Annotated in this window: 109 protein-coding genes and 1 tRNA gene (2 of these 110 only partly in view); 57 read left to right on the plus strand and 53 right to left on the minus strand. The window is 70.2% G+C overall.

What is annotated here, in order from left to right:
- Positions 1-479, plus strand: partial view of an NUDIX hydrolase gene (locus ABH929_RS07905; protein ID WP_404560767.1) — the 3' portion only. The gene continues 214 nt to the left of window position 1, outside the view; 479 of the gene's 693 nt are visible here — the last part of the coding sequence; its start codon lies off the left edge, out of view; the stop codon is at positions 477-479.
- Here the strand turns inward: ABH929_RS07905 and ABH929_RS07910 are convergent.
- Positions 385-1641, minus strand: a complete 1257-nt coding sequence (locus tag ABH929_RS07910; RefSeq protein WP_404560768.1) for an ROK family protein — start codon at positions 1639-1641, stop codon at positions 385-387. The genes ABH929_RS07905 and ABH929_RS07910 overlap by 95 nt on opposite strands.
- Before the next feature lie 132 nt (positions 1642-1773).
- Here ABH929_RS07910 and ABH929_RS07915 point away from each other — a divergent pair, with 132 nt between their 5' ends.
- The 6 genes from ABH929_RS07915 (at position 1774) to ABH929_RS07940 (ending at position 8937) form a co-directional block, all read left to right on the plus strand.
- Positions 1774-3072 (plus strand): ABC transporter substrate-binding protein, encoded by a 1299-nt coding sequence (locus ABH929_RS07915; RefSeq protein WP_404560769.1) that lies wholly within the window; start codon positions 1774-1776, stop codon positions 3070-3072.
- An 11-nt stretch (positions 3073-3083) separates the two neighbouring features.
- Positions 3084-4031: a carbohydrate ABC transporter permease gene (locus ABH929_RS07920; protein ID WP_404560771.1), complete on the plus strand. Its 948-nt coding sequence runs from the start codon at positions 3084-3086 to the stop codon at positions 4029-4031.
- Positions 4031-4936, plus strand: coding sequence for a carbohydrate ABC transporter permease (locus ABH929_RS07925; protein WP_404560772.1), 906 nt, complete (start codon positions 4031-4033; stop codon positions 4934-4936). The genes ABH929_RS07920 and ABH929_RS07925 overlap by 1 nt, the downstream gene beginning before the upstream one ends.
- 35 nt (positions 4937-4971) lie before the next feature.
- Complete coding sequence (locus ABH929_RS07930; protein WP_404560773.1) at positions 4972-6642, plus strand: glycoside hydrolase family 13 protein; 1671 nt, start codon at positions 4972-4974, stop codon at positions 6640-6642.
- Between the two features lie 145 nt (positions 6643-6787).
- On the plus strand, positions 6788-7714 hold the full coding sequence (locus tag ABH929_RS07935; RefSeq protein WP_123338726.1) for an ABC transporter ATP-binding protein: 927 nt from the start codon (positions 6788-6790) through the stop codon (positions 7712-7714).
- Positions 7711-8937, plus strand: coding sequence for an ABC transporter permease (locus tag ABH929_RS07940; RefSeq protein ID WP_404560774.1), 1227 nt, complete (start codon positions 7711-7713; stop codon positions 8935-8937). The genes ABH929_RS07935 and ABH929_RS07940 overlap by 4 nt, the downstream gene beginning before the upstream one ends.
- Here the strand turns inward: ABH929_RS07940 and ABH929_RS07945 are convergent.
- Both ABH929_RS07945 and pnuC read right to left on the minus strand, forming a co-directional pair.
- The gene (locus tag ABH929_RS07945) at positions 8934-9644 is read right to left on the minus strand and encodes a hypothetical protein (RefSeq protein WP_404560775.1); all 711 of its coding nucleotides are present in this window, start codon (positions 9642-9644) and stop codon (positions 8934-8936) included. The genes ABH929_RS07940 and ABH929_RS07945 overlap by 4 nt on opposite strands.
- Before the next feature lie 103 nt (positions 9645-9747).
- The gene (gene pnuC, locus ABH929_RS07950) at positions 9748-10413 is read right to left on the minus strand and encodes a nicotinamide riboside transporter PnuC (protein WP_404560776.1); all 666 of its coding nucleotides are present in this window, start codon (positions 10411-10413) and stop codon (positions 9748-9750) included.
- Between the two features lie 356 nt (positions 10414-10769).
- On the opposite strand from pnuC, the gene ABH929_RS07955 reads away from it, so the two are divergent.
- The 6 genes from ABH929_RS07955 (at position 10770) to ABH929_RS07980 (ending at position 14444) form a co-directional block, all read left to right on the plus strand.
- Positions 10770-11324: an alternate-type signal peptide domain-containing protein gene (locus ABH929_RS07955; RefSeq protein WP_404560777.1), complete on the plus strand. Its 555-nt coding sequence runs from the start codon at positions 10770-10772 to the stop codon at positions 11322-11324.
- A 172-nt stretch (positions 11325-11496) separates the two neighbouring features.
- Entirely contained in the window at positions 11497-12093 is a 597-nt protein-coding gene (locus ABH929_RS07960) for a TasA family protein (protein ID WP_404560778.1), read from the plus strand.
- Complete coding sequence (locus ABH929_RS07965) at positions 12090-12986, plus strand: hypothetical protein (protein ID WP_404560779.1); 897 nt, start codon at positions 12090-12092, stop codon at positions 12984-12986. The genes ABH929_RS07960 and ABH929_RS07965 overlap by 4 nt, the downstream gene beginning before the upstream one ends.
- On the plus strand, positions 12983-13747 hold the full coding sequence (locus ABH929_RS07970) for a signal peptidase I (protein ID WP_404560780.1): 765 nt from the start codon (positions 12983-12985) through the stop codon (positions 13745-13747). Before ABH929_RS07965 ends, ABH929_RS07970 begins: the two co-directional genes overlap by 4 nt.
- 11 nt (positions 13748-13758) lie before the next feature.
- A complete protein-coding gene (locus ABH929_RS07975) occupies positions 13759-14286 on the plus strand; it encodes a hypothetical protein (RefSeq protein WP_205462912.1) in 528 nt (175 codons plus the stop codon).
- 17 nt (positions 14287-14303) lie between these two features.
- Complete coding sequence (locus tag ABH929_RS07980; RefSeq protein ID WP_165901085.1) at positions 14304-14444, plus strand: hypothetical protein; 141 nt, start codon at positions 14304-14306, stop codon at positions 14442-14444.
- 49 nt (positions 14445-14493) lie between these two features.
- Here ABH929_RS07980 and ABH929_RS07985 read toward each other — a convergent pair whose 3' ends face one another.
- Both ABH929_RS07985 and ABH929_RS07990 read right to left on the minus strand, forming a co-directional pair.
- Positions 14494-15027 (minus strand): hypothetical protein, encoded by a 534-nt coding sequence (locus ABH929_RS07985; RefSeq protein WP_404560781.1) that lies wholly within the window; start codon positions 15025-15027, stop codon positions 14494-14496.
- A gap of 50 nt (positions 15028-15077) precedes the next feature.
- Positions 15078-15689 carry a hypothetical protein gene (locus tag ABH929_RS07990; protein ID WP_404560782.1) on the minus strand — a complete coding sequence of 204 codons (612 nt, stop codon included), beginning with the start codon at positions 15687-15689 and terminating at the stop codon, positions 15078-15080.
- 50 nt (positions 15690-15739) lie between these two features.
- Between ABH929_RS07990 and ABH929_RS07995 the strand changes: the two genes are divergently transcribed.
- Positions 15740-16258, plus strand: a complete 519-nt coding sequence (locus ABH929_RS07995; RefSeq protein WP_404560783.1) for a hypothetical protein — start codon at positions 15740-15742, stop codon at positions 16256-16258.
- Between the two features lie 197 nt (positions 16259-16455).
- On the opposite strand, the gene ABH929_RS08000 is transcribed toward ABH929_RS07995, so the two are convergent.
- The gene (locus tag ABH929_RS08000) at positions 16456-16680 is read right to left on the minus strand and encodes a cold-shock protein (RefSeq protein WP_404560784.1); all 225 of its coding nucleotides are present in this window, start codon (positions 16678-16680) and stop codon (positions 16456-16458) included.
- 230 nt (positions 16681-16910) lie between these two features.
- Here ABH929_RS08000 and ABH929_RS08005 point away from each other — a divergent pair, with 230 nt between their 5' ends.
- Both ABH929_RS08005 and ABH929_RS08010 read left to right on the plus strand, forming a co-directional pair.
- Entirely contained in the window at positions 16911-17465 is a 555-nt protein-coding gene (locus tag ABH929_RS08005; RefSeq protein ID WP_404560785.1) for a DUF6578 domain-containing protein, read from the plus strand.
- Between the two features lie 64 nt (positions 17466-17529).
- Positions 17530-17733 carry a hypothetical protein gene (locus ABH929_RS08010; protein WP_205462918.1) on the plus strand — a complete coding sequence of 68 codons (204 nt, stop codon included), beginning with the start codon at positions 17530-17532 and terminating at the stop codon, positions 17731-17733.
- Here the strand turns inward: ABH929_RS08010 and ABH929_RS08015 are convergent.
- Entirely contained in the window at positions 17730-17879 is a 150-nt protein-coding gene (locus tag ABH929_RS08015) for a hypothetical protein (RefSeq protein ID WP_404560786.1), read from the minus strand. The two genes, ABH929_RS08010 and ABH929_RS08015, sit on opposite strands and share 4 nt — an antisense overlap.
- Positions 17880-18005: 126 nt before the next feature.
- On the opposite strand from ABH929_RS08015, the gene ABH929_RS08020 reads away from it, so the two are divergent.
- From ABH929_RS08020 to ABH929_RS08040, 5 genes are all read left to right on the plus strand, one after another.
- A complete protein-coding gene (locus ABH929_RS08020; protein WP_404560787.1) occupies positions 18006-18545 on the plus strand; it encodes a hypothetical protein in 540 nt (179 codons plus the stop codon).
- An 83-nt stretch (positions 18546-18628) separates the two neighbouring features.
- Positions 18629-18991 (plus strand): hypothetical protein, encoded by a 363-nt coding sequence (locus ABH929_RS08025; RefSeq protein WP_404560788.1) that lies wholly within the window; start codon positions 18629-18631, stop codon positions 18989-18991.
- A 61-nt stretch (positions 18992-19052) separates the two neighbouring features.
- A complete protein-coding gene (locus ABH929_RS08030; protein ID WP_404560789.1) occupies positions 19053-20528 on the plus strand; it encodes a cryptochrome/photolyase family protein in 1476 nt (491 codons plus the stop codon).
- Positions 20529-20557: 29 nt separating this feature from the next.
- A complete protein-coding gene (locus ABH929_RS08035; RefSeq protein ID WP_404560790.1) occupies positions 20558-21877 on the plus strand; it encodes a GNAT family N-acetyltransferase in 1320 nt (439 codons plus the stop codon).
- Positions 21878-22011: 134 nt separating this feature from the next.
- The gene (locus tag ABH929_RS08040) at positions 22012-22989 is read left to right on the plus strand and encodes a squalene cyclase (protein ID WP_404560792.1); all 978 of its coding nucleotides are present in this window, start codon (positions 22012-22014) and stop codon (positions 22987-22989) included.
- 1 nt (position 22990) lies between these two features.
- Here the strand turns inward: ABH929_RS08040 and ABH929_RS08045 are convergent, their stop codons facing one another.
- From ABH929_RS08045 to ABH929_RS08095, 11 genes are all read right to left on the minus strand, one after another.
- Complete coding sequence (locus tag ABH929_RS08045) at positions 22991-23989, minus strand: ABC transporter permease (RefSeq protein WP_205462924.1); 999 nt, start codon at positions 23987-23989, stop codon at positions 22991-22993.
- Positions 23986-24921 carry an ABC transporter permease gene (locus ABH929_RS08050; RefSeq protein ID WP_404560793.1) on the minus strand — a complete coding sequence of 312 codons (936 nt, stop codon included), beginning with the start codon at positions 24919-24921 and terminating at the stop codon, positions 23986-23988. Before ABH929_RS08050 ends, ABH929_RS08045 begins: the two co-directional genes overlap by 4 nt.
- Positions 24918-26660: a dipeptide ABC transporter ATP-binding protein gene (locus ABH929_RS08055; RefSeq protein WP_404560794.1), complete on the minus strand. Its 1743-nt coding sequence runs from the start codon at positions 26658-26660 to the stop codon at positions 24918-24920. Before ABH929_RS08055 ends, ABH929_RS08050 begins: the two co-directional genes overlap by 4 nt.
- Positions 26657-28324 (minus strand): ABC transporter substrate-binding protein, encoded by a 1668-nt coding sequence (locus tag ABH929_RS08060; RefSeq protein WP_404560796.1) that lies wholly within the window; start codon positions 28322-28324, stop codon positions 26657-26659. The genes ABH929_RS08055 and ABH929_RS08060 overlap by 4 nt, the downstream gene beginning before the upstream one ends.
- Positions 28325-28540: 216 nt before the next feature.
- Positions 28541-29485 (minus strand): cation-transporting ATPase, encoded by a 945-nt coding sequence (locus ABH929_RS08065; RefSeq protein ID WP_404560798.1) that lies wholly within the window; start codon positions 29483-29485, stop codon positions 28541-28543.
- A gap of 506 nt (positions 29486-29991) precedes the next feature.
- Positions 29992-30456, minus strand: a complete 465-nt coding sequence (locus tag ABH929_RS08070) for a DUF2510 domain-containing protein (RefSeq protein ID WP_263090169.1) — start codon at positions 30454-30456, stop codon at positions 29992-29994.
- Positions 30457-30544: 88 nt separating this feature from the next.
- Entirely contained in the window at positions 30545-31819 is a 1275-nt protein-coding gene (locus ABH929_RS08075) for an FAD-binding protein (protein WP_404560799.1), read from the minus strand.
- Positions 31820-31836: 17 nt separating this feature from the next.
- Positions 31837-33363: an L-arabinose isomerase gene (gene araA, locus ABH929_RS08080; RefSeq protein WP_404560800.1), complete on the minus strand. Its 1527-nt coding sequence runs from the start codon at positions 33361-33363 to the stop codon at positions 31837-31839.
- Positions 33360-34103 (minus strand): L-ribulose-5-phosphate 4-epimerase, encoded by a 744-nt coding sequence (locus tag ABH929_RS08085; RefSeq protein WP_263090165.1) that lies wholly within the window; start codon positions 34101-34103, stop codon positions 33360-33362. Before ABH929_RS08085 ends, araA begins: the two co-directional genes overlap by 4 nt.
- Positions 34100-35836, minus strand: a complete 1737-nt coding sequence (locus ABH929_RS08090; RefSeq protein WP_404560801.1) for a xylulokinase — start codon at positions 35834-35836, stop codon at positions 34100-34102. The genes ABH929_RS08085 and ABH929_RS08090 overlap by 4 nt, the downstream gene beginning before the upstream one ends.
- Before the next feature lie 592 nt (positions 35837-36428).
- Entirely contained in the window at positions 36429-37442 is a 1014-nt protein-coding gene (locus ABH929_RS08095) for a LacI family DNA-binding transcriptional regulator (protein ID WP_404560802.1), read from the minus strand.
- Between the two features lie 172 nt (positions 37443-37614).
- Here ABH929_RS08095 and ABH929_RS08100 point away from each other — a divergent pair, with 172 nt between their 5' ends.
- The 4 genes from ABH929_RS08100 (at position 37615) to ABH929_RS08115 (ending at position 42974) form a co-directional block, all read left to right on the plus strand.
- Positions 37615-39681 (plus strand): glycoside hydrolase family 127 protein, encoded by a 2067-nt coding sequence (locus tag ABH929_RS08100; protein WP_404560803.1) that lies wholly within the window; start codon positions 37615-37617, stop codon positions 39679-39681.
- A 4-nt stretch (positions 39682-39685) separates the two neighbouring features.
- Positions 39686-40993, plus strand: coding sequence for an ABC transporter substrate-binding protein (locus ABH929_RS08105; RefSeq protein WP_404560805.1), 1308 nt, complete (start codon positions 39686-39688; stop codon positions 40991-40993).
- A gap of 64 nt (positions 40994-41057) precedes the next feature.
- A complete protein-coding gene (locus ABH929_RS08110) occupies positions 41058-42017 on the plus strand; it encodes a carbohydrate ABC transporter permease (protein WP_404560806.1) in 960 nt (319 codons plus the stop codon).
- Positions 42018-42020: 3 nt separating this feature from the next.
- Entirely contained in the window at positions 42021-42974 is a 954-nt protein-coding gene (locus ABH929_RS08115) for a carbohydrate ABC transporter permease (RefSeq protein ID WP_404560807.1), read from the plus strand.
- 124 nt (positions 42975-43098) lie between these two features.
- On the opposite strand, the gene ABH929_RS08120 is transcribed toward ABH929_RS08115, so the two are convergent.
- Positions 43099-44148: a substrate-binding domain-containing protein gene (locus tag ABH929_RS08120; protein ID WP_404560808.1), complete on the minus strand. Its 1050-nt coding sequence runs from the start codon at positions 44146-44148 to the stop codon at positions 43099-43101.
- A 181-nt stretch (positions 44149-44329) separates the two neighbouring features.
- On the opposite strand from ABH929_RS08120, the gene chvE reads away from it, so the two are divergent.
- From chvE to mmsB, 3 genes are all read left to right on the plus strand, one after another.
- Positions 44330-45457, plus strand: a complete 1128-nt coding sequence (gene chvE / locus ABH929_RS08125) for a multiple monosaccharide ABC transporter substrate-binding protein (protein WP_222658332.1) — start codon at positions 44330-44332, stop codon at positions 45455-45457.
- Positions 45458-45559: 102 nt separating this feature from the next.
- The gene (gene mmsA / locus ABH929_RS08130; protein WP_404560809.1) at positions 45560-47110 is read left to right on the plus strand and encodes a multiple monosaccharide ABC transporter ATP-binding protein; all 1551 of its coding nucleotides are present in this window, start codon (positions 45560-45562) and stop codon (positions 47108-47110) included.
- Positions 47097-48278 (plus strand): multiple monosaccharide ABC transporter permease, encoded by a 1182-nt coding sequence (gene mmsB / locus ABH929_RS08135; RefSeq protein WP_205462932.1) that lies wholly within the window; start codon positions 47097-47099, stop codon positions 48276-48278. The genes mmsA and mmsB overlap by 14 nt, the downstream gene beginning before the upstream one ends.
- An 89-nt stretch (positions 48279-48367) precedes the next feature.
- Here the strand turns inward: mmsB and ABH929_RS08140 are convergent, their stop codons facing one another.
- Positions 48368-49705: an alpha-amylase family glycosyl hydrolase gene (locus ABH929_RS08140; RefSeq protein WP_404560810.1), complete on the minus strand. Its 1338-nt coding sequence runs from the start codon at positions 49703-49705 to the stop codon at positions 48368-48370.
- Positions 49706-49933: 228 nt separating this feature from the next.
- Between ABH929_RS08140 and ABH929_RS08145 the strand changes: the two genes are divergently transcribed.
- On the plus strand, positions 49934-50185 hold the full coding sequence (locus ABH929_RS08145) for a DUF3253 domain-containing protein (protein ID WP_404560812.1): 252 nt from the start codon (positions 49934-49936) through the stop codon (positions 50183-50185).
- A gap of 11 nt (positions 50186-50196) precedes the next feature.
- On the opposite strand, the gene ABH929_RS08150 is transcribed toward ABH929_RS08145, so the two are convergent.
- Positions 50197-50595, minus strand: coding sequence for a hypothetical protein (locus ABH929_RS08150; protein ID WP_205462934.1), 399 nt, complete (start codon positions 50593-50595; stop codon positions 50197-50199).
- Positions 50595-51188 (minus strand): nucleotidyltransferase domain-containing protein, encoded by a 594-nt coding sequence (locus ABH929_RS08155; protein WP_404560814.1) that lies wholly within the window; start codon positions 51186-51188, stop codon positions 50595-50597. Before ABH929_RS08155 ends, ABH929_RS08150 begins: the two co-directional genes overlap by 1 nt.
- A gap of 119 nt (positions 51189-51307) precedes the next feature.
- On the opposite strand from ABH929_RS08155, the gene ABH929_RS08160 reads away from it, so the two are divergent.
- Positions 51308-52408, plus strand: a complete 1101-nt coding sequence (locus ABH929_RS08160) for an SDR family oxidoreductase (RefSeq protein WP_404560815.1) — start codon at positions 51308-51310, stop codon at positions 52406-52408.
- Positions 52409-52430: 22 nt separating this feature from the next.
- Here ABH929_RS08160 and ABH929_RS08165 read toward each other — a convergent pair whose 3' ends face one another.
- Positions 52431-52778 (minus strand): DoxX family protein, encoded by a 348-nt coding sequence (locus ABH929_RS08165; RefSeq protein ID WP_205462937.1) that lies wholly within the window; start codon positions 52776-52778, stop codon positions 52431-52433.
- A gap of 92 nt (positions 52779-52870) precedes the next feature.
- On the opposite strand from ABH929_RS08165, the gene ABH929_RS08170 reads away from it, so the two are divergent.
- Positions 52871-53527 carry a TetR/AcrR family transcriptional regulator gene (locus tag ABH929_RS08170; RefSeq protein ID WP_404560817.1) on the plus strand — a complete coding sequence of 219 codons (657 nt, stop codon included), beginning with the start codon at positions 52871-52873 and terminating at the stop codon, positions 53525-53527.
- Here ABH929_RS08170 and ABH929_RS08175 read toward each other — a convergent pair.
- Positions 53515-54588, minus strand: a complete 1074-nt coding sequence (locus tag ABH929_RS08175) for a spore photoproduct lyase family protein (protein WP_263090147.1) — start codon at positions 54586-54588, stop codon at positions 53515-53517. The two genes, ABH929_RS08170 and ABH929_RS08175, sit on opposite strands and share 13 nt — an antisense overlap.
- Before the next feature lie 44 nt (positions 54589-54632).
- Between ABH929_RS08175 and ABH929_RS08180 the strand changes: the two genes are divergently transcribed.
- Positions 54633-54938 carry a biopolymer transporter Tol gene (locus ABH929_RS08180; protein WP_404560818.1) on the plus strand — a complete coding sequence of 102 codons (306 nt, stop codon included), beginning with the start codon at positions 54633-54635 and terminating at the stop codon, positions 54936-54938.
- 93 nt (positions 54939-55031) lie between these two features.
- Here ABH929_RS08180 and ABH929_RS08185 read toward each other — a convergent pair whose 3' ends face one another.
- The 4 genes from ABH929_RS08185 to ABH929_RS08200 all read right to left on the minus strand — a co-directional run bounded on the left by ABH929_RS08185 (position 55032) and on the right by ABH929_RS08200 (position 60308).
- Complete coding sequence (locus ABH929_RS08185; RefSeq protein ID WP_404560819.1) at positions 55032-56858, minus strand: beta-galactosidase family protein; 1827 nt, start codon at positions 56856-56858, stop codon at positions 55032-55034.
- A gap of 70 nt (positions 56859-56928) precedes the next feature.
- Positions 56929-58263, minus strand: a complete 1335-nt coding sequence (locus ABH929_RS08190) for an ABC transporter substrate-binding protein (RefSeq protein WP_404560821.1) — start codon at positions 58261-58263, stop codon at positions 56929-56931.
- Positions 58264-58362: 99 nt separating this feature from the next.
- Entirely contained in the window at positions 58363-59364 is a 1002-nt protein-coding gene (locus ABH929_RS08195) for a carbohydrate ABC transporter permease (protein WP_404560823.1), read from the minus strand.
- Positions 59361-60308 (minus strand): carbohydrate ABC transporter permease, encoded by a 948-nt coding sequence (locus ABH929_RS08200; protein ID WP_111086247.1) that lies wholly within the window; start codon positions 60306-60308, stop codon positions 59361-59363. The genes ABH929_RS08195 and ABH929_RS08200 overlap by 4 nt, the downstream gene beginning before the upstream one ends.
- Before the next feature lie 191 nt (positions 60309-60499).
- Between ABH929_RS08200 and ABH929_RS08205 the strand changes: the two genes are divergently transcribed.
- The gene (locus tag ABH929_RS08205) at positions 60500-61543 is read left to right on the plus strand and encodes a LacI family DNA-binding transcriptional regulator (protein WP_276582895.1); all 1044 of its coding nucleotides are present in this window, start codon (positions 60500-60502) and stop codon (positions 61541-61543) included.
- 367 nt (positions 61544-61910) lie between these two features.
- On the opposite strand, the gene ABH929_RS08210 is transcribed toward ABH929_RS08205, so the two are convergent.
- Complete coding sequence (locus tag ABH929_RS08210; RefSeq protein WP_404560824.1) at positions 61911-63416, minus strand: alpha-N-arabinofuranosidase; 1506 nt, start codon at positions 63414-63416, stop codon at positions 61911-61913.
- Between the two features lie 307 nt (positions 63417-63723).
- Between ABH929_RS08210 and ABH929_RS08215 the strand changes: the two genes are divergently transcribed.
- From ABH929_RS08215 to ABH929_RS08225, 3 genes are all read left to right on the plus strand, one after another.
- On the plus strand, positions 63724-65079 hold the full coding sequence (locus ABH929_RS08215) for an extracellular solute-binding protein (protein WP_404560825.1): 1356 nt from the start codon (positions 63724-63726) through the stop codon (positions 65077-65079).
- A gap of 75 nt (positions 65080-65154) precedes the next feature.
- Positions 65155-66126, plus strand: a complete 972-nt coding sequence (locus ABH929_RS08220) for a carbohydrate ABC transporter permease (protein WP_404560827.1) — start codon at positions 65155-65157, stop codon at positions 66124-66126.
- 1 nt (position 66127) lies between these two features.
- Positions 66128-67042: a carbohydrate ABC transporter permease gene (locus ABH929_RS08225; RefSeq protein WP_111086243.1), complete on the plus strand. Its 915-nt coding sequence runs from the start codon at positions 66128-66130 to the stop codon at positions 67040-67042.
- 177 nt (positions 67043-67219) lie between these two features.
- On the opposite strand, the gene ABH929_RS08230 is transcribed toward ABH929_RS08225, so the two are convergent.
- Entirely contained in the window at positions 67220-68059 is an 840-nt protein-coding gene (locus ABH929_RS08230) for a siderophore-interacting protein (protein WP_404560829.1), read from the minus strand.
- 28 nt (positions 68060-68087) lie between these two features.
- On the opposite strand from ABH929_RS08230, the gene ABH929_RS08235 reads away from it, so the two are divergent.
- Genes ABH929_RS08235 through ABH929_RS08250 form a run of 4 tightly spaced genes read left to right on the plus strand, consistent with a single transcriptional unit; the run spans position 68088 to position 72161 of the window.
- Positions 68088-69167 carry a FecCD family ABC transporter permease gene (locus ABH929_RS08235; RefSeq protein WP_404560831.1) on the plus strand — a complete coding sequence of 360 codons (1080 nt, stop codon included), beginning with the start codon at positions 68088-68090 and terminating at the stop codon, positions 69165-69167.
- Between the two features lie 29 nt (positions 69168-69196).
- A complete protein-coding gene (locus tag ABH929_RS08240) occupies positions 69197-70273 on the plus strand; it encodes a FecCD family ABC transporter permease (protein ID WP_404560832.1) in 1077 nt (358 codons plus the stop codon).
- The gene (locus ABH929_RS08245) at positions 70270-71139 is read left to right on the plus strand and encodes an ABC transporter ATP-binding protein (protein WP_404560833.1); all 870 of its coding nucleotides are present in this window, start codon (positions 70270-70272) and stop codon (positions 71137-71139) included. The genes ABH929_RS08240 and ABH929_RS08245 overlap by 4 nt, the downstream gene beginning before the upstream one ends.
- A gap of 11 nt (positions 71140-71150) precedes the next feature.
- On the plus strand, positions 71151-72161 hold the full coding sequence (locus ABH929_RS08250; protein ID WP_404560835.1) for an ABC transporter substrate-binding protein: 1011 nt from the start codon (positions 71151-71153) through the stop codon (positions 72159-72161).
- A 98-nt stretch (positions 72162-72259) separates the two neighbouring features.
- Here the strand turns inward: ABH929_RS08250 and ABH929_RS08255 are convergent, their stop codons facing one another.
- The 3 genes from ABH929_RS08255 to ABH929_RS08265 all read right to left on the minus strand — a co-directional run bounded on the left by ABH929_RS08255 (position 72260) and on the right by ABH929_RS08265 (position 78588).
- A complete protein-coding gene (locus ABH929_RS08255) occupies positions 72260-74314 on the minus strand; it encodes a transglycosylase domain-containing protein (RefSeq protein ID WP_404560836.1) in 2055 nt (684 codons plus the stop codon).
- 1162 nt (positions 74315-75476) lie between these two features.
- On the minus strand, positions 75477-77684 hold the full coding sequence (locus ABH929_RS08260) for a phospholipase A2 (RefSeq protein ID WP_404560837.1): 2208 nt from the start codon (positions 77682-77684) through the stop codon (positions 75477-75479).
- 466 nt (positions 77685-78150) lie between these two features.
- Positions 78151-78588: an NUDIX hydrolase gene (locus ABH929_RS08265; RefSeq protein WP_263090116.1), complete on the minus strand. Its 438-nt coding sequence runs from the start codon at positions 78586-78588 to the stop codon at positions 78151-78153.
- 42 nt (positions 78589-78630) lie between these two features.
- On the opposite strand from ABH929_RS08265, the gene ABH929_RS08270 reads away from it, so the two are divergent.
- A complete protein-coding gene (locus ABH929_RS08270) occupies positions 78631-78861 on the plus strand; it encodes a hypothetical protein (RefSeq protein WP_263090114.1) in 231 nt (76 codons plus the stop codon).
- Here the strand turns inward: ABH929_RS08270 and ABH929_RS08275 are convergent.
- Entirely contained in the window at positions 78858-79814 is a 957-nt protein-coding gene (locus tag ABH929_RS08275) for a phosphotransferase (RefSeq protein ID WP_263090112.1), read from the minus strand. The two genes, ABH929_RS08270 and ABH929_RS08275, sit on opposite strands and share 4 nt — an antisense overlap.
- A gap of 62 nt (positions 79815-79876) precedes the next feature.
- Here ABH929_RS08275 and ABH929_RS08280 point away from each other — a divergent pair, with 62 nt between their 5' ends.
- Positions 79877-80116: a hypothetical protein gene (locus ABH929_RS08280; RefSeq protein ID WP_132099936.1), complete on the plus strand. Its 240-nt coding sequence runs from the start codon at positions 79877-79879 to the stop codon at positions 80114-80116.
- Between the two features lie 4 nt (positions 80117-80120).
- Here the strand turns inward: ABH929_RS08280 and ABH929_RS08285 are convergent, their stop codons facing one another.
- Together ABH929_RS08285 and ABH929_RS08290 are read right to left on the minus strand one after the other, a co-directional pair.
- Entirely contained in the window at positions 80121-80369 is a 249-nt protein-coding gene (locus ABH929_RS08285) for a hypothetical protein (RefSeq protein ID WP_263090107.1), read from the minus strand.
- Positions 80366-80872 carry a MarR family winged helix-turn-helix transcriptional regulator gene (locus ABH929_RS08290; RefSeq protein WP_263090105.1) on the minus strand — a complete coding sequence of 169 codons (507 nt, stop codon included), beginning with the start codon at positions 80870-80872 and terminating at the stop codon, positions 80366-80368. Before ABH929_RS08290 ends, ABH929_RS08285 begins: the two co-directional genes overlap by 4 nt.
- 92 nt (positions 80873-80964) lie before the next feature.
- Here ABH929_RS08290 and ABH929_RS08295 point away from each other — a divergent pair, with 92 nt between their 5' ends.
- A complete protein-coding gene (locus ABH929_RS08295; RefSeq protein WP_263090103.1) occupies positions 80965-81894 on the plus strand; it encodes an NADP-dependent oxidoreductase in 930 nt (309 codons plus the stop codon).
- An 11-nt stretch (positions 81895-81905) separates the two neighbouring features.
- Here ABH929_RS08295 and ABH929_RS08300 read toward each other — a convergent pair whose 3' ends face one another.
- Genes ABH929_RS08300 through ABH929_RS08325 form a run of 6 tightly spaced genes read right to left on the minus strand, consistent with a single transcriptional unit; the run spans position 81906 to position 89012 of the window.
- The gene (locus tag ABH929_RS08300) at positions 81906-82532 is read right to left on the minus strand and encodes a pentapeptide repeat-containing protein (RefSeq protein ID WP_263090100.1); all 627 of its coding nucleotides are present in this window, start codon (positions 82530-82532) and stop codon (positions 81906-81908) included.
- A 58-nt stretch (positions 82533-82590) separates the two neighbouring features.
- On the minus strand, positions 82591-83796 hold the full coding sequence (locus tag ABH929_RS08305; RefSeq protein WP_404560838.1) for an acyl-CoA dehydrogenase family protein: 1206 nt from the start codon (positions 83794-83796) through the stop codon (positions 82591-82593).
- Complete coding sequence (locus ABH929_RS08310) at positions 83793-85511, minus strand: dipeptide ABC transporter ATP-binding protein (protein WP_404560839.1); 1719 nt, start codon at positions 85509-85511, stop codon at positions 83793-83795. The genes ABH929_RS08305 and ABH929_RS08310 overlap by 4 nt, the downstream gene beginning before the upstream one ends.
- Complete coding sequence (locus tag ABH929_RS08315) at positions 85508-86416, minus strand: ABC transporter permease (protein WP_404560840.1); 909 nt, start codon at positions 86414-86416, stop codon at positions 85508-85510. The genes ABH929_RS08310 and ABH929_RS08315 overlap by 4 nt, the downstream gene beginning before the upstream one ends.
- Entirely contained in the window at positions 86413-87351 is a 939-nt protein-coding gene (locus ABH929_RS08320; RefSeq protein ID WP_404560841.1) for an ABC transporter permease, read from the minus strand. Before ABH929_RS08320 ends, ABH929_RS08315 begins: the two co-directional genes overlap by 4 nt.
- The gene (locus ABH929_RS08325) at positions 87351-89012 is read right to left on the minus strand and encodes an ABC transporter substrate-binding protein (RefSeq protein WP_404560842.1); all 1662 of its coding nucleotides are present in this window, start codon (positions 89010-89012) and stop codon (positions 87351-87353) included. The genes ABH929_RS08320 and ABH929_RS08325 overlap by 1 nt, the downstream gene beginning before the upstream one ends.
- 175 nt (positions 89013-89187) lie before the next feature.
- On the opposite strand from ABH929_RS08325, the gene ABH929_RS08330 reads away from it, so the two are divergent.
- Complete coding sequence (locus ABH929_RS08330) at positions 89188-90558, plus strand: NtaA/DmoA family FMN-dependent monooxygenase (RefSeq protein WP_404560843.1); 1371 nt, start codon at positions 89188-89190, stop codon at positions 90556-90558.
- Between the two features lie 56 nt (positions 90559-90614).
- On the plus strand, positions 90615-90806 hold the full coding sequence (locus tag ABH929_RS08335) for a hypothetical protein (protein ID WP_205462960.1): 192 nt from the start codon (positions 90615-90617) through the stop codon (positions 90804-90806).
- A 27-nt stretch (positions 90807-90833) separates the two neighbouring features.
- On the opposite strand, the gene ABH929_RS08340 is transcribed toward ABH929_RS08335, so the two are convergent.
- Genes ABH929_RS08340 through ABH929_RS08355 form a run of 4 tightly spaced genes read right to left on the minus strand, consistent with a single transcriptional unit; the run spans position 90834 to position 94529 of the window.
- Positions 90834-91490, minus strand: a complete 657-nt coding sequence (locus ABH929_RS08340; RefSeq protein WP_404560844.1) for a response regulator — start codon at positions 91488-91490, stop codon at positions 90834-90836.
- The gene (locus ABH929_RS08345; protein WP_404560846.1) at positions 91487-92773 is read right to left on the minus strand and encodes a sensor histidine kinase; all 1287 of its coding nucleotides are present in this window, start codon (positions 92771-92773) and stop codon (positions 91487-91489) included. Before ABH929_RS08345 ends, ABH929_RS08340 begins: the two co-directional genes overlap by 4 nt.
- A complete protein-coding gene (locus ABH929_RS08350) occupies positions 92770-93621 on the minus strand; it encodes an ABC transporter permease subunit (RefSeq protein ID WP_404560847.1) in 852 nt (283 codons plus the stop codon). The genes ABH929_RS08345 and ABH929_RS08350 overlap by 4 nt, the downstream gene beginning before the upstream one ends.
- Positions 93618-94529, minus strand: coding sequence for an ABC transporter ATP-binding protein (locus tag ABH929_RS08355; protein WP_404560848.1), 912 nt, complete (start codon positions 94527-94529; stop codon positions 93618-93620). The genes ABH929_RS08350 and ABH929_RS08355 overlap by 4 nt, the downstream gene beginning before the upstream one ends.
- 113 nt (positions 94530-94642) lie before the next feature.
- Here ABH929_RS08355 and ABH929_RS08360 point away from each other — a divergent pair, with 113 nt between their 5' ends.
- Together ABH929_RS08360 and ABH929_RS08365 are read left to right on the plus strand one after the other, a co-directional pair.
- Complete coding sequence (locus ABH929_RS08360; RefSeq protein WP_404560850.1) at positions 94643-95638, plus strand: alpha/beta hydrolase; 996 nt, start codon at positions 94643-94645, stop codon at positions 95636-95638.
- A 9-nt stretch (positions 95639-95647) separates the two neighbouring features.
- Complete coding sequence (locus ABH929_RS08365) at positions 95648-96214, plus strand: GNAT family N-acetyltransferase (RefSeq protein WP_404560852.1); 567 nt, start codon at positions 95648-95650, stop codon at positions 96212-96214.
- A 177-nt stretch (positions 96215-96391) separates the two neighbouring features.
- Here the strand turns inward: ABH929_RS08365 and ABH929_RS08370 are convergent, their stop codons facing one another.
- The 3 genes from ABH929_RS08370 to ABH929_RS08380 all read right to left on the minus strand — a co-directional run bounded on the left by ABH929_RS08370 (position 96392) and on the right by ABH929_RS08380 (position 99156).
- Positions 96392-96763, minus strand: coding sequence for a VOC family protein (locus ABH929_RS08370; protein WP_404560853.1), 372 nt, complete (start codon positions 96761-96763; stop codon positions 96392-96394).
- A gap of 107 nt (positions 96764-96870) precedes the next feature.
- A complete protein-coding gene (locus ABH929_RS08375; RefSeq protein WP_404560855.1) occupies positions 96871-97566 on the minus strand; it encodes a helix-turn-helix transcriptional regulator in 696 nt (231 codons plus the stop codon).
- A 108-nt stretch (positions 97567-97674) separates the two neighbouring features.
- Positions 97675-99156, minus strand: coding sequence for a mannitol dehydrogenase family protein (locus ABH929_RS08380; RefSeq protein ID WP_263090066.1), 1482 nt, complete (start codon positions 99154-99156; stop codon positions 97675-97677).
- A 184-nt stretch (positions 99157-99340) separates the two neighbouring features.
- Between ABH929_RS08380 and ABH929_RS08385 the strand changes: the two genes are divergently transcribed.
- From ABH929_RS08385 to ABH929_RS08410, 6 genes are all read left to right on the plus strand, one after another.
- A complete protein-coding gene (locus tag ABH929_RS08385) occupies positions 99341-99979 on the plus strand; it encodes a TetR/AcrR family transcriptional regulator (RefSeq protein WP_404560856.1) in 639 nt (212 codons plus the stop codon).
- Positions 99980-100054: 75 nt separating this feature from the next.
- Entirely contained in the window at positions 100055-102730 is a 2676-nt protein-coding gene (locus tag ABH929_RS08390) for an MMPL family transporter (RefSeq protein WP_404560857.1), read from the plus strand.
- Between the two features lie 290 nt (positions 102731-103020).
- A complete protein-coding gene (locus ABH929_RS08395; RefSeq protein ID WP_111086213.1) occupies positions 103021-103461 on the plus strand; it encodes a MarR family winged helix-turn-helix transcriptional regulator in 441 nt (146 codons plus the stop codon).
- Between the two features lie 51 nt (positions 103462-103512).
- Complete coding sequence (locus ABH929_RS08400) at positions 103513-103725, plus strand: hypothetical protein (RefSeq protein WP_205462972.1); 213 nt, start codon at positions 103513-103515, stop codon at positions 103723-103725.
- A gap of 41 nt (positions 103726-103766) precedes the next feature.
- Positions 103767-104855 (plus strand): alkene reductase, encoded by a 1089-nt coding sequence (locus ABH929_RS08405; RefSeq protein ID WP_404560858.1) that lies wholly within the window; start codon positions 103767-103769, stop codon positions 104853-104855.
- A 241-nt stretch (positions 104856-105096) separates the two neighbouring features.
- The gene (locus tag ABH929_RS08410; protein ID WP_404560860.1) at positions 105097-107223 is read left to right on the plus strand and encodes an acyltransferase family protein; all 2127 of its coding nucleotides are present in this window, start codon (positions 105097-105099) and stop codon (positions 107221-107223) included.
- Here the strand turns inward: ABH929_RS08410 and ABH929_RS08415 are convergent.
- Positions 107124-107483: an HIT family protein gene (locus ABH929_RS08415; protein WP_404560861.1), complete on the minus strand. Its 360-nt coding sequence runs from the start codon at positions 107481-107483 to the stop codon at positions 107124-107126. The genes ABH929_RS08410 and ABH929_RS08415 overlap by 100 nt on opposite strands.
- A gap of 27 nt (positions 107484-107510) precedes the next feature.
- Here ABH929_RS08415 and ABH929_RS08420 point away from each other — a divergent pair, with 27 nt between their 5' ends.
- Positions 107511-107669: a hypothetical protein gene (locus tag ABH929_RS08420; protein WP_404560862.1), complete on the plus strand. Its 159-nt coding sequence runs from the start codon at positions 107511-107513 to the stop codon at positions 107667-107669.
- 97 nt (positions 107670-107766) lie between these two features.
- Here ABH929_RS08420 and ABH929_RS08425 read toward each other — a convergent pair.
- The 3 genes from ABH929_RS08425 to ABH929_RS08435 all read right to left on the minus strand — a co-directional run bounded on the left by ABH929_RS08425 (position 107767) and on the right by ABH929_RS08435 (position 110184).
- Positions 107767-107839: transfer RNA gene (locus ABH929_RS08425), tRNA-Arg, on the minus strand.
- Positions 107840-107948: 109 nt separating this feature from the next.
- Positions 107949-108734, minus strand: coding sequence for a dienelactone hydrolase family protein (locus tag ABH929_RS08430; RefSeq protein ID WP_404560863.1), 786 nt, complete (start codon positions 108732-108734; stop codon positions 107949-107951).
- 28 nt (positions 108735-108762) lie between these two features.
- Positions 108763-110184: a glucose-6-phosphate dehydrogenase gene (locus tag ABH929_RS08435; RefSeq protein ID WP_404560864.1), complete on the minus strand. Its 1422-nt coding sequence runs from the start codon at positions 110182-110184 to the stop codon at positions 108763-108765.
- A gap of 76 nt (positions 110185-110260) precedes the next feature.
- Here ABH929_RS08435 and ABH929_RS08440 point away from each other — a divergent pair, with 76 nt between their 5' ends.
- The 3 genes from ABH929_RS08440 to ABH929_RS08450 all read left to right on the plus strand — a co-directional run.
- Positions 110261-111418, plus strand: a complete 1158-nt coding sequence (locus ABH929_RS08440) for a Gfo/Idh/MocA family protein (RefSeq protein WP_240347404.1) — start codon at positions 110261-110263, stop codon at positions 111416-111418.
- Between the two features lie 8 nt (positions 111419-111426).
- The gene (locus tag ABH929_RS08445) at positions 111427-112350 is read left to right on the plus strand and encodes a sugar phosphate isomerase/epimerase family protein (RefSeq protein WP_404560865.1); all 924 of its coding nucleotides are present in this window, start codon (positions 111427-111429) and stop codon (positions 112348-112350) included.
- A gap of 66 nt (positions 112351-112416) precedes the next feature.
- Positions 112417-113759, plus strand: partial view of a 5'-nucleotidase C-terminal domain-containing protein gene (locus ABH929_RS08450; protein ID WP_404560866.1) — the 5' portion only. The gene runs 1018 nt beyond the window's last position; the window shows 1343 of its 2361 coding nt (coding positions 1-1343); its start codon is at positions 112417-112419; its stop codon lies off the right edge, out of view.

Consider the following 113759-nt stretch of genomic DNA (forward strand, 5'->3'; position numbering starts at 1 on the left):
CGACACTGCGCGCACACCCGGGCGAGGTCGCGTTCCCCGGAGGACGGCTCGAACCCGGAGACGCGGACGCCACCGCCGCTGCGCTCCGCGAATCGCGCGAGGAGACCGGCCTCGACCCGTCCGGCGTCGAGGTGCTCGGGACCCTGCCCGCCGTACCGCTCGCGTTCTCGAACCACCTGGTCCGCCCGGTCCTCGCGTGGTGGCGGGAACCGTCGCCGATCCGGGTCGTCGACGAGCGCGAGTCGGCCGCGGTCTTCCGGGTCCCCGTGGCGGACCTCCTCGACCCGGCGAACCGCGGGGTGACCGTGATCCGCCGGGGCGGTCAGGAGTGGCGCGGACCGGGCTTCACCGTGGACGACCACGGCGGCCACCTGGTGTGGGGGTTCACCGCGATGCTGCTGGATGCGCTGTTCGACCGGCTCGGGTGGACCGAGGACTGGGACCGGACGCGGGAGCTTCCCCTCGACCGTCGGCACTGACGACAGCAGGGTCGACCAGCGGGAACGACAGCGGATCAGCACGGACGGCGTCCACCGCGTGGGCGACGGCCCCGATGACGACGACGTCGCCACCGAGCGTGGACGCCACCAGGTCGGGCACGGGGTCGAAGTGCCAGCCGTCGAGCAGCGCACGGGCCCGGTCGATGACGGCGACCGCAGGCTGGGCGATCGCACCGGCGACCACCACGCGGTCGATGTCGAGCAGGCTGGCGAGCAGGACGCAGACGCGGGCGAGCCGATCGCCGAGCCGGTCGACGATCGTCAGCGCCAGGGCGTCGCCGTCCTGCGCCGCTCGGAACACGGCGGAGGCGCCGGCGTCCACCGCGAGCGGGCTGCCCGGCTGGACCTCGCCCGCGGCGACGGCCTCGGCGACCAACGTCCGCGCCGTCGCGCCGATGCCGTCCGACGACCCCACGCCCTGGACGATGTCGAGCACGCGCATCTCCCCCGCGCCGCCGTGGGCACCGCGGAGCAGCACACCGTCGACCACGAGGCCGCTGCCGAACCGCTCGCCGGAGAGCAGTGCGGCGAACGAGGCGTCCCCCGAGGACGGCCGCTCGGCGAGCGCGGCGAGGTTCGCGTCGTTCTCGACCACGACGCGGCCGTGCGGGACGGCGTCGGCGAAACCCGGGTTCATCCGGTCCCAGAAGCCGCCGTCGCCCGGCGACGCCCCACCGGCGTCGACCGGCGCGGGGATGCCGACGACGGTGACCAGGACGCGGGAGCGGTCGGCTCCGGCCGCGGCGAGCGCGTCGTCCACGGTGTCGGCGAGGACCGCGAGCCGGACGGGGACCTCGAGTCCCGATTCACCGAGCGCCCCCTCGGCGCGACCGAGCACGGTGCCGCGCAGGTCGGCGACGATGGCGGTGACCCGGTGCTGTCCGGCGTCCACGCCGACGACGACGCCGGCGGCGGTGTCGAGTTCGTAGCGGCGGGCCGGCCGGCCGATCCGGTACTCCCCGGCGGCACGGGCGTCGTCGAGCTCGAGGAGCCAGCCGAGCCGGACGAGTTCCTCGCACGCGGCCAGCACGGTCGAGCGGGTCAGACCGGTGGCGTCGATGGCCTCGGTCGCGGTGAAGGCGCCAGCGTCGAAGGCGTGCACGAGCAGTGTCTCGGCGCTCGTTCGACGGGGTGGCGGCATGCCGTGACCTTATCGCGCAACGAGTTCCTTGCGTAATTAGATTTTGTCGCTAGATTTAGTCCCGCGGTCGGCATCGGAGCCGATCGCAGGACGGAACGGCAAGGCTGCCGGGTCCGGACGGACGGAGACGACGTGCAACCACACGCCACGACCAGGACGGCGGCATCGGTGAGCCGGCGCTCGTTCCTGCTCGGAGCCGGCGGCATCGCCAGCGGGCTCGCGCTCGCCGGGTGCGCCCCGATCGGGTCCTCGAGCGCCAAGCCGGAGACCATCACGTTCTACGTCTCGAAGCCCGAGGTCATCGGGTACTTCGACGGCGTCATCGCGCAGTTCCACGACAGCCAGTCGAAGGTGCGGGTCGTCCGCGACTCGACCTCGAGCATGTCCGCGAACTTCGTCCGGAACCGGCCGCCGGACCTCGGCTGCTGGAACTACAACTTCTCGGTCGTGCCGTTCGTCGAGCACGGAGCCCTGACGGACCTCTCCGACCTGCCACAGGCCGACACGATCAACCCGGACCTGTGGCCGCTCATGCAGCAGACCGCCGACTACCCGGGTCGCAAGAGCGCCCTGCCGTACTCGGTGACCGCCGCCTCGGTGATCTACAACAAGGCACTGTTCGCCGAGCAGGGACTCGAGGTGCCCACGACCTGGAGCGAGTTCGCCGATCTCTGCGAGCGCCTGCAGCGGGCTGGCATCGCCCCGATCTACGGGACGTTCAAGGACAATTGGACGATCGCGCAGGGCATGTTCGACTACACGGTCGGTGGTGCGATCGACACCCCGAAGACGTTCGCGGCACTCCGCGACGAAGGAACCAAGGTCGGCAAGGACTCGTCGGTGTCGTTCGAGAAGGATCTCCGGACGCCGATGGAACGCATGACCCAGCTGCGCGCGTGGCATCAGGACGGCGCCGCCAGCCGCGGGTACGGCGACGGCAACCTCGCGTTCGCACAGGGCAAGGCCGCGATGTACCTGCAGGGGCCGTGGGCGCTCGGCGAGATCGCCAAGACGAACAAGGACATGGACCTCGGCACCTTCCCGCTGCCCGTCACCGACGACGCCGCGGACAACAAGGTGCGGGTGAACGTCGACCTGGCGCTCTGGATCCCGGAGGCGTCCCGCAAGCAGGAGGCCGCCCGCGAGTTCCTGACGTTCCTGATGCAGTCGAAGGTCAATGACGAGTACAACGCCGACAACAACGGCTTCGGTGTCCGGAAGGACGCTCCCCCGGCGTCGAACCCGGCGCTGACCGGCATGCAGTCGTACTACGACGACGCCGCCTTCTACCTCGGTGCGTCGCAGCTCATCCCCGCCGAGATCCCGGTCGCGAACTACGCGCAGTCGATCGCCTTCGGCGGCGACCCGCAGCGCCAGCTCCGCACCCTCGACGCCGACTGGGCGCGTCTCGCGCTCCGCACGGCCGCGTAAGGAGACGTCCCATGGCAACCACGACCACCGAAGCCATCACGACGGCGGACCGCCGCCGACGGGGCGGAGCCGCCCCGGGCCTCCAGTCCGTCACCCACAAGCGGAAGCGGATCGAACCGCTCTTCCTCGCCTTCCTACTCCCCACCCTGCTGCTCTTCACGCTCGCCATCACGCTGCCGGCCGTGATGGGCATCGTGCTCAGCTTCACGAACTCCGTCGGCTTCGGTGAGTTCCGCTTCATCGGACTCACGAACTACGTCGCGGTGTTCTCCGACCCCGCGATCCTGCAGGCGTACCTGTTCACCCTCGGGTTCTCGCTCGTCACCGTGATCGTCGTCAACGCGGTCGCGTTCCTGCTCGCCATCGCCCTGACCTCGAAGGTCCGCGGCAAGATCGCCCTCCGCGCGGTGTTCGTGCTGCCGATGGTGATCTCGGGCATCGTCATCGCGTACGTGTTCTCGTTCCTGTTCGCGAACAGCCTGCCGGCCCTGGCCAGTGCGATCGGCTTCGGTCCGCTCGAGCAGAGCATCCTGGCGAACCCCGACCTGGCGTGGGTCGCCATCGTGATCGTCACCGCGTGGCAGGCGATCCCGTCGACGCTCCTCATCTACATCGCCGGGGTGCTGTCCATCCCCGGCGAGGTCTACGAGGCGGCGGCCCTCGACGGCGCGAGCGCGTGGCGTCAGCTGATCTCGATCACCGCGCCGCTGACGGCCGGCTACATCCTGATCAACCTGGTGATCGGGTTCAAGAACTTCCTGAACTCGTACGACATCATCGTCGGCCTGACCGACGGTGGCCCCGGCACCTCGACCACGAGCGTCGCGATGTCGATCTTCAAGGGCTTCAACGGCGGCGACTACGCCTACCAGATGGCCAACGCCACGATCTTCTTCATCATCGCGGTCGTCATCGCCGTGATCCAGCTGCGGGCGACCCGCGGGAAGGCAGCGCTCTGATGACCATCCAGACACCCCTCCGTCCGGGGACGACGAAGACGGGCAGCATCAGATCGGTCGACGCCGACCGGACCGCCGGCCGCCGCGGCGGCAACGCCAACTGGCCCGTCACCGTCGTCCTCGTGCTCTGCGCGCTCTCGATCCTGGTGCCGCTGTACGTCACGCTGACGATGGCGTTCAAGACGACGAGCCAGGCGGTCGACGGCAACGCGTTCTCGCTGCCCGCGCCCTTCAGCGTCGACGGCTTCGTGCAGGCGTGGGAGCTCACCGACTTCCCGCGAGCGTTCGGCGTCTCGGTGCTCGTCGCCGCGATCACCGTCGTCGGCACGATCCTGCTCGCCTCGTTCACGGCGTTCGCGATCGCCCGGAACTGGGACCGTCGGTTGTTCCGCTGGTCGTTCTTCTACCTGCTCGCCGCCATGTTCCTGCCGTTCCCGGTGCTCGCGCTGTCGCAGGTGAAGCTCACCGGCCTCGCGCACCTGGACAACCCGTTCGGCGTCGCGTTGCTGCACGTCATGTTCCAGCTGTCGTTCAGCGTGCTGCTCTTCACCGCGTTCCTGCGGTCGATCCCTGCCGAGCTCGAGGAGAGCGCCCGCATCGACGGCGCGAGCACCGGTCAGGTGTTCTGGCGGCTCGTGTTCCCGCTGCTGGCACCGATGAGCGCCACCGTCGGCATCTTCGCGTTCCTGGCGTCGTGGAACGACTTCGTGATGCCGTCGCTGATCACCTCGGACCCGGCGTTGCAGACCCTGCCGGTGCTGCAGCAGATGTTCCAGACCCAGTTCAGCAACAACTACAACGTCTCGTTCGCCTCGTACCTGATGGCGATGGCCCCGGCGATCATCGTCTACCTCGTCACCCAGCGATGGGTGATGGCCGGTGTGACCCAGGGCGCCATCAAGTGACCGGAACAACGACCTCGACCGAAGGAAGAACCCAGATGACCGACGTGCTCGACCCCGCCGTCAGCGCCAGCCCGACCTCGACCGACGAGACCTGGTGGCGCCAGGCGAGCGTCTACCAGATCTACCCGCGCTCCTTCGCGGACGCGAACGGCGACGGCATCGGCGACCTGCCCGGCATCACCGAACGCGTGCCGTACCTGGCGTCGCTCGGTGTCGAGGCCGTCTGGCTCAGCCCGTTCTACCCGTCCGCCCTCGCCGACGGCGGCTACGACGTCGACGACTACCGCGACGTCGACCCGAAGCTCGGCACGCTCGACGACTTCGACCGGATGGTCGAGGCGCTGCACGCCGCCGGCATCCGGGTGATCGTCGACGTGGTGCCGAACCACACGAGCGACCGGCACGAGTGGTTCCGCGAGGCGCTCGCCGCCCCGAAGGGCTCCCCGGCGCGCGACCGCTACGTCTTCCGCGACGGCACCGGGCCGTCCGGCGAACAGGCTCCGGCCGACTGGATCTCGATCTTCGGCGGCCCGGCGTGGACCGCGGTCGGCGACGGCCAGTGGTACCTGCACTCCTTCGCCAAGGAGCAGCCCGACCTCAACTGGGCGAACCGCGAGGTCCGCGACGACTTCCTGCACACCCTGCGCTTCTGGTCGGACCGCGGCGTCGACGGCTTCCGCATCGACGTCGCCCACGGGCTCGCGAAGGACCTGCCGTCCGGGGCCCTGCCGACCTGGGCGGAGCTCGCAGAGATCCCGAAGGACGGCTCGCACCCGCTGTGGGACCGCGACGACGTGCACGAGATCTACGCCGAGTGGCGGACCGTGTTCAACGAGTACACCCCGGCACGTACCGCGGTCGCCGAGGCCTGGGTCGCCGCCGACCGCCGCGCCCGGTACGCCAGCGCCGACGGTCTGGGGCAGGCGTTCAACTTCGACCTGCTCGAGGCCGACTTCGACGCCGGGTCGTTCAAGGAGATCATCGAGTTCAACCTCGGTCTGGCCGAGCAGTCCGGCTCGTCGACCACGTGGGTGTTCTCGAACCACGACGTCGTGCGGCACGCGACCCGCTACGCGCTGCCGGCGCGGAACGGCTCCCCCGACAAGCAGGGCGCCGCGTGGCTGCTCGCCGGCGGTTCGCAGGACGCCCTCGACCGCTCGCTGGGGCTGCGCCGAGCGCAGGCCGCGACCCTGCTCGAGCTCGCGCTGCCCGGCTCCGCCTACCTGTACCAGGGCGAGGAGCTCGGTCTGCACGAGGTCGGCGACATCCCCGAGGCCGACCGCCAGGACCCCGCGTTCTTCCGGAACCCGGGCGTCGACGTCGGCCGCGACGGCTGCCGTGTCCCGATCCCGTGGACCCGGTCCGGGCCGTCGTTCGGCTTCGGCTCCGGGACCGCGCACCTGCCCCAACCGGCGTGGTTCGCGGACGCCAGCGTCGAGGCCGAGGACACCGACCCCGACTCGACCCTGAACCTGTACCGGAAGGCCCTCGGGCTGCGCGGGCAGCTGCAGTCCGAGGAGCACCTGGAGTGGCTCGAGACCGGCCGCGACGACGTGCTCGCGTTCCGACGCCCGAACGGGTGGACGAGCGTGACGGTGTTCGGTGACGAGCCCTACGAACTCCCCGCCGGCGAGCTGCTGCTCGCCTCGGCACCGGTGGCAGACGGTGCCCTCACGGGCGTGGGGACGGCCTGGTTGCGTTCCTGACGCAGGGTGCGCGTCGTGGACGCGACCAGGTGGCGGACGGGAGGCGCGGTGCGGGCAGGCACCGTGCCTCCCGTCCGCCGTGGGGTCACCATCTCGGGCCGCGACCGGCATCCGAGACGTCAGCCGGTCCCGGTAGGGTCGCCGCATGAGCGGGGCGACCATCAGCGTGCAGGACTTCGTCATGCGGTTCGGGGACCGGAACGTGGTCGACGGACTGTCGTTCGACGTCGCCGCTGGCGAGACGTTCGGCCTGCTCGGCAGCAACGGCTCCGGCAAGACCACGACGATCCGTGCCCTGCTCGGGATCACCACACCGACCGCCGGCACCCTGACCATCGACGGCCAGCCCTACCGGCCCGCCACCGGTGGCATCGGGTACCTGCCCGAAGAGCGCGGGCTCTACCGCAAGGAATCCGTCATCGACGTGATGTCCTACTTCGGACGGCTCCGCGGGCTGCGCGGCCCCGAGGCGACGGCCTGGAGCATGGACTACCTGGCCCGCGTGGGCCTGGCCGACCGCGCCAAGCTCCGCGTCGACAAGCTCTCCGGCGGGCAGCAGCAGAAGGTGCAGCTCGGCATCACGATCATGGACCGGCCGCGGCTGCTCATCCTCGACGAACCCACGAAGGGCCTCGACCCCGTCAACCGACGGCTGCTGCTCGACCTGGTCGACGAGCGGAAGGCCGACGGTGCGACCGTCATCCTCGTGACCCACCACATGGACGAGGTCGAGCGACTCTGCGACCGGATCCTGCTGCTCAAGGACGGCACCGCTGCCGCCTACGGGTCGATCCCCGACGTGCAGGATGCCTTCGGCGGCGCCGTCGCCCGGGTCGGCCTCGACGGCCCGGTCCCCCGCTCGCCGCTGTACAAGCTCGCGCGGCACGAGGGGCACGTCGCCTACCTCGTGCCGACGTCCGCCGCGGCACCGGACGGTGCCGACATCCTCGCCGCGCTCGTGGCGGACGGTGTCCGCGTCACCGCGTTCGAGATGCGTCGGATCCCGCTCGACGAGATCTTCGTGCAGGTCTACGGCCACGACGCGCTCGCGGCCGCGGGGGCAGCAGCGTGAGCCGCCTCGGCACCGTCGTCCGGTTCGAGTTCGTCCGCGCGGTGAAGAAGCCCGCGTTCTGGATCGGCACGCTCGCGCTGCCGATCGTCATCGTCATCGTGTCCCTGCTCGTCGGCATCGGACAGGCAGCCGGCACCGACTCGGTCGTCTCGGGCTCGTCGGCCACGAAGACCCCGTTCCGCTACGTCGACCACTCCGGGCTGGTGTCCGAGTCCGTCGCGGCGAAGTGGGGCGGGTCGCCGTCCACCGACGCCGACGCGGATCGAGCCGCCGTGCGTTCCGGCACCCTCGATGCGTTCATCGAGTTCCCCGCGTCACCCTCCTCCGCCGCGATCCGGGTCGACGCCGCCGACCGCGGCCTGTTCGCGAACGGCGGCTACTCGTCGCTCGCCGAACGGGTGCTCGAGCAGAGCGTCGCCGCGACCGTCGACGACCCTGAGACCGTCGAACTCCTGCGCTCCCCACCGGCCACCGACGTCACGACCTACGCCGACGGGCAGGTCGCGCCGGGCTGGCTGTCGATCGTGCCGCCGTTCCTGTACGTCGCCGCCTTCTTCGGACTCGTCATCCTGCTCGCGGCACGCATGGTGACCGTCGTGGTCGAGGAGAAGGAGAACCGCATCTCCGAGATGATCCTGACCGCCGTCACCGCCGGCGACCTGATCCGCGGCAAGGTCATCGCGATGCTGCTCGTCGGGTTCGTGCAGGTCGGGGTGTTCGTCATCCCGGGGCTGGTCGGGATGCTCGCCGTCCTGCCACTCGTCGCCTCGCAGCTCGGCGGGCTGACGATCGACCCGTGGCGGATGCTCGTCGGTGCGCTGCTGCTCGTCGGCGGCGTGCTGCTGGCGTCCGGGCTGTTCGTCGCCGTCGGTGCCGCGGTACCGTCGATCAAGGACGCCTCGGCGCTGCAGTCGGCGGCGATCTTCGCCCTGATCATCCCGCTCTACGCGGCGTTCTTCGTGATGACCACCCCGTCGTCGCCCGTCGCCGCGTTCTTCACGTACTTCCCGACGTTCACGCCCGTCACCGCCATGGTCCGGAACGCCGTCGGGTCACTGAGCGTCACCGAGTCGGTGGTCTGCATCGTCGAGGTGTTCGTCGCCGCCGGGCTGCTGCTGTGGTTCGCCGAGTACCTGTTCCGGCACTCGGTCGCGCAGTACGGGTCGAAGGTGACGCTGCGGCAGATCGTGTCGTGGCGACAGCGGCGGTCGGTCTCCCGCTAGGGCCGGCTCTGGGGTTCCCGCTCGGGCTCACGAGCTTCCTGCTGCTGCGCTGCCGGTCGCTCGCGTTGGGGCGTCTCGCGCTCGGGGACGTCGGCATCGAGGTCCCACGACGGCAGCTCGTGCTGCTTCCAGCCCTGTCGGAGCGTCCGGACCGAGCGGTCGAACTCCACCATGACGTCGATGTGCGGCCGGACGAGCATCTGGATCTGCAGCCCCTCGTACACCGCGAGCAGCTGCGTCGCCGCCTGGTACGCCGGGATCGCCGATTCCTCGGCGCCGCTGTCGAAGTCGCGCTGCAGACCGTTGCTGAGCTGCTCGACGTACTCGTCGAAGCGCTTGCGGAACAGCTCGGCGAACCCGGACTCCGAGCTCGCGACCGTGATCACGCCCGCCAACACGCGGACGAGGCCCGGATCGGCGACGTCCTCAGCCAGGGTCAACCGGACGTGGTCGATCGTGCACGCCGGCGGCGTCTTCCGACGGGTGCCCCGCAGCTGCGTCCAGCGGTCGTACGTCACCAGCAGCAACGCCTCCCACGCGGGGAACAGTCGCTCCACGGTCTCGAGCGGGATGCCCGCGACCTCGGCCACCACCGAGGCGTCGACCGCGTCGAAGGGGTGCAGTCGGTAGGCGCGGATCGCTCCGCGGACGGTGCGCTCGGCGAGGGACTCATCGTCCTCGACGCGTTCGCCGTGCAGGGGTTCCATCGGACCATCCCATCGTGTGCGGTACCCCATTGTCTCGTCCCAGACCGGGGGCCGTCACATCCGCGCCGGGTCGTCGTGGACCAGTTCGGTGCGGGCGGGCCGTTCAGCCGACCGTGACGGGGGCTGCCGGGGGCTTGACGCGCTGGTTCATCCAGACGAAGAAGCCGGTCAGCGTGAAGACGCCGTAGAAGACGTACATGAGACCCGACGCGTAGTACCCGGCCGAGAACAGGAGCGGGACGCCGACCAGGTCGACCGCGACCCAGATGAGCCAGAACTCCACCCAGCCCTTCGCCATGCCGTAGGTGGCGAGCAGCGAACCGACGAAGATCCACGCGTCGCTCCACACCGGTTCGTACGACCCGAGGGCGCGGAACACCGGGGTGAGCAGCGCGGTCCCACCGACCATGCCGACGACCAGCAGGACCCGGGTCCGCCACGAGGCCCAGTGCGGTTCGATCACGGTGGAGGTGTCGTCGGGGCGGTGCGTCCAGCGGTACCAGCCGTAGATGCTCACGATGATGAACATGACCTGGCGGCCGGCCTGACCGAGCAGGTTGACGGGGTTCGGAGTGTCGAACAGGGCACCCATGAAGACGGTGAACAGGAGCGCGTTGCCGACCAGCCCGACCGGCCACGCCCAGACCTTGCGGCGCATCCCGCCGAGCGCGCTGAGCAGCCCGAAGACGTTGCCGATCACCTCGCGCCAGAGCACCGTCTGGTGGCCGATGACGATCTGCGCGTCGAACAGCCAGCGCACGATGCCCATGGGTCCCTCCTCGTTTCCGGACGGTGCAACGGTTGAGGACCGCCCGACATTCCGATCATGATCGGGGTACAAACATGTCCTCCACAGGGAGGACAAAAATCACCCCCGTTCTGGGTGCATGCAAAAGCATCTTGTGACTTGTCCGCACTATGGGGGACGAGTAGCGTCGTCACCAGAGCGAGTCCAGCCCGCCCGAGCAGCAGATCTGCGCTCCGGAGCCCGGCGACCACTCTCGGCACCGGTCAGCCGCGACCCCTCACCCGCGAGGTCGATGACACCGTCCCACCGGCACGACGACCCGAATCACCGAGCCGGTGGTGCTCAGCGCGCCCCGAAGCGCAGAACGGACCACTCCCATGCACAAGATCGTCACCGGCACCATCGCCGGCGCAGCCGGTATCGCCCTCCTCCTCGGCGGTGCAGGCACGTTCGCCCTCTGGAACGCCAGCGCCTCGAGCGCCGCGTCCTCGGTGAGCTCCGGCGCGCTGACCCTCAGCGCGAACAACGACGGCGCCTGGACCGACATCACGAACGGCCGCTCGACCGCGATCAACCCCACCACCGCCCTGATGGTGCCGGGCAACACGTTCCAGTTCACGCAGACGCTGAACATCGGCGCGACCGGCCAAGACCTCAAGGCGAACCTGACCTACGCCAGCCAGTCGATCACCGGCGACTCCGCGCTCCTCGCCGCGACGCAGAAGACCCTCGCCGTGACCTCCTCGAGCGCCACCGTCGTGCAGTCGACGTCGAACGCGAACACCTTCGTCGTCTCGCCGTCGGCGTCCACCTCGACCGTCAAGGTCGTCTTCACGATCACGCTGCCGTCCTCGGCGACCACCGGACAGAACGGGTCGATCAACGTCGGCGCGCTGGCCTTCACCCTCACGCAGACCGCGATCGGTTCCTGATCCACCGATCGCACTGACGCGGGCCACGACTGGCCCCTGATCCGCCGGTCGCGGCCCGCCCGGGCCCTTGCGGCCCGTCTGGGCCCCTTGTGGTCCGTCTGGGCCCCTTGTGGTCCGTCTGGGCCACGTGTGGTCCTCACCAGCAGAGGCTCACGAGCACCAGGGGACGCACATGACCGGGACACCGACGACGGCGGGCCGCCACCGCGCAGCACGACGCCACCGATGGGTCCTGCCCGTCGCGCTCGTCCTGGTCGTCGCGGTCGCCACGGCACTGCTCGGCGTCGGCGGGACCTACGCCCTCTGGAACGGCACCGCCAGCACCGCGGCCACCACCGTCAAGTCCGCGACGGCGACGATCACCGTCGGCACCCTGTCGACGATGAACACGACCGTCCTCGGACCGGGTACCGGAGTCACCGGCACCTTCGCCGTGAAGAACACCGGCTCGATCCCGCTGTCGATGCGCGTCGCGACGACGTCCACGAAGGTCGCCTCCGCGACGAACGCGTCGTCGGCGGCCGTGCTCGGCGAGCTGACGCTCCGACTGACCAACGTGTCGTCGGCGGCGGCCTGCACCGCCGGGCTGTCCGGTGCGAGCGGCCGTCTCGCCGCCTTCGACACCGGCGCCAGTTCGTTCACGCTGCAGCCCGGCGCGAGCACGGTCGGCTGTGTCGAGCTGGTCCTCGACGCCGACGCACCGCAGAGCGTGTCCGGAGCCGTCACCGACTTCACCCTCACCGTCACCGGAACGCAGGTCTCCGCATGAACCGCCGCCTCCGGCTCGTCGTCGCCGTGCTCCTCACCGCCGTGTTCGTCGGCGGTGGGTCGAGCGCCGCCTGGGCACTGTGGAGCGCGTCCGGCACCACGGCCGCGAGCGTCACGATCGGCAAGGTCACCGCCTCGATCGCCGGCACGAGCGCGCTGACCACCACCTTCTCGTCCACGGTGACGTCGGTCACGAAGCCGATCACGCTGACCAACTCCGGTTCCATCGCCGGCACCGCGACGACCACCGTGTCCGTCGTCTCCGGTAGCTCGACCGCACTCGCCCAGGCGGTCACCGTCGTCGCGTGGCCCGTGGCCTCGACAGCAGCGTGCACGACGAGCACCGCGGTCGGCAGCGGCTCGGTCACCGGCACCTGGGCGTCGCTGCCGAGCATGACGTCCAAGCTCGCCGCCGGCGCCTCGGCCATCTGGTGCACTCGCACCACGCCCAAGTCCTCGGCGCCGGCGTCCGCCACGGCCACCGTGAACGTGAACCTCACCGTGGCGAGCGGCAGCTGGACCTCGGGCGTCGTGCAGGGTGGCTTCACCCTGACCACCCCGGCGACGGCCGCGGACACCGGTCCCGCTCTGGTCTGCACGGACCACGACGGCTGGTACGTCGAGGTGCGCTGGGACGCCGCGAACCGACCGAAGGACACCTGGTACGGCGCCTTCGTCGGCACCACCGCGGTCGGCCAGAAGGCGCAGGACTACTCGGCGTTCATCACCATCGCCCCGAACGACGTCCCGGCGAGCGCCGGCACCTCCGGGACGCTCACCGTGACCGTCAAGGTCCTCGACAGCGCCGGCAATCCGACCTCGACCGTCGCTGGCAGCGGCCCGGTCACGCTCTTCACGCAGAACAACGGCGCGGCGATCCGGTGTGGCGCATGACCCGCGCGACCGCCCGTGCCGAGCGCTCCGGCGCGCGCGCCGTCGTGCACGCCGTCGTCCTCGGCGTGAGCACCGGACTGCTCCTGCTCGTCGCGGCCCTCGCCGTCGTGCTCATCGTGGTGCCCAAGGCCACCGGCTCGATGCCGCTGACGGTCTTGACCCAGTCGATGGAGCCGACGCTGCCCCCGGGCACCCTGCTCGTCGTCCGTCCCACCGCCGTCGACGACATCGAGGTGGGCGACGTCGTCACCTACCAGATCGTCTCCGGCCAGCCTGCCGTCATCAGCCACCGTGTGGTCTCGGTGTCCTCGGCGTCGAACGGCGAACGCACCTTCGTCCTCAAGGGCGACAACAACGCGGAGGCCGACCCGCACCCCGTCTCCGCCGCGCAGATCCGGGGCCTGGTCTGGTACAGCATCCCCGAGATCGGTGTCGTCAACCAGCTCGTCAACGGGTCGCGGAGCTGGCTCATCCCGACCGTCGCCGGGGTCCTGTTGGCGTACGGCGGCGTGATGATCACCATCGGCACCGTCGCGGCCGCCCGCCGGCGACATTCGACGACCGGCCACGGGCGACGTGCGACGTCCGGTCGTGGGCGGCGTGCGACGTCCGGTCGCGGGCGGCGTGCGACGTCCGGTCGTGGGCGGCGTGCGACGTCCGGTCGCGGGCGGCGTGCGACGTCCGGTCGCGGGCGGCGCGCGACGTCCGGTCGCGGGCGCCGCAGCGCATCGCACCGGGGTTCGGGGCAGGCTCCGGTCTAGGCTCGGTGGACGTGACCGACGGAGTGCAGCGAGCGAGGGAACTGCTCGACGACGCCGCACGACGGCTCCGTTCCGCCGGGGTACCGGACGAAGCGCTCGGCGAATACGCGCAGCCGAGGGCGGTGCTCGGCATCCGCCGCGAAGCGACCATGCGGTCCCTCGGCCGTGTGTGGCGCGTCGGTGCCCTGCTCATCGGTTCGTCGCTCGAGTCCGGCGGTCGGGTCTGGGCCACCGGGTCGATCACCCGTGTGACCGATCCAGGCCGAGCGCAGTTCCAGTCGGTCTCGGCCGAGGTCCGTCGGGCCTACCGCGCTGCTGCGGCGAAGGGACACTTCGCGGCCGGCGACACTGTCAACCACGGCGCCACGGCGGTCGCGTTGGACGGAACGCTCGTCGGCTCGACCGGGGTGCTCTTCGTCGAGGACGACGTGCCGCTCGTCCGCTGGTCACCGGCCGCGGGCTCCGCCGTCCCGCTCGCCGACTACCTGGCCGATCGCGTCGGGTTGCTCGTCGAACCACCGCGGGGTGCGACCGACTGACCCGCTATCGTGACGGCATGGACGGACAGCAGCCGCGCGAACGACGCAACCCCTGGTGGGCGGTGCTGCTCGTCTTCATGTTCGGGGGCGTGCTGTCGCTGGTCGCCGGCCGGATGCTGCCCTGGCAGGACCAGGATCGCCAGGACCCCGACTACTGAGGCGGGACAGCGGCCGGAGCAACGATGCGGTGCTCCAGCCGCTCGGGCTTCAGTGCACGCCCCTGGGCGGCGGGTTCACGTCGTCGTCGGAGCGGACGCTCCGCCGGAAGGCTCGGGGCAACCACGTGATCGCGGCACCGACGATGACCGCGACGATCATGCCGACTGCGATCACGCCGGTCGACCCGGCCCCGTAGTTCGACCACGGCAGCCCGAGCGCCCACTGCGCCGCGGGGCCGAGCACGAGCAGCGCGGCGGCTGGGACGACGACGACGAGCAACGACCGGGTGCCGCTCCAGGCCGGGTTGCGGAGCACGAGGATGCCGGCCAACGCCGCGGCCGCCAGGGCGCCGTAGAACCAAGAAGCGCCGGACAGGCGCCAGCCGTCGTACGCGAACCAGTCCCGGACCGAACGAACTGTCTGAGCCCATGCGTGCCGATCCGGGCCGCCTCGCCCCGAGACCACGGGCAACGGCCAACCGATGACAGCGAGGAGCCCCGTGATCGCGCTCCCCACGCCGAGCAGCACCATCCAGAACCGCGGCCCGACGGCGGGCTCGACGTCGAAGTCGGGGATGCTCACGCGGAAGACGCTACCGGGCAGGAGGCGCGATCCGGCCGCACCGGGTGCGTTCAGTCGGACTCGTCGTGCCGGTACGGCCCCGATGCGCCGGCGAAGAAGACGACCTGGGCGCCAACGCCGACATCGGCTTGGATGCGCGCCGCCGTCCGGAGCCCGACGGCGCGGGTCTCGGCATCACCGAACGGCGTCCCGACTCGTTCGGTGAGGGCACGCCAGTGCACGATCGCCTTGGCGGTGCCATCACCAGTACCCGCGGCGCGTGCAGTCCGGACGTCCCGCTCCCCGTCACGCAAGAACTCGACATCGGTTCCGGGTCGTGCACTCGGCAGCACGACGGCAGTACCCGCCTCGGCCACCGTGTCGATGCCGCCGCCGGCTCCGCACCAGACATGAGCGTTGTCGCCGAGCTCGAGTTGCACACGGCTCGCGAGCACGAACGCTTCGACGCGATGAGCGTCACGGACCGCTCCGGACGGCCAGTCGAAGTCGGGCTCCCCGCGGGAATCGAAGACGTCGTTCCACGCCCTGAGGTCGTCGCGCAGCGGCCTGCTCAGCCCGAGAGCTCCCGCATCAACGCTCCCGGTGCACTCGCGCGACCCGCGGAACCAGAGCGGGGAGTCGTCGACCATGTACTCGGCCATCACGAGGACGATCGCGCTCACCACTCGCCCAGCGTACGACGCCAGAACGGGAGGGTGCGGGAGCGGCCGGCGTGCGCGACACTGTGATCGACATGAATGCCTCGTCTGCGCACGACCACCTTCGCCGCGGCCGATGGAGCAGCGTCATCGGGCTGACGCTCGTGATCGTGGTGTCGCTCACCGCCTGCTCCGGCCGTTCGACGCCGGTCGACGAAGCTTCCGCCTGGATGGAGAACGTCCGGGATCGGTGGGCCGAACAGCCCGGTGAACTCGGCGCTGGTGCCGGGACCAACGACGCATCCAGTCGGCTGTCCCTGGGCGTCGCAGACGGCGGCGAGCGCGCACACGTCCGCGTGTCCGTCGCCTGCCAGGGACACGGAACCATCCGCATGGCCGTCTGGGGCGGTCGCATCGCCGACGGCGCAGACACCGGCAGGGAACTCGCGGCGCGCTCGGTCCAGTGCGGCCACGACGAAGACCTCTACGTCGTGACGTCGGCCGACTCGATCACCATCGGGCCCACGTCGGGCGACTCGACTGTCAGCTGGTACGCCGCCGCCTACGCCGACCGCGCAGCCGCGGCGCGCTGAGCGGAGCGTCCACCAGCCGATCGGCTCCTCGACGGACCAAGTGGCATCGCGACCACCGCGACATCGTCTTCAGTGACGACGTCGCGACCCGCGACGGTCAAGCCGAAGGCGAGGCTCCACCGCGTGAGCCGAGCTTGTGCAGACTGCGGAGGCCATGGATCCACCGGCGCGGAACGGTCTACCCGTCCCCGCACGGCTCAGACGGGCGTGACGTCATGCGCGCGGAAGCAGTAGCCGTCCTGCCCCGGTGGGTACGGCTCGACGTCGAACCGAACGCGATCCCCGGGCTGGAGCGTGTGACACCCGTCCATGCTCAGGTTCGAGAAGTGCGCGAACACCTCCGACTCGACATCGTCCGAACGGAGCGCACCCCATCCGTCTTCATCGCTCCACCAGACGCACTCGCCCTCGACGTTCTGCACGAGGGCACGTTACCGCGCAGCGTGGTCCGGGCAGATCGCCGATGCTCGCCTCAAGGCCAGTCTACTCACGCAGTTCGCCGCTGATCTGACGCGCATCTGGCTGGCGCACCACGAAACGCCCGGCCGTGCCGCGCAGCCCGGCGTCGCGGTGTCCCGATCGACGATCGGCAGCCGGACGGTTCGGCTGCTTGGGCGGGCTTTCGTTCGTTGGGCAGGCTTAGGCTGACGCCATGCGCCCAGAGGACGAGCCGGAGCGCCCGCGGTCGGACAGAGTCGTGATGCCCCGGCGCCTGTACGAGTCGATCTTCGGGTCCGCGTCGGGAGTCACTCGTCCGTCACTTGTCCCACGAACGCCGACGCCGCCGGTGCCGCCCGAGGACACGGTGCCAGCCCTCAGGGAAGGGGAGACAGACGTCTGGCTCACCGAGTGGCAGATCGAGGAAGACGGCTACGTCGTAGCGGTCGGCGATGAGATCGCCTGGGCGTTGTACGCGATGGACCAGCTGTGGGTCGGCCGCATCCTCAAGGTGCCTCGAAACGTCCCACTGCAGCTCGACTTCTCCGCCGACGAACTCACCGAAGTGGATCGAGCGACTCGGAGAGACCTCCGCGGAGCCATCGTTCGCATCGACCAGGTCTCGGTGCGGTTCGTCAACGATCCGGACAGCCGTGGCTTCTCCGTGCCCGAGACCAATGGCGGACAGCAGCACAGCGTTTCGTCACTGTCCGACCGCCGACCGCACCGCGGCAACATCATCGGGTGGATCGTCCGCGTCCGAAGCTGATGGGTACCTCGTCCGCGGCAACGCTGCCATCCGGAAGCCGGTCGCTCGCTGGTAGCTTCAGCGAATGGACACCGTGAGCGCGAAAGTACTGGGCACAGGTGCGATCGTGTTCGGGCTCATCTTCATCGTGACGTCGATCGTGCGCTTGAGTCGTCCAGACCTCGACGTCCTGCTCGCGGTTCTGAACATCGTCTTCGGCGCCCTCTTGCTCTACACCGGCTTCAGACTGTGGCGGTCCGCTCTTCGCGGAACGAAGCGCGACCGTTAGGCGATCCTAGTGACCTCCTCCAGGTAAGAGGCCAAGCCGATCCTGCCGATCTGTTCGAAGTCACCACCCCCGGTCGCGTTCAAGATCGTGGTGATGACGAAGAATGCCACGACGACGCCGATGACGACCCAGACGCCGGGAGTCACCTGTCATCGTCGCGGTGGCCCTCATCGTCCCCGGGTTGCCCGGGAGCGATGTCGCGGCCACGCTCCTGCATCACGATCCGGTGACGAGCCCCGTGCTCTCTCCCGCGCTCTGGCAGGATGCCGCTCATGGGGGACCACAGAACGACCGCATCGGTGACCGGAGCGCTGCTCGCGCTGATCGTGCTGACGGGCTGCGCCGCCGAGAGCAGCACGGCCTCGAGCGGCCCGTCGACGAGCAGCGCACAGGCCGGCACCGCGACCGGAGAGCCGACGGGCGCCGCGGGAACGTACGCTGCGTCCGGGGACGGCGCCGGCCCGGGCGGCGACAGCCCGCCGCAGTACGGGCTCAACAAGCGGCACCATGACCGCACCGACCTGAGCGCGGAGTCGGCGGCAGCGCTCGACGTCGCACGTGCTCAGGTGGAGCGGGAGCTCGCTGCGCAGTCGACCCCGGTCCTGCAGCCGGCGGTCGAGGAGATCCTCGACGGCGTCGGGGCGCCGGACCGCTGGATCGTGACGACGCAGAGCGGTGAGCAGGTGCTGTTCGAGGCGCAGGTCGAGATGTCCGGTTGCCTGATCGGCGAGGTCCATCGGGACGGCACGGCCGAGGTCACGACCGCAGGGTGGGTCCTCGACGGCGGATGCCACGCCCTCGACGGGCACTGAACGGTCCGACCGGGACCGAGCGCTCCGACCGGCACTGAGTGCTCCGACGAGCACCGAGCCCCGACAGAACCTAATCTGGTCGGATGCTCTCCCGACGCGACGCCGCCGTTCGACTCGACATCACCCTCGAGATGGCGACCCACCACGGAATCCCCTCGCGTCTCAGCGAAGGCGAACTCGACGCGATCGAACAGGATCCGCCCGCATGGCTCGTGCAGTCGCGAGCCAACCGCACGGGTGCCAAGAAGGTCTGGGTCCGCCTCGAGTGCGTCGTCTGCGCGTTCGCCGAAGAAGCGCGGCCGAAGAAGTGGTGGCCCGAGTGGGACTACCTGATGTGCGACTACCACGAGCCGTACCAGGCACCGGAACCGACCGGCGGGGTCACCCGACGAGAGGTCGAGGGCATCGGCAGCCGGTTCATCGCCCTCGTCGACGAGCGCCCGTGACCGAGCGCTTCAAGCGTCCCTGACTGACAACCCCACCGCGCCCACTGGGTACGGTCCACCCATGCCCACCGAACGTCGTCGCCTGGTCCTGCCGGGCCAGTACGGACCCCTGTTCGACGACGGTGGCCCGGCCCTCGTCGTCGAGGCACGCGAGTTCTTCACCGCTCGCCCCGTCCACCGGGCGAAGGCCCACCTCTGGTTGAGCGCCCTGCGCCACCGCATCCACGAACTCGGGGACCGTGCCGAGCACGTCCAGGTCGACACCCTCCGCGAAGCGTTGACCGGCCGCGACGACCTCGAGGCGATCGATCCGCCGTCCCGCACCCTCCGCGCGCAGATCCGGCACTGGGGCCGCGGCACCGTGATCCTGCCGAGCCGCGGGTTCGTGACCGACGAGGACGACTTCGCGGAGTGGGCGGCGCAGGGCACGGGCCGGTTCCGCATGGAGGACCACTACGAGCGTGTCCGGCGCCGCGAGGGCTGGCTGATGCGCGACGGCAAGCCGATCGGTGGGAAGTTCAGCCTCGACGAGCAGAACCGCCAACCGCCGCCGAAGGGCGCGACGACCCTCGGGCTACCCGAGCCGTGGTGGCCGGACGAGGACGACATCGACGACCAGGTGCGGCACGACCTGGACCGGTGGGAGCGGGACGGCACCGCCCGGTTCGTCGGCCGCGACGACACCCGACGGTTCGCGGTGACGGCGGACGAGGCCCAGCGCGCCCTCGACGACTTCGTCGCGGTGCGCCTGGGCGACTTCGGGCCGTTCGAGGACGCCACGTTGACGAACGACTGGACGATGGCGCACTCGCTGCTCAGCGTGCCGATGAACCTCGGAGTGCTCGATCCGCGGCAGGCGATCGACGCCGCCCTCGAAGCACACCGCACCGAGGCCGCCCCGCTCGCCAGCGCCGAGGGCTTCGTCCGCCAGGTCGCCGGCTGGCGGGACTACGTCTGGCACCTCTACTGGTGGTTCGGCGACGACTACGGAGCGTCCGAGAACGCCCTCGGCGCGCGCGGACGGCTGCCCGACTGGTGGCGCGAGCTCGACGCGTCCGAGATCGACGCCGTCTGCGTGCGGACCGCGATCGAGGGACTGCACGACCACGGCTGGCTGCACCACATCCAGCGCCTCATGGTGCTCGGCAACTGGGCACTGCAGCGGGGCTACGACCCGGTGCACCTGACCGAGTGGTTCACCGACGTGTTCGTCGACGGCACCGACTGGGTGATGCCCGCGAACATCATCGGCATGTCCCAGCACGCCGACGGCGGAATGGTCGCCACCAAGCCGTACACGTCGGGCGGTCGTTACATCGACCGGATGTCGGACCAGTGCGGGGGCTGCCGGTTCGACCCGACGAAGCGGGTCGGGGATGACGCCTGCCCGTTCACGGCCGGGTACTGGGCGTTCCTGTCGCGGGTCGAACCGGCGCTCCGTGACAACCACCGGATGGCCCGCCCGCTGCAGCAGATGCGGTCGCTGGCGGACCTCGACGAGGTCGTCGCGCAGGAGGCCCGTCGCACCTTGCCGTGACGTCACCCGGTCCCGATAGGGTCGTGAGCGTGAGCAACGAGGCATTCGACGACCGCTACGAGCTGCGCGAGTTTGCGCCCGGGACGGATCACGAGGGGGCACCGAACGCCGAGACGGCTGCGTGGATGCAGGCCGTCGGCCTCGGGTTCCACGAAGCCGATCCGGACGCCGAAGGCGCAGCCCGCATGGCGTCCCACTTCATCGCCGACGAGGAGACCTTCCTGGGCGTCTACGTCCGGAAGCCCTTCACCGGTTCCGTCGACGAGACCTGGCCCGCCGGCACCTTCACGTGGTTCCGCAAGGCGTTGAGCTGGGGCGACGGTTCGTCCGTCGACACGCAGGCCATCTCCGCGGTCACGGTCCGACCCACCGAGCGTCGCCGCGGCATCCTGCGCCGCATGATGACGCACGCGCTCGAGCGCGGTGTCGCCGAGGGCTACGCCGTGGCGTCCCTGACCGCGTCCGAGGGCACGATCTACCGCCGCTTCGGCTTCGGCAGCGCGATCCGTGAGCGTGCGGTGCGCGTGCGTCGCGAACGCGCACTCCCCCTCCTCGCCCCGACCTCGGGCTCGGTGTCCGTCGTCACGCCGCAGTGGCTCGCCGACGGCCCCGGCAAGGCGGTCTTCGAGCGCTTCCACACCCGCACGCCCGGCTCGATGGTCCGCAACGCGGGCACCTGGCCGGTCGTCTTCGGACTGCTCGGCAACGACGGGCAGAAGGCGAAAGACGTCCGTGCGGCGGTGCACCGTGCCGAGGGCACCGACGAGATCGACGGCTACGTCACCTGGCGCGTCAAGGAGGACCGGGGTTCCGACACCGCACTCGAGATCGTCGATCTGGTCTACGCGGACGACCAGGCCTACACGGCACTGTGGGAGTTCCTGCTGTCGATCGACCTGAACGACGTCGTGAAGTACAACCGCTCGCGGCTCGACGACCCGATCGTCGCGGCCCTCGGCGACAACCGCGCCTACGACGTCGACCACGAAGAGGACCACGTCTGGCTGCGCGTCCTCGACGTGGCCGCGGTGCTCGAGTCGCGGCCGTTCGCCGTCGACGGCTCGCTGACACTCGCGGTCACCGATGCGCTCGGCCACACGACCGGCACGTACCGGCTGGACGTCCAGGAGGCCCGTGGCAGCGTCACGCGCATCGCCGACGACGCCGACGTGGCCGGTTCCGACGTCCAGCTCGACGTGGCAGAGCTCGGTGCGCTGCTCATCGGCTCGGTCTCGCCCGTCACCCTGGCCGCCGCCGGCCTGGTCCGCGCTGCCGACCCCGCGTCGGTCGAGCTGCTGCGCGCGATGCTCCTGCCCCCTCGGACCCCGCACGGCATCACCTACTTCTGATCCACCGCCGGGGTCGTCGCTCGGTGCCGAGTTGTTCACTCGGTGCGAGGTTGTTCCCCCGCACGGAGTGAACAACCTCGCACCAGCCGCCCCCACACGACCGCGCGTGCGCCGCACGGCGTAGCCTCCGCGCCATGAACGACGACGCGGTGGTCGAGTGGCTGCTCGACGCGGACCCGGCACTCCGGTGGCAGGTCGAGCGGGACCTGACCGGTGCGCCGCCGTCCGTGTGGCAGCAGACCCGGGCACGGGTCGCGACCGAGGGCCTCGGGGCGGCGATGCTCGCACACCAGGACCCCGACGGGCAGTGGGCCGGCGGCGCGTACTTCCCGGCGGACTTCGACTTCGACGGTCCCGAGGCGAACGAGCCCGGACAGCCCTACACGGCGACGACCTGGTCGCTGAACGCCCTGCGCGACTGGGGGCTCGACTCCGCGGTCCTCAGGGACACGGCCGCACGGCTCGCGACGAACAGCCGCTGGGAGTACGAGGACCTGCCCTACTGGAGCGGCGAGGTCGACTGCTGCATCAACGCCTTCACCCTGGCGAACGGCGCCTGGCTCGGTGCCGACGTCGGTCAACTGGCGGACTGGTTCCTCGACCACCAGCTCGACGACGGCGGCTGGAACTGCGAGTGGATCGAGGGGTCGACCGTGTCGTCGTTCCACTCGACCCTCAACGTGATCGAGGGGCTCCTGCAGCACGAGCAGCTGACCGGCGGCACCCACCCTCGCGCGTCTGAGCTCCGAGCGGCTCGGCACCGCGGCGCCGAGTACCTGCTCGAACGACGGCTGCTGTTCCGGAAGCACGACGGCGAACTCGTCGGGCCGTGGGCGACCCGGTTCGCGTACCCGCTGCGGTGGATCTACTCGGGGCTGCGGGTCACCGACCACCTGCGCGTGGCTGCGCTGCAGGACGGCACCGCACCGGACCCTCGCGCCACCGAGGCGATCGAGGTCGTCCGTGCCGCCAGGAACGACGACGGGACGTGGACCCACGGAACGAGGCCACTGGGTCGGCAGTGGTTCGAGGTCGACGTCCCCGAAGGCGAGCCGTCGAAGTGGCTCACGCTCGACGGCACCCGCGTGCTGCGCTGGTGGGACGCGGCCTGAGCTACGCCCGGCGCCGCACCCGCGGGTCGACGAACGCGTAGACCACGTCGACGATCACGTTCGCGGTGACGATCAACAGCGCCGAGAACAGCGTGAAGCCGACGACGACCTGCAGGTCGAGCGTGTGCACGGCATCGATGAGCAGCGCGCCGAGGCCCTGCATCGAGAACACCTTCTCGGTGATGACCGCGCCGCCGAGCAGTGACCCGAGGTCGAGCCCGAACAGCGTCACCACCGGCAGGATCGCGGTGCGCAGTCCGTGCCGCACGACGACCTGGCGCTCCCGAAGCCCCTTGGCCCGAGCGGTGCGCACGAAGTCCTGCGACATCGACTCGAGCATCTCGCCACGGGTCAGACGGGCGTAGATCGCGGCGCTGATGAACGCGAGCACGCACCACGGCAGGATCAGGTGGGTGAACCAGCCGACCGGGTCGTCCGTGAACGCGACGTACCCGCTCGTCGGCAGGATGCCGAGCACGAACCCGAACAGCAGGATGCCGAGCAACCCGATCAGGTACGCCGGCGACGAGACCCCGGCGACCGCGACGGTCATCACGGCCCGGTCGACGAACGTGCCGCGACGGAGTGCCGAGACGGCTCCGCCGAACACCCCGGCGACGAGCCAGAGCACGGCGGCACCGACGGCGATCGACGCGGTGACGGGCAGGCGGGACAGGATCAGCTCGGTGACGCTCTCGTGCAGCTGGAACGAGTACCCGAAGCACGGTGCGGCGCAGGTGATCACGGACGCGCCGCTGCCGAACGTCCGACCGGTGAAGATGCCCGCCAGGTAGGCGCCGAACTGTGCGATCCACGGCTTGTCGGTGCCCAGGAACGCCTGCACCTCGCGCAGCCGGTCCGGCGTGCAGGGCTTGTCGCAGATCGCCCGCGCGGGGTTCGTCGGCAGCAGCATGAACAGTGCGTAGGTGATCGCGGCGACGACGAGCAGCACGACGGCTGCACCGAGGACGCGGATCGCGATGAAGCGGAACGTGCTCATCGGCGTGCTCCTCTCGGATCGAGGGCGTCACGCAGGGCATCGCCGAGCACGTTGAACGCGAGGGTGATGAGGAACAGGGCCGCTCCGGGGAACACGAGGTACATGGGGTCGGTCTGCACCCAGCCGACGGCGTCGCCGATGCTGCGGCCCCACGACGGCGTCGGCGGGGTCACGCCGACGGCCAGGAACGACAGCGCCGCCTCGGCTCCGATCATCGACGGGATCGAGATCGTCGCGTAGACGGTGATCGTCGCCGCCAGGTTCGGCAGCAGCTGGGTGCGGATGACGTGCCACCGGCCGGCGCCCATCGCGGTGGAGGCGACGACGTAGTTCCGGCTGACGAGCGACAGCGTCTGGCCGCGGACCACGCGGGCGACGGACGGCCAGCCGAAGAACCCGATGACGAGCACGACCAGAATGGGCTTCGGGAACGACGTCGGCACGATCGCGGTGAGGGCGATCATGAAGACCAGCGACGGGAAGCCGAAGATCACGTCGACCACACGGGAGAGCACCCGGTCGTACCAGCCGCCGAAGAAGCCGGTGGTGACGCCGACGAGCACCCCGATCACGATCGACAGGAAGGTCGCGGCGAGCCCGATGCCGAGCGACGTCCGGGCACCGTAGGTCACGATCGCGAACAGGTCGCGACCCGTCAGCGGCTCGACGCCGAACCAGTGCTCGCCGCTGATCCCCCCGCCGAAGCCCTTCGGCGCTCCGAACGAGTTGAGCGCGTCGATGTTGTACCCGTACGGGTCCTGCCCGGTCACGGCACTGATGAGCGGCGCCGCGACGGCGACCACGAGGAACACGACGATGACGACGGCCGAGGTCACGGCCCAGCGGTCCTGCCGGACGCGGCGCACCATGGCGCGGAAGCCGGTGGTGCGTCCGGACGAGGCCACGGGGCGCTCGACGACGTTGGCGGTCACGAGGCCACTCCTTCCCAGACGCGCCAGGCTTCGCGGCGGGCCGCCTGTCGCACGGGATCGGCGACGGGCGCCGCTGCGAGCAGCATGCGTGTGTAGTCCTGCTGCGGGTCGTCGAGCACGGCGTCCGTGATCCCCCGCTCGACCACGCGACCGTCGTGCAGGACGAGCACCTGATCGGCGAGCTGCCGGACGACGGCGAGGTCGTGGCTGATGAGGAGCATGCCGAACCCGAACTCGTCCTGCAGCTGCGCGAGCAGGTCGAGCACGGCCGCCTGCACGGTCACGTCGAGCGCCGAGGTGGGCTCGTCGGCGATGACGAGCGCCGGACGGAGCGCCAGCGCCCGCGCGACGGCAACGCGCTGGCGCTGCCCGCCGGAGAGCTGGTGCGGGAACCGCTCGGCCCACGACGGGTCGAGCTGCACGGCGGTCAGCAGTTCACGGACACGTTCTGCGCGGTCTTCCGCCGAGGCGGTCCCGTGCACGAGCAACGGCTCGGCGATGCTCCAGCCGATGGTCTGCCGCGGGTTGAGCGACGATGCCGGGTCCTGGAAGACGATGCCGACGCGGCTGCGGAGCTCGCGGAGCCGTCGCCCCCTGGCGGTCCGCAGGTCGCTGCCGTCGACCTCGACCGAGCCCTCGACGACGGGCACCAGGCCAGCCAGCGCACGTCCGATGGTCGACTTGCCGGACCCGGACTCCCCGACCAGCCCGACGGTCTCGCCGGCCCGCAGGTCCAGGTCGATGCCCGTCACGGTCGGTCCGCCGCGACGCGAGTACCGCACGGCGACGTCGCGCAGCTGCGCGACCAGCGGTGGGGAGGCGCGGCTCGTCTCCGCGAGACTCGCTTCGGTCGTGGGGAGACTCGCGTTCGACGACACGGCGTGCGTCCCGGGGGCCGCGTCCTGTCGTCCAGGCCGAGTCTCGGGGTCCGCAGCCGGCGTGGCGGACGCGGGACGGGCCTCCAGGCTGGGGACTGCGGCGAGGAGCTCGCGCGTGTAGTCGGCGGACGGGTGCGTGAAGACCTCGGCGACGGTGCCGTGTTCGACGGGGTCGCCGCGGCGCATCACCAGGAGTTCGTCCGCGACGTCCGCCACCACACCCATGTCGTGCGTGATGAGCAGGACGGCCAGGGAGCGCTCGCGACCGAGCCGGCGCAGCAGGTCGAGGATGCCGGCCTGCACCGTGACGTCGAGGGCGGTCGTCGGCTCGTCGGCGATCAGCGCGACCGGATCCCCGGCCAGGGCCATCGCGATCATGGCGCGCTGCAGCTGCCCGCCGGACAGTTCGTGCGGGTACGCCTTGCGGATCCGCTCGGGGTCGGTGAGGCCTGCGGCACGCAGGAGCTCGTCGACGCGCGCCGAGACCGCCGCACGATCGAGGCCCGTCGGGTGCGCCCGGATCGCCTCGGCGACCTGCGTGCCGATGGACAGCACCGGCGTGAAGGAGTTCATCGGTTCCTGGAACACGACGCCGATCCCGGCGCCGCGAACGGCACGGAGCGTGTCGTCGGAGGCGCCGACGAGCTCCTCGCCGCGGAACCGGACGCTGCCGGAGACCCGCGCCTCGGACGGCAGCAAGCCGAGCACGCTCATGGCGCTGACGGACTTGCCGGAACCGGACTCCCCGACGAGGGCGAGCACACGACCGGGGGTCAGGGTGAAGGAGACGTCACGGACGACGGGCTCCGCGTCGCCGAACGCGACGCGGAGCCCCTCGACCTCGAGCAGCGGCGAACTCACTTCGCGAGCGAGACCTTGAGGTAGTTCGGGTACGCCGGGAAGTCCGCAACCTGGAAGTTCTGCACGTTCGAACCAGCGAGGAACGACTGCTTCGCGTACGTCAGCGGGACGATCGGCGCGTCGGCCATGATCGCCTTGTCGGCCTCGACCCAGAGCTTCTGCGCGTCCTGCTGGTCGACGGTGGCGCTGGCCTTCTCGATCAGCGCGTCGACCTTCGGGTTGCTGTACTTCGAGACGTTGTAGCCGCCGCCACCGATCTGCGACGAGTCGTAGAGCGGCTGGATGTTGGCGTTCGCGCTCGGGAAGTCCGGCTGCCAGCTGAACAGCGCGAGGTCGAAGTCGGTGCCGTCGGTCGTGGCGGTGTAGAACGAGTCCGTGTCGAGCGGCTTCAGCGTGACGGTGATGCCCGCACGCTTCAGGCCGGCCTGCAGCGCCTGCGCCTGCGCGAGGTAGGTCGGGTCGTTCTGGGTGGCCAGGGTCAGCTTGAGGTCGGACACACCCGCTTCCTTGAGCAGCTGCTTCGCCTTGGCGACGTCACCGCTCGCGCCGGGCTTGTACAGGTCGTAGTCCTCGCGGCCCGCGATGCCCGGGGTGATCAGGGTCGTGGCGTACGAACCGGCGAGCGCGCCACCCGCAGCGATCCGGTACGACTTCTTGTCGACGGCGTACTGCAGGGCCTGACGGACCTTGAGGTCCTTCAGCGAGCCCTTCTGCGTGTTGATCGCCATGTAGTTGATCGGGCCGGCCTTCGACGTGACGAGGCGGTCCTGGGCGGCGGGGTTGCTCCGCACCTGGTTCAGCTCGGCTGCGCCCAGGTAGCCCGCACCGAAGGAGTCCTTCGCGTCACCGTTGTCGGCGATCAGCGTCTGCGTGACGGTCGACGGGTCCTGGCTCTCCTTGAAGACGATCTTCGACGGGCCGGCCGTGCGGACGTCGTCGGTCTTCGCGCTCCACTCCTTGTTGCGGACGAGGGTGACCTGCGTGCCCTGCGTGTTCGACTGCACTTGGTACGGACCGGACGCGACCGGCTTCAGGTCGTAGGCGCCCGTGTCCGTGCCGTCGCCCTCGGGGACCGGGGTGAACGCGGGCATCGAGGCCAGCCAGGGCCAGTCACCGTAGGCGTTGTTCAACTTGAAGACGATGGTCTTGTCGTTCGGGGTCTCGATGCTGTCGAGGGTCTTGCCGTCGAACGGACCCTTGTAGCTGTCGCCGCCGACCAGGAGCGACTTGTGGTAGCTCAGGCCGCCGGTCAGCGTGGGAGCGAACGAGCGCTCGATGCCCCACTTGATGTCCTTCGTGGTGATCGGGGTGCCGTCCTGGAACTTCACCCCGTCCTTCAGCGTGTACGTCCACGTCTTGCCGCCGTCGCTGGACTTCCCGGTGTCCGTCGCGAGGTCCGGCACGACCTTCGCGGTCTTGCCGGGCTCGACGTCCCACGTGGTCAGGCGCCGCGCGACGAGAGCGAGTGACGTGATGCCCAGGCTCTGGCTCGTCGCCGGGTCGAGGTGGAACGCCGTCTGCGGCAGCAGGATGTTGAGCGTGCCGCCCTTGGCCGTGCCGTTCGCCGCGTCGTCCGAAGAGCTGCCGCCCGAGCAGCCGGTCAGGACCAGGGCTGCTGCTGCGGCGACGGCCGCGGTGATCGTCAGGCGGTTCGGGCGTCTCATGACGGTGGTGCTCCTCGTGGGAAGGGTGGTGGCGACCGTGCTGCAGCCGCTGTGGTTGCACGGACCGGGTCGCCGGGCGGCGTCCATCCTGACACCGCGGCGGTCGCCCGTCCGAATCCCGCGTGCGACAGACGTCGCACGACGAAACAATCCAAGTGCCGTGCGACGTCCGTCTATTCCCGATGGATCTGCACCGAGTCCACCCGAGGGCGTGGGTCAGCGGTCGAACAGTCCCCCGAGGAAGTCGTTGCCCAGGTTCGAGGCCTGCTCGCCGAGTCCCGACGCCTGCTCACCGAGGCCACCGAGGAGCTGCTCGCCCTCGCCCGCGATCCCCTCGAAGCCGCCGCCGAGGTCGGCACCGAGGTCGGCCAGTCCGAGGTCGCCGATGCCCGAGGCGATGCCCTCGAAGTCGACGCCGAGGTTCGCGGCCTCTGCGAGCACGGGTCCGGCGGCGGCGCTGAGGACCGCTCCCCCGGCGACCGCGACACCGATGCCCCCGAGTGCCATCGCACCGGCACCGACCGCGGCACCGCCGGCGAAGGCGCCACCACGCCCGCCGCCGTTGCCGTTGCCGTTGCCGTTGCTCGAGCCGCCGAGGACACGGCGGATCAGGCCCGGACGGCGGACCTCGCCGCGAGTCATCGCGCGCGCCATGCCGCCGGCCGAGTCGTCGCGCAGGTGCTCGTGCGGCGGGAGTTCGGAGTTCAGGCGGTTGCGCACCTGCTGCCGCTGCGCAGGGGTGAGGCGGGCGAAGGCGTCGTGGTGGACCTGCTCGAGCTGGTCCGGCGACGAGGTGCGGAGCAGGTAGTCGTACTTGGCCAGCGCGACCTTGTCCGAGTCGGCCGGACTGTGCTGCTGCGGCTGGCCGTGCTGCTGCTGCGGCTGGCCGTACTGCTGCGGCTGGCCGTACTGCTGCGGCTGGCCGTACTGCTGCGGCTGGCCGTACTGCTGCGGCTGTCCGTACTGCTGCTGCGGCGGCCGCTGCTGGCCTCGGTCGTCGCCGGTCAGCCGGTCTGCCGCGCCGCGGACGACGTCACGCCAGTCGGTCCCGCCGGCGCGCTGCGCACCGTTGCCGGGCGCACCGTCCCCCTGCCCACGCTTCTGGAGCTGCTTGTCGATGACCTTCGAGGCCATGCCGAGGATGCGGTTGAAGTTCGCCATCCCCCGACCTTTGTGGATGCACATGTGCGCTCCCAGCGACGAACCGGCGGGTCGCCCCCACATCCGACGGGAAACCGCTGTGAGCGACGACCGGAATGTCACCGGACAGTTCGTCGTAGGCTTGACCCCGGTCGCGCCACAGCCGGAGCGCGATCCGGGCGAAAGTACGAAGCCCGGGACTGCGACAACAGTTCCGGGCTTCGATTCGCCTTCCGAGTGGAAAGCCAAGGGATGCACCAACCATCCCGAGTCCAACGCTCGGAACCGATGGTAGCCGAGCACGCTCGGCGACGCATCCCTCGGTCGAAGCTCCTCGTGTCAGCCGGCGACGACACCAGGAGGTCACCGATGTCGAACGACACCGATGATCGGTCCAGGCGTCGGGTGCCCTGGCTGGGGATCGCGAGCTTGCTCGTGACCGTGGTCAGGCTCCTGATCGACCTGTCCCGCAGGGACTGAGGACCCGGGTGTCCCGCATCGCGCTCGACGGTGCGGGACACCTGTCGTCACGCGAGTAGCTGTGCCGCTCGGACGACGAAGGCAGCCGATGCCGCCAGCCCGAGGATGACCGCTGCGAGTGAGACTCCGAATCCGGTGATCCGTTGCCCGGTGAGCTGCCCGGCGCGTGCCAGGCCGATCGCGCCGAAGACGATCCCCAGGACGCCGGGGATCGCGAACACGTTGACGATGAACCCGAGCAGCGCGAGGACCAGCCCGGCGTATCCGAACGGATTCGCTGCACGGGTCGCCCGGTCCTTGGCGATCCGTGCCTTCCGCCCTCGGAGCGGTTGCTCGGTGACGGCCGCGCGGTACTCCGACGGCGCGGGCGGACGCGGTGCCGGCTCCCACTGTGGTGTGGGGACAGCTGCAGCAGGTTGGGGTGCGAGTGCTCCCCAACGTGCTCCGTCCCACCACCGTGTGCGGTTCGAGTCTTGCGGGTCCGGGTACCACCCGGCGATCGGCAGCGTCACTGTGCTCCCCTCCGTTGCCTCCGAGGAGGCTACGGAACCGGTGTCGTCACGCGCACGCCCCAGTCGTGGTGCCACGCGGCACGCCCCGTCAGGACAGGACGCGCGCCAGGTACGCGTTGCGGAACCGGCCCGTGGGGTCGACGTCGCGCGCGACCGCGGCGAAGTCCGTCAGCCTCGGGTACGCGTCGTGCAGACCCTCGACGCTCATGCCGGAGACCTTGCCCCAGTGCGGCCGCGGGTCGAAGGGTGCGAGCGCCTCCTCGATCCGCGACACCGCGGCCGCCACGGCGGCAGCGTCCCGGCGGAACGTGAAGTGGATGCCGACCGACTGCCGACCGGACGACGGTGCGAGCCATGCGGTGTCGGGCGCGATCGTGCGGATCTCGGCGGCGATGAGGATCGGCGCGAACACCGACGCGAGTGGACGGAGGGCCTCGAGCGCCGTCACGGCCGAGGCCGCAGGGATCAGGTACTCGGCCTGGATCTCGGCACCGGTCGACGGCGTGAACGAGGACCGGAAGTGCGGCAGCCGCTCGGCCCACGGCCCGGGGACGCCGCCCTGCTCGGTGACGCCGGCGGGGTCGTTCTCCCCCGGGTGCACGGGGCCGGTGGCGGGCCGCGCTCCGAGGGCGACGAGGTTGACGGCCGGCGCAGCCTCGTCCACGCGGTGCTTCACCCAGACCTGCCGGGCGCCGCGGTGGTCGAACGAGGTGAACATCGACACCGAGTACGCGTCGGACATGACCTCGTCGAAGTGGGCGGACACCGCGTCCCACGGCAGGTCGAGGTGCACCGTCGTGGCGACCTGGAACGTCGGCTCGATCGCGAGCTCCACCGCGGTGACGACGCCGAGCGCGCCGATGGCCACGCGGTGGGCGTCGAGGGCCCCGTCCGGCGAGGACGCATCGACGTGCTCGATCGCGCCGGAGGCGCGGACGACGTCGAGCCCGACCACCGCCTGCGCGAGCGACGGGTTGCGGACGCCGGAGCCGTGCGTTCCTGTGGCGACGGCCCCGGCCGTGGAGATGTGCGGCAGGGACGCGAGGTTCGCGAGTGCCCAGCCACGGGCCTCCAGACCGGCCGCGACCTGACTGTGCGTCATGCCGGCGGCCACACGGACCACACGACGCGACGTGTCGATGTCGAGCACCGGCGGCAGGTCCTGCAGCGACACCTGCACGGCGTCGGTGTCGGCGATGGTGTTGAACGAGTGTCGCGAGCCGAGCGCCGTCAGGCGCGGCGTCGACGCGACGAGCCGCTGGAGCTCGTCCGTCGACGTCGGGTGCGCCAGCGCCGAGGCGCGGTAGGTGACGTTGCCCGCCCAGTTCGTCCGGGTGCGCTCGGTCGCGATCACGTCGCTCATCGTGGGGTCCTGACTCCTCAGAAGCCGCGGTCGAGACGGTGCCACGTCTGCTGGAGACGCAGCTCGTCGCGGAAGCCGCGGGCGGTGGTGTGCTCGTCGATGACCAGGAACTCGGTGCCGACCATGGTCGCGAGGTCCTCGACGACCTGCAGACCGACGGCCGTCGTCATGACGGTGTGGTGGGCGGCGCCGGCGGTGAGCCAGGCCTCGGCGGCGACGGGGAACGACGGGCGCGGCTCCCAGACGGCACGGCCGACGGGGAGCTTCGGCAGGGCTTCGGTCGGCGGCACGACGTCGACGACGTTCGCGGTCAGGCGGAAGCCGTCGCGGGTGTCGGAGAGCGCGACCACCACGGCCTCACCGGAGTCGGCGGTGAAGACCAGGCGGACCGGGTCGTCCTTGCCGCCGATGCCGAGCGGGTGGATCTCCAGCGTCGGCTTCGTGGTGGTGAGCGTGGGCGAGACCTCGAGCATGTGGGCACCGAGGATCTTCTCGGCACCGGGCGTGAGGTCGTAGGTGTAGTCCTCCATCAGGCTCGCACCACCGGGCAGTCCGGCGCCGGCGACGTTCATCGCACGGACCAGGACGGCCGTCTTCCAGTCGCCCTCGGCGCCGAAGCCGTAACCGTCGGCCATCAGGCGCTGGACGGCGAGGCCGGGCAGCTGCTTGAGGGTGCCGAGGTCCTCGAAGTTGGTGGTGAAGGCGGCGGACCCGTTCTGCGCGAGCAGGGTGCGGAGGCCGATCTCGATGGCGGCGCCGTCGCGGAGCGCGGCACGGCGTGGTCCGCCGTCACGCAGGTCGTCGACGACGTCGTACTGCGCGTCGTAGTGCGCCACGAGCGCGTCCACCGCGGCCGTGTCCGCCGCGGCGGCGTCCACCGCCGCCGCGAGCTCGTTCACCGCCCAGGTGTTGACCTGCACGCCGAGCTCGATCTCGGCCTCGGTCTTGTCGCCCTCGGTGACGGCGACGTAGCGCATGTTGTCGCCGAAGCGGGTGAGCTTCAGCTCGCGGACGGCGGCGGCACCGGCCGCGGCACGGGTCCAGTTCGACACTCGCTGCTGCACGCGGGGGTCCGAGACGTGCCCGACCGCGGTGGCGTGCCGGACGCCGAGGCGCGCGAGGGCGTAACCGAACTCGCGGTCGCCGTGCGCGGCCTGGTTGAGGTTCATGAAGTCGAAGTCGATGTCCGCCCACGGCAGGGTGACGTTCGCCTGCGTGTGGAGGTGCAGCAGCGGCTTCGTCAGCGCCTGCAGACCACCGATCCACATCTTCGCGGGGCTGAAGGTGTGCATCCACGTGGTGACGCCGATGACCCGATCGTCGGCGCTGGCCTCGATCAGGGCGCGGCGGATGCCGTCGGCGTCCTTCAGGACCGGCTTCCAGACGAGCTTCACCGGCAGGGCGGCGGCCAGCTCGGCGTGCACGGCCTTGCTCTGCTCCTCGACCTGGCGGAGCGTCTCCTCGCCGTACAGCCCCTGGGAGCCGGTGAGGAACCAGACCTCGTAGCCCGCCAGCGTTTCGGCGGGGTCGACGACGTGCGTCATGAGAGCGCTCCTTCGGGGTTCTGTCCGTAGACGTTCTGGTAGCGATCGAAGAGTCGATCGATGTCTGGTTGTGCGATCGGGACCACGTCCCCGCCCTGCTTCGCGATGTGCACCGTCCGGGCGACGTCCTCGCACATCACGGCGGCCTTGACGGCGTCCTTCGCGTCGCGGCCGATGGTGAAGACGCCGTGGTTCTGCATGAGGACCGCGCGGGATCGGTGGCCGGTCAGCGTCTCGACGATGCCGTGGCCGATGGAGTCGTCGCCGATGATCGCGAACGGCCCGACCGGGATCGGCCCGCCGAACTCGTCCGCCATCGCGGTGATCACGCACGGGATGGGCTCCGCTCGTGCGGCCCACGCCGTCGCGTACGTCGAGTGGGTGTGCACGACACCGCCGACCTCGGGCATGTTCCGGTACACGTGGGCGTGCGCGGCGGTGTCGGAGCTCGGCCCGTGGCTGTTCTCCCAACCGTCGGCCGGCTCGCCGTCGAGGGTGCAGACGACCTGGTTCTCGGGGGTCAGGTCGTCGCTCGACACGCCGCTCGGCTTGATGACGAACAGGTCGGTGCCGGGCACGCGCTCGGAGACGTTGCCGCCGGTCCAGATGACCAGGCCGTAGCGGACGAGTTCGCCGTGCAGTCGGGCGACGCGTTCACGGGTGGCCGCGACGGCGGCCGCGGTCGCGTCGGTCCGGGTCGCGTCGGTCTCGGCCGCGTCCTGCTGGGTCGCGTCGGTCATCGGGTCACTTCCTGCTCTGCCGGGAGGCGCGGCTCGGCTCCCGCCGTCCCCTCGCCTCGGTCGGTGGTCGCGTCGGCGCCGGGGGCGGCTGCCGCACCGGTTCCGGTCGCGTCTGGTCGGGTCGCCGCTGCCGCCACGGCCTGGACGGGCAGGGCAGCGCGGTACCGGCCGAGGTACGTCTGGAAGCCCGCGACGTCGCGCGGCTCGGGCTCGGCCACGTGCACGGCGTCCCCGCCGAACACGGTCTCCGACAGGAAGTCGGCGAGCTGCTGGTCGGTGTGCTCGAGGTACGCGGCCAGGACGGCGATGCCCCAGGCCCCGCCCTCGCCCGCTGTCTCCTCGAGGGCGATCGGCACCCGCAGTGCCGCGGCGAGCAGTCGCTGCGGAGCACCGGGCGTGCGGAAGAGCCCCCCGTGCGCGGTCATCCGGTCGACCTGCACCTGCTCGCCGTGCAGCACGTCCATGCCGATCGCCAGGGTGGCGAACGCGCCGTGCACCTCGGAGCGGACCAGGTTGCCCAGGGTGAAGCGGGCTTCGGGGGTGCGGAGCAGCAGGGGCCGGCCGTCCTCGACGTGGGTGACGGGTTCACCGGCCAGGTAGTTGAACGAGAGCAGGCCGCCGGCGTCGGGGTCGGTGCTGTCCGCGATCGATTCGGTGAGCAGTGTCGCGTAGACGGTGTCGACGTCGAGGGGCTGCCCGGCCGCTTCGGCGAACCGTCCGAAGACCTTCGCCCAACTCGCGATCTCGCTCGCGCCGTTGTTGCAGTGCACCATCGCGACGGCGTCGCCCGCCGGGGTGGTGACGACGTCGAGTTCCTCGTGCGGGGTGCTGAGCGGGTGTTCGAGGACCACCATCGCGAAGATGCTCGTGCCGACGCTGACGTTGCCGGTGCGGGGTGCGACGGCGTTCGTCGCGACCATGCCGGTGCCGGCGTCACCCTCGGGCGGGCAGAGGGGCGCGCCGGGTTCGAGCGTGCCGGTGGGGTCGAGCCACGCGGCGCCCTCGGGGGTGAGCGATCCGGCTTCCTCGCCCGCGACGAGCACCTCGGGCAGGACCGCGCGGAGGTCGGGGACGTGCTCGCCGAGCAGGCCCTGCGTCGTGGCGAGCATGTGCCCGTCCCAGTCGCGGGAGCCGGGTTCGCCGGGACCGCTGTCGACGGGTCCGCCCTCGATCGGGAACACGCCGGAGGCATCCCCGACACCCAGCACGTTCCGTCCGGTGAGTCGTCGGTGCACGTAGCCCGCGAGCGTCGTGATGCGCGCGACCTCGGCCACGTGCGGCTCCTCGTCGAGGACCGCCTGGTACAGGTGTGCGATCGACCAGCGGAGCGGGATATTGAACGAGAGTGCCTCGCTGAGCTGTTCGGCCGCGGGCCCGGTCGAGGTGTTCCGCCAGGTCCGGAACGGCACGAGCAGGTCGCCCGCTGCGTCGAACGCCAGGTAGCCGTGCATCATCGCGCTCACGCCGACCGCGCGGAAGGTGGTCGGACGCACGCCGAACTGCGCTTCGACGTCGGCGACGAGCGCGGCGTACGCGGCTCGGAGGCCGGTCTCGACGGCGTCGAGCGAGTAGGTCCAGCGGCCGTCGACGAACTCGTTCTCCCATTCGTGGGAGCCGGCGGCGATGGGGACGAGGTCCTCGTCCACCAGGCATGCCTTGATGCGGGTGGAGCCGAGCTCGATCCCGAGTGTCGTGCGGCCGTTCGCGACCTGCTGGGTGGGGTCGTCGCCCATGCGTTCCTCCAGAACTCCGTCGTCCTCCGTGAGCGCTCACATCCTGGCACGTGAGCGCTCACTCTCGCAACGTCCGGGCGCGCCGCTGGTCTCGGCTGCCCCACCGGTCGAGACACCCCGCTCAGTTCCCCCGGCCGGTCACGAACCGTCGTCCGGAGCAACTGCAGTCGACCGTTCCTGACCGGTCGACGTCCGACGCACGGCAGGTCGTGACCGCGCGACGGACGAGGGCGGCGACGACGTGCGACCCACTGGCGCCCCACATTCGCGCGTGTCCCGACCACCCGCCGCCCCGCGCCCGCGCACGTCCCGACCACCCACCGCTTCACACCCACGCATGCGGGGCTCGCCGAATCGTGCCACTCCGAACGACGGCACCGGGTACGGTCACGACACCTCGTTGCCTTCCCACCGCGCGGTCACGAACTGTCAGCTGGAGGCACGCCGAGCGACGAGTCGTGACCACTCGGCAACGGGCGGCGGGGTGTCGTGACCGCTCAGGGCCGACCGCAACGCGAACCGGAAACCGGCACCGGAACCGGCACGGGGCACCGGGCACCGGGCGCGGAACCTCGGGCACGGGGCCCGCGGGCTACGCGCCGGCGGTGCTCTCGCGGACGACCAGGGCCGGGGTGACCGTCGCCGAGGCCGCCGCGCCGCCGTCGATCAGACCGAGCAACGCCTGCCCGGCCACGCGCCCGAGCTCCTCGAGCCGCAGGTCCACCGTCGTCAGCGGCGGCCTCGAGGCGAGCGCCATCACGTCCCAGTCGTCGTACCCGGTGACGGCGACGTCCTCGGGGACCGATCGTCCGAGCTCCCGCAGCCGATCGCACACGCCGCGGGCGATCTGGTCACTGCCGCACACGATCGCGTCGACGTCGGGTGACTGCCGCGCGAGCACGTCGACGGCCTGGCGCCCCCACCGCTCCGACCACTCGCCGAACAGCGGCGGCGTGACCAGTCGCGACCCGAGCACGGATGCCGCCCCCACCACCCGACGTTCGGCGGAACGGTGCCGCGCGGGCCCAGTGACGACGGCGACCCGCTGCCGCCCGAGCGCCAACACGTGCGAGGCGACGAGTGCGGACCCGGCGGAGTCGTCGAGGGTGATCGACACGTCGTCGGCCGAGGTCGACGGCGTGAACGCGTACACGACCGGGATCGCCACGTCGATCGGGGGTCGTGCGTCGGCGGACCGCCCGGTCACGATGATGCCGTCGACCCCGCGGGCCGCGAGGGAGCGGAGGTAGTGGGCCTCGCGGACGTGGTCGTCGCGGGTGTCGCAGAGCAGCACCGCCATCTGCCCGGCGGACAGGGCGTCCTCGGCGCCGAGGAGCACCGGGATCGAGAACCGACCGAAGGAGTCGGTGGTGATCATGCCGACCGTGTAGGTCCGGCCGGAGGACAGCGCGCGGGCCCGGGCGTCACCGACGAACCCCAGCTTCTCGGCGGCGTCCTTGACCCGTGCCCGCGTGGAGTCGCGGAGCTGTCCGGTGCCGTTGAGCGCCTTCGACGCCGTCCCGATCGACACCCCGGCGAGCGCGGCGACGTCGGTGATCCGGACGGGCTGCGTGCCGCGGTCGACACCGGTGCGCTCGAGGGTCACGGCAAGTTCCTTTCCGGATCGCGGGACGTGACGATGAGCATACACAGAAAAGCGATCCCAACACTTGCGCACGCCGGATCGACGTCGTAGCGTCCCCGCCAGAAACCGTTTTCCGGATCGCTGCACGAACGGCGGCACCGGGACGGTCCCAGTCACATCGCAAGGAGGCGACATGACCACCACGCTCGCGACCGACAGCCGTGCGCACACCGCGACCCCGGTCCTCCCGACCGCCGACGCGCACCTCACGCTCCGGCCCCTGCCGACGGGCGACGCCCGGATCACCGGCGGCTTCTGGGCACTCCGGCAGGAGCGCAACGGCCGTGACGCGGTCCGCGGCGGGTACGCCCTGCTCGAGACCGCCGGCAACTTCCGGAACCTGCGGATCGCCGCCGGGCTCGAGGAGGGCGAGGCCACCGGCCCGATCTTCATGGACTCCGACGTGACGAAGTGGCTCGAGGCGGTGGCGTGGGAGTACGGCCGCGCCCCGTCCGAGGACCTGCTCGAACTGCAGCGCGAGGTCACCGCCCTGTACGCCCAGGCGCAGGCCGACGACGGCTACCTCGACTCCGTGCAGCAGATCCGTGGGAAGGGCGAGCGGTACACGGACCTCAAGTGGAGCCACGAGATGTACTGCGCCGGGCACCTGTACCAGGCGGCCGTGGCCCAGCACCGCGCGACGGGCGACACCGGTCTGCTCGAGGTCGCGGTCAAGAACGCCGACCACCTCGTCCGCACGTTCGGCGACGGCACCGCACCGGACGGCACGCCGAAGACCCGCGACGTCGACGGCCACCCCGTCGTCGAGATGGGCCTCGTCGAGCTCTACCGCGAGACCGGCAACCGCGACTACCTCGACCTGGCGCACTGGTTCGTCGACGCCCGCGGCACGGGCATCATCGAGCGCGCCGGCGGCGAACCGACGTACTTCTCCGACCGGGTGCCGAGCCGGCAGGCCACCACCGTCGAGGGGCACGCCGTCCGCGCCGTCTACCTGGCAGCCGGCGCCGTCGACGTCGCGATCGAGACCGGCGACACCGAGCTGCTGGCCGCGAGCGAGCGGCAGTTCGCCGACATGATGGCGACGAAGGCGTTCATCACCGGCGGCCTCGGCGCGCGCTGGGACTGGGAGGCGTTCGGCGACCCGTACGAGCTCCCGACCGACCGCGGCTACGCCGAGACCTGCGCGGCCATCGGCGGTGTCCAGTGGGCGTGGCGCCTGCTGCTCGCCACCGGCAAGCCGGTCTACGCCGACGCGATCGAGCGCCTGCTGTACAACGCGTTCCTGGCCGGCGTGAGCCTGGCGGGCACCGAGTACTTCTACGTGAACCCCCTGCAGCAGCGGGACCACGCGCACCAGGACGAGAACCGCTCCCCCGCCCACGGGCGTCGCGGCTGGTTCGACTGCGCCTGCTGCCCGCCGAACATCATGCGCACGTTCGCGAGCCTGGACGGCTACCTGGCCACCGCGACCGACGGCGGCCTGCAGATCCACCAGTACGCGACGGCAGAACTCGGGCCGGTGTCGGTCGAGACCGGCTACCCGCACGACGGCCGCGTGGTCGTCACGGTGACCGAGGACGGCCCGCTCGCCCTCGGCCTGCGGATCCCGGCGTGGTCGGACACGACGACGGTGCAGGGACCGGACGGTGCCGCACACCCGGAGCCGGGCACGCTGCACGTCGTCGACCGGCACTGGACCGCCGGCGACACGGTGGAGCTCGTCTTCGACACGACGCCGCACCGGTACGTGGCCGACACCCGCATCGACGCCGCCCGTGGTCAGGTCGCCATCGAGCGAGGCCCCCTCGTGTACGCCGTGGAGCAGGCGGACCAGCAGGGCTTCACGGTCGACGACCTGACGGTCGACGCGGTCGCCCCGATCACCGAGGAACGTCACGACGACCTGCTCGACGGCATCGTCACGCTGCGCGTGCCCGGACACGCCCCTGCCGGACACGAGCAGGCACCGTGGCCGTACCAGCGGATGGACGCAACCCGGTCTGGGCCCACGCGTGCCGGTTCCGACGCGTCGCGGAGCCTGCGGAGCGACGTGGCGGCCGAGCACGTGGGGGGAGGGACGGATCACGCCGTGGACGCGACCAGCGTCGACGGCGCGGCCGGCTCGCAGGGCGCCACCACGGTCCTCCCGTCGGTCACCGCGACAGCGATTCCCTACTACGCCTGGGCGAACCGGGGCGCGGCGCCGATGCGCGTGTGGCTCCCGCTGGCGCGGTGACGTGATGGACCGCAGAGCGTTCCTGGTCGGTGGTGTCGCCGGCGGCGCAGCACTCGCCCTGGCGGGGTGCTCCGGCACCCTGCCGAAGGTCGACGCGAAGGTGGCGAGCTTCGGGAAGGACGCGACCGGCACCGTGCACGTCTGGTGCCGGTCGGCGACCCAGGCCGGGCTGACGTCGGCGGTGGCCGGGTTCAACAAGGCGAACCCGAAGCTGCAGGTCGAGCTGACCCCGGTGCCCGACGGGCAGTACGTGACGAAACTCGCGACGGCCATCCGCGGCGGTGAGCCGCCGGACGTCGTGGACATCGACGACATCAACTCGCAGCTGTTCATCTTCCGCGAGGCGTTCGCCGACCTGACCGACGTCGTCAAGGGCCTGGACTACTTCGACGCGATCTCTCCGGGACACCTGCGGCTGCTCGAGTACCGCGACCGGTACTACGGGCTGCCCTACCTGGCGGACAACTCGCAGCTGTTCGTCAACACCGAGCTGTTCGACCGGGCGGGGCTCGACGTCGAGGACTCCACGAAGGACCTCGACTCGCTGCTCGCCGCGGCGAAGGCCATCCGGAAGACCGGCGACGACGTCTACGGGTGGTCGATCTCCGGCAACGCCGCCGGCATCATCGGCTTCGTCACCCAGCCGCACGTCTGGGCGACCGGTGTCGACATGATGTCCGGCGAGGTCGGCTCCCAGAAGGCGAACATCACCGGCAACGAGGCGCTGGAACGGATGCTCGAGTTCTACCGGCAGCTCTGGAAGGACGGCGCGCTGTCGAAGGCGACCTACTCGGATGCCGGCACCACCTGGGGCGCGGACTTCCGGGCCGGCAAGGTCGGGATCTTCCCGACCTCGTACGGCGCCACCGTGCCCGCGGCCACCAAGGCGATGCGGGCGAAGATGCAGACCGTGCTCATCCCCTCGTGGGACGGCAAGCGGTCGTTCTTCGACGGCGGCGACAACATGTGCATCCCGAACGGGGCGGCGAACCCGTCCGGCGGCTGGGCGTTCATGCAGTACGCGAACGGTCTGCAGCAACAGCAGGCACTGCCCGACGGCGGGTACTTCCCCACCCGCTCCGACGCCGCGACGCCCGAGTACCGGAAGCGGTTCCCGTTGGCGTTCGGTCCGCTCGACGCCATCGACGAGGGCTACGCGCCGCAGACCCTGGCGTACAACCTGCTCAACAACCAGCCGTCGTCCCCGTACTTCGCGATGTTCCGCGAGGCCGTGTTCGGCTCGGGCACCGCTGCCGCGATGAAGACGGCGCAGGCGGACTACACCCGCATCCTCGACCAGGTCCAGGCCTGACCGTCGTTCGTCCGTTGCACAGTCGCTCGTTGCACAGTCGCTCGTTGCACAGAGAGGTGCAGACATGACCACCATCTCCAACCGACGGACCGGCGCCGGCCGCCCCACCGTCGGCCGCGGCGCCGGCCGCCCGGGCCGCCCGGGCCCGTCCCGTGGGTCGCTCACGCACCCGCCGCGCGCCGGCGCCGTGCTCGTCACCCCGGCGATCGTCTTCGTCGCGGTGTTCGTCCTCGCCCCGCTCGTGTTCGCGCTCTACATCTCGTTCACGAACTGGCCCCTGATCGGCCCGTACCGGTTCATCGGGCTGCAGAACTACCTGACGCTGTTCCAGGACCCGACGTTCGTGCACGCCATCGGGTACACGCTGCTGTACACCGCGATCGTGACGGTGCCGATCCTGGTGCTCGGCTACTTCCTGGCGGTGCTCATCCGGGCACGGCGACGGGGCAGCACCCTGCTGCGGACGGTGTTCTTCCTGCCGTACGTCGTCGGCCTGACCACGCTGTCGTTCATGCTCGTGCTCGAGGCGCAGCCGAACTCCGGGGCCGTCAACATGGTGCTCCGCTGGCTCGGCATCACCGACGGCAGCACCGCCTGGCTCGTCAACGGCCCGCTCGCCACGCTGCTCATCTGCGTGCTCGTGGTCTGGGCGGTGTCCGGCCTGACGATGGTGCTCCTGATGTCGGCCATGCAGGGCATCCCCGACGAGGTGTACGAGTCGGCGCAGCTCGAGGGCGCGTCCTGGTGGCAGACCGAACGGCTCATCACCCTGCCGATGATCCGGTCGACCATCGCCCTCAGCGCCATCATCTCGGTGATCGGCTCGCTGCTCGCGTTCAACCAGTTCTACATCCTAACCCAGGGCGGGCCGGGAACCGAGACCACGACGATCGTCAACGCGATCTACAACCGGGGCTTCGTCAACCTGCAGCTCGGCGCCGCGACCGCCGAGTCGATCGCCCTGGTCGTCGTCATCGCCGCCGTCACGGTGTTCCAGTTCTGGGCACTGCGAGAGAAGGACTGAGCCATGAGCACCACGACCTCCCGTGCCGGCCTCGCGGCGCCGGACCCGTCCACCCGCACGCTGACCACCACCGGCGACGGTCACCGCCGGCGCCACCACCAGGGCAGCGTCCGGCACCCCCGCGACACCGCCGTCAAGCGCACCCTGTACGTGATCGCCGGCGTCGGGTCGGTGCTCGTCTTCGGCGTCCCGCTGCTGTGGTCGATCCTGCGGGCGTTCCAGTCCGAGGCCGTCATCACGCAGGCCGCCGACCCCGCGACCTTCTTCCAGCTCGGCTGGCAGAACTTCGCCGCCGTCTTCAGCTCGTCGTCGCACCTGCTGACCGGCGTGTTCAACTCGTTGATCGTGTCGATCGCCACCGCGGTGCTGACCGCGGTGATCGCCACGATGGCCGGGTACGGGTTCGCCCGCTTCCGGTTCCGCGGGTCCGGCATCGTGTTCGGCCTGGTGCTGCTGACGATGATGGTGCCGTTCCAGGCGATCCTCACCCCGCTGTACCTCGAGATGAACGCCATGAAGCTCACGAACTCGCTGCTCGGGCTCGTGCTGTTCTACACGACGGTGAACCTGCCGTTCGGGGTGTTCGTGATGCGGAACGCGTTCGAGTCGATCCCGACCGAGCTCGAGGACTCGGCGTTCGTCGACGGGGCGTCCCGCTTCCGGGTCGTCGTGTCGGTGCTCCGCCCGCTCCTGCTCCCCGGCGCGGCCACCGCTGCGCTGTACGCGTTCCTGGCGTCGTGGACCGAGTTCCTCGGAGCGCTCACGTTCCTGACGAAGGACTCGCTCTACACGCTGCCGGTGGCGCTGCTCAACCTGCAGACCGGAGCGTACGGGCAGGTGTCGTACGGCAACCTCGTCGCCGGGTCGGTGGTGGCGATGATCCCGTGCATCGCGCTCTACGTCGGGCTGCAGCGGTTCTACGTCGCGGGCCTGTCGTCGGGTGCGCTGAAGGGCTGACGGTCGGGTCAGCCCCGCTCGGTGCGAGGTTGATCACTCGGTGCGGCGCTCTTTGCTCGCACCGAGTGGTCAACCTCGCACCACCCGCGCGAGCGACGCCGCGATCCGCGCGAGCGCGGCCGCGCTACGCGCTGCGGCGCACCACGAGCTCGGGGGCCAGCAGCGTCTCGTCGCGCGGCTCGCCCTCGACCAGTGCCCGCACGGTGTCGAGCACCCGCTCCCCCATCGCCCGGAAGTCCTGGCGCACGGTGGTCAGCGGCGGCGTGAAGTGCGCGGCCTCGGGGACGTCGTCGAACCCGACCACCGCGATGTCGTCGGGCACGCGCAGGCCCTCGTCGGCGAAGGCGTGGAGCACCCCGAGCGCCATCTGGTCGTTGCCGGCGAACACCGCGTCGACGGCCGTCACGTCGATGTGCCGTGCGGCCGCGAAGCCGCTCGCGGGCGTCCAGTCCCCGTCGAGGACGACGGGGTCGAGTCCGGCCTCGCGCATGATCCGCACGTAGGTCTCGCGACGCACTTCGGACTCCTGCGAGACGGGCGGGCCGGCGATGTGCACGATCCGCCGGTGGCCGCGCCCGAACAGGTGCTCCATCACGAGCGACGTCCCGGCGGCCTGGTCGATCGCGACCGCGGCGACGGTCGACGCCGCCGGGGTCCGGACGGCGTCGCGCTGCACGGCGTTCGACACGACGACCGGCACGGTGACCGGCACGGTGAGCGACCCGAGGGCGTCGAGCACCCGGTTGTCCGCGGCGACGAGCACGATCGCGGCGACGTCCTGCGCGAGCAGCGTCGTGAGTGCACCGGAGAGGTCGGTCGGCGTCGGGTCCTCGGGCAGGGTGGAGAGCAGGACGTGGTAGCCGGCCGACCGGGCCGCCCGTTCGAAGCCGATCGCGGTGCTCGACGGACCGTACAGCGCGTCACCGGCGGTGATGATGCCGAGCGCGCGGCTCCGCCCCCCGGCGAGTGCGCGGGCAGCGGCGCGGGGCCGGTAGCCGAGTTCGTGGACGGCGTCGGTGACCTGCGTGCGGAACGCGTCGCGGACCGTCGGATCGCCGTTGATGACGCGCGAGACGGTCTGGTGGGAGACGCCCGCGCGCTCGGCGACGTCGAAGATCGTCGGCGCCTTCCGGCGTTTGCCGCCCGTGCCCCCTGGGGCGGTCGTGGTCGTCACGAGGCCAACCGTACCGCGCAGTCCGACGCGCGCGGCAAGATCGCGAAACGGTCACGTCGAGTTGACACCCCGTCACGGAACCCACAAGATGTGAGCGCTCACACGAGCACATCCCTCGGGGCACAGCAGCCCCGGCACCTGAGCGCGTCGAGGACGACGCGAGAGGAACAGAGGTACTTCGATGACGAAGCGCAGGATCATCGCGGGCGTTGCAGCCCTCGGCATCGCGATCGCACTCGCCGGCTGCTCGGCCGGTGGCCGTGCGTCCACCGACGGCGGCGGCAGCACCGACAACAAGGGCGCCCTGGTCGGCGTCGCCATGCCGACCAAGGTGTCGGAACGCTGGATCAAGGACGGCGACGCCGTCAAGAGCGACCTCGAGAAGGCCGGCTACAAGGTCGACCTCGAGTACGGCGACAACAAGGTCCAGCAGCAGGCCCAGCAGGTCAGCAACATGATCACGAAGGGCGCGAAGGTCCTCATCATCGCGTCGATCGACGGCGGAGCCCTCTCCGACCAGCTCGACGCCGCCGCCAAGGCAGGCATCAAGGTGATCTCCTACGACCGCCTGCTGACGGGCAACAAGAACGTCGACTACTACGTGTCGTTCGACAACGAGAAGGTCGGCGTCGACCAGGCGACGAGCCTGCTCACCGGCCTCGGCGTCCTCGACGACAAGGGCGAGAAGACCGGCGAGAAGGGCCCGTTCAACATCGAGGTCTTCGCCGGCTCGCTCGACGACAACAACGCCAGCTTCTTCTTCAACGGCGCCATGAAGACCCTCAAGCCGTACCTCGAGGACGGCACGCTGAAGATCCAGTCGGGTCAGGACCAGCTCTCGCAGGCCGCCACGCAGCAGTGGGACCCGGCAACCGCCAAGGCCCGCATGCAGAACCTGGTCGCGAAGTCCTACTCGGGCGGCACCACGCTCGACGGCGTGCTCTCGCCGTACGACGGCATCTCGATCGGCATCATCTCGGCGCTGCAGGGTGCCGGCTACGGCACCAGCGACCGTCCGCTGCCGATCGTCACGGGCCAGGACGCCGAGGCGGCGTCGGTCAAGTCGATCATCGCCGGTCAGCAGTACTCGACCATCTACAAGGACACGCGCAAGCTCGCCAAGCAGTCGGTCACCATGGCCGAGGACCTGCTCACCGGCAAGAAGCCCGAGGTCAACGACACGAAGAGCTACGACAACAAGGTCAAGGTCGTCCCGACCTTCCTCTTCCAGCCGACGGTCGTCACGAAGGACAACTACAAGGAAGTCCTCGTCGACTCGGGCTACTACACCGAAGCCGACCTGAAGTAGTCGCAACCCACCTGTCGGACAGGAGGCACGGGTCGACCCCGCCCCGTGCCTCCCGTCCGCCCCATCCGCGCGCCACGGCGCGCACCACGGAAGGCGGTCGACGTGACGGACACGATCCTCGAGATGCGTGACATCACCAAGACGTTCCCCGGCGTGAAGGCCCTGCAGGGCGTCTCGATCGAGGTCGAGCGTGGACAGGTCCACGCCATCTGCGGCGAGAACGGCGCCGGCAAGTCGACCCTGATGAAGGTGTTGTCGGGCGTCTACCCGCACGGCTCCTTCGAGGGGCAGATCCTGCTCGACGGCGCACCGGTCTCGTTCGCGGACATCAACGACTCCGAGGCCTCGGGCGTCGTCATCATCCACCAGGAGCTCGCGCTGAGCCCGTTCCTGTCGATCGCCGAGAACATCTTCCTCGGCAACGAGCGGTCCACGGGCGGCTTCATCGACTGGAACAAGACGAACCTGGCCGCCGCCGAGCTCCTGCAGCGCGTCGGCCTCAAGGACAACCCGGTCACGAAGATCGTGGACATCGGTGTCGGCAAGCAGCAGCTCGTCGAGATCGCGAAGGCACTGTCGAAGCAGGTCAAGCTCCTCATCCTCGACGAGCCCACCGCCGCCCTGAACGACGACGACTCCGCGCACCTGCTCGAGCTCATCCGCTCGTTGCAGGCCGAGGGCATGACGGCGATCATCATCAGCCACAAGCTCAACGAGATCAAGGCGATCGCCGACAAGGTCACGATCATCCGCGACGGCAAGACCATCGAGACGCTCGACATGCACGCCGACGACGTGTCCGAGGACCGCATCATCCGCGGCATGGTCGGCCGCGACCTGTCGAACCGGTACCCCGAGCACGATCCCCAGATCGGCGAGGAACTCCTGCGGATCGAGGACTGGACGGTCCACCACCCGCTCGACGGGTCGCGCGAGATCATCCACCAGGTCAACCTGAACGTGCGCGCCGGCGAGATCGTCGGCATCGCCGGACTGATGGGCGCCGGGCGGACCGAACTCGCGATGAGCGTGTTCGGGAGGTCGTACGGATCCGGCATCAGCGGGACCGTCTACAAGCGCGGCGAGCCGATCAAGACCCACACGGTGTCACAGGCGATCGACCACGGCATCGCGTACGTCACCGAGGACCGAAAGCGGTACGGCCTGAACCTGATCGACGACATCAAACGGAACATCTCCGGGTCGGCGCTCGGCAAGCTCGCCAGCTGGGGCTTCGTGAACGCGTCCGAGGAGACCACGGTCGCCGGGCAGTTCCTGAAGAGCCTCAACATCAAGGCACCGAACGTGGACGTCGTCACCGGGAAGCTCTCCGGCGGCAACCAGCAGAAGGTCGTCCTGTCGAAGTGGATGTACACCGACCCGGACGTGCTCATCCTGGACGAGCCGACCCGCGGCATCGACGTCGGTGCGAAGTACGAGATCTACACGATCATCAACAGCCTCGCGGACCAGGGCAAGGGGGTCATCGTGATCTCCTCGGAGCTCCCGGAGCTCCTCGGCATCTGCGACCGCATCTACACACTCTCCGAGGGCACCATCACCGCCGATGTGCCCCGCTCCGAGGCCACCCCAGAGGTCCTCATGCAGTACATGACCCAGGAACGGGAGACCCCTGTCAATGAACGCGCTTAAGTCCGCCGCCGGCTACCTCACCGGGCAGCTCCGACAGATCGGCCTGTTCATCGCGCTGATCGTCATCGTCGTCTTCTTCCAGGTGACGACCAACGGGATCACCCTGGCCCCGATCAACGTCTCGAACCTGATCGTCCAGAACAGCTACATCCTCATCCTCGCCATCGGCATGGTGATGGTCATCATCGCCGGGCACATCGACCTGTCCGTCGGGTCGGTCGTCGCCTTCACCGGCGCGATGGCCGGTGTGATGATCACGCAGTGGCACGTCCCCTGGCCGATCGCCGTCGTGCTGTGCCTGGTCGTCGGTGCGCTCGTCGGCGCCTGGCAGGGGTTCTGGATCGCCTACTTCGGGATCCCGGCGTTCATCGTCACCCTGGCCGGCATGCTCGCCTTCCGCGGTGCGGCGCAGATCGTGCTGCACAACCAGCAGATCTCGCCGTTCCCGGACGGGTTCCGTGCCCTCGGCTCCGGCTTCCTGCCGTCGTTCGGCACCACCGGGTACGAGCCGCTCACGATGGTCCTCGGATTCGCCGCCGCGGCCGTCATGGCCGTCACGGCGTTCCGCGGCCGAGCCACCCGCCGCAAGTACCAGCTCGAGAGCGAACCGTTCGCCTGGTTCATCGTGAAGCTCGTCTTCGGCGTCGTGCTGGTCGTCTACGTGGCCCTGCTGCTCGCGAGCTACAACGGCACCCCGATCGTGCTCGTCATCCTCGGCGCGCTCGTGGTGATCTACTCGGTCATCATGCGGAGCGCGGTGTTCGGCCGCCACGTCTACGCCATCGGCGGCAACGCCCTGGCCGCGCAGCTGTCCGGCGTGAAGACGAAGCGCGTCACGTTCATGCTGTTCGTCAACATGGGTGTCATCTCGGCCCTGGCCGGCGTGGTCTTCACCGGCCAGCTCAACCTGGCGGCGCCCGGTGCGGGCAACGGCTTCGAGCTCGACGCCATCGCCGCGGTGTTCATCGGTGGCGCAGCGGTCACCGGCGGCATCGGCACGGTGCCCGGCGCCATCGTCGGTGGTCTCATCATCGGTCTGCTCAACAACGGCATGTCGATCCTCGGCGTCGGCACCGAGTACCAGTCGCTCATCAAGGGCTTGGTCCTGCTCGCCGCCGTCGCGTTCGACGTGTTCAACAAGCGTCGGGCAGCCGCCGCGCGCAAGTAGGGCCTCCGCCGCTCCCCGAGACTCGGGCTGAGCGACACGACTCGCGTCACCAGGCGCGAGGTCTGTCGCCCAGCCCGAGTCTCGTTGCGTCAACGGGACAGGACCGCCCACCCCCTGGCCGGGAGGCGCAGGGTTCCGTCACGCAGGTCCGCGCCGCCCGCCTCCACCTGCGTCGCATCCGCCGCGGGCACCTCGACGGGATCGGCCGACAGGTTCAGGGCGGTCACCACGGCCGCGTCCGACGTCGCGGTCCGCAGGACGACCGCCGTGTTCGTCAGGTGCACGACGTCAGTGTGCGCCCGGTGCAGCCACGGGTTGCGGCGGCGCAGGGCGATGAGGGCCTCGTACGCGTGCGTCAGGTCGCCCGCCGCGGGTGGCGTGTCCGGGAACTCCGGTCGGACCGCGTCGTCGCCGCCCTCGCGTTCCTCCTTCACGCCGGTCCAGCCGTACTCGTCGCCCGCGTAGACGATCGGGGTGCCGGCGACGGTGAACAGCACCGCGGCCGCGTGCCCGGCGAGCTGCTCCCCCACGGCGCTCGCGATGCGGGTGACGTCGTGGTTGCCGATGAAGGTCGTCGGGGCGAACGTCTCGAGCAGGGCGTCGTGCCGCTCGATCGCGTGCGCCAGTTCGTGGCCGTTGCCGTCCGCGATGCCGTGCCAGATGCCCTGCCATAGTTCGTACTGCGTCAACGAGTCCATGGTCGACTCCCGCGCGATCGCCGCTGCGTCGCCGTGGATCACCTCGCCGCTGAACCACGCGTCCGGGAACCGCTCGCGCACCCGCGGCAGCACCCTGGCCCAGAACGCCGGTGGCACCGCGTAGGCAGCATCGAGGCGCCAGCCGTCGATCCCGCGCTCCAGCCAGTGCGTCATCACCTGGACGACGAGGTCCTCGGTCGCCCGGCTGTCGTGGTGCAGCGCCACGAGGATGTCGTGCCCCTCGAACAGCCCGACGGGCACCGGCCGCCCCGGCGTCCACCCCGACCAGTCGATCGCGAACAGGTCGGCGGTCGCCGCGTCCGGCCCTTCTTCCTCGAGGGCCCGGAACGCCGGGTGTTCACGGCCGACGTGGTTGAAGACACCGTCGAGCAGGACCCGGATCCCCCGCTCGTGTGCCGCGGACACCAGACGGTCGAAGTCGGCGTCGTCGCCGAGCCGGGGGTCGATCCGGAAGTGGTCCACCGTGTCGTAGCCATGGGTGGAGCTCGCGAACACCGGCCCGAGTACCAGGCCGTTCAGGCCGAGGTCCACCACGTGGTCGAGCCAGGGTTCGATGCGACCGAGACGGTGCTCGACGGCGCGCTCCTCGACCGGCACCCCCGGGCGGACGTCCGCCCCGACGAACCCGAGCGGGTACACGTGCCACCACATGACGTGCGGGACCCACGCGGGCTCGGGCGGACGGATCGGTGCGGTGTCGGTGCTCACCGCTCCGATGCTGCCAGCCGCGCCTGTGCTGGGCGCTCCCGTGCTGGGAACGGACAGGGACAGCAGGACGAGGATGTGGGCATGGGACGTGCGATCAGGACGGAAGCGGACGCTGCGGCGTCGGAGTCGGCACAGGCTGATCGGACCTGTGCGTCGTGCGGCCGTCGGATGCCGTCGTCGGCAGCGCCGGAAGCCAAGTGGTGTTCCCGCGCCTGCCGTCGCCACGGAGTGGACCAGACGGACCTGGCACTCGAACGGCGCATCGACGAGCTGCTCGCCGCACGGGCACGCACCTCGAGCATCTGCCCGTCCGAGGTCGCGCGGTCGCTCGAACCGGACGACTGGCGCCCGCTCATGGAACCCGCCCGTCGGGCAGCCCAGCGCATGATGGCGCGCGGCGAGGTCGAGATCACCCAGGGCGGCTCCGTCGTGGACCCGTCGACTGCGAAGGGTCCGATCCGTATCCGCCGACCGCGGTGAGCCGCGGGCCCTCAGAGGCGCTCGTGCAGCGTGCGAACGAGCCGCTCGAGCGCGGTGACGAGTGCAAGCGTCTTCTCCTGCGTCACCCGTGACGACGAGTACTGGAAGTGCGTCTTCTCGTCTGTCAGACGCTTGAAGTGCAACCCCGGCCGAGTGTCCGGCGCGCAAGCTTCGTCGAGCAGCCGTCGCGCCGCCGCGTGGTCATCCCCGATGTGGTGGTACCCGAGTACCGCACCGCAGATCGCATCGGACGCTGCGATGCCTCCGAGTACGGCATTCGCTCCGGCGGTCTTCCAGTCAGCGTGACTGGCCGACTCGACGTACATCTGGGCGACTTCGAGGTAGGACGCCGCCTCGTCTCGTCGCATCTCGACGGCTCGCCGGTCAACTGCCCGCACTCGACGGGCCATCAGATGAGCGTCCTGATCTCCTCGCCGAAGACGGTCCGGGCCTCGTCACGCCACGAGCCGACCAGCGGGTCGCCCTCGGCGACGAATCGGCGGAGGTCTGCACGGGTGACGTCGAAGACCTGACACTCGTTCCCGGTCCATCGCCGGACCAGATCGCCGAGGCGGACGACCACTTCGGTGTCGACGGTGTCAGCGAACACGACGAGCAGATCGAGGTCGGATGCGGGGGTGGCGGTGCCGCGAGCGACGGAGCCGAAGATCGACACCGAGAGCACCCCCGCACCTGCAGACTCGACGAACGCTGCGATCCGACGCTCGAGTTCGTCACCAGCATCGAGGCCGAGTTCGACCGCTGGCCAGAGCAGGTGCTCGCGGTTCACCCGGTACGCCGAGTGCTGCAGGCCACGTTCCACGCAGACGAGGCCCGCTTGCTCCAGCTTGTCGAGTGCCCGCTTGATGCCGGTGTGCTGTGCGGCGCCGGCGACTCGCGCCACCTGGCGGCCGGTCATGCCGGAATCGGTCCGGGCGAGCACTCGGAGTGCGTCTGCCTGGGTGGCACCGAGGAGTGTGGCGAGTGGTTTCACGAGTTGCATGCTGGCCTCCGGAAGCAGTGTACCGATTTTGAGTCCACATGGTGCGGATTCGTGTACACCGCCCGGTCGCCGCCCGCGGTGAGGGAACACCTGTCGTGCACCGTCGGTTGGGGACGGGGATGACTGCAACCGGATCGACCGAAGCGACCCCCGTCCAGCCCCGAGCCCTCGTCGTGGGAGCGAGCGGCATCACCGGGTCCGCCCTGGTGAGCCACCTGCTCGACCTCGGCTGGGACGTGACCGCGCTGTCCCGCCGACCGCTCCCCCAGCAGGACGTCCGGACCGTCGCCGCGGACCTCCGCGATCCTGACAGCCTCGGCGCCGCGCTGGCAGACGAACGCCCCACGCACGTGTTCTTCACCGCGTGGCAGCGCCAGGAGACCGAAGCCGAGAACATCCGCGTGAACGGGGGCATGGTCCGCGACCTGCTCGCCGCACTCGCGCACGCCCCGCTGGCGCACGTCGCGCTCGTGACCGGGCTGAAGCACTACCTCGGCCCGTTCGAGGCCTACGCCGCGGGTGAGATGCCGGACACGCCCTTCCACGAGGAAGAGCCCCGCCTGGACACCCCGAACTTCTACTACGCGCAGGAGGACGAGCTCTTCGCCGCCGCCGAGCGTCAGGGCTTCACGTGGTCGGTGCACCGCTCGCACACCGTGATCGGCCACGCCGTCGGCAACGCGATGAACATGGGCCTGACGATCGCGGTGCAGGCGACACTGGCGAAGGAGCTCGACCTGAACTTCGTGTTCCCGGGCAGCGAGGCGCAGTGGAACGGCCTGACCGACATGACCGAGGCGGGGATCCTCGCCGAGCAGATGGTGTGGGCGGCGACCGCACCCGAGGGCGCCGACGAGGCCTTCAACATCGTCAACGGCGACGTCTTCCGGTGGCGCTGGATGTGGCCGCGCCTGGCTGCACACCTCGGCGTCGACCCGGCGCGTGTGGTCGGCTACCAGGACGAGCCCCGTCCGCTCGAGCAGCAGATGGCGCCGTACGAGTCGGAGTGGGCCGGCATCGCCGAGCGACACGGTCTGGCGGAGGCGGACATCACGCGGCTCGCCTCGTGGTGGCACACCGACGCCGACCTCGGCCGCGCGATGGAGGTCGTCACCGACATGGGGAAGAGCCGCGAGGCCGGGTTCACGGCCTTCCGTCGGACCGAACGCGCGTTCGCCGACCTGTTCGCGCGCTACCGGGCCGACCGACTCATCCCCTGAGTCGTCGGCCCGGAACAGCGGGCTACAGCGCGAGCAGGAGCACCACGAGTGTCGCGACCGACAGCACCAGCAGGACGACGGCGCCCTGCAGGTCGCGGTCGTGCGCTCGGAGGTGTGCCACCACGGCACCGACGAAGTAGACCACCGCGCCGATGGCTGCAGCGATGGCGAGCGGCACCCACCAGATGCCGATGACGAGCCCGGCGGCAGCGGCGACCTCGAGCACCCCGAGCACGGTCATCTGCGCGGGCGTGACGTGCACGGCCTGCATCGAGGCGACGATCTTCGGGTTGCGGACGAGTTTCATGACGCCCGAGCCGAGCAGGGCCACGGCGAGGACGAGGGACAGGACGACGGCAGCGATGTGCACAAGGAGCTCCAAGTGGTGAAACGGATGGTTATCCCCGTTTCAAACCGGAGACTGCTCTCCGTATTCCCGGCCACGCGATCTAGGCTCGGGGCATGACCCGCCGAGACGTCGCCCGGAACCGTCAGGCGCTCGTCGACGCGGCCCGGTCCGCGTTCACCGACCACGGCCTCCAGGCTGCACTGGAACCGATCGCGGTCGCAGCGGGACTCGGCAACGCGACCCTGTACCGGCACTTCCCGACCCGCGCGGCGCTGTGGGAAGCCGTCCTGGTCGAGCCGATGCACGAGGTGCTCGACCTCGTCGAGCACTGCCGCGAGCTGTCCGCCTCGGACCCGTGGGAGGGCTTCTCGACCTTCGTCCGCGAGACGGCGGCGATCGAGGCGCGCCGCACCGGGTTCAGCGAACTCATGACCACCGACTACCGCGACGCTCCGGAACTCCTCCGGCTCCGCATCGCCGTGCAGGACGGGATCGACGCCCTCTTCACAGCCGGACGGGCGGCCGCGGTCATCCGGGCCGACGCCACCCTGGCCGACGTCGCACTCCTGCAGCTGTCGATCGCGGAGACGATCCGCACCTTCGGCCGGGTCGCACCCGAGGCGTACCGACGCTGGGTGGACCTGGTGCTCGACGGGTTCCGGGCGGCGGACGTCCCGCGCGGCGTGCTGGCCGGACGCCCCCTGCGCGGCGACCAGGTCCGTCGGGCACTGGCGGAGCGCCACCAGCCCGCCGGCCGTCAGAAGGCGTAGCGGATTGGACAGGACGGCAGGTGCTCGGCGACGAGCTCGCGGAAGCGCTCGACGAGCTGTCCCTTCATCCCGGACCGGTAGCGGACGTTCACCGCGCCGTTCTGCGACACCTTCTGCTCCTGCAGGTCGGGGCGCCAGAGCAGGTCCTCGGCCTTCGGGTGCCAGCCGAGGTTGACCTCGTGCAGGGGTTGGTTGTGCGTGAGGAAGATCACCTCGGCCGCGATCTGTGCCTTGGCGGCCGGTGACAGTACGTCGTCGACCTGCCGCAGCAGCTCGGTCCAGTCGGACTCCCACGTCGGGGTGACGATGACGGGCGAGAAGTTCAGGTGGACCTCGTAGCCGGCGTCGACGAACTCGTTCACCGCAGCGATCCGCTCGGCGACGGGACTCGTCCGGATGTCGGTGACCTTCGCGGTGTCGTGCGGCATGAGCGAGAACCGGATGCGCGTGCGGCCCATCGGGTCCCAGTCGAGCAACTCGCGGTTGACGTACTTCGTCGCGAAGGACGCCTTCGCGGTCGGGGTCATCCGGAACAGGTCGCACAGGTCGCGGACGTTGTCGCTGATCATCGCGTCGACCGAGCAGTCGCTGTTCTCGCCGATGTCGTACACCCACGACTCGGGATCGCACTGGTTCGGCTCGGTCTTCGGTCCCTGCTTCGCGATGTTGCGAGCGACGTGCTTCGTGATCTGGTCGATGTTGGCGAACACCGTGACGGGGTTGCTGTAGCCCTTGCGCCGCGGCACGTAGCAGTAGGCGCACGCCATCGCGCAGCCGTTCGCGGTGGACGGCGCGATGAAGTCGGCGGAGCGGCCGTTCGGTCGCGTGATCAACGACTTCTTCACGCCGAGCACCAGCGCCTCGGTCTTGATCCGGACCCACCGCTGCACGTTGCGCTCATCGCCGTGCACCTCGGGGATGTTCCAGTGGGACTCCACCGGCACGATCTCGGCGTCCGGCCAGCGCCCGATCACCTCTTGCCCGCGCTGCAGTTCGAGTGCGGCGGGCTCGGCGTAGATCCGGCGGACGTCGAGCATCGGGCGGGCGCGGTCGTTGCTCATCGACTCCTGTCTACTGGGGACCAATGACGGTGCAGACTCGGGGCATGACCGCCGAACCCGACGACCACTTCTTCGTCGTCGACGGCCGACGCTGGCGCCGCACCGATCCGGCCCTGCCCGAGGAACTCGCGGCCGAGCTCCGATCCCACCTGGGGCGCGGGCGCAACGCGGTGAAGACCGCGAAACGCGCGGGCGACGATGCTGCGCTGGCCGCGGCACGGCACCGGAACGGGCTCGCGAAGCACGGTCTGGGCGAACGCGGCCCGGAGTGGTGGACGCGCCCCGAAGCCGATCGGATCGCCGACGCCGAGCAGGCCCTGGCCGACCTGGACGCCCTCGACGCCGACTGATTGTTCCCATGACGCCCGTGGTGGAAAGCGGAATCGGGCGTACCTGGTCGGGAGTTCCGACCAGGTACGCCCGATTCGACCAGGTACGCGCGGCTACGCCTCGGTGTGCCCCAGGTCGGGCTGCACGAGCAAGTGGGCCGTCCGGGACGCCGCCGCGTGCAGCTCGAGGACGACGAGCTCGTTCCGGCCCTGGCGCAGGACCGGGCCGGGGATCGCCAGGGTCTGCTGCGGGCCGCGCGACCAGTACCGACCGAGGCAGAACCCGTTCACCCAGGCGACACCCTTGCGGAAGCCGTCGAGCGCCAGGTAGCGGTCGTCCGCCGCGTCGAGGTCGAACGACCCGGCGGCGAAGGTCGGCCCCGCGAGCACCTCGCCGTCGGTCGGCTCCGCGGCGGACAGCGCATCGAGGGCGGACGGTGCGATCGGGTCGAGCGCCAACGGTGCCGCGGTCCAGCGCGAGAGCGGGACACCGTCGACGGCGACGCCGCCGATCAGGCCCTTCGGTTCGCCGATGCGCAGGCCGTAGTCGACCCGGCCCTGGTCCTCGACGAGCAGTTCGAGGGTGCCGGTCACCGGCGGCAGGACGATGGCACGGTCGTGGTGCTCGCGCTCCAGGACACCGACGACGACTCCGTCGACGGACACGACCGCGCGGTCGCGGACCTCTTCCCCGACGGTCAGCACGCCGCCGGTGGGCAGGTCGACCTCGGCCCGGTACAGGACGAAGCCGCTGGCCGCACCGAGGGCGTCGAACGTCGGCGGCTCGTCGTGCGCCGACCACGTCGTGAGCGTGGGCAGCAGGGAGCGGAGCGACGCGACGCGGTCGAGGCGGACGGCGAGGTCCGATGCGGGGGCGACCCGGGCCTCCCGGTCGCCCGAACGGTCGTGGGATCCGAGGCGACCCGACCCACCCGGCTCCATGGATGCCGGAAGCGGCGGGACGGGCGCGTAGCGCTCGATGACCGCGCGGAAGGCGTGGAACTTCGACGTCGGCCGACCCGCCTCGTCGAGTGGGGCGTCGTAGTCGTACGACGTCGCGATCGGCCGGTACACGCCCTTGTCGTTCGCGCCGTTCGTGAAGCCGAAGTTCGTGCCGCCGTGGAACATGTAGATGTTGACCGAGCCGCCGGCGGCGAGTAGGACGTCGAGGTCCTCGGCACTGGCGGACGCCGGCGTGGTGTGGTGGTGCTCGCCCCAGCTGTCGAACCAGCCGTCCCAGAACTCGGAGCACATCAGGGGGCCGGTGGGCTGGGCCTGCCGCAGGCGTTCGAGGCGCGCGGCGGACCGCGAGCCGAACGAGCCGGTCTTGTGCAGCGACGGCAGCGAGCCGTCCTCGAGCATCGTGCCCATCGGCTGGTCGACGCTCGTGAACGGAACCGTCAGGCCGATCGCGCGGTGCATCCTCTCGAGCTTCTGCAGGTACACGGAGTCGGAGCCGTACGCGCCGTACTCGTTCTCGACCTGCACGAGCACGATCGGGCCACCGTTGTCGATCTGCCGGGGTACGAGGACCGGTGCGAGCTGCTCCAGGTACTGCGAGACCGCTGCCAGGAACCCGGGCTCGTCGCGCCGGACACCCACGGTGCCGTCGGCGAAGAGCCAGTACGGCAGGCCGCCGTTGGTCCACTCGGCGCAGATGTAGGGGCCGGGGCGGACGATGGCGTGCATGCCCTCGGCCGCGACCAGGTCGAGGAACCGGCCGAGGTCGAGGCCGCCGGTCAGGTCGAAGACGTCGGGCGACGGAGCGTGCGCGTTCCAGGCGACGTAGGTCTCGATGGTGTTGAGGCCCATCAGCTTCGCCTTGCGGATCCGGTCGGCCCACAGGTCGGGGTGCACGCGGAAGTAGTGGATCGCACCGGACAGCACGCGGTGCGGCTCGCCGTCGAGCAGGAAGTCGGTGTCGCCGATGGCGAATCGCATGAGATGACTCTTTCAGACAGCGGGGTCGTGCGGACGACGTCCGCACGACCCCGGGGAGTTGGTGCCGGTGCTACTTGGTCGAGACCGTGAAGCCCTGGTCCTTGCCGTACTTGGCGAGGGCCTTCTGCCAGGCCTCGAGGCCCGCGTCGAGCGAGGTGCCGTTCTCGTACGCCTGACCGACGGTGTCGGCGTAGACGCTGTTCGCGTACACCTGGTACGGCAGGTAGGTGAAGTCGTTGTCCGAGGACTTCGACGCGTCGACGAGCACCTTGTTGATCTGCTGCCCACCGAAGTAGGACGGCTTCTCGTCGAGGAAGGCCGACGAGTCGAGGTCAGCGGTCGTCGAGGGGAACCCACCGGACTTCATGAAGACGTCGGTCGACTCCTTGGACGAGTTCAGCCACTTCAGGAAGCCCGCGGCGAGGGCCGGGTTCTTCGACTGCTTCATGACGACCTCGGCACTGCCGCCGTTGTTCGCGGTCTGGGCGGTGCCACCGTCGTAGGTCGGCATCGGAGCGACACGCCAGTCACCCGAGGCCTGGGCGACGCCGGACTCCAGGTTGCCGGGCATCCAGGCGCCGGTGATCATCGTGGCGATCTCACCGTTGCCGAGCTGCTTGTACCAGTCGTCGGTCCAGCCGACCGTCTTCGACAGCAGGCCCTGCTCGACGAGCTCGTTCCAGGTGCTCGTCCACTTCTTGCTGCCGGCGTCCTGCAGGTTGATCGTGACCTTGTCGCCGTCGGTGGTGAACGGGGTGCCACCGGCCTGGGCGATCATGCTCGTGGTGAAGCCGGCGTCGCCGGAGTCGGCCGCGATGTAGGCGTTCGGGTCGGCCTCGTGCAGCTTCTTCGCGGCGGCGACGTACTCGTCCCACGTCTTCGGCACGGCGATGTCGTGCTTGTCGAAGACCGTCTTGTTGTAGAACAGCGCCATGGGGCCGGAGTCCTGCGGCAGGCCGTAGACCTTGTCGTCGATCGACACCGAGCTCCAGGTGCTCTTCGCGAACTTGTCCTCGAGCGAGTCGAAGCCGTAGCCGGACAGGTCGAGCAGCGAGTCGGACAGGGCGAACTGCGGCAGCGCGAAGTACTCGACCTGGGCGACGTCGGGGGCGCCCGAGCCGGCCTTCACAGTGTTCTGCAGCTTGGTGTACTGGTCGGCGCCGGTGCCGGCGTTGACGAGCTTGACCTTCACCTTGGGGTACTGCTTCTCGAACGCGGCGACCTGGGCCTTGGCGGAGGGGGTCCACGACCAGTAGGTCAGGGTGCCACCGTCCTTCAGCGCCTTGGTGATGTCGTCGGACGAGCCACCGGAGGACGAGCCGCCGGACGCGCAGGCGGTGAGGGCGATCGTGGCGGTGACGCCGATGGCGAGGGCGCTGAGCCCGCGCCGGAGACGCTTGTTCATGGGGGTGCCTTTCACTTCTTCGTGGAGAGGGGGTAGGGCTGCTGTGTTCCGGACCGGAGGGCGCGTGGCGGGGTCGCCACGGGCCTCCCGTCCGACGGATCAGGCCTTGACGGACCCGGCCGCGAGGCCGGACTGCCAGAAGCGCTGGAGGAAGAGGAACGCGACCACGATCGGGATGATCGTGAGGAGCGATCCCGTGACGACGAGGTTGTAGATCGGCTGCGCACCGGAGCCGGTGGCCTGGGCGTTCCACTGGTTCAGGCCGACCGTCAGGGGGTACCACTTCGGGTCGCTCAGCATGATGAGCGGCAGGAAGTAGTTGTTCCAGGTGGCGACGACCGCGAAGAGCAGGACGGTGACGACACCGGGAGCGAGCAAACGGAGCGCGATGGTGAAGAAGATCCGGAACTCGCCGGCGCCGTCCATGCGGGCGGCCTCGAGGAGTTCGGCGGGGATCGCGTCGACCGCGTAGGTCCAGATCAGGTACATGCCGAACGGGCTGATGAGCGACGGCAGGATGATCGACCACGGGGTGTTGGTCAGGCCGACCTGCGAGAAGAGCAGGAAGGTCGGGACCGCCAGGGCCGTGCCGGGGACCGCGATGGCACCGAGCACGATGGCGAACACCGCCCGGCGTCCGGGGAACTGGAACTTCGCCATGCCGTAGCCCGCGACGGTCGCGAGCAGGGTGGCGCCACCGGCACCGACGACCACGTAGAGCAGAGTGTTGCCGAACCACTGCAGGAATATGCCGTCGTTGTAGGTGACGGTGTCGACGATGTTCTGCCAGAGGTTGAAGTCCCCGCCGAACCAGAGCCCGAACGTGGAGAGCAGCGACGCCTGCGTCTTCGTGCTGTTCACGAGCAGGTAGAAGAGCGGCGCGAACGAGTAGACGACGAAGACGACCATGACCGCGGTCAGTAGGCCGGAACGCTTCGGCTTGCGTCCGTCGACGTGCTGCTCGGCCTTCCGCTCGGCCTTCCGCTCGGCCTTCCGGGAGGCGCGGGTCGAGCGGGTGCGCGGGTCGCGCTGCGTCGTGGTCGCCTCGGTGACCGTGGCCGGCCCGGCGGCGCCGGTCGCGGGGTGCTGCATGGTGCTCATCGGTTCTCCTGGCGGGTTCCGCGGACCTGGACGACGTAGGCGATCACCGCGGTGATCACGCCCATCACGATCGCGACGGTGGCGGAGTAGTTGAACTGCTGGCCGCTGAAGGACAGCGAGTAGGCGTACATGTTCGGGGTGAAGGCGCTGCCGATGACGTTCGGGGCCAGGGTCTTCAGCAGGTTCGGCTCGTTGAAGAGCTGGAAGCTGCCGATGATCGAGAAGATCGTGGCGATGACCATCGGGCCGCGCAGGGCCGGGAGCTTGATCGAGAAGACCGTGCGCAGGGGGCCGGCGCCGTCGAGCTCGGCGGCCTCGTACAGCTCACCGGGGACCGTGCGGAGTGCGGCGTAGAAGATCAGCATGTTGTAGCCGAGGAACTCCCACGTGACCACGTTGCCGATGGAGGTCAGCACCCAGCTGGGGCTGAACGGCTGCAGCAGGTCGATGCCGAGTGCGTCGTTCGCCGCACCGGTCAGGCCGAACTGGTTGCCGTAGATGAAGCCCCAGATCAGGGCCGCGACGACACCGGGGACGGCGTAGGGCAGGAACACCGCGATGCGGAAGAAGCTCGTGCCCCAGAGCCGTGCGCTGTCGAGTGCGAGGGCGGCGACGAGTGCGAGCCCGAGCATGATCGGGACCTGGACGACCAGGAAGATCGCGACCCGACCGAATCCGGACCAGAACTTGGCGTCCTGGAAGAGCTGGACGTAGTTGGCGAACCAGACGAACTGGTTGCCGCCGATGAGCTGGTCGCGGAACAGGCTGAGCCACAGGGCGTAGCCGATCGGGACGATGAGCATGGCGATCAGGACGACCACGAAGGGGCCGACGAACAGCCAGCCGGTGTAGCGCCCCCGCGCCTTGGTCCGGCGACCTGCCGGGCGGGGGGCTGCTGGCTGCGCTGCGGCTGCCTCGCCGGGCCGCGCTGCGAGCGTGCTCATGTGACTCCTTCGTCTGCTGCGTTCGGGTGTCCGGTGTCTCGGTCGCGGCCCGGGCCCGGTGTCGGGCGCTCTGGCGATCGCAGATGTTGACGTCAACATCGAACGTCAGGACGATAGCATGGCAACGTCAACATGCGCTAGCGTCCGGGAACGCAGACTGCGTGATCCCGCAACGGAAGGAGCTCGAGCCGATGACGACCGAGTCCCCCGCCGGCACCCGCCGCTCCCCCTCGATGGCCGCCGTCGCCGACGCCGCCGGGGTCTCGATGCAGACCGTCTCGCGCGTCGCCCGCGGGTTCGACAACGTCAGCCCGGACACCCGCGACCGGGTCCAGCGCGCGATGGACACCCTGGGTTACCGGCCGAACCGTGCCGCACGGGCCCTGCGATCGGGCCGCTTCCGCACCATCGGCGTGATCATGTTCACGCTCGCGTCCTTCGGCAACATGCGCACACTCGAGGCGATCGCCGACGCCGCCGGTGCCGCCGACTTCACGATCACCCTGCTGCCGATGGCCTCGCGCACCGAAGAGGGCGTGCGCTCCGCGTTCTCCCGCCTGCACGAACAGGCCGTCGACGGCGTCGTGATCATCATCGAGTCGCACATCATCGACACGGCCGAGGTCGTGCTGCCCGACGGCGTGCCCATGGTCATCATCGACTCCACCGGCAGCACCGACCACCCCGCGATCGACACCGACCAGACCGACGGCGCGCGCCAGGCCACCCAGCACCTGCTCGACCTCGGCCACGAGACCGTCTGGCACGTCGCCGGACCGACCTCGTCGTACTCCGCCGCACGCCGGTTGGCCGCGTGGCAGGACACCCTGTCGCGCGCCGGGCGGCACGTCCCGCCGGTGTTCCACGGCGGGTGGACGACCGAGCACGGATACTCGGCCGGGCTCGAGATCGCCGCGCGCCCGGAGATCACCGCCGTGTTCGCCGCCAACGACCAGACCGCGCTCGGGGTGCTCCGCGCCGCGCACGAGTTCGGGCGGTCCGTACCGTCGTCGCTCAGCGTGGTGGGGTTCGACGACTCCCCCGAGTCCGACTCCTTCTGGCCGCCGCTCACCACCGTGCACCAATCCTTCGACGAGGTCGGGCGCCGAGCCGTCGCGAACCTGCTCGCCCAGATCGACGGCGAGTCCGTGTCCTCCGCCCCCGACCTGGTGCCCGTGCGCCTGGTGGAGCGAGCGAGCACCGCGCGCCCGCCCGCGCGCGCGCCCGCGCGCTGACGCGGCCCGGCCGCGGGTCGCTGGCCGCGCCCCGAGACTCGCGGTGAGCGACCGACCTTGCGACCGCGGGCGCGAGAAGTGTCGCCCAGGCCGAGACTCGGCCCGCAATCCCTGGACCCACCGGACGGGAGGCACGGTGCCAGCCCGCCACGGGCCTCCCGTCCGGCGGACGGCCGGGTCTCGGGCACGCCACGCCGAGACTCGGGGTGAGCGACCGATCTCGCGGCCGCGGGCGCGAGAAGTGTCGCCCAGGCCGAGACTCGGCCCCGCCGCACGCCAGCGCACGAACGAGCAGAGGACGTCGGGCGCGAGCGCCCGACGTCCTCTGTGCTCACTCGACGCCCGCCGCAACGCACGCCGAGGCGTCTCAGCCGATCGACACGGCGGTCCAGGACACGGGCGGCAGCTCGATCGTGATGGTGTCGCCGTCGCGGCTGACCGTCTCGTTCGTGCGGAGCCCGACGCGCTCGGTGGACGAGAGGTCGTTCACGGCGTGGATGTCGTCGTCCCAGACTCCCTCGGCACGGACGTCGCCCGAGGCCGCCAGGCCCGCGAGGTCGATCGTGACGGTGGTCGACTCGGACGGGTGGCGGTTGATCAGGAAGACCGCCGCCTTGCCGTCCTCGGTCACGGTGGCGGCCGAGTCCACGACCGGCACCTCGCCGTACTTGCCGCCGTCGACGGTGTCACCCGAGGCCTTGACCTGCAGCGACGTACCGTTCGCAAGGCGCGACGTCAGCGAGAACGGGAAGAACGTCGTCTGGCGCCAGGCCGGGCCGCCGGGCTCGGTCATGATCGGGCCGATGACGTTGACGAGCTGCGCGAGCGAGGCCGAGGCGACGCGGTCGGCGTGGCGGAGCAGCGAGATGAGCAGTCCACCCACGACGACGGCGTCGGCGACGGTGTAGACGTCCTCGAGCAGACGCGGAGCGACGGGCCAGTCCTGGAGCGTGAACTCCTTCTGCATCTCGTTCCACTTGGTGATGGACCAGACGTTCCACTCGTCGAACGAGATGTCGATGCGCTTGTCGGACTTCTTCTGCGCCTGCACGTGGTCGGCGGCGGTGGTGACCGTCTTGATGAAGTGGTCCATGTTGACGCCGGCGGCGAGGAACGACGGCAGGTCGTCGCCCTCTTCGTAGTAGGCGTGCGCCGAGATGTAGTCCACGTCGTCGTAGGTGTGCTCGAGGACGGTGCGCTCCCACTCGCCGAACGTCGGCATCGACGCTCCGGACGAACCGCAGGCGACCAGCTCGAGGTCGGGCTGGATCTGGCGCATGGCCTTCGCGGTCATGGCGGCGAGCTTGCCGTAGTCCTCGGCGTTCTTGTGGCCGAGCTGCCACGGGCCGTCCATCTCGTTGCCGAGGCACCACATCTTGATGGCGAAGGGCTCCTGGCGGCCGTTGGACTTGCGGTACTCGGACAGTGCGGTGCCGGCGTCGATGTTCGCGTACTCGAGCAGCTCGATCGCCTCGGCGGTGCCACGCGTGCCGAGGTTCACGGCGAGCATGAGCTCCGAACCGACCTGGTCGAGCCAGTGCTGGAACTCGTGCAGGCCGACCTCGTTGGTCTCGGTCGAGTGCCAGGCCAGGTCGAGACGCTTCGGGCGCTGCTCGACGGGGCCGACGCCGTCCTCCCACTTGTAGCCGGAGACGAAGTTGCCGCCGGGGTAGCGGATGGCGGAGACGCCGAGTTCCTTGACGAGCTCGACGACGTCCTTGCGGAAGCCGTGCTCGTCGGCGGTCTCGTGCGCGGGCTCGTGGATGCCGTCGTAGACGTGGCGGCCGAGGTGCTCGACGAACCCGCCGAACAGGCGACGTCGCACCGGCCCCACGGTGAACGCGGCGTCGAGGACGAGGTGTGTGCGGGGCATGGATCTCCTTCGATCGTGCGAGAGCGGGTACTGCGGGTCGTGCGGTGTGCGTGCTCGGTCCGGCGCCAGGGTAGCGAAGCGGTCCGTCACGAAAGTGAGCGCTCACCTGACCGAAACGCTACCGGGTTCCACGGCGACGCGAAAGGGGTGGCGGATGATCTTCGCGAGCGCTAATGTGAGCGCTCACGGAGCACCGACCCACGGCTCTCGTGCACGGAGCAGCAGTGTTCCGCGAACGGAGCAGCGATGCTCCGGCGGGAGCACCGACCCTGCTCCCGAGCCCGGCCCATCCCGATGGAGTGATGCCATGCCGAACCGCCCAGCAACACCCGCGTCGCGCCTCTCGCGCCGCGGCTTCCTCGCCGCAGGAGCGGCGGCCGCGACGGTCCTGCCGCTCGCCGCGTGCTCGAGCCCGATCGCAGCCGGCCTGGCCGGCAGTGCACTCAACCCCGAGACGCTCGTCTTCTGGAACCTCTTCGGCGGCGGTGACGGCCTCCGCATGCAGGCGATGGAGGACGGCTACGCGAAGCAGCACGGCGGATCGAGCTCGCTGCAGGCCACCACGTTCGCGTGGGGCAACCCGTACTACTCGAAGCTGACACTGGCCACCGTCGGGAACAAGCCGCCGGACGTCGCGGTCGCCCACCTGACCCGGGCGAAGCCGCTGTGGGACGGCGACCTGCTCGACCCGATCACGTCCGAGGACCTGGCGAGCGTCGGCCTCAGCGCCGCCGACTTCAACCAGAAGGCGTGGACGGCGCAGAAGACCGACGGCAACAACATCGCGATCCCGCTCGACACCCACCCCTTCGTGCTCTTCTACAACGTTGACGTGTGCAAGAAGGCGGGCCTGCTCGACAGCGACGGCAACCTCAAGGACCTGTCCGGCATGGACACGTTCGAGAGCGCCCTCGCCGCGGTCGCGAAGGTCACCGGCGGCACCGCGCTCAACGTCGCCAACGTCGTGCCGGAGACCGCCACCCCGTGGCGCTTCTTCTGGACGATGTACAACCAGATCAACGACGCGACGCCCTTCATCAGCGACGGCGGCGCGAAGCTCACCGTCAACGAGGACGCCTACAACGAGGTCACCAGCCGCACCCAGAAGTGGGTCAAGCAGGGCTGGATGAACAAGGCGCTCGACTACGCCACGGCGCAGTCCCTGATGTTCGACGGCAAGGCCGGCTTCTTCATGCAGGGTGAGTGGGAGATCAGCACGGCGCAGTCCATCAAGGGACTGAAGTTCGGCATGGCCCCGATCCCGCAGCTGTACGACAAGCCCGCGACGCAGGCGGACTCGCACACCTTCGTGCTGCCGAAGAAGGACCGCACGCCCGAGCAGCGCAAGCAGCACATGCTGTTCATCAAGCAGATGCTCGAGCAGAGCCTGACCTGGGCCGAGGGCGGGCACGTCCCCGCCTACATCCCGACCTTCGACAGCAGCGCCTACAAGGAGCTCAAGCCCCAGTCGAACTACGCGGCCGCAGCCGAGACCGCCGTGTTCGACGACGCCGCCTGGTACGGCGGCTCCGGTTCGACCTTCGAGGGCACCGTCGGCGCCCAGCTGGCACTCGTGCAGCAGGGCAGCTCCTCGCCCGCACAGGCGCTCAGTGCCATCAAGTCGCAGCTCGCGACCTACCTGAACACCCCGAGCCCCCTGTGACCGGGCACGCGACCACCGGGCATGCACCTGCCCGGCACGTGAACGCCGTGAACACCGCGCGAAAGGCACGATGACGTGACCACAGCACCTGTCCTCGACCGGCCCACGGACGCGGCCACCGCGTCGCGTCCGCGCCGGAACCGCACCTACGGCACCAGCCTCACCCGTGGCCAGGGCCGCAGCGGCTGGCTCTTCCTCGCCCCGTTCGGCCTGTTCTACGTGGCGTTCCTGCTCGGCCCGACGGTCTGGATGATCGTCTCGAGCTTCTTCAACACCTCGACCGTCCGCACAGGCCTCGGCAGCTTCGCCGGGTTCGCGAACTACGCCGAGATGCTCGGACGTTCCGACTTCTGGTCGTCGCTCTGGCACACGCTGCAGTTCACGCTGTACACGACGCCGCCGCTCGTCATCCTGGCGTTCGTCTTCGCCGTGCTGACGAACCGGATGAACCGCGGCCAGTGGTTCTTCCGACTGGCGTTCTTCCTGCCCTTCATCCTGCCGTCGGCGACGATCTCGCTCATCTGGGTGTTCATCTTCACGCCGGCGACCGGCCTGTGGGCGAGCATGCAGTCGGCCATCGGCCTCACCCCGGGCTCCGGCATGCTGTCCAGCCCGAACACCGCGATGATCGGTGTCGCGATCGCCACCGTCTGGTGGACCCTCGGCTTCAACTTCGTGCTCTACCTGGCCGGTCTGCAGGAGATCCCGCGCGAACTGTACGAAGCGGCCGCCGTCGACGGTGCGTCGAACTGGCAGCAGATCAAGTCGATCACGCTGCCGCTGCTCGGCCGCACCACGACGCTGGTCATCCTGTTGCAGATCATCGCGAGCCTGAAGATCTTCGACCAGGTGTACCTGATGACGAACGGCGGACCGGGTATCTCCACCCAGGTCTCGCTGCAGCTCATCACGGGCGTCGGCTTCACCGACAACCGACTCGGTGCCGCCTCGGCAGCGTCGGTGCTCCTGTTCATCGTGATCGTCGCGATCGCGGTCATCCGGCAGCTCGTCGAGCGCGCTGCCGCCAAGCGAGAGATCGGGGCCTGACATGACCGCCACCGAGAGCATCACCACCGGCCGCGCCAAGCTCCGCACCGGCGTCTCGGCCGCCGCCCCCGCGAACGCCGCCAAGATCGGTGTCTCCGGCAAGGGCTTCAACCTGGTCGCCGGGATCATCCTGATCGTCTTCGCGATCATCTGGCTCATCCCCAGCCTGTTCGCACTGAAGACGTCGCTGTCCGACAACGGCGTCGCCGCCCTCGGCGCGAACTCGATCCTGTCGAACTGGAACCCGACGCTGCACTCCTACGCGTCGCTGTTCCAGGCCGGCGACATCTGGAACTGGTACCTCGCCAGCGCCATCACGAGCGTCATCACGGCCGTCCTGACGGTCATGTTCGCCTCGATGGCGGCGTTCGCGCTGTCCCGCCTGGTGTTCCGCGGTCGGAACATCGCGTTCCTGCTCATCATCCTCGGGATCATGATCCCGACGCAGGTCCTGATCATCCCGATCTTCCAGGAGCTCAACGCCGTCGGCCTGCTGAACACCTACTGGTCGGTCATCTTCCCGCAGGTGCCCGCCGTGATCGCGGTGTTCATCTTCAAGCAGTTCTTCGACGGGATCCCGAAGGAGCTGGAGGAAGCGGCACGCATCGACGGTGCCAACATCTGGAAGATCTACTGGTCGGTCATCCTGCCGCTGTCGCGTCCGGTGATCGCCGCGGTGACGATCCTGACGTTCGTCGGTGTCTGGAACAACCTGCTGCTGCCGCTGTTCGTGCTGTCGAACCCGGACCTCATGACGATCCCGGTCGGGCTCGCCACGGTCCAGGGCAGCTTCGGTCAGCGCTACGCGGACATCCAGGCCGGAGCGATCCTGGCGGCGCTGCCGCTGATCATCCTCTACCTGATCTTCCAGCGGCAGATCGTGGAGGGCGTGACGGGTTCCGGCCTCAAGGGCTGACGCCACCCCACAGCGGACGGGAGGCCCGGTGCCAGCTGGCACCGGGCCTCCCGTCCGTCGTGGTGGTCGCGTTCCGGGCGTACCTGGCGGAAACGGGCGTACCTGGTGAGAAGTTCCGTGGCGGTACGCCCGACAACGCCAGGCATCGCACACGCCATGGGAAGGAACGGGCGCCGCTCAGGCGGAGACGGACTCCTTGGCGTCGTGCTTCCAGAAGCCGGAGAACGTGATGCGCGCCTTCGGCAGACCCGCACGGTGCAGGTGCCGGCGGCCCTCGGTGGCGAGGGTCGACTCGCCGACCACGAAGGCGTAGCCGCGGTCGTCGACGGGCACGTGCCGCTGCAGTTCGGCGAGCGCGGCGCGGCCCGGGACGGCGTGGTGGTCGACCTCGTCGCGGACGATCCACGTGACCGTGACCCCGGCCGGCGCGTCGATCTCGCGGACGTCGCCGGCGGTGGGGACCTCTTGGATGATGCGGCCGACGGCGTTCCGGGGCAGCGATGCGGCGATGCCGAGCACGCCGGGCAGCCCGGTCTCCTCGGCCGCGATCACGATCTCGCTGGTGTCGTCCGGGCAGTCGAAGATGCAGCCCTGGTCGAGCATCGCCAACTGGTCGCCGGGGCGGGCACCGCAGGCCCAGATCGCGGCACGGCCCTCGGGCTCGCCGTCGGGGTCGGTGTGCACGACGAAGTCGATGTCCATCTCGGCGGTGCCGTCGGGCATCGGGCGGAACGCGGCGACGGTGTAGTTCGCGCAGTGCGGGCGGACGTCCTCGGGGATGGCCAGGAACGTCGGCCACCACTTCTTGCCGTCGAGGTCCGGCATCCGGAACGCGTCCTGGTCCGGACGCCCGGTGAACAGGCGGAACCAGTGGTCGAAGCCGAGGAAGGGGAACTCGTGCAGGTCGTCGCCGGTGACGGTGACACGCTGCATCGACGGCGTCGTGCGCTCGGTGCGCAGGACCCGAGCACGGAAGAGCCGGGGATTCTCGGGCAGGAGCCGCGGAGTCTTCGCCATGAGGCAAGGCTAACCTAAGATGTTCTTCGTGCCAGCCCCCTCCCCTGCCCTGGCTTCCGTCTCGGAGGCCCGCGTCGCCGACGCGTCCGCCGCACTCGGCGTCCACCGCACCGCAGTCCGTCGCCGCGTCCTGGTGATCGCCGCACTGGTCGTCGTGCTGGTGCTGGTCGCGGTCGCGAGCATGCTCCTCGGCAGCAACCGGATCGGCGTCGACCGGGTGCTCGACGGCCTGTTCCGGACCGGGTCGACCACCGACGAGGCGATCGTCTGGGGCTCCCGGATCCCGCGCACGCTCATCGGCGCCGCGGTCGGTGCGGCCCTGGGGATCGCGGGCCTCCTGATGCAGGGGCACACGCGCAACCCGCTCGCCGACCCCGGACTGTTCGGGGTCTCGTCGGGTGCCGGGCTCGCCGTCGTCCTCGGCGTCTACGTGTTCGGGGTCACGAGCACCGGCGCGACGGTGTGGTTCGCACTCGGCGGCGCGCTGGTGGCGAGCGTCGTGGTGTTCTCGGTGACCATCGCGGGCAGCGGCACGGCCAGCCCGGTCCCCCTCGCCCTCGCCGGCGCTGCCGTCTCGGCCCTGTTGGGCGCGCTGACCTCGTTCGTCGTCCTGACCGACCAGGACTCGCTCGACGCGTACCGGCTGTGGGTCGTCGGTTCCCTCGCAGCACGGCAGCTCGACGTCCTCGGCGCGGTGTGGCCGTTCCTCGTCGCCGGGCTGGTGCTCGCGGTCCTGAACGTCCGGGCCCTCGACGCGCTCGGGCTCGGCTCGGACCTGGCCAAGGGCCTGGGCGAGAACGTGCTCGTCGCGCGGCTCGTCGGGCTCGGGGCCATCACGTTGCTCGCAGCCGGAGCGACCGCCGCCGCCGGCCCGATCGGGTTCGTCGGCCTGACCGTGCCGCACGTCGCCCGGGCCCTCGTCGGCACCGGGCACCGGTGGACGCTGCCGGTCTCCGGGCTCGTCGGTGCGGCGCTCGTGCTGCTCGCCGACGTCGTCGGACGCCTGATCGGTGGGTTCTCCGAGGTCGAGGTCGGCATCGTCCTGGCCGTCATCGGCGGCCCCGTCTTCGTCGCCGTCGCCCGCCGCCGATCGCTGGTGTCCCTGTGACCGGCACGACCGAACGAGCATCCGCGTCCATGTCCGGCGCAGCCGTCCGAGCGCCCGGCCGGGCCGATGTCCGCTTCGGTCCGATCGGCCTCGCCTGGCGCCCGCGGGTGTTCTGGTACACGGCCGCCTCGCTCGGTCTCGTCCTGGTGCTCGTCGTCCTCGGTGTCGCGATCGGCTCGACCTGGATCGCGCCCGGCACCGTGGTGCGCTCGCTGCTCGGACTCCAGAGCGGCCCGGACGCCTTCATCATCACCACGCTCCGGCTGCCCCGCGTCCTCACCGGAGCGCTCGTCGGACTGACCCTCGGCATCGCCGGTGCGCTGACCCAGACCTTCACACGGAACCCCCTCGGCACCCCGGACATCATCGGCGTGACCTCGGGTGCGAGCGTCGGCGCCGTGGCGGCCATCGTGCTCGGTGGGGGCACGTACTCGGTGTCCTCGATCGTGCTCAGCGGTGGGATCCCGGTGGCCGCGACGATCGGTGCGCTCGTCGCCGCCGCCGTCGTGTACGGGCTCGGCTGGCGCGGCGGGGTGCAGAGCTACCGGCTCATCCTGGTCGGCATCGGCGTGAGCGCGACCCTCGACGCCGTGACGAGCTACCTGCTCGTCCGCGCCAAGATCACCATCGCCACGGCTGCGTCGCAGTGGCTCGTCGGCAGCCTGTCGAGCACCTCGTGGTCGAGCGTCTGGCCCCTGCTGATCGTCGCCGCGGTCGCGGTGCCGATCGCCCTGGCGACGAGTGCGGCGCTCGGCATCGGACAACTCGGTGACGAGGTCGCGACCGGGGTGGGGCTCGCCGTCCAGCGACACCGTCTGCTCGTGATCGCCCTGGCCGTCGTGCTCACCGCCGCCGCCGTCGCCGCCGCCGGACCGGTCGGCTTCGTCGCGTTCGTGGTCCCGCAGGTCGGACTCCGGCTGGCCGGGACGAACCGGCCACCGCTGCTGCTCGCCGGTCTGCTCGGCGCCGCGCTGGTCCTCGCTGCGGACCTGCTGTCCCGATCGGCGTTCCCGTGGCAGGTGCCCGTCGGCATCATCACGACCGTGATCGGCGCCCCGTACCTGATCTGGCTCCTCGTCCGTCACCGCAAGGAGATGTCCCGATGACTCCCCCGTCGACACCCCCGTCCACCCCGGTCCTCGAAGCACGCGGCCTGTCCGTGGGCTACGACCGACACCCCGTGCTGACCGACCTGGACCTGCGCATCGAGCGCGGCACCGTGACGACCTTCCTCGGCGCGAACGGCTGCGGCAAGTCGACCCTGCTCAAGGCCTTCGGGCGGGTGCTGAAGCCGCAGTCCGGCGAGGTCCTGCTCGACGGTGCCCCGATCCGCAAGGAACCGAACCGCCAGGTCGCCCGGAAGCTCGCGATCCTGCCGCAGTCACCCGTCGCACCCGCCGGCACCAGCGTGCTCGACCTGGTGATGCGCGGCCGCAACCCGCACCAGTCGTGGGCGAAGCCGTGGACCGCGGACGACGCCGACGTCGCCGAGCAGGCCATCGCGGCGACCGGGCTGACCGACGTCGCCCACCGCGACGTCGCGAGCCTGTCGGGTGGCCAGCGACAGCGTGCGTGGATCGCCCTGGTGGTGGCGCAGCAGGCCGACACCTTGCTGCTCGACGAACCCACGACCTACCTCGACCTCGCACACCAGCTCGAGGTCCTGCGCCTGGTCCGTCGACTCAACCGCGAGCAGGGTTCCACCATCGTGATGGTCCTGCACGACCTGTCGCTCGCGGCCCGGTTCTCCGACCGGCTCGTCGTGCTGCACGACGGCGGCGTCGCTGCCGACGGCGCACCGCACGAGGTACTGACCCCCGCGTTGCTCGAGCACGCCTTCGGGCTGCACGCGCGCGTGTTCCCGGACCCCGTGACCGGCGCCCCGATGATCGTGCCCGAGGCCGACGAGCACGACACGTCGCTGCACCGCGAACGCGACGCCGTGCTGGCGACCGCGGCAGACTTAGGTTAGCCTCTCCTAACGTGAAGCTCTCCCGACGCGGCTCCCTCCGAGCCACCCTCCTGACCTCCGTGGCCGTCTCGGCCCTCCTCCTCGCTGGCTGCTCGAGCGCCGACTCGAACGACTCCGACGGTGACACCGCGGCATCGAAGGCCTGGTCCTACGAGGACGCCACCGGTACGACCGTCAAGGTCGACCACACGCCGAAGCGTGTGGTCGTGCTGAACGACATCGCGATCTCGTTCATCGAGTACGGCCTGAAGCCCGTCGGCACCTTCGGCCAGCTGACCATGGCGAAGGACGCCCGGTTCGACGACCTGGACACCGACGGCATCACGCAGCTCGGCACCGGGTACGGCGACATCGACCTCGAGAAGCTCGCCGCGCTGAAGCCTGACCTGGTCGTGACCTCGGTCTACCCGACCGACGAGAAGGGCACGCTCGACGACACGCAGCCCGGCTACGGCTTCAAGGACAACGAGCAGGAGAAGCAGATCGAGGCCATCGCGCCGGTCGTCCAGGTCAAGTGGGGCGGCAAGGGCGAGGACGTCATCGAGAAGATCGCCGACCTGAGCGAGTCCCTCGGCGCCAAGGAGTCGACGATCGAGGCCGCCGAGAAGCGCTTCGACACCGCCGGCGACGAGCTCGAGAAGGTCGCGAAGGAGCAGGACCTGTCGGTCGTCTCCATGTACGCCGACGGCGACGGCGCCTACGTCACCCGTCCGACCGACGAGCCGCTGCTGCAGATGTACTCGTCCTTCGGGGTCGACTTCGTGACCCCGAAGCCGAAGGGCTTCTACTGGGGCATCTACTCGTGGGAGAACGCGGGCCAGATCACCGGTGACGTGCTGCTGCTGTCGCAGCAGGGCTACCAGGTCGCGGACCTCGAGAAGCAGCCGACCTTCGCCGACAACGCAGCGCTCGAGGCCGGCCAGGTCCACAGCTGGACCTTCCCGGCGCTCGACTACGCCTCGCAGGCCGACTACATGAAGCAGCTCGCGGGCTGGCTCGAGGACAGCAAGAAGCTGTCCTAGAACGCAACCGACGAACAGACGGGAGGCCCGTTGCCAGCTGGCAACGGGCCTCCCGTCTGTTCGGTGTCGCGTCTCGTGCACGTGACCCGCTGCTGTCGTCAGCCCACCGGCAAGGCGGCGTTCACAGCGGTCTGCGCATCGCGCCAGACCGCTGCGCGGGACCCCGCGTAGGTGCCGCCCTGACCGTTCGAGTAGTACCGCAGGTTGTGCTTCCCGCCGTCGGTGTTGCCCTGCCAGTACGCGGTCACCGCGCGCGAGCTCCCGCCGACCAACCACACCTGGTCGGCGGCGTCGGCCGTCCCGGTCTTGCCGAACAGCGTGGTGCCGTCCGGGGTCTGGCCGCCGCTCGCCGTGCCGCCTCGGAACGCGCCCTGCATGACCTCGAACGCCGTCGCCGCGGTCTGCGGCGAGACGGCCTGCGAGCAGGTGCGCGGCTGCCCGCCGAGCTCCGTGCCGTCCGGTGCGGTCACCTGGTCGATGACGACCGGCGCGCAGTACCGACCACCGTTCGCGACGCCCGCGTACGCCGCCGCCATCGTCAGCGGCGCGATGCTCTCGGTACCGAGCAGCGACGCTGGGTTCCACGGCAGCTCACCGCCGGCGGCCAGGTGCACACCGAGGCGCTTCGCGACGTCGCGGATGTCGCACAGGTCGAGCTGCGCGGCCATCGACTGGTAGGCGGCGTTCACGGACTGGGCCGTGGCCGAGCGGACCGAGTACGGCCCCTTCTGGCCCGGCGAGTCGTTCTTCGGCTGCCAGAAGGCCGTCGTCTGCTCGCCGCACGCCGTCCACGTGCTCTGCGGGTGCGGGGTGCCGTTCACGACCGTGTCCGGGCTGCGGCCGGCTTCGAGCCACGCCAGCAGCGTGAACATCTTGTACGTCGAGCCGGTCTGGAAGCCCGTCGAATCTCCGTCGGCCTGGTCGACGGCGTAGTTCAGCGACGTCGCCGTCGGTGGCGCCTGCTCCGACCGGTCGTAGTCGGTGTTCTGCGCCATCGTGAGCACCCGGCCGGTGCCCGCCTCGACGGTGTTCAGCGTCGCGCCCAGCGCGAGACGAGTCTCGGTCTTCGGGTCGTACCGGTCGAGCAGGTCCTTCTGCTTCGCGTTCAGGTCGAGGTCGAGCGTCGTCTGGATGCGGTACCCACCCGTCCGCCAAGCATCGGCGCGCTGCTGCTTCGTCGCTCCGAGCTGCGGCAGACGTGCGGCGACGCGCTTGGCGTAGTCGCAGAAGAACTCCGCCCCGGTCTCGACGGCCTCGCACCCCTGCTGCGGCGCGGTGATGCGCACGTAATCAGCCACCTGAGACAGCCGTGCCGTGCGGTACTCGTCGGTCGTCAGGTGCCCCTGCTCGTGCATCGAGCGGAGGATCACGTTCCGCCGCGCAGCGTTGTCACGGTAGTGGTCCGGCGTGGACAGGTCGCGGCGCTCCGGCCACTGCACGATCGCGATGAGCGATGCCGCCTCGGCCGGGGTCAGGTCGGTGGCGGACTTGCCGTAGTAGTGCTGCGCGGCCGACTGCACGCCGTAGGTCTGGTCGCCGAAGTAGGCGATGTTCAGGTACGCCGTCAGGATCTGCTCCTTGGTGTACTTCTTCGCCAGGCCGATCGCGAGCTTCATCTCGGCAAGCTTCCGCTGCGGCGACCGCTTCGTCGCCTCCTTGTAGCCGGCCCTCTGCTCCTCGAGCGTCGGCAGCTCGCTCGCCCGCTGGATCTTGATGTTCCGGACGAGCTGCATCGTGAGCGTCGAGCCGCCCGAACCGCCTTCGCCCTGCGACGCGGCGACGCTCACCAGGGAGCGGACCATCGACGTCGCGTCCACACCACCGGTCTCGTAGAACCGCTTGTCCTCGCCGTCGACCGCAGCGTGTTTCAGCTGGTCGCTGATCTGGTCGAACGACAGCTCCTGCCGGTCCTGCGCCCACACGTTCGCCAGGTGCACCGGTTCGCCACCGCGGTACGCCCAGACCTGGTTGCGCTGCGGCAGGTCCCCGATCTCGATGTGCTCCGGCAGCGACTCGAACACCCCGATCGCCGACGTCGTGCTCACTCCGGCGACCGCGATCATCGGCGTCACGCCCACCCCGACCATCAACCCGGCGAGCACACTGCCGCCCACGAAGCCGAGCGCGGCTCCCCCTACACGTCTCATCGTCATCGCTCTGGATCCCCCGTGGTGCATCACCGCACCGATCTGGTGCGGTAGTTCGGGAGCGTCCCAGCCGATCTCGGGCGGTCGCCGGGACTTCGCCGCGGAACACCGCCGTGTCCGCTGGGAAAGCGCCCGTCGTGACGGGATCGTGACGTCAGCGGGGGCGATCTCGTCCCGCCGGACGATGACGGGCGACCCCGAGCGCGCTCGCCTCTGCCCGTTTCGTCGCCGGCGGTCATCTCAGTACGAGCGTGCAGCACGTGAGACACGAGCTCCGGATGCACCTCCATCGACAACACGTCGGTCGTCGCGGCGCACGCCCGCGGCAACGAGGGGTCCTCGCGCCGAGCCGCGTCCCCCTGCCGGACGCACAGGCGAGCCGGATCCGATCTGCGTCGCCAACCTTGTCTCGCAAGCCACTGCCAACGACACCTTCACCGAAGACGCTTGCGAGACATGGTTGTGAAAACCGCCGCACCCCGGATCCCGCGGGACGGAACGCCTCGGCGGTGCTACCGACGAGACGTTTCGCAACCGTAGGGATGCAAGACGGTACTCGCGGCCCTACTCGGGCGAGTCCGCGAGCCAACGAATCCGAGCGAGGACCTCGTCGAAGGCAAACACTTCGCAGTCCGGCAGCGGGCACTGGTTCGCACCACGGTCGAGACGGGTGAGAGCTCGAATGACTAGCGAATGATGTCGACTCAGGTCCGATAATGGTGCCTCTCGGAACGTTTCAGCGGAGATGGAAGCGCTCCTCACCGTTTAGGGAGCCGCGGCAGCACAAGACCCCGACACCCCGGTGAGGGGCAGTCGGGGCGGGAGCGGGTGTCCCGGCCGTCACGCTGACAACGACTCAGCGACCGAAACGAGAGAATATGCCAAGGAAGGGGCGGGAGCGGGAGCGGGAACGCCCTCGCCCCTTCTCGGCGTGTTAATAGATATTAACTTGCACGCCGCTTCGCCCGGATGACTCCGACGATGAGAGCAACCACAAATGTGACGATTCCCGCAATGCCAATGATCATCCCCCCAACGAAAGCACCGGCTGCACCGAACGGGAAGCCTCCTTCGGAGGGATCAAGCAGGACGCTTCCACCCCAAGCCGTCAGCACAAAGCCTGCAATCAGCAATGAAGTGCTCACTAGATGAGCCGCGCGTGAGATATTCATGCCTTACTACCTTTCCCAACATAATGGGACTTACCGTACTTTCGAACGAAGGCGTAGTACACGCCTGCCCAAGCAGGGCAACCCGCGAGAACTGCCCCCACCTTACCGCCATATGCAGCGTAGCAAGCCTTGAGCATGTTGGCCTTCAAAGCTTTATCGCAGTTCAAGCGCGACGTCTTTGAGTTTTTTCCGTAACAAATGTCATGTGCGTCACAGGCCGGTTTGAAGTTCGCCAAGAAGATGCGGTCTGGGGATTTCGTGCATCCATTGGGAGCAGCCCTCACGGACATGCCCCCGCCCTCGGCGGCAAATCCGGGCTGGGTGGTTGCTTCGCCTTCCTCCGCAACTCGGAAGTGCCAGGACGGCGACTCGAGCGACCCGGTCGTACCCCAACTGTTCGCAGCGTGCACGATCGTCGACCACGCGTAGGAATGCCCCCGAATGAGGGGTTCGTCGTCAATTAAGAGGGGCTCGTCTTGAAGCTGCTCCACCCGCACTGCACCCGTGGTCTCGTCGACAAGGGTGTACGAGACGCGAGCGTCCGAAGGGAGGACTGCCGACGTTGAGAGGAACGGGAATAGCGCGATCGTTGGCTCCGTGATAGCCCCGTCTTCAGTTGACGGGATGAGGCTTTCCGAGTCCCAGGATCCCACACCGAACTGAGTGCTAGTCGTCGCACTCGATGTAGTGCCGTCGGTCACGACAGCTTCGATCGTGACTATCCCGGTCAGATACTGCAGGTTGTACGTGAAGGTTGAGCGGCCGGATTCATTGAGCACCTCAGTTGAGTCCAGCGCACCGTTCACAATGAATTGAAGCTCTTGGCTGCTCGTGCTTGCTGCCGGGGCGGTGACTGTACAAGTAACACCGTTTGCCTGCGCTTGTTCGTCCCGAACCCAGGAACCCGCAGCAAAGGGTGCAGCGCAGCCAATTGTCGGCGCAGTGGGGTCTACATACCACCCCTGCACGTCGATGACGTAGTTGGTGGGGTCGGCGACGTTGTTGAGGTTGATCTTCCCGTTGGCGCCGAGGGCGACGGTGACGGTGTTGGTGCGGATCTCGTCGGTCTGGAAGTTGATCGACGTCGTCTCCGGCTGCGTGGTCCCGTTGGCCCAGACGGATGCGCGACCGTCGCTGCCGCCGTGTGCGGCGGTCAGTGTCAGCACGACTGCGGTGATGCCGGAGCCCATGACGGGGACACCGGCCTGCCCGGCGACCTGGATGGCGCGGGTTTCGTTTTTGGCGAGGATCGTGTTTCCCGTCGCGCGGGAGTCGAAGACCCGACCGATGCCGGGCGTGAAGGTTGCGCCAATGACGCCGGCCTTCGTGAAGTACCCCTGGAGGTCGATGACGAGGTTGATGGTGGACGAGCCGTTGTAGATCGTCATCTTCCCGCTCGAGGACAGGCGCACCTGCGCCTGGATCGAGGTGTTCACCGACGGTGCGTAGTGCAACGCGTTGTCGGGACGGGTGGTCCCGGTCGCGTACGGGGTGAGGTAGCCGTCGGAAGCGGTGGAGTTGATCGGGAGGAGGTTCACGACCGCGCTGGACGCGCCGGCCGGGACGCCGTTGGCACCGGTGACCTGAATGTCGACGCTCTTCCCGGGTGCGAGGAGCGCCTTCGGGGCGCCGAGCCCGGAGCGGGTGTCGACGATGCGCTTGCCTGCGACGGGGACGAAGCCGCCGGCGGCGGTGCCGTCGGTGTTGGCGGTGTAGTAGCCCTGCACGTCGAGGATCAGTCGTGCGGCCGTCTCGGTCGACACCTGGATGGTGCCGGCGGCGCTGACGGCGACGATCGCGGTGTTGGAGACGTACTCGCCAGTGTTGGCGTTGTAGATAAGCATCGTCGTGCGCGACGTGTCCGCATCCGGACGACCGAAGAGCGTGCCTGCGGACGGTGTACCGCTGACGGTTGCGTTCAGCGAGACAGCGCCGACGGTGCCGTCATTGGGGATCCCGGCGACGCCGGCGATCTTGATGGTCCGGTACTTGCCCGCCTCCATCGGCGTAGTGAACCCGCCTGTACCAGCCTTGGTGTCCAGGACACGGCCGGATGCGGGCACGAACACGCCACCGGTTCCGGTGTCATTGATGGCCTGCGCCGGTGTGGCGACGAGTAGTGATCCGACAAGTGCGAGCGCGCCGAGGGTTGCAGCAGCGATACTGCGCTTCCTCGTGCGCGGAGCGTGCAGCAGTGTGCGCACGAAACCCCCTACGTGATTGACAGCACGGGTTGCTGTCAGCTTGCGCAGCATATGAGGAAGCTGAGTTCCTGTACCCCACCCCCATACGGGGCGAAACCTAAAAGTCCTGTTCAGAGCGAGTAGTACCGCGACGGCCTTAACGTTTGCTCAGACAACAGTTACGCCTACGTGATCTTCGATGGCCTGCGGTTGAGGCGATGAGGCGCCGGCTGATCAGCGCCCGCAACGCCATGGACTGGTACCGGCCGAAACAGCATCTTGACCAGCCCTGGTGTCGACACAGCACCGGGTCACCGCGGGACTCGACCACGACACGAAGCACCGTGGGAACGACAACACAGAGCGAAGCTGCTCACAGCGCGTCGGGCGCCCGGCTCTACCTGTCCAGAAACGATCGTTTGTGAACGCGGTCACGGCCACGGGTAAGAGGTGCACCGCCAACCGAGGGGCCGACGGGCTCGTGACATCAGCTGGCCGAGGACTCCATCGGGACGGTACCCGCGAGCAGATCGAGCACGCCGTCCGGGAACACCGGGACGTCCGTGTCGACGGGCACCCAGCGCACCGGGCTGCCCTCGTCCAGCACCACGAGTTCGGCGTCGAGCGGCACTTCGTCCAGATCGGCCGACCGGACGGCGAACACGTGGACGTACTCGTGCCCGGGCTGCCCCTCGTACTCGAACAGGTTCTCGAGGACGCCGAGCAGCCGGACCTCGTCAAGTGCGACGTCGAGCTCCTCGCGGAACTCGCGACGGAGCGCCTGGACGGCGGTCTCCCCGAACTCGATGCCGCCGCCGACCGCGCGGTGGAAGCGCAGGCCGCGCCTCTGGTCGAACGACTCGGACAGCAGCACGTGGCCGTCCTTGGTCGGCAGCCCGACCGCGATGTTCCTGATGCTCCCCATCACGCCACTCTGCCACCGGTGCGGGGTCGGTAGGTTCGGACCATGCGCGACTTCCGCTCGATCGTCACCCTCGCGATCATCTTCCTCGGTCTGGGCTTCCTGCTCACCGCCGGTGGTTCGGTCTGGACGATCCTCACCCCGGACGGCACCGGCGTGAACTTCGCCGCGGGGTTCATGTACATGGGCGGCATGGTCGTCGGTACCGCCGGGATCGCACTCGGGGTCGCCGCGCTCGTGGCCGTCGCCCGGGCGGCGAAGCGCTTCGGCCGCTAACCGGCGAGCGCCTCGGCAGCAGCACCCCACCCGGTGGGGTCGTCCCCCGGCGGGATGAACAGCATCGTGTTCCAGAGCACCAGGACGTCCCACCACGCGAGCTCGTCGGCAGTGAGCGCGCTCACCGAGCGGTAGCCGTCGAGCAGCTGCCGATGGACGGCCTCGGGGACCGGCCCCCAGTCGTGGAAGAGCGTCCCGAGCAGGACGGCCGACCGCGCCAGTTCGACGATGCGGTGGTCGCGGCGCAGGTCCTCGAAGTCGATGACGGCGACGACGTCCGCGTCGGCGCACAGGACGTTCGCCGCCCGGTAGTCCCCGTGCACGATCTGGACCGGCAGGTCGTCGGACGGCGCGGCCGTCAGCAACCGTCGCAGCGCCACCCGGGCACGGTCCGGCACGTTCGTCGTCGCACCCTCGAGCCAGTCCTCGACCTGCTGCAGGAGCGGGGCCGGCGGCGGGCGCACACCGGCTGCGCGCGCCCGATCGGGGCTGTCGCGCAGGGCGTCGTGGAAGTGGGCCAGCGTCGCACCGGCCGCGCGGACCTGTGCCGGTTCACGGACGTCCAGCAGTGTTCCGCTGATGACGTGCTGGAGCCCCATCGAGACTCCGTCGTCCTCGACCTGCACCCGTCCGTCGGGCGTCGGCACCGGGGCGGAAACAGGCAGGCCGCGCTCCGCGAGCCACGTCGTGAGGTCCGCCGCGAACGCCAAGCGCTCGAACCCCTCCGGCGCGATCGACCACTTCAGGAGCATCCGGCCGCCAGCGGTCGAGACCCAGGCGAGCGCGTTGTGGTCGCTCATCACGATGCGCTCGCAGGTATCGGCGCGCACACCCCACCGCCGCTCGAGCGTCCGGACGACCCAGGCGTCCGCAGCGGCGGCGTCCGTGAAGCCGAAGCGGTCGCGCAGGACACGGGCTGCGTCGCCCCGTTCCCACAGCAGCTCGAGTGTCATCAGCCCACCCTCGCAGGTCGCGCTACCATCCGGTACCGGTCCACGCACGGAAGCGAGTCGCCATGACCTCCCAGAGCACTCGGGTCCTGCACGTGATGTGCACGGTGTTCCTGTTGGGCGCCTTCCTGTCGGTCGGGATCGGTGGGTGGTCGCTCGCGAACGACACCGGGGGCGGTGCGAACATCGGCGGCGGCATCCTGATGCTGTTCGGCTACCTGCTCGGTCTGATCGGGATCGCGCTCGGCGTCGCCACGCTCGTCGTCGCCACCGTGTCGCGGCGACGGTCACGCACGCGCAGCTGACGCCTCAGCGGCGGCGGGTGCGGAGCCGCTGCACGCCCACCCATCCGGCGACCGCGAAGCAGCCGAGCGCGAGGACGTACGAGACGAGCAGGTCGGCCCATGCGCGCGGGTTGATCGATCCGTCGGGCAGCCGCTCCTGGAGTTGGAACGACGTCGGGAACAGCCAGTAGGACGTCGCGTAGACGGTCAGCCCCAGCCCGACGACGAGCGAGCCGACGATGATCCACCGCGCGGTGGACCGCTCGAGGCTCATGCGGTCGCCGCCTTGCCGGGACGCCGTGACGCCGACCGTGGCGGGTTCGCACGGAGGTGCTCGCTGATGCGCCCGAGGATCCGGGCGAGGTCACTCGCGTCCCCGTCCGTGATCGGCGCGAACAGGAGTCCGTGCACGGTGCCGATGTGGCCGGGGAACACGTCGGCGAGGACCTCGCGCCCCACGTCGGTGATCGTGACGACGGTGCTGCGTTCGTCGTCCGGCGACGGGGACCTCGTGACGAGGCCGCGCTGTTCGAGCAGTTGCGCTTGGTAGGTCAGCCCGCTGCGGCTGTAGACGACGCCGTCGGCGAGGTCCGTCATCCGCTGGCGGCCGTCGGCGGTGTCACCGAGGCGCGCGAGGAGCTGGAACTGGACGTAACTCAACCCACCGACGTCGCGGAGCTGCTTCTCGACCGCGGGGCGCAGGAGCGCACTCACCTCGGTCAGCGCGAAGTAGGCGCCGAGCTGTGTCGGGGTCAGTGCGGTGGGGGTTTCGCTCATACGAGCATCCTACCTGTTGCTTCGAGTTCGAAGCAGTGCTAGCGTCTCCGACAAGCGCTTCGAATTCGAAGCAAACAGGAGAGGGCATCATCATGAAGGCAGTGCAGTTCCACGAAGTCGGCGGACCCGAGGTCCTCCAGTACGGCGAGGTCGAGCAGCCGACCCCGGCAGCAGGACAGGTGCGACTGCGCGTCGCGGCGTCCGCGTACAACGCTGCGGACAACGGCATGCGGGCCGGCTTCCTGCCGATCCCGATCCAGCTGCCGCATGTCCCCGGCTACGACGTCTCCGGCACGGTCGACGCGATCGGCGAGGGCGTGACTGGTCTGACCGCGGGCGACGCGGTCATCGCGTTCCTGCCGATGGACCGCGACGGCGGGGCAGCCGAGTACGTCATCGCACCGGCGGACGCCGTGGTCGCAGCGCCGACGAGCATCCCACTGGCCGACGCGGCCGCGCTGCCGTCCGTCGCGCTGACCGCCTGGCAGGCCCTGTTCGACGACGGCCGGCTCACCGCCGGACAGCGGCTGCTCGTCGTGGGTGCCGGCGGGGTCGTCGGCAAGTACGCCGTCCAGCTCGCCAAGCGCGCCGGAGCACACGTCATCGCGACCGCCAGCCCACGCAGTGCCGACGCCGTGCGCACGGCCGGTGCCGACCACGTCATCGACCACACCGACACCGACCTGCTCGATGCCCTCGACGGTCAGGTCGACGTCCTGCTCAACCTGGCGCCGATCGAGCCCGAGCAGTTCGCGGCGGACGTCGCAGCGGTCCGTGACGGCGGAGTCGTCGTGAGCACGACGGCGTTCATGGCCACGCCGGGTGACGAGTCCCGAGGCGTTCGTGCAGCGACCGTGTTCGTCCTGCCGAACCGCGAACGCCTGATGGAGCTCGTCGCGCTGGTGGACGCCGGGGCCCTGACGGTCGAGGTCACGCGGCGCATCCCGCTCGCCGAGCTCCCCGCACTGCACGCCGAGGGCGCAGCCGGGAGGATCGCCGGCAAGGTCATCGTCCTGCCCTGACCTGACCCGGATCACCGGAGCGGCCAGTGCGACGGCCGGTCCAGGTCGCCGGGCAGCACCGTGGACGCATCGCCCTGGGCAGCGTTCACCTGGGGTTGGGTCAAGAACAGCGCGTTCGACAGGTCCGCTCCCCCGAGCCGGGTGTCGCGCAGGTCCGCCCCGAGCAGGTCGACACCCGACAGGTCGCATCCCCGCAGGTCCGCGGCGATCAGGACCGCACCGCGCAGATCGGCGCCGACCAGGACGCGAGATCGCAGGTCGCGGCCGGCCAGGTCGGTCGATGGGTGCAGGTCACCGGCCGCGTCGCCGGCGGTGGGGTACCCACCTCGAGCCTCCGCGCTGACGTCGATCAGGACGGAACGGACCCCGGACCGGAGCGACTCGACGTTCACCGCGAGGACGCCGGCCAACTCGCCGTCGAGGATCTGCTGGATGCGGAGCCGGAGCCCGGTCGGTGCGTCCGCGCTTCCCAGAGCGGTCGAGCGGGACCCCGCCTCGGCCAGGTACCAGAGCATCTCGTGGAGCTGCCGGGCGACCGCGAAGGCCCGGAACACCTGCGGCTTCGAGTCCGGCCGGTCGACCGAACTCGTGCCGTCGAAGCAATCGGTGGTGGTGCCCCCGCGGAGGCGGTGCAGCACAGGACGGAGCAGTCACCGCAGGCAGCGCGGAGCACCGAGCGGTCGCCGGTCGACGTGATCACCCGGTCTCACCCGTGGCCCAGAAGTAGGTCAGCGGGGAACCGTTGACCAGGTGGTCGCCGATCACCCGTTGCTGGAACACCACCGGGTTGTGCGACGACAGGGTCCGCGCGTTCCGCCAGTGCCGATCGAGGGATTTGTCCCGGTCGGTGGCGCTGGCCCCGCCGACCTCGAAGAGCGTGGTCGCCGCCCGGAGCACGATCTCGACCACCACTGCCTGGAGGGCGATCGTCCGGAGTTCGGCCGCATCGATCAGCGCGTCGGCTCCGTCATCACCGGACTCGATCGCGCCGTGCGCAGCGTCGATGGCCCCGGCGGCGTCCAGGACGAGGGCCTCGGCGGCGATCGCGTCCGATGCGATGCGGCCGACGACGGACTGCACGAGCGGGTCCGTGGCCGCGGTCGCCCCGACTCCGTGCTGGTAGTGCCGGGTCCGTGACCGTACGAACGATGCGGCGTCGCGGGCGGCCGCGGCGCCGACCCCGGCGAGCGACGCCAGGAGGACGGTCTGCAGGAACGCCGGCAGCACGGTTCGCCGCTCCGCACGCTCGGGTCGGAGTTGCCAGAGCTCCACGCGGACGCCGTCGAACCTCGTCGTGCCGCTGCCGGTGAGCCGCTGCCCGAAGCCGTTCCAGTCGTCGCGGACCTCCACACCGGGGTCGTCGACCCGCACGGTGACCCCGACGGTGTGCCCGTCCGGTGTGCGCGCGGAGACGGTCGTCCAGTCGGCGAAGATCGTGCCGGTGCTGTAGTGCTTCTCACCGTGCAGGCGCCAGCCGTCGCCGTCGGGCACGATGTGCGTCGACAGGGATCCGACCGCGGCGGTCGAGCGCTCGTGGCTGGCGTTGCCGAAGACCTCGCCCGCGGCGATACGGGTGAACCACTCGTCACGGCGGACGACGTCGGGTTCGAGCAGCAGTTCCTCGACGAACGCGAAGTGCGCGCGGAGGAGCTGCGGAATGTTCGAGTCGGCCTCCGCGAGACGGATGAGCAGCGCGAAGAGGTCGGTCGCCGACGCACCCGCACCGCCGGAGGACGTCGGCACCGTCACGGCTGTGAAGCCCGAATCCGCCAGCCACCCGACCGGTTCGTGCGGCAGGGAACGGCTCTGCTCGCGCTCCACCGCCCCGGCCGCGATCCGCTCGAACACCGGCGCGAAGCGCTCCAGCAGGGAGGTGGGGGTGGGCAGTGTCGTGGTGGTCATGACTCCTCCTGGAGGTTCCGGTGGGCGCTGACGCCCGGGATCGCGTCGAGCAACCCCTGCGTGTACGGGTCGCGCGGCGAGCGGAACACCTGGTCGGCCGTTCCCTCCTCGACGACACGACCGTCGCGCAGCACGAGCACGCGATCGCTGACGTGGTGGATCACACCGAGGTCATGCGAGATGAAGAGCGCAGCGGTTCCGTACTCCTGTCGGATGTCGGCGAGCAGGTCGAGCACCTGCGCCTGGACGGACACGTCGAGCGCGCTGACGGCCTCGTCGAGGACGAGCACGTCTGGATCGGTGGCGAGCGCGCGGGCGATGGCGACGCGCTGTCGCTGGCCTCCGGACAGCGTCGATGGGTGCCGGCGTGCGATGGACGGGTCGAGTCCGACGCCGGTGAGCAGCTCCTCCGTGCGAGCGGTGTCGGAACGACCGTCCTCGGGTGTGCCACGGGCGGCTCGCGCCCCGGTGAGCGCCGAACGGATCAGCTCACCCACGCTGCGGCGAGGGTCGAACGACGACAGGGGGTCCTGCGACACCGTTGCGATCCGCGGTCGATCACCGCGACGAGCACGCTCCGACAGTGCCGACCAGGGCCGTCCCTCCAACGTGACGGAGCCCGAGGACGTCGGGGTCAGCGCGAGGGCGATGGCAGCCGTCGTGGACTTCCCGGAGCCGGACTCCCCCACGATCCCGAGCGTCTCCCCTGCGCGCAGGTCGAACGACACGTCGTCGACCACGGTCCGGACGACCCGGTCGGGGCCGCGGTAGCGCTTGCTGACGTGCGAGACGGAGAGCACCACCGATCCGACGACGGGCACCGGCCGCGAGGCCGGCCGGGGCGCGAGGGTTGCACGGGGAGCGTCGGACAACCGTGTGCCCGGCGCGTGCGCTGCGGGGATCGCCGAGAGCAGCCGCTTCGTGTACGGGTCCTGCGGGTCGCCGAGGACGGCGCCGACCGACCCCTGCTCGACGACGACACCGTGCTGCATCACCACGACGTCGTCCGCGAGCCGTTCGACGACGCCGAGGTCGTGGCTGATGAGCACGAGCCCGGTCCCGCCTGCACGGAGCTCGTCGAGGAGCGCGAGGATCTGCGCCTGCACGGTGGTGTCGAGCGCCGTCGTCGGCTCGTCGGCGATGAGCACCGCGGGGTCGAGGGCGATCGCCGCGGCGATGAGCGCGCGCTGCCGGAGCCCGCCGGACAGTTCCGACGGCAGCTGCCGCGCACGCAACGACGGCGACGGGATCCCGACGCGCTCGAGCAGCGAGAGCACCTGCCGTTCGCGCTCCGCCCGCGGTCCGACGCCGTGCACCCGGAGCGCGTCGGCGACGGACGCCCCGACCTTCCGGAGTGGATCGAGCGAGACGAGGGCGTCCTGCAGCACGTACCCGGCCTCCTTCCCGCGCACCTTCCGCCACGAGCCGTCGGACAGGTCGCGCAGGTCGCGTCCGCCGAGCGACAGCGTCGAGGCCGTGGTCGTCGACGTCGGACCGTTCAGCCCGAGCAGCGACCGGGCCGTGACGCTCTTGCCGGAGCCGGACTCACCGACGATCGCCACGCAGCGTCCGGCCTCGAGCGTGAAGGAGACGTCCTGCACGACAGTGCGGCCGCCGAAGGCGACGGAGAGACCTCGGACGTCGACGACGGGATCGTCGCCACCACGGAACGGGACGGACGCCGTGGCGGACGTGAGCTGCGATGCGGTGGTCACCGGGGGCCTCCAGGCTGGGTCAGGGTCTGCAGGGCGCGACCGACGGCGGTCAACGACAGCGCGAGCAGGACGATCACGACGCCCGGCCAGAAGTCGAGCCACCACGCCTGCTGCAGGTAGTTCCGGCCGGCGTTGAGCATCGCGCCCCACTCCGGGGCGGGCGGCTGCACGCCCATGCCGAGGAACCCGAGCGCGGACGCCCAGACGATCGCCTGCCCGATACCAAGCGTGACGAGCACGGTGAGCGGCCGGAAGGCGTTGGGCAGCAGCGTCCGGAACAGCACGTGCGCCGAGGAGTGCCCGAGCGCGCGTTCTGCCTGCACGTACGCGGCCCCGCGGACCGCGAGCACCTGCCCCCGCACCATCCGGGCGTACCCCGGGATCGTCGCGATGCCGACGGCCAGGATCTGTGTCCCGGCGCTCGACCCGAAGACGGCGATGAGGATGAGCGCGAGCAGGATGCCCGGGAACGCGTAGAGCACCTCGATGACACGCGTCACCACGGCGTCGACCGCTCGGCCGCCGAGTCCGCCGAGGACGCCGAGGAGGACGGCACCGGTGAGGCCGAGCGCGGTCGCGCCGACCCCGATCAGGACCGACTGACCGGCCCCGTGCACGACGCGCGAGTAGACGTCCCGCCCGGACTGGTCGGTCCCGAAGACGTGCTGCGCACTGGGTGCGTCGAAGCTCTTGCCCAGGTCGATGGCGAGCGGGTCCTGTGGTGCGAGCAGGGACGGCCAGAGGGCTGCCACCGCGACGAGCGCGATGAAGGCGGCGGCCGCCCAGAACGAGACGCGGCGCAACGGGTGGGAGGCTCGGCGCACCTTGCGGACGCCGGCCTCAGCCGGTACCGGGTCGGGTTGCAGGGCGCGGGGTTCGCTGGGTGCGATCGTTGCGGTGGTCATGCTGCGGCTCCCGTCGTGCGGCGCAGTCGTGGGTCGATGACGACGTACGCGATGTCGGTGAGGATGTTCGCCACGACGTAGACGAGCGCGACGACGAAGGTGATGCCGATGACGAGCGGCAAGTCCTGCGCGCTCACGGCCGTGACCAGGACTTGCCCGATGCCCTGGCGGGCGAAGACGACCTCGGCGATGACGGCGCCGGAGACGAGCGAGCCGAGGCCCCAGCCGGACAGCGTCACCCCGGGGAGCGCCGCGTGCCGGAGCACGTACTTCCCACGGATGGCGCGCTCGGACAGACCACGACTGCGGGCGGAGAGGACGAACGGCTGCTGCTGCTTGTCCTCGAACTCGTCGCGGGTGACCTGGCCGAGGAACCCGGCGAGCGGGATCGCCAGCGTCAGGGCGGGCAGGACGATGCCGAGCGGACCGGAGCCGATGACCGGGAACCAGTGCAGCTGCACGGCGAACACGAGCAGCAGCACGAGACCGAGCCAGAACTGCGGGAGGCCAGCAGCGACGGTCTCGACGGCGGAGCCAAGACGTCCGACGATGCCCGGGCGTCCGGCGGTCAGGAGCGTCGAGGTGACCGAGAGCAGCCAGGCGATGACGAGCGCGGACACCGTCAGCGCCAGGGTCGGGCCGATCTGCCCCGCGATGACGCTCGTGACGGACTGCTTCAGCGTGTAGGACTCCCCGAAGTCGAGCCGGAACAGCCCGCCGAGGAAGTCGCCGTACTGCGCGATGAGGGGCCGGTCGAAGCCGTACTGTTCGGTGACCGCGGCGACCGCTTCCTTCGTCGGGTGGGCCGCAGCGCCACCGAGGATCGCGACGGCGGGGTCGCCCGGCACGGCGTGCTCGAGGAAGAACACGATGGTGCCGACGGCGAGGAGCAGCACCACCGCCTCCACGATGCGCCGTGTGACTCGGATCACCATCAATTGCCTCCGTCGATCAGGTAGGCGTCGGAGAGGACGGGTTCGCCCTCGCTGGGTTCGATCCACACGCCGCCGACGCGTTCGGAGATGCCGAGGCGGGTCTGGATCGGGTAGAGCGGCAGCGTCCAGGCCTTCGACGACAGCCGCTCCTGGGCCGCGGCGTAGTACTTCGCTTGCGCAGCCGGGTCGGTGGTCGCCGTGCCCGCGACGAGCAGCCGGTCGAGCTCGTCGTCGTACGCGAACGCCGAGTTCTGCCCGTTGTCGACGTCGTAGGTCGCCTTCGAGTACTTGATGTACATCACGTGCGGCGTCGGGCTGTTCCAGTAGTTCCCGAGCAGGTCGTACGCCTTCGGGTTGCCCCACACCGCGTTCATCGACGAGGAGTCCAGCGCCTGCAGCAGGACCTTGACCCCGACGCGCTTCTCCATCGCCTGGATGTCCTGCAGGATCGTGACGTCGGCCGGCGGGGTCTCCGCGGAGTCGGCGTTGTACGGCAGCCTCACCGTCAGCGTCTCGCCGTCCTTCGTCCGGTAGCCGTCCGCGTCACGTCCGGTCCAGCCGGCCTCGTCGAGGAGCCGCTTCGCCTCGGCCGGGTCGTAGGGGAAGGGCTCGTGGTACGCGGCGTCGTAGTGCGGCGTCCCCGAGGAGACGTTGTTGCCCTCGTACGGGAACACCCCGTTGTAGGCGCTCTCCACGGCTTCCTTCGCGTCCGAGGCGTGCACGAACGCCTTCCGCACCCGGATGTCGCTGAAGACCGTGCTCTTCGTGTTGATGTCGAGGCTGAACGGCGCTCCTGAGTGCACGAACGACTGCAGCTCGATCGAGGGGTCCGACTTCGCCAGGCCCTCGCTCTCCGGCGGGACGTTGAAGATGACGTCCGCTTCGCCCGAGCTGAGCGCGCCGTACCGGGTGGTGTTGTCCTTGAGGAACTTCCACGTGATGCCGTCGAGGTAAGCGGGCCCCTGGTGCTTCGCATCGGCCGGAGCGCTGTTGTACCCATCGTTCCGGACGAGCTCGACGTCCCGCTCGTGGTTCCACTCCGCCACCTTGAACGGCCCCGTCCCGACCGGCGACTCGCAGTTCGCGGCGAGCCCCCGTGCCATGGCCTTCGGTGACTCCATGCCGAAGAACGCCTGCGACAACGCGGCGAGGAGCGGGGAGTACGGCCGCTTCAAGGACACCCGGACGACGTGGTCGCTGATCGCGGTGGCCTTGTCGAAGTACCCCGTCAGGTACAGCAGATCGGTCGAGGACTGCGTCGCCGGGTCGAGGATCTGGGTGAAGTTGTCCACCACGGCCTGGGCGTCGAACGGTGTGCCGTCGGTGAACTCCACGCCCTGCTTCAGGGTGAAGTCGTACTGCTTGCCGTCGTCCGAGATCGTCCAGCTGGACGCGAGCCACGGCTGCACGCTGCCGTCGTCCTGCAGCGACACGAGCGAGTCCAGGTACTGCCTGGCGATGTAGGTCTGCGGCATGTCCCCGGAGTTGTGCGGGTCGAGGCAGGTCGGTTCACGGTCGGTGGCGTACACGAGCGTGCCGCCGCGGACCGGGCCCCGGTCGCGGCCCGCGCCGGTCGACCCGTCGGCGCAGCCGACGAGCACCGTCACGACGGTGACCACCGTGGCCGCGACCACGAACGGTCGGAGTGAGAGACGAACCATGGGGAAGGACGGTACGGCTGGCGTTCCGTCGGCCGCGAGCGCCGGGCAACACTCCGCAACGGACCGACATCCGGCGTCACACCGGGCACGCTCTGTGCCGTCGGATGACGTCGCCGCGCACGTAGCACTCCGTCACGAACACCGGGGCTCCGGCGTCGGTTCCTACGCTCGGGGGATGCCGAAACGTCTGCTCCTCAACGTGTTCGAGATGAACTGCGTCGGCCACATCACCCACGGGCTGTGGCGCCTGCCCGCCAACAACCGGCACCGCTACACGGACATCCGCTACTGGACCGAGCTGGCGCGCACCGCCGAGGCCGGGCAGTTCGACGCGGTGTTCATCGCCGACGTCCTCGGGGCCTACGACGTGTACAGCGGCTCCGCGGCACCGGCGCTGCGCGAGGGCTTGCAGATCCCGAACAACGACCCGATGCTCGTGGTCCCGGCGATGGCGGCCGTGACGGAGCACCTCGGCTTCGGCATCACCTTCTCGACCAGCTACGAGCCACCGTTCGCGTTCGCGCGACGGATGTCGACGCTCGATCACCTGACCAACGGCCGCGTCGGCTGGAACGTCGTCACGAGCTATCTGCCGAACGCGGCCCGCAACTTCGGCCTGGCGACCGAGATCCCGCACGACACCCGGTACGAGATCGCCGACGAGTACCTCGAGGTGCTGTACCAGCTGTGGGAGGGCTCCTGGGAGGACGGCGCCGTCCTGCGGGACGCCGAACGCGGGATCTACACCGACCCTGCGAAGGTCCACCCGATCGACCACGTCGGTACGCACTTCCGGGTCGCCGGGCCGCACCTGTCCGAGCCGTCGCCGCAGCGCACCCCGACCCTGTTCCTGGCGACCGGTTCGCCGGCCGGCATCGCCCGCGCGGGCCGGCACGCCGAGGTCGTCTTCACCGGCGGGCACGGCGTCGAGCGCACCGCTGACGCCGTCCGGGCCGCCGCCGAGTCAGCGGGCCGTGAGCGTGACGACGTCAAGTTCGTGACGCAGGCCGCCGTGATCACCGCGCCGACGCAGCGCGACGTGGACGACAAGGTCGCCCAGTACCGCGCGTTCCAGAGCGAGGAAGGCCCCCTCATCCACGGGAGCGTGCCCTTCGATGCCCTCGCGCACCCGCGTGGCCGCTCCGTCCGGGACGCACTCGAGGCCGAAGGGGTGGAGGGCGGCGAGCGGCTGGTCGGCCGCGTTGCCCTGGACCAGACCGTGGGAGAGCTCCTGGACCGGGTGAACGAGGCATGGCACGGCGCCTTCTGGGCCGCCGGTGTCCCCGAGGCCGTCACCGAACAGATCGAAGGCTGGCTGGACGACGACGGGATCGACGGCATCAACCTGCGGCAGTACCACTCGTTCGACACCGTGCGCGACTTCGCGACCCACGTCACCCCATTGCTGCGGGAACGCGGCCGACTGCCCGAGCGGTACACCGACGGCGAGACGCTTCGCCAGCGCGTTCAGGGCGGCGGGCCGTCACGACTGCCGAGCCGCCACCCTGCGGCACGGCACCGCCGCGGAGTCGACGCCCGAGCCTGATCGCCGGGCGCATCGGCGTTCCGCCCGTCCGCAGTCCCGACGCGTACGGTGCACATGTGACCAGAACCCACCCGGCAAGACCGCACCGCCTCGTGCTGATCGCCGCCGCCGGCGTGCTGGTGATCGGCGTCGTGCTCCTGTTCACCCCGTGGGACGGGCTGGTCCCCGTGCTCGCCTGGGTGCTGATCGTGGCGTCCATCGCCCTCGGCGCGATCACCCTGTTCTTCTCACGCGCACCCCGCAGCTGAGCGCGCCGCCACGCGACAGGCACCCCGTCAGGACCGCGGCACGAGACCGTGCTCGTAGGCGAAGATCACCGCGTGCACCCGGTCACGCAGCCCGAGCTTGCCGAGCACCCGCCCGACGTGCGTCTTGACCGTGGACTCGCTCGTCACCAGGTGTGCGGCGATCTCGGGGTTCGACAGCCCGCGGGCCATCGCGAGCAACACGTCGCGCTCCCGCGGGGTCAGGGGCTCCAGCGGGTCCGGACCCGCCGGCCGGTCGTCGGGGAGCACAGAGCCGAACAGCTCGAGCATCCGCTGCGTCACCCGCGGTGAGACCGCGGCCTCGCCCGCTGCCACGGACCGGACGGCGTCGAGGAGCTGCGCGGCGCTGACGTCCTTGAGCAGGAACCCGCTCGCCCCGGCACGCAGGCCGCCGAACGCGTACTCGTCCAGGTCGAAGGTCGTCAGCACGAGCACCCGGGTCTCGGGGACCTGCTTGACGATCGCGGCCGTCGCGGTCACGCCGTCGACGTGGGGCATCCGGACGTCCATCAGCACGACGTCCGGACGCAGGGCACGGACGAGCCGCACGCCCGCACCGCCGTCGCCGGCCTCACCGACGACCTCGATGTCGGGTTGTGCCTCGAGCAGCAGCCGGAACCCGGTCCGGATGAGTTGCTGGTCGTCGACGATCGCGACGCGGATCACCGGTCCTCCGTCCTGACCGGGATCGTCGCCCGGATCTGCCAACCGTCGGTGCCGTCGCGGGAGCCCGCGCGCACCTGCCCACCCAGCGCGCGGATGCGCTCCTCGATCCCGATGAGCCCTCGACCCGACCCCGTCGTGGCGTGCGCCGACCCGTCGGGCCGAGTCGGGCCTCCCGTCCGTCCGTCGTCGGTGACGACCACGGTGACCTCGGTGGCGGACGCGGCCACCTGTACGTCCACCGATCGGACGCGCTGCGCGTGCCGGGCGGTGTTGGTGAGGCCCTCCTGCACGACCCGGTACACGGCGAGCTGCAGGGCATCGTCGTCGGGGACGACGCCGACGAGTTCGAGGGCGACGGGCGTGCCCAGCGCACGGAACCGGTCGACGAGCTGCGGGACGTCGTGGACGCCCGGCTGCGGCGCGAGCGCGGGTTCACCGTCGCCGCCGAGCACCCCGAGCATGCGGCGCATGTCGCTCATCGCGCCACGGCCGACGTCGGCGACTCCGCGCATGGCCGCGGCAGCGGACCCCGCCGAACCGACGGGTGCACCAGCGGACGCCCCCGCCGCCGCGCCCTCGGCCAGCCGCACCATCACGGTGAGCGAGTGCGACACGATGTCGTGCATCTCGCGCGCGATCCGGGCCCGTTCCGCGGCGGTGGCGAGCTGCGCCTGCTGGTCGCGCTCCCGGGCCAGCTGGTGCGCGCGGTCGATCAGCGCCTGCGTGTAGCGACGGCGGTTCGACACGTTGACCCCGATCAGGACCGCTGCCAGCAGGAACGTCGTGGGCTGCGGGTACAGGACGTCCGCGAGTCCTCCGGACCCCGGTGCGACCACCCAGACGCGCAGCGCCGTCGCCCCCGCAGCCAGCACGACGGCGACCGCGGCCGTCCACCACCCGGCGGCGCGCGACCACCACACGGTCGCGGCGTAGACCGTGAACAGCGCCGGGGAGTACCCCGCTTCCGTCCAGGTCATGGCGACGACGGACGCGAGCCCGAGCACCGCCGTCGCCGCGGGGTGCGAGCGCCGGAGCGGGATGCCGGAGACGGCGATCAGCACGAGGACGACGACCGCGACCCGCGCGACGGGGCTCCCGTCGACCTGCCACGAGCTCCGCAACGCCACGGCCACCTCGATCGCACCCCAGAAGACCATGAGCAGCGCGTCGGTCATGACCGGGTGGCGCGCCCAGAACCGCCGGAGCCGGCCGGGTGCATCGGGCAGGGCGATGACCCCGGCACCGTCCTGGACGGCGCCGGGGTCGAGGTCGGCAGGGGTCACGCGTCCCGCTTCTCGACCAGGGCGAGCGCCGTCACCGAGGCGACGACCACCCAGGCCAGCAGTACCGCGAATCCGCTCCATCCCCCCAAGGCTAGGACGCCGTCGTGCCACCCCGACGTCACCTCGGTGCCGAACTGCATGAGCGGCTGCCCGGCGTTCTGCGGCAGCAGGTTGGTCAGCGTGCCGAGCCACTCCGCTCCCGTGAACGACTGCACCAGCTGCACCACGACCGGGGCGACGAGCATCAGCCCGAGCACACCCGCGATCGCCCCGGCGGTGGAACGCAGGACCACACCGACCGCGAAGGCGAGCAGGGCGATGAGCGTCAGGTAGACGGAGGCGCCGAGCAACGGCATCGCGACGCTCGCGTCCAGCGACGCCTCGACGTTCCGCCCCGCGGCGATGGGCAGCGTGATGAACGCCGTGGCCCAGACGCTCACGGCACTCGTGACGAAGACGGCCACGGCGAGGACGATCGCCTTCGCCGCCAGCGCGACCGACCGCCGTGGGACCGCTGCGAACGACGAGCGGATCATGCCGGTGCCGTACTCGCCGGTGACGACGAGGGCGCCGATCACCGCGACGACGAGGACCGAGAGCATCGTTCCGCTCGTGCTGTACTGCACCAGGGCGTTCCGCGCCGCGTCGCCGGTGAGCCCCTGCCCGCCGGTGTCCGCGAAGGCCGCCAGGAGCACACCGATGCCGATCGGCAGGACGAACAGCAGCAGGAAGCTCCACGCCGTCGACCGCAGCGAGCGGAGCTTGATCCACTCCGAGCGCAGGACGCCGGAGAAGTGGATACCGGCTCCGTCGTGCCGCGGCAGGGTGGTGCTCGTGACCGCGCTCACCGGGCCACCTCCGATCGGTACTCGACCTGGTCGTGCGTGAGTTCGAGGTAGGCCTGCTCCAGGCTCGCCTCGGTGGTGGCGAGCTGGTGCAGGACGATGCCGGCAGCACCCGCTGCCTCGCCGATCTGCTCGGCACCGAGGCCACGGATCTGCAGCGCCCCGTCGCCCTCGTAGCCGATGGTGACGTCCGGTCCGGCGATCGCGTCGAGGAGCCGCTCGGGCTCCGGCGTCCGCACCGTGACCGACCGCTCCGTGGCGGCGGCGACCAGGTCCGCGATGTCCGTGTCCGCGAGCACCCGGCCGCGACCCATCACGACGATGCGGTCGGCGGTCAGCGCCATCTCGCTCATCAGGTGGCTCGAGATGAAGACCGCCCGCCCCTCGGCGGCAAGACTGCGGGCGAGTCGACGCACCCACACGACGCCCTCGGGGTCGAGACCGTTGACCGGCTCGTCGAGGATCAGCGTCTGCGGATCGCCGAGCAGTGCCGCCGCGATCCCGAGCCGCTGCCCCATGCCGAGCGAGAACCCGCCGACGCGCTTCTTCGCGACGTTCTCGAGACCGGTCATCCCGATGACCTCGTGCACACGGGCCGTCGGGATCCGGTGCGTCGCGGCGAGCGCCGACAGGTGGTCGAAGGCGCTGCGTCCCTTGTGGACCGCCTTCGCCTCGAGCAGCGCGCCGACGCGACGCAGCGGGTCGGGCAGCTCGCGGTAGGGGCGTCCGTCGACGTGGGCGGTGCCCGAGGTCGGCCGGTCCAGTCCGACGACGGCGCGCATCGTGGTGGACTTGCCCGCGCCGTTCGGACCGAGGAAGCCGGTGACGACGCCGGGACGCACCGTGAAGGACACGTCGTCGACGGCGACCTTCTCGCCGTAGCGCTTGGTGAGGTTCTGGATCTCGATCATGCGGCAACGGTACGGAGACGACCGCGTCCGCCACATCGCCGTCGCAGACGATCTCCGCGGGGCGGTCGTGGTACCCCGGTACCACCCGCAGCGGTGCCGGATACGGTGGGGACATGGCCGTCCAGCGCTGGCACGAGGACGTCCTCGGAGCGCCCTACGAGCGACTCGAGCTGCCGCTCGGCACCGACTCCGAGGGTCCGGTCGTCGCCACCCTCGTCCGTCGGCGGCACACCCCGACGGACCTGCTGCTGCACGGGCGCGGGCCGCTGCACGGTGCCGACGTGCTGTACGTGCACGGGTGGTCGGACTACTTCTTCCAGACCGAGTTGGCGGAGCGGATCGAACGGCTCGGGGCGCGCTTCCACGCGTTGGACCTGCGGAAGTACGGCCGGAGCCTCCGCCCCCACCAGACCCCGGGCAACGTCGACGACCTGGCGGTGTACGACGAGGACATCGCCGCAGCGCTCGACGCGGTGTCCGCCGAGCACCCCGGCCCCGGCGAGCGGCGGCTCGTGCTGATGGGGCACTCCACCGGCGGTCTGACGCTGTCGCTGTGGGCTGCGCGGCACCCGGAACTCGTCGACGGCATCGTCCTGAACAGTCCGTGGCTCGAGTTCCAGGCGACCGCCGTGGGCCGGGCGATCGTCGCACCCGTCATCAAGCTCGGTGCCAAGCGGAACCCCCTCGCCCCGATGCCCGCCGTCGACCCCGGCTTCTACACGCGCACCGTGTCGGCCGCGGGTGAGGGCTCGTGGACGTACGACCAGCAGTGGCGGCCGGAACGCGGGTTCCCCCTGCACCCGGGATGGCTCGCGGCGGTCTTCGCGGGGCAGGAGACGGTCGAGCACGGGCTCGACATCCAGGTCCCCGTCCTGGTCATGCTCAGCGACAAGAGCATGTTGCAACCCCGGTGGGACCCCGGCATGGCACACGCCGACGTCGCGCTGAACGTCGACACGGTGGCCCACCGAGCCCTGTCGCTCGGCAACGAGGTGACGGTCCGCCGACTGCCGGGAGCCGTGCACGACGTGGTGCTGTCCGCGCCCGACGTGCGCGAACAGGCGTACGACGCGATCGGACGCTGGGCCACCACGCTGCGCCCCCGCTAGCGTGGCGGGATGACCGACCGCTCCGTCCGGCTGACTCGGATCGACCCGACCGGGGTCGACCACGATGCCCTCGTCGACTTCCTGTCGACCGAGGACTTCCCGTTCCACGTGCGGCGGACGTGGAACCGGTCGGAGGCCGTCCAGGCCGTGGCGTCCGGCTCCTACCGCGACGAGGAGCACGACTCGTACTGGGTCGACCACACGGAGCACGGCCGCATCGGGTTCGTCCGGCTGGAGGACCTGGAAGACCCGGTCCCGCTGTTCGACCTGCGCATCGCCGGCGCGTTCCGCGGTCGCGGACTCGGCGTCCCGACGCTGCGCGCGGTCACCGACCACGTCTTCGGCACCCTGCCGTCGGTGACCCGCTTCGAGGGTCAGACCCGCGAGGACAACACGGCGATGCGCCGGGTCTTCGTGCGTGCCGGGTGGGTCAAGGAGGCGCACTACCGCGAGGGGTGGCCGGTCGAGGGCGGCCGCGCGGTCGCGTCGGTCGGGTACGGGATCCTGCGCCACGACTGGGAGACGGGCGAGACGACGCCGGTGCCGTGGGACGACGACGTGCTCCCGGACGACTGACGGTGCGGCGCGATCCGGGTCGCGACCCAGGGCGAACGGGAGGCCCGGGTGACGCCCGCCACGGCCCGTCCGCCGGGGCGGGCGGCTACGTCCAGGGCGTGACGCGCGCGATCAGCCGCCGGTGGCCGTCCGGAGCGCGCTGCACGTGCGCCGGAACGCCGCGCTGAGCGGCTTCGCTCAGGCGGGGCGACTGAAGAGGTTCACGAGGTTGCCGTCGGGGTCGCGGAACAGCGCCGACCGGTTGCCCCACGGCATCGTCGTCGGCTGCAGCACGACGTCGTCGAGCTCGGCGCGCAACTCCTCGAACACGGCGTCGACGTCGGCCACCACGAACTCGAGGAACACGCCGCCGTTCGTGCGGGGCTCCGGCGCAGCCGCTCCGAGCATCGCCACCGTCACCGGGGTCGCGAGGGCGAGCACGGCACCTCCGGTCACGATCTCGGCGAAGACCGCGGCGGGCCGCCGAGCCTCGGTGCCGGTGACGCGCTCGTAGAACCGCACCATCCCGTCGAGGTCGTCGGTGATGATCCGGATGGATGCGAACTGCACGGGAAGCCCTCCTGGCCGGCCACCGTGACCGGACTCGTCGAGCATGCGGGACCACCGCGACAGCGTCCTGTCGGTGTTTCGGCGGATCAGCACGCGGATCGGGCGGCTCAGTCGCCGAGCACCGGACGCAGCACGCCGTGCGGGATGTCGAGTTCGTCGAGGTGGACCACGCGCGGCGGTGCCGGCTCGTCGGTCTCCTCGACCGCCAGCACGCGGTCACCGCGGAAGGCCCGGACGCCGTCACGCAACCGGCACCACGCGACGAGGTACCAGTCCTCGCCCTTCCCGATGTACCCGAGCGGTTCGACGACGCGATCGGTCTCCGCGCCCGCTGCGTCGCGGTACCGCATCCGGACGACGCGCCCGCCGGTCAGCGCCCCGGCGAGCGCCGTGGGAGCAGGTGTGCGCTCCCCCGACTCGAGCAGGTGCACCCGGCTCGCCAGTCGCGCTGCGCGTCGGGCGTCGTCTTCGGCGAGCACCGCGGTGACCTTGCGGGCAGCGCTGCGCGCCGCGTCGCGGAACGGGCTGGAGGCGACCGTGCCGAGGCCGATCGCCACCGCGAGCGCTTCGTCGACGGTCAGCCCGAGCGGCGGGAGCGTCGCACGGGCGTCGATCGTGTACCCGCCGGTCCGCCCCGGCTCGGCCCAGATCGGCACCCCGGCCTGCTGCAGGGACAGCAGATCCCGCTCCACCGTGCGCACGCTGACCCGGAACCGCTCGGCGAGTCGGCGCGCGCTCCGCAGCGCGGGCGCAGCGGCGCGCAGCTCCTCGACGAGCGCGTACAGGCGGTCGGTCCGGTTCACGACGCGACCATAGCCCGTGACGCCACCGGGCACCGGACGGGAGGCGCAGTGCCAGCCGGCACCGGGCCTCCCGTCCGCCGTCCGGTCACGCGCAGGGCGCGACCCGGGTCAGGAACGCGCCAAGCGTTCGACCGTGGCGTGGGCGCCGTCGGCGATGAGCCCGTCGAGGGCGTCGCGGTACGCCGCGACGAACCGTTCGTCGTCGATCAGGTCGCCGAAGACCTGCCGGTTCGCGATGAAGGCGAGCCGGTCGTCGCGCTGGGTGAGCGCGATGCGGTGCAGCGGTTCGGCCAGCCGGTCGACGATCTGGATCGGCTCGCCGGACTCGTCCGTGCCCTCGTCGTAGCGCGCCCACGACGCGACGATGCCGGCGGACAGCGTGACGGGCCGGCCGGCGGCGAGGTTGTCGCGGACCACCGGCAGCAGCCACTTCGGGATCCGGTCGCTCGACTCGGCACAGAGGCGCGCGAGGGTGTCGCGGACCTCGGGGTTCTGGAAGCGCTCGATGAGGGTGGACTTGTAGTCCTCGAGGTCGATGCCGGGCACGGGGTGCAGGGTGGGCGAACCCTCCTCGTCCATGTAGCGGCGCAGGAACGTGGCGATCGCCGGGTCCTGCGTGGCCTCGTGCGCGTAGCGGTACCCGGACAGGTACCCGAAGTAGCACAGGCCCTGGTGCGAGGCGTTGAGCAACCGGAGCTTCATCAGCTCGTACGGCTCGACGTCCTCGACGATCTGCACCTCGGCGTCCTGGTACGGCGGACGTCCGGCGGGGTGGTCGTCCTCGAGCACCCACTGGAAGAACGGTTCGGCGACGACGGGCCAGGCGTCCTCGATGCCGAGCTCGTCGCGGACCCAGGCGCGGTCCTCGTCGGCGGTGACCGGGGTGATGCGGTCGACCATCGAGTTCGGGAACGACACGTGCTCGTCCATCCAGTCGGCGAACGCCGGGTCCTGCAGGCGTGCGTAGGCGGTGAACATGTCGCGGGCGACGTGGCCGTTGCCCTGGATGTTGTCGCAGGACATCACCGTGAACGGCTGCTCGCCGCGGTCACGTCGTCGACGCAGGGCCTCGACGACGAGGCCGAACACCGTGCGCGGCGGTCCGTCGCCGCGCAGGTCCGCCGCGACGCCAGGCTCGTCCGCGACGAACTCGCCGGTGACGTGGTCGAAGTTGTAGCCGCCCTCGGTGATGGTCAGGCTGACGATCCTGGTGTCCGGGTGCGCCATCTTCTCGACCACGGCGTCCGGGTCGTCGACGGCGAGCAGGTAGTCGACGATGCTGCCGACGACACGGGACTCGCGGGTGCCGTCCGGGTGCTTGAGGACGAGCGTGTAGAGCCCGCCCTGCTCCGCCATCGCCGTGGCCATGCGGCGGTCCTGCTCGAGGACCCCGACGCCGCAGATGCCGTACTCGCGCGCCTCGCCCTGCTGGAGCAGCCGGTCGATCACCATCGCCTGGTGCGCGCGGTGGAAACCGCCGACGCCGAAGTGCACGATGCCGGCGGTGATCCCGCTGCGGTCGTAGGTCGGGACGGCGACACCGCTCGCGGCGATCTCGTCGAGGGTCTCCGGGGACAGGCGGACGGGCATCGGGTACTCCTTCGTACGGCGGTCGTTCTGGCGGTCGCGCCGCCGGTCGCACCGGCGGTCGTGCTGGGTGCAGTCAACCACGCGCACATCTGTTCAGAACCGAGTTTCCAGCGCGGGGTACGAACCTGAGGATGCACTCGCAGTCGTTGCACCGAGTGCATCGATGCACCTAGTGTTCTCATTCGTGACCCTCACGACCGACCGCCGCGCCGCGCTCAAGGCGAAGCACCGTGCGGCGATCCTGCAGGCGGCTCGCGACCTGGTCGACGAACGCGGCGGCCGTGAGTTCAGCGTCGACGACCTGGCAGCACGGGCCGACATCGCGCGGCGGACGGTGTTCAACCACTTCGCCTCGCTCGACGAGGTCCTGCTGGCCGTGTGCGAGCAGGAGCTGTCCGTGATCATCGACCGGTTCCTCGCCGACATGGCGCGGACGCCGATCGGCGACGGCAGCCGGGCCTCGATGTTCGACGAGCTCGAGTCCGCCGCACGCGGAGCCGACCTGGCAGCCGCGATCTCGAGCATGTACCGGATCCTCGGCGACCCGGGCAAGGACGACCCGAAGGCCGCGGTCCTCACCCAGACGGCGTTCTCGCGGGTCACCGAACGACTCCGCGACGAGGTCGCACGTCGTTACCCGGCGGCGGATCCCCTCGACGCCGCCTTGCTAGTCGAGTCGCTCATGAGCGGCATCGTCGTGATCGCGGAACACTGGCTGGCCACCTCCGGCCCCGCTGTCGACGAGCAGTCCGTCGCCGACTGGGACGCCCTGCTGGCACGACTCGTGCACAGCGTCCGCAGCGGCTACATGCCCACCGACTGACACTTCCCTCCCCAGGGGTCCACCGGCGCACCCCGCTCCACACAGCACCTGCAACGAAAGGAACGGGGCAACCGCATGGCCGGTCTCCTCTACCGTCTCGGACGGTTCTCCGCACGACGCCACTGGCTCGTGATCATCACCTGGGTGGTGATCATGGCCGTCGCCGGCGTCACCTACAGCCTGTTCTCGGGCACGATCTCGTCGGCGATCTCGATCCCGAACACCAAGACCAGTCAGGTGCAGGACGAGCTCGCCGACAAGTTCCCGTCCGCGAACGGCGGCAACGGCACGATCGTCTTCGAGACGAAGAACGGCAAGGCGTTCACCGACGCGCAGAAGTCGGAGGTCGCGGACTTCCTGACCAAGGTCGAGAAGCTCGACGGCGTCAAGGGCGCGACGAGCGGCTTCGACACCCAGGACCAGCTCGACGAGCAGCGTCAGAAGATCGTCGACGGCCGCAAGGAGATCACCGACGGCCGCGCGAAGCTCGAGACCGGCCAGGACCAGCTCGACGCCCAGAAGGCGCAGCTGACCTCCGGCAAGCAGCAGATCAAGGACGCCCAGGCCCAGCTCGACGCCCAGAAGGCCCAGGCCGAGGCCGCCGGTGCAGCGCTCCCCGCAGCGCAGGCGCAGGCCGCGGCCGCGCAGCTCCAGCAGGCCCAGGCACAGATCGACGCGCAGCAGGCGCAGATCGATGCCGGCGAGCAGCAGATCGCCGAAGCCCAGAAGACGATCGACGCCAACACGAAGAAGCTCGACGACAGCTCCGAGGAGCTGGAGCAGGGCTCGAAGCTCCTCGACCTGTCGAAGGACGTCCGCTTCGTGTCGTCGAACGGCAGCGCCGTCATCGGCACCGTCCAGTTCACGAAGTCGACCTACGAGGTCCCCGCCGACACGAAGACCGCCATCGCGGACGACGCCGACTCGGCCGACATCAGCGGCGTGAACGTCTACGTGTCGAACGACATCGCGCAGGGCGTGCCGTCGATCCTCGGCCCGGGCGAGATCGTCGGCGTCGTCATCGCCGCGCTCGTGCTCTTCCTGATGCTCCGCACCGTCATCGGTGCGGCGATCCCGCTCGTCAGCGCCGTGCTCGGTGTCGGCGTGGCGTCACTCGCCTCGCTGTCGTTCTCCGGCCTGGTCGAGTTCATCTCGGTCACGCCGGTGCTGGGGGTGATGTTGGGCCTGGCGGTCGGCATCGACTACTCGCTCTTCATCCTGAACCGACACCGCACCCAGCTGAAGCAGGGCATGCAGGTGCACGAGTCCATCGGCCTCGCGAACGGCACCTCGGGCAACGCCGTGGTGTTCGCCGGCGCGACCGTCATCGTCGCCCTGCTCGCGCTGAACATCACCGGTATCCCGTTCCTCGGACTCATGGGCACGGTGGGGGCGGTCGCGGTGTTCTTCGCGATCCTCATCGCCACCTCGTTCACCCCGGCGCTGCTGTCCCTGATCGGGATGCGGATCCTGCGGAAGAAGGAGCGGACGAAGATCGGCAACACCGGCTCGACCCGGGTGCCGAACAAGCCGATGAAGACCTGGCGTGCGATCGTCACGCTCGTCGCCGGCGTCGCCGTGCTCGGCACCATCGCGCTCCCCGCGACGCAGATGCGCCTCGGCCTGCCGACCGGTGCGTCCGAGTCCGTCGACTCGAGCCAGTACAAGGCGTACAAGGCCCTCGACGAGGAGTTCGGTGCCGGTCAGAACGGCCCGCTGCTCGTCGTCGCGACGCTGCCCGACTCGATCAGCAAGTCCGACGTCACCGCGACCGAGGTCACCATCGGTGAGGCCCTGGCGAAGAACGACGACGTCAAGGCCGTCCTGCCGATCGGCACCTCGTCGGACCGCGACATCATCGCGTTCCAGGTGAAGCCCGGCGGCGGTCCCGACAGCATCTCCACCGAGAACCTGGTCAAGGACCTGCGCGACCAGACCGTCACGACCGACGACGGCACGGTCACGCTCGGTGTCGCGGGCAACGCGTCCGCCAACATCGACGTGTCCGAGAAGCTGTCGAACGTCCTGCCGCTCTACCTCGTGGTGGTCGTCGGCCTGTCGCTCATCATCCTGATCATCGTGTTCCGGTCCTTCCTGGTCCCGATCACGGCGACGGCGGGCTTCATCCTGTCCGTGATGGCGTCCTTCGGTGGCCTGACCGCGATCTACCAGTGGGGCTGGCTCGGCTCCGTGTTCGGCGTGCACGACCCGGCGCCGATCCTGAGCTTCCTGCCCATCATCGAGATCGGCATCCTGTTCGGCCTGGCGATGGACTACCAGCTGTTCCTGGTGTCCGGCATGCGTGAGGCCTACGCCCACGGCGCCTCGGCGAAGGTCGCGGTCCAGCGCGGGCTGCACGCCGGTCGCGCGGTGGTCACGGCAGCGGCGATCATCATGATCTCGGTGTTCGCGGGCTTCATCTTCTCGGACTCCTCCACCATCAAGCCGATCGGGTTCGGCCTGGCGTTCGGTGTGCTCATCGACGCGTTCGTCGTCCGCATGCTGCTCATCCCGGCCGCGATGCACCTGCTCGGCCAGAGCGCGTGGTGGTTCCCGAAGTGGCTCGACCGGATCGTGCCGGACGTCGACGTCGAGGGCGCGAAGCTCGAGCGGTCGCACCCGACCTCCGGTCAGCCCGGTCAGCCCGGTCAGCCCGGTCACGAGGACACCCACACGGGGTCGCACGCCCTCCCGGTGGCGCCGGACGCCAACGCGCACGAGTCGGGGCACCCGCCCGCGCACCGCGCGTAGTCGACGCACCCAGCCTGGAGGCCCGGGGTCGGTCCACGAGACCGGCACCGGGCCTCCCGTGCGTGCGCCCACCCCGCGCCCCGCGACCGACTGCATGCGTCCGCACCTTCCGACGTTCCACCCGTTGATCGACGCGTGGAACGTCGGAACATACACACGCATCTGATGCGTCCGCAACGTGCGACAGAACACGCGTCGATCGACTGGTGTTCTGTCGATACCTGTGCTCGCATGAACGCGGCCGTCGCGCCAGCCGGGAACACTTCGTGGGCGAACGGTATCGTGGGCGCATGACCTCCGCACCCGACCCGCTCGCGCTCGACCGGCAGCTCTGCTTCGCCCTCGCGGCCACGAGCCGGAGCGTCATCGGGCTCTACCGCGACCTGCTCGAGCCGATGGGCCTGACGCATCCGCAGTACCTCGTGATGCTCGCGCTCTGGGAGCAGGATCCACGGTCGGTGCGCGAGATCGCCGGCGAACTCCGGCTCGACTCGGCGACCCTCAGCCCACTGCTGAAGCGGCTCGAGGCCTCCGGCTACGTCCGCCGGACGCGTAGTGCCGCCGACGAACGGCAGCTCGAGGTCTCGCTCACCACGGCCGGGCGGGCACTGCGCGACCGAGCGCGAGCGGTCCCCCTGGCGGTCGCGGACCGACTCGGGTGGCCGTTGGAACGCCTCGAAGCACTCAAGGACGACCTGACCGAACTCCTGGAACGCGTCGACCAGGTGTGATCCGCGGCCGATGGTGCCATAATGATTCGTGCACGAACGAAAGGATGCACCGTGGGTCGCTTCGGCAAGTGGTACGAACGGTGGAACACGACGCTCATCGACAAGATGGGTCCGTCGCAGATCGGCGCCGGACACCCCGAGGGGGTCGACGACCGGTCGGTGGACCGTGGCTGTCCGATCTGCGGCAAGCCCCTCTCGCTGCACCAGGTGATCCGCCCCGAGGGCCAGGTCCGCTCGTCGACCCTGGTCTGCCCGCGCGACTGACGACGGGAATTGCACCGAGCAACACGACGTTCCCCTCCCTCGTGAAGCTCTTCGAACCCACCTCCTTCGGCGCCCTGCGCCTGTCGAACCGCGTCGTCATGGCCCCGCTCACGCGCACCCGCGCCGGTGAGCACGGCATCCCGAACGACCTGCTCGTCGAGCACTACCGTCAGCGTGCGGGCCTCGGCATGATCATCACCGAGGGCACCTGGCCCGTGCAGGAAGGCCGCTCCTACCCCGGGCAGCCCGGCATCGAGACCGACGAGCAGATCGCCGGCTGGCGCCGCGTCGCCGACGCCGTGCACGCCGAGGGCGGCACCATCGTGATGCAGCTCATGCACGGTGGCCGTGTCTCGCACCCCGACATCTCGCAGACGCCGCGGATCGTCGCCCCGAGCGCCATCGCCGCTCCCGGACAGACCCACACCGCGACCGGCAAGGCGGACATGCCCGTCCCCCACGAGCTGACCACCGCCGAGGTGCAGGACGCCGTGCGGGGCTTCGCGCAGGCGGCCCGCAACGGCATCGCCGCCGGACTCGACGGCGTCGAGGTCCACGGTGCCAACGGCTACCTCGTGCACGAGTTCATGTCCCCGGTGTCGAACACCCGCACCGACCAGTACGGCGGCTCCCCCGAGAACCGCGCCCGCTTCGCGATCGAGGTCACGACCGCCGTCGCCGAGGCCGTCGGCGCGGACCGGACCGGCATCCGCCTGTCGCCCGAGCACGGCATCCAGGGCGTCATCGAGGACGACGCGGCCGACGTCCGCGCGACCTACACCGCGATCGCCGAGGGCCTCGCGCCCCTCGGACTCGCCTTCATCGACATCCTGCACGCCGAGCCGACCGGCGACCTCGTGCAGCACGTCCGCCGTACCGCGGGTGCACCGTTCGTCGTCAACTCCGGCTTCTCGGCGTTGACCACCCGCGACGAGGCCATCGCACTCGTCGACGGCGACCACGCCGACGCCGTCGCCGCCGGCCGCCCGGCCATCGCGAACCCGGACCTCGTACACCGCTGGGAGCAGGACGCGGAGCTCAACGAGGCCCGTCCCGAGCTCTTCTACGGCGTGACCGCCGAGGGCTACACCGACTACCCGTCGCTGGCCGAGGTGCGCGCGGCCGTCTAGGGCTGCGCGCGGATCCACGACACGCGGCGCGCTGTGCGTCGAGGTTCCACGACACCCCGCCCGCGTTCCGTCGAGGTTCCGATCAGGACGGTGCGTGCCCGCGAGGTTCCGAGATCTCGGAACCCCACGGGGTGGGGGCGACCGAACGACGGACGGGAGGCCCGTGGCGAGACCGCCACGGGCCTCCCGTCTTCTCGCGGACCGCCCCAGGGCGTGACGCGCTTCTCGTAGGATCGTCGCGGTGAACACTGCAACGCCGGGCGAGCGGGGCCCCGCGCACCGCGCGCGCGACACGACGCGGTGGGACATCCAGGGTCTCCGCGCGTTCGCGGTGTCGGCCGTCGTCGTGTACCACCTGTGGCCGCACGCCCTGCGGGGCGGGTTCGTCGGGGTCGACGTCTTCTTCGTGATCTCCGGGTTCCTCATCACCGGGCTGCTGCTGCGCGAACAGCTCGCCACCGGCACGATCCGCCTCGGCCGGTTCTGGTCACGCCGGGCCGAACGCCTGCTGCCGGCCGCGTTCCTCACCATCACCACCACCGGCGCCGCGGTGCTCGTCGCCGTGCCGAGCGCGCTGTGGGGGCAGTACGGCCGCGAGCTCATCGCGTCGACCGTCTACCTGCAGAACTGGGAGCTGGCGGCGAACTCGGTCGACTACCTGGCGTCGACCGACGACCCCTCACCGTTCCAGCACTTCTGGTCGCTGTTGGTCGAGGAGCAGTTCTACATCGTCCTACCGCTGCTGTTGATCGGGTTGGCCGTCGCCGTGCGCGGGCGCCGCTCGACGCTGACCACCGCTCGGCTGCTGCTCGGCGCGGTCGTCGTGCTGTCCCTGGTGTGGAGCATCGTGCAGACCGGCACGAACCCCGGCGTCGCGTACTTCTCCACCGGCACCCGAGCGTGGGAGTTCGCGCTCGGCGGCCTCGCCGCGACCGTGCACCTGCCCGAAGTCCGCACCGAGGTCGCCCGGCGGGTGCGCATGATCCTGACGAGCATCGGCGCCGTGGCCCTCGTCCTGTCGCTGTTCGTCATCGGCGCGGAGACGCCGTTCCCCGGTATCGCCGCGCTGCTCCCCGTCGCCGGCGCGACCCTCGTGGTGCTGTTCGGCGGACGCACCGTGTTCGAGTCGATCGGCGCGCTCGGACCGGTCGCGTTCACCGGACGGATCTCGTACGCGCTGTACCTCTGGCACTGGCCGCTCGTCGTGATCCTGCCGATCATGCTCGGATGCCCGCTCGACTGGGCGACCGGCACCTCGGTCCTCCTGGTGTCGGTCGGACTCGCAGCCGTCACGACCATCTGGTTCGAGGAACCCGTCCGGTTCTCCACCTGGCTGCGCGATCTGCGGCCCCGCGGGGTCGTCGCCCTCGGCGTCATCTGCACCTTCACGGTCGTGACCCTCGGTGCCTCGACCCTGACCGCCGTCCACGTGCAGGAGGTCCACGCCGAAGGCGCCACCGAGCAGCTCACGAAGCGGCTCGCGACCGAACGGGCACAGGACGACGAGTCCTGCATCGGAGCAGCCGCGCGGATCAGCTCCGCCGATCCCTGCGTCGACCCGGCCCTCGCCGACACCCGGATCCCGGCCCCCGCCGCAGCCGAGGACGACGACGCGAACCGCTCCGAGTGCTGGAACGGCACCTTCCGCACCTGCGTGCTCGGCAAGGCGACCGGCTGGTCGAAGCACCTGATCGTCATCGGCGACTCGCACAGCAACGCCCTGCTCGGCGCCTACGAGAAGATCGCCGACGACAACGGGTGGCGCATCGACATGGCCGGCAGCGGCGGCTGCTACCTCACCACGGCGCAGCAGCACTCGGTGAACGCCGGTGCGCTGCGCGGCTGCAACGCGTGGAAGCACGCGGCCATCGACTACGTCCGCGCCCACCGCGACGCCGACGCCCTGGTCGTCACCCACGCCGCAACGCAGATGCCCGTCAGCCTGCCGGCCGGAGCCTCGCGCGACATCGCGACCCGCAACGGCCTCGTCGACGCCTGGGAGCAGGCCGCCGGCGACCAGCTCCCCGTCATCGCCATCCGCGACAACCCGGTCCCCCGGCCCGACGTCATCGCCTGCGTGAGCAAGATGTCCGGGCCGACGAACGCGTCGTGCGACCGGCCCCGCTCCGAGGCGCTCGCCCAGACCGACTCGTCGATCGAGGCCGTGCGGGCGTTCAAGGCCGCCGGAGGACGAGCCGGAGTCATCGACCTGACCGACTACTACTGCACCGAGACGACGTGCCCCGCGGTGATCGGCGGCGTGCTGGTCTACCGGGACACCACGCACATCACGGCGACGTGGGCGACGTCGTTGGAGCCGTACCTCGAGCGCGGGCTGCAGAAGCAGCTCACGGCGCTCGGGCGTTGAGCGAGAGCGCTTCGTGAGCAGAAATGGTCGAGGTGCTGCTCGTCGAGCCGGGCCTTCAGCAGCGCCACCATCCGGGTCATCGCGGAGAGCTCGCCCTCGGTCGCGTCGAACCAGCTCGTGATCCGCCGCTTCGGGACGACGAGCGTGTGGCCAGGTGACACCGGGTGTGCATCGAGGATCGCGAAGACGTAATCGTCGTCCGCGACCCACTGCGCTGGTGGTACCTGTTCGAACACGGACGTCGTCGTCATGTTCCCCATCCAACCTCGCCGTGCTTCACTCGGACCATGACCTCGACCACCGTCCTCGCATCCTGTGCCGTGGGAACCGTCGAGTGCCACGACACCGCTTCGGTCGACCTGCTGCCCCTGCTCGTCGTCGTCGCGCTCGTCGTCGTGGCGCTGGTCGCTCCGGGGATCGCGCTGCTCGGGCGTCAGCTTCGGTGAAACACGACTCGCACACGAACCACCAACGACGAAGGGCCCCGGCGGAATCCGCCGGGGCCCTTCGTCTGTTCGGTGTCATGCCGTCCAACCGGCACTGTGCGCTCGAAGGGACTCGAACCCCCAACCTTCTGATCCGTAGTCAGATGCTCTATCCATTGAGCTACGAGCGCGTGGCCTTGCGGCCGTGGAAGACTCTACAACAGCTCCGGCCCGGGCGCCAATCGAGGCCGCCCGACCGCTCCACCCGGCGTGTCGCGAGGCGACAGCCGAGCCCCGACGTCACAGCACCGCGGCCTCCTCGCCGAACACCTCGGCCAGGAACACCTGCAACGCCTGCCACGATCGGCGGTCGGCGCGCTCCTGGTACTGGGCGCCGTGGTCGGGCGCGTCGGTCCCCGGCACGGCGAACGCGTGCATGGCACCGGCGTACGTGACGACCTGCCAGTCGACGCCGGGCTCGGTGCGCATCTCGTCCTGCCAGGCGTGCACGGCGTCGTCGGGTACGACCGGGTCCGCTCCCCCGGTCAGCACGAGCAGCTTCGCCCGGATCGCCGAGGCGTCGGCGGGCTCGTGTGTGATGAGGCCGCCGTGGAACGACACCGCTCCGGCCAGGTCGGCGCCGGTGCGCGCGAGTTCGATCGCGGTGGAGCCACCGAAGCAGTACCCGATCACGACGATGCGGGCGGGGTCGACGTCGGGGTCCTGCCGCAGCCGCTCGAGTCCGGCGGTCGCACGTGCTCGGAGCAACGGCAGGTCCTGGTAGTACGAACCGGCGACCTGGCCGGCGGTGTCGTCCCCGGGCCGGACGCCGGCGCCGTAGATGTCCGCGCCGAAGGCCACGTAGCCGAGACGGGCGAGCATCGTCACGCGCGCTTCGACGTGCTCGTTCACGCCGTGCCAGTCGTGCACGACCAGGACGGCGGGGCGGGGCCCGGCGCTGGCCGTGTCCTTCGCGAGTACGCCGAGCAGGTCGGTGCCCTCGTGGTCGTAGTGGACGGGCTCGACGCGGATGTCGGCGCCGGCGGGTTCGGGAACGGTCTGCAGGACGTCGTCGATGGTGGTCACGTCGTCCGACGCTACGCCGCCGTCCGGCTCAGGCGTCGATGTTGTCCCAGTCCTCAGGGCCGTTCGACCCGGCCGGGTACTCGTCGAGCGGTGTCGTGCCGGCCTTCCACGCCTCGAGGAACGGTCCGACGACCTTCCAGCCCTGCACGGCGCTGTCGCCACGGACGGACAGGGTCGCATCGCCCTCGAGCACACCGGCCAGGACCTCGCCGTACGCGCTGAGCCGTCCGGGGTTGAACGTCGTCTCGAGACTGGTGCGGTCGATCGTGTACGGGTCGCCGGGGCCGTTGACGTTCAGCTCGAGCTGCATCTCGTCCGGGGCGATCCAGATCCGGAGCCGGTCCGGTTGCGCTGCGCCGGACAGACCGACCGGCACCTGCGGGGAGTCCTTGAACGTGATGACGATCTCGCGGCGCTGCTTCGCGAGCGCCTTGCCGGAACGCAGCGTGAAGGGGACTCCGGCCCATCGCCAGTTCGCGATCTCGAGGGTCAGCTGGGCCAGGGTCTCGGTGCCGAGCGACGGGTCCACACCGTCCTCGTCGGCGTACGACGGCAGCTTCCGGTCGCCGACCGTGCCCGCGGTGTACCGGGCGCGCTTGCCGGCGGCGACGACGTCTCCGCCCCACGGCCGGACGGCGCGCAGCACGAGTTCCTTCTGGGTGCGCAGGTCATCGGCGTCGATCGACGCCGGCGCCTCCATCGCCACGACCGCCATGACCTGCAGCAGGTGGCTCTGGATCATGTCGGTGAGGGCACCGGCCTTGTCGTAGTAGCGCGCGCGGCCCTCGAGCCCGAGGGTCTCGTCGTACACGATGTCGACGCGTTCGACGTGCTGCGAGGACAGCAGGGGCTCGATGATGCGGTTCGCGAAGCGCAGCCCGATCAGGTTGAGCACCGTCGAACGGCCGAGGAAGTGGTCGACCCGGTGGATGCGCTCCTCGGGGATGAACGAGTGCAGCAGGTCGTTCAGGTGCTCGGCGCTGGCGGCGTCGGTGCCGAACGGTTTCTCGAGCGCCAGGCGGGTGCGCTTCGGCAGGTCGATGTGGGCGAGCTGTTCGCAGCTCTTCTCGGTCACGGCCGGGGGCAGCGCGAAGTAGATCGCGGGGTCGTGGTCGCAGTCGGCGAGCAGCGCGCGCAGGTCGTCGGCGCTCGTGACGTCCGCCTTGCGGTACGAGGACGCGTCGATCACGGCCTGCAGCCGCTCCGACAGCGACGAGTCGCCCTCCGCCCCTTCGTCGCCCTCGTTCTTCGACGCCTGCGCGTTCTCGAAGGACTCGCGCACCTGCGCCTTCCAGTCGGAGTCGGAGAGGTCCTCGACACCCGCCCCGATGAGCTGGACGTCCCAGTCGTCCTTGACCTCGAGCAGGGTCGCGAGACCCGGCAGGAGCAGACGCTTGGACAGGTCGCCGCTGGCTCCGAGGATGAGCAGGCTGGTCTGGAGGCTCGACATGCCTCCGACCGTACTCATCGGCCCCGGTGGACGGCCGGGCCGCTACGGTGGTGACAGTTCGGCGCGAGGGAGCACCATGAGCAGTGGGTACGAAGGACGACGCCTCCGCGTCGTCGTGATCGGCACCGGCATGATCGCGGGGGTCCACGCCCGCGCGGCCCGGGCCGCCGGTGCCGAGGTGCTCGGGGTGCTCGGTCGGAACGCATCGCGCTCCGAGCAGGTCGCGGCGCAACTCGACCTGCCTCGTGGGTACGCCTCGCTCGACGACGTCATCGCGGACGCCCCCGACGTCGTGCACATCTGCACCCCGAACGACCAGCACCACCCGCAGGCGATGGCGGTCATCGCCGCGGGCATCCACGTGGTGTGCGAGAAGCCCCTCGCGATCGACCCGGCGCAGGCCGCCGAACTCGTCGCCGCGGCGGCGGACGCCGGTGTCGTCGCCACGGTGCCGTTCGTGTACCGCTACCACCCGATGATCCGCGAGATCCGCGCGCGCATCGCCGACGGCGACCTCGGTCGACTGCTCGCCGTGCACGGCCACTACCTGCAGGACTGGATGCTCGACGAGGACGCCTCGAGCTGGCGGGTCGACCCGACCTCGAGCGGGTCGTCCCGGGCGTTCGCCGACATCGGTTCGCACTGGTGCGACCTGGTGGAGTTCGTCACCGGTGAGCGCTTCACCTCGGTGTCCGCGGCGACCGACATCGTCTACCCGACCCGGCCCGCGGCCTCGGGGCCGTCGTTCTCCGGCTCGCCGGACCCCGACCCGGTCGCCGACGCTGCGGAACGGGCCGAGGTCACCACCGAGGACACCGCGGTCGCGACGTTCCGCACCGGCACCGGGCGCATCGGCAACGTGGTGATCTCGCAGGTGGCCTCCGGCCGGAAGAACCGCCTGTGGTTCGAGGTCGACGGCACCCGCGGCAGCGCCGCCTTCGACCAGGAGCAGCCCGAGTCCGCGTGGTTCGGCAACGAGCGCGGTGCCCAGATCGTCGTCCGCGACCCGTCGCAGGGGTACCCGGACCAGCGGCGTCTGGCGATCGTGCCGTCCGGGCACCCGCAGGGATACCTCGACGCCTTCGCCGCGTTCGTCGCCGACACCCACACCGCGGTCCGCACCGGTGTGGCGCCCGACGGGCTGCCGACCTTCGCCGACGGCGCACGCTCCGCCGACATCGTCGACGCCGTGATCACGAGCGCGGCCGAGACCACGTGGCGGGAGATCCGGTGAAGCTCGGCATGCTGACTGCCTGTCTGCCCGGGTGGTCGCTCGACCGGATCGCGGACTTCGCCGCCGAGCAGGGCTACGAGCGGCTCGAGGTCGGCGTGTGGCCCGGCACCGGTGGCCGTGACTTCGAGGCGGCGCACCTGCCCGTGGCGACGTTCACCGACGAGGACGCGGCGGCGACCCGTGACCTGCTCGACCGCACCGGCCTCGAGATCTCGGCACTCGCGTACTACGAGAACAACCTGCACCAGGACCTCGCCCGGCGCGAGGAGATCCGCACCCACCTCAAGCACGCGATCGATGCGGCGCAGGTGCTCGGCGTGCCGTACGTCGGCACGTTCATCGGCCGTGACGTGAGCCGCAGCGTCGTCGACAACATGCGGATCGGCGACCGGGTGCTCCCCGAGCTCGTCGACTACGCCGGCGAGCGCGGCGTGCGGTTGATCATCGAGAACTGCGTGATGGAGGGCTGGCACCCGGACGGCTACCCCGGCAACCTGGCGTACTCGCCCGAGCTCTGGGGCTGGGTCACCGGCCTCGGCTTCGGCCTGAACTGGGACCCGTCGCACCTGACCTGGATCGGCATCGACCCGGTCGAGACGATCCTGCCGTTCGCCGAGCACATCGTGCACGCCCAGGCGAAGGACCTCGAACTGTTCCCGGCGAAGCGCAACGCGTACGGGTTCTTCGGCAAGGTCGACAAGGGCGACGACCCGTGGGACATGGGCTGGTGGCGCTTCCGGGTGCCGGGCCGTGGGGTCGTGGACTGGCCACACGTCGTCGACCGCCTGTACGAGGCGGGCTTCGACGGCACCCTGTCGGTCGAGCACGAGGACCCGCTCTGGGGCGGCACCGACGAGAAGGTCCTCGAGGGGCTCCGCATCGCGCACCGCACCCTCCGCCCCCTCATCGCACACGACCCCCGGTCCATGTGAACGTCGTGTGACGACTTCGACGCGACACTGGCGGGTCGGCTGTGCGTCCTCATAGGTTCTCCGACGATGAACCTCCACTCCTCTCCGCGCCGCCGACGGCGCATCATCAGCGGCGCGGCCTTCGCCACCGCGGGTGTGCTCGTCGCACTGTCCGTCCCCTCCACCGCCGTCGCCGCCGAGGGCGACACGACGATCGACATCATCGACGTCAACGACTTCCACGGCCGCATCGAGTCCGAGGGCACCGCCGTCGACAAGGCGGCTGGTGCCGCCAAGCTCGCCGGTGTCGTGCAGTCGTACCGCGAGGCCAACCCGAACACGATCTTCGCCAGCGTCGGCGACAACGTCGGCGCCTCGACGTTCACCTCGCTGATCCAGCAGGACGCCCCGACGATCGATGCGCTCAACGCCATGGACCTCGACGTCAGCGCGATCGGCAACCACGAGCTCGACAAGGGTCAGGACGACCTGACCGGGCGCATCGAGGACCGTGCCGACTGGCCCTACGTCTCCGCGAACATCGTCGAGCAGGGTACGACCGAGCCCGCGTTCACCCCGTACTCCATCGTGGAGAAGGGCGGCGTGAAGGTCGGCTTCATCGGCGCGACCACCGAGGACCTGATCCCCGGGCTCGTCAGCCCCGGCGGCGTGCAGGGTCTCGCGATGGCCCCGATCGTCAGCCAGGTCAACAAGTACGCCGACCAGCTCACCGACGACGACGAGTCGAACGGCGAGGCCGACGTGCTCGTGCTCCTCGTGCACGAGGGCGCCACCACGAGCGCCCTCGCGGACGCGACCGGCACCGGCGCCTTCGGCAAGATCACCTCCGGTGTCTCGGAGAAGGTCGCGGCGATCGTCTCCGCACACACCCACGCGAAGTACAACCACTCGATCGCAGGCCCGACGGGCACACCCCGTCCCGTCATCCAGACCGCCTCGTACGGCGTGAACTTCGGGCACCTGCAGCTCACCGTCGACGCCGACAAGCAGCTCACCGGCATCACGTCCGAGGTCAAGTCGGTCAACGGTGAGACCCGCGTGCCGGCCGACACCACGTCGGTCGACGAGGTCACCGGCATCGTGTCCGCCGCGAAGGCCGTCGCCGACGTGGAGGGCAGCAAGAAGCTCGGCGAGATCACCGGCGACCTGCGCCGCGCGGTCCAGTCGGACCGCACCGCTGAGAACCGCGGTGGCGAATCGGTCCTCGGCAACTACATCGCCGAGGTGCAGCGTTCCGCGACCGAGCGCAACGGCTCGCAGGTCGCCTTCATGAACCCGGGCGGGCTCCGCACGGACATGGTCTACAAGTCCAGCGGCGCGGGTGACCCGGACGGCACCGTCACCTACAAGGAAGCGGCGCTCGTCCAACCGTTCGCGAACACCCTGGTCACCGAGGACATGACCGGGCA

This window comes from Curtobacterium sp. AB7 (genome assembly GCF_044909335.1).
Taxonomy (GTDB): Bacteria; Actinomycetota; Actinomycetes; order Actinomycetales; family Microbacteriaceae; genus Curtobacterium.

Excerpts from the sequence above, each read along its gene's own strand:
- ABH929_RS08255 (WP_404560836.1), bottom strand. The coding sequence starts at position 74,314 with ATGACGATGAGACGTGTAGGGGGAGCCGCGCTCGGCTTCGTGGGCGGC.
- ABH929_RS08115 (WP_404560807.1), top strand. The coding sequence starts at position 42,021 with ATGAGCACCACGACCTCCCGTGCCGGCCTCGCGGCGCCGGACCCGTCC.
- ABH929_RS08395 (WP_111086213.1), top strand. The coding sequence starts at position 103,021 with ATGACCTCCGCACCCGACCCGCTCGCGCTCGACCGGCAGCTCTGCTTC.
- ABH929_RS08215 (WP_404560825.1), top strand. The coding sequence starts at position 63,724 with ATGCCGAACCGCCCAGCAACACCCGCGTCGCGCCTCTCGCGCCGCGGC.
- ABH929_RS08330 (WP_404560843.1), top strand. The coding sequence starts at position 89,188 with ATGCCGAAACGTCTGCTCCTCAACGTGTTCGAGATGAACTGCGTCGGC.
- ABH929_RS08190 (WP_404560821.1), bottom strand. The coding sequence starts at position 58,263 with ATGAACAAGCGTCTCCGGCGCGGGCTCAGCGCCCTCGCCATCGGCGTC.
- ABH929_RS08435 (WP_404560864.1), bottom strand. The coding sequence starts at position 110,184 with ATGTCGAGCCTCCAGACCAGCCTGCTCATCCTCGGAGCCAGCGGCGAC.
- ABH929_RS08090 (WP_404560801.1), bottom strand. The coding sequence starts at position 35,836 with ATGGGCGACGACCCCACCCAGCAGGTCGCGAACGGCCGCACGACACTC.
- ABH929_RS08315 (WP_404560840.1), bottom strand. The coding sequence starts at position 86,416 with ATGACCACCGCAACGATCGCACCCAGCGAACCCCGCGCCCTGCAACCC.
- ABH929_RS08060 (WP_404560796.1), bottom strand. The coding sequence starts at position 28,324 with ATGAGACGCCCGAACCGCCTGACGATCACCGCGGCCGTCGCCGCAGCA.
- ABH929_RS08210 (WP_404560824.1), bottom strand. The coding sequence starts at position 63,416 with ATGCCCCGCACACACCTCGTCCTCGACGCCGCGTTCACCGTGGGGCCG.
- ABH929_RS08440 (WP_240347404.1), top strand. The coding sequence starts at position 110,261 with ATGAGCAGTGGGTACGAAGGACGACGCCTCCGCGTCGTCGTGATCGGC.
- ABH929_RS07930 (WP_404560773.1), top strand. The coding sequence starts at position 4,972 with ATGACCGACGTGCTCGACCCCGCCGTCAGCGCCAGCCCGACCTCGACC.
- ABH929_RS08295 (WP_263090103.1), top strand. The coding sequence starts at position 80,965 with ATGAAGGCAGTGCAGTTCCACGAAGTCGGCGGACCCGAGGTCCTCCAG.
- ABH929_RS07945 (WP_404560775.1), bottom strand. The coding sequence starts at position 9,644 with ATGGAACCCCTGCACGGCGAACGCGTCGAGGACGATGAGTCCCTCGCC.
- ABH929_RS08355 (WP_404560848.1), bottom strand. The coding sequence starts at position 94,529 with ATGATCGAGATCCAGAACCTCACCAAGCGCTACGGCGAGAAGGTCGCC.
- ABH929_RS08230 (WP_404560829.1), bottom strand. The coding sequence starts at position 68,059 with ATGGCGAAGACTCCGCGGCTCCTGCCCGAGAATCCCCGGCTCTTCCGT.
- ABH929_RS08020 (WP_404560787.1), top strand. The coding sequence starts at position 18,006 with ATGGGGGACCACAGAACGACCGCATCGGTGACCGGAGCGCTGCTCGCG.
- araA (WP_404560800.1), bottom strand. The coding sequence starts at position 33,363 with ATGACGCACGTCGTCGACCCCGCCGAAACGCTGGCGGGCTACGAGGTC.
- ABH929_RS08185 (WP_404560819.1), bottom strand. The coding sequence starts at position 56,858 with ATGCGATTCGCCATCGGCGACACCGACTTCCTGCTCGACGGCGAGCCG.
- ABH929_RS08325 (WP_404560842.1), bottom strand. The coding sequence starts at position 89,012 with ATGGTTCGTCTCTCACTCCGACCGTTCGTGGTCGCGGCCACGGTGGTC.
- ABH929_RS08360 (WP_404560850.1), top strand. The coding sequence starts at position 94,643 with ATGGCCGTCCAGCGCTGGCACGAGGACGTCCTCGGAGCGCCCTACGAG.
- ABH929_RS08420 (WP_404560862.1), top strand. The coding sequence starts at position 107,511 with ATGACCTCGACCACCGTCCTCGCATCCTGTGCCGTGGGAACCGTCGAG.
- ABH929_RS07965 (WP_404560779.1), top strand. The coding sequence starts at position 12,090 with ATGAACCGCCGCCTCCGGCTCGTCGTCGCCGTGCTCCTCACCGCCGTG.
- ABH929_RS08150 (WP_205462934.1), bottom strand. The coding sequence starts at position 50,595 with ATGGCCCGTCGAGTGCGGGCAGTTGACCGGCGAGCCGTCGAGATGCGA.
- ABH929_RS08415 (WP_404560861.1), bottom strand. The coding sequence starts at position 107,483 with ATGGGGAACATGACGACGACGTCCGTGTTCGAACAGGTACCACCAGCG.
- ABH929_RS08305 (WP_404560838.1), bottom strand. The coding sequence starts at position 83,796 with ATGACCACCACGACACTGCCCACCCCCACCTCCCTGCTGGAGCGCTTC.
- ABH929_RS07910 (WP_404560768.1), bottom strand. The coding sequence starts at position 1,641 with ATGCCGCCACCCCGTCGAACGAGCGCCGAGACACTGCTCGTGCACGCC.
- ABH929_RS08380 (WP_263090066.1), bottom strand. The coding sequence starts at position 99,156 with ATGCCCGTCCGCCTGTCCCCGGAGACCCTCGACGAGATCGCCGCGAGC.
- ABH929_RS08110 (WP_404560806.1), top strand. The coding sequence starts at position 41,058 with ATGACCACCATCTCCAACCGACGGACCGGCGCCGGCCGCCCCACCGTC.
- ABH929_RS08175 (WP_263090147.1), bottom strand. The coding sequence starts at position 54,588 with ATGAGCAACGACCGCGCCCGCCCGATGCTCGACGTCCGCCGGATCTAC.
- pnuC (WP_404560776.1), bottom strand. The coding sequence starts at position 10,413 with ATGGGCATCGTGCGCTGGCTGTTCGACGCGCAGATCGTCATCGGCCAC.
- ABH929_RS08075 (WP_404560799.1), bottom strand. The coding sequence starts at position 31,819 with ATGAGCGACGTGATCGCGACCGAGCGCACCCGGACGAACTGGGCGGGC.
- ABH929_RS08275 (WP_263090112.1), bottom strand. The coding sequence starts at position 79,814 with ATGACACTCGAGCTGCTGTGGGAACGGGGCGACGCAGCCCGTGTCCTG.
- ABH929_RS08010 (WP_205462918.1), top strand. The coding sequence starts at position 17,530 with ATGGACACCGTGAGCGCGAAAGTACTGGGCACAGGTGCGATCGTGTTC.
- ABH929_RS08160 (WP_404560815.1), top strand. The coding sequence starts at position 51,308 with ATGACTGCAACCGGATCGACCGAAGCGACCCCCGTCCAGCCCCGAGCC.
- ABH929_RS08225 (WP_111086243.1), top strand. The coding sequence starts at position 66,128 with ATGACCGCCACCGAGAGCATCACCACCGGCCGCGCCAAGCTCCGCACC.
- chvE (WP_222658332.1), top strand. The coding sequence starts at position 44,330 with ATGACGAAGCGCAGGATCATCGCGGGCGTTGCAGCCCTCGGCATCGCG.
- ABH929_RS08195 (WP_404560823.1), bottom strand. The coding sequence starts at position 59,364 with ATGAGCACCATGCAGCACCCCGCGACCGGCGCCGCCGGGCCGGCCACG.
- ABH929_RS08155 (WP_404560814.1), bottom strand. The coding sequence starts at position 51,188 with ATGCAACTCGTGAAACCACTCGCCACACTCCTCGGTGCCACCCAGGCA.
- ABH929_RS08285 (WP_263090107.1), bottom strand. The coding sequence starts at position 80,369 with ATGAGCCTCGAGCGGTCCACCGCGCGGTGGATCATCGTCGGCTCGCTC.
- ABH929_RS08005 (WP_404560785.1), top strand. The coding sequence starts at position 16,911 with ATGCGCCCAGAGGACGAGCCGGAGCGCCCGCGGTCGGACAGAGTCGTG.
- ABH929_RS08390 (WP_404560857.1), top strand. The coding sequence starts at position 100,055 with ATGGCCGGTCTCCTCTACCGTCTCGGACGGTTCTCCGCACGACGCCAC.
- ABH929_RS07955 (WP_404560777.1), top strand. The coding sequence starts at position 10,770 with ATGCACAAGATCGTCACCGGCACCATCGCCGGCGCAGCCGGTATCGCC.
- ABH929_RS08065 (WP_404560798.1), bottom strand. The coding sequence starts at position 29,485 with ATGGCGAACTTCAACCGCATCCTCGGCATGGCCTCGAAGGTCATCGAC.
- ABH929_RS08280 (WP_132099936.1), top strand. The coding sequence starts at position 79,877 with ATGACCTCCCAGAGCACTCGGGTCCTGCACGTGATGTGCACGGTGTTC.
- ABH929_RS07935 (WP_123338726.1), top strand. The coding sequence starts at position 6,788 with ATGAGCGGGGCGACCATCAGCGTGCAGGACTTCGTCATGCGGTTCGGG.
- ABH929_RS08030 (WP_404560789.1), top strand. The coding sequence starts at position 19,053 with ATGCCCACCGAACGTCGTCGCCTGGTCCTGCCGGGCCAGTACGGACCC.
- ABH929_RS07920 (WP_404560771.1), top strand. The coding sequence starts at position 3,084 with ATGGCAACCACGACCACCGAAGCCATCACGACGGCGGACCGCCGCCGA.
- ABH929_RS08240 (WP_404560832.1), top strand. The coding sequence starts at position 69,197 with ATGTCCGGCGCAGCCGTCCGAGCGCCCGGCCGGGCCGATGTCCGCTTC.
- ABH929_RS07970 (WP_404560780.1), top strand. The coding sequence starts at position 12,983 with ATGACCCGCGCGACCGCCCGTGCCGAGCGCTCCGGCGCGCGCGCCGTC.
- ABH929_RS08040 (WP_404560792.1), top strand. The coding sequence starts at position 22,012 with ATGAACGACGACGCGGTGGTCGAGTGGCTGCTCGACGCGGACCCGGCA.
- ABH929_RS08085 (WP_263090165.1), bottom strand. The coding sequence starts at position 34,103 with ATGACCGACGCGACCCAGCAGGACGCGGCCGAGACCGACGCGACCCGG.
- ABH929_RS08200 (WP_111086247.1), bottom strand. The coding sequence starts at position 60,308 with ATGAGCACGCTCGCAGCGCGGCCCGGCGAGGCAGCCGCAGCGCAGCCA.
- mmsB (WP_205462932.1), top strand. The coding sequence starts at position 47,097 with ATGAACGCGCTTAAGTCCGCCGCCGGCTACCTCACCGGGCAGCTCCGA.
- ABH929_RS08100 (WP_404560803.1), top strand. The coding sequence starts at position 37,615 with ATGACCACCACGCTCGCGACCGACAGCCGTGCGCACACCGCGACCCCG.
- ABH929_RS08290 (WP_263090105.1), bottom strand. The coding sequence starts at position 80,872 with ATGAGCGAAACCCCCACCGCACTGACCCCGACACAGCTCGGCGCCTAC.
- ABH929_RS08105 (WP_404560805.1), top strand. The coding sequence starts at position 39,686 with ATGGACCGCAGAGCGTTCCTGGTCGGTGGTGTCGCCGGCGGCGCAGCA.
- ABH929_RS08445 (WP_404560865.1), top strand. The coding sequence starts at position 111,427 with ATGCTGACTGCCTGTCTGCCCGGGTGGTCGCTCGACCGGATCGCGGAC.
- ABH929_RS08045 (WP_205462924.1), bottom strand. The coding sequence starts at position 23,989 with ATGAGCACGTTCCGCTTCATCGCGATCCGCGTCCTCGGTGCAGCCGTC.
- ABH929_RS08270 (WP_263090114.1), top strand. The coding sequence starts at position 78,631 with ATGCGCGACTTCCGCTCGATCGTCACCCTCGCGATCATCTTCCTCGGT.
- ABH929_RS08365 (WP_404560852.1), top strand. The coding sequence starts at position 95,648 with ATGACCGACCGCTCCGTCCGGCTGACTCGGATCGACCCGACCGGGGTC.
- ABH929_RS07960 (WP_404560778.1), top strand. The coding sequence starts at position 11,497 with ATGACCGGGACACCGACGACGGCGGGCCGCCACCGCGCAGCACGACGC.
- ABH929_RS08170 (WP_404560817.1), top strand. The coding sequence starts at position 52,871 with ATGACCCGCCGAGACGTCGCCCGGAACCGTCAGGCGCTCGTCGACGCG.
- ABH929_RS07925 (WP_404560772.1), top strand. The coding sequence starts at position 4,031 with ATGACCATCCAGACACCCCTCCGTCCGGGGACGACGAAGACGGGCAGC.
- ABH929_RS08025 (WP_404560788.1), top strand. The coding sequence starts at position 18,629 with ATGCTCTCCCGACGCGACGCCGCCGTTCGACTCGACATCACCCTCGAG.
- ABH929_RS08205 (WP_276582895.1), top strand. The coding sequence starts at position 60,500 with ATGACGACCGAGTCCCCCGCCGGCACCCGCCGCTCCCCCTCGATGGCC.
- ABH929_RS08320 (WP_404560841.1), bottom strand. The coding sequence starts at position 87,351 with ATGGTGATCCGAGTCACACGGCGCATCGTGGAGGCGGTGGTGCTGCTC.
- ABH929_RS08265 (WP_263090116.1), bottom strand. The coding sequence starts at position 78,588 with ATGGGGAGCATCAGGAACATCGCGGTCGGGCTGCCGACCAAGGACGGC.
- ABH929_RS08245 (WP_404560833.1), top strand. The coding sequence starts at position 70,270 with ATGACTCCCCCGTCGACACCCCCGTCCACCCCGGTCCTCGAAGCACGC.
- ABH929_RS08180 (WP_404560818.1), top strand. The coding sequence starts at position 54,633 with ATGACCGCCGAACCCGACGACCACTTCTTCGTCGTCGACGGCCGACGC.
- ABH929_RS07980 (WP_165901085.1), top strand. The coding sequence starts at position 14,304 with ATGGACGGACAGCAGCCGCGCGAACGACGCAACCCCTGGTGGGCGGTG.